Below are 111,932 nucleotides of genomic sequence, written 5' to 3'. Positions count from 1 at the left end.
CCGCGGTTTTCAGGCCCAGTCCCTCGGCCCCATCCCCCGGCCGGGCGATCTTTGCCGCCCTTGCCGCGCCGGCTCAGCTTTCGGGCACGGCCTTGCCGCGTGCCGCGAGGATGTCGTCGATCAGCCCCCAGTCCTTCGCCTCGTCCGGAGACATGAAGCGGTCGCGTTCCAGCGCCTCCTCGACCTCGGCCAGGGTGCGGCCGGTGTGCTGCACATAGATCTCGTTCAGCCGCTGCTTGAGCTTTTCGGTTTCACGCGCGTGGATCAGGATGTCCGAGGCCGTGCCCTGGAACCCGCCCGAGGGCTGGTGCACCATGATCCGGCTGTTGGGCAGCGAAAACCGCGCGCCCTTTTCCCCCGCGGCCAGCAGCAGCGAGCCCATCGAGGCCGCCTGGCCGATCACCAGCGTCGAGATGCGGGGGCGGATATACTGCATCGTGTCGTAGATCGACAGCCCGGCCGTCACCAGCCCGCCGGGGCTGTTGATATACATGCTGATGTCCTTGGACGGGTTTTCCGCCTCGAGAAACAGCAGCTGCGCGCAGACCAGCGTCGCCATCCCGTCATGCACCGGGCCGGACAGGAAGATGATGCGTTCCTTGAGCAGGCGCGAGAAGATGTCATAGGCGCGTTCGCCCCGGCTGGTCTGTTCCACGACCATCGGGACGAGCGTATTCATGTAGTATTCTGCCGGATCCTGCATCTGCCCTGCCCGTTGCCTGATTTTCGATTCGCCTGCACTGGCCCTTGATCGGACCCGTCATAGCGGCGAACAGTTGACAGAGTCTTAGTTACGGGCGAGGTCCGCCGCAAGGGATGGGCTGAAAGCGCGGAAAATGCCGATGATCTTGATGGTGGGGCTTGGCAATCCCGGCGCGAAATACGCCGGCAACCGGCATAACGTCGGGTTCATGGCCGTGGACCGGATCGCCGCCGACCACGGGTTCTCGCCGTGGAAGCCGCGGTTCCAGGGGCTGGCGGCCGAGGGGCGGCTGGGCGAGAGCCGGGTGACGCTGCTCAAGCCGCAGGGCTACATGAATCTGTCCGGCCAGTCGGTGGGCGAGGCGATGCGCTATCTCAAGCTGACCCCGGCCGAGGTGGTGGTGCTGCATGACGAGCTCGACCTTGCCCCCGGGGTCTGCCGGCTCAAGACCGGGGGCGGGCACGCGGGGCACAACGGGCTGCGCTCGATCCACCAGCATATCGGCGAGGGCTACCGGCGGCTGCGCATCGGCATCGGCCACCCCGGCCACAAGGACCGGGTGACCGGCCATGTGCTCTCGGACTTCGCCAAGGCGGAACAGCCGATGCTGGAGGATCTGCTGCGCGGCATCTCGGACGGGGCCGCCGCACTCGCCCGCGGCGACGGCGCCGCCTTTGGCACCGCGCTGGCCGCCCGGATGACGCCGCCGAAACCCTCGCGCCCGGCGGCGCCCCCGGTTCAGGCCGACCCCGCCAAAGCCACCCCCGCCGCCCCGGAACCCCGTACGATGACCGACCGACTCAAATCGCTCGCCGACCGCTTCCGCTAGGTGGGCTTCTTCCTTGTCCAAATATCCTCCGGGCTTCCGAGCGCCCGGAAAACAGTCCGGTGGATTGTTTTCAGCGAGGAAGGCCACGGCAGTGGCCGGGGGGAAAACCCCCGGTCCGGCCGCAACGAAAGGAACCCCCGATGGAACCCTCGCTCAACGTCCTCGGCCAGCGGCTGCAGCCCTGTTCCACCGACCCGCTGACCGGGTTCTACCGCAACGGCTGCTGCGACACCGGGCCCGAGGACCGCGGCAGCCACACGGTCTGCGTGGTGGTCACCGCCGAGTTCCTGGCGCTGTCGAAATACCTGGGCAACGATCTTTCCACCCCGCGGCCCGAGTTCCGCTTTCCGGGGCTGAAGCCCGGCGACCGCTGGTGCCTCTGCGCCGCGCGCTTCCTGCAGGCGGCCGAGGAGTTCGCCGCCCCCAAGGTCGTGCTGGAGGCCACCCACGCAAGCGCCACCGAGATCGTGCCGCTGGAACTGTTGCGCGCCCATGCGGTTGAGGGGCCGCACTGACCGCCCCGCCGGCCGCCACCAGAGGTCCCGCATGATCCGCCCCCTTGTCCTTTCGCTTGCGCTGCTGGCGCTGCCTGCGGCGGCGCAGGAGCCCCGGCCCGACGACCGCGCCCGGCTGGACCAGCTCGACACCGCCATCGGCCGGGCGCTGCGGCAGGTGCTGGCCAAGGGCAGCGAGGCGGATCTGGCCGCCGCCACTGCGGTGCTGCGCGGGGCGGCCCTGCCGGCAGAGCAGGTGACGGTGGAGGCGCTGGCCGGCGACTGGCAGTGCCGGATGACCAAGATCGGCGGCATCCTGCCGCTGGTCGAATATCCGCCCTTCCGCTGCCGGATCGAGTTGCGCGACGGGGTGCTGCATTTCGACAAGCTGACCGGATCGCAGCGCAGCAGCGGCACCCTGCAGATTCTGGACGGCGCCTGGATCTATCTCGGCTCGACCTTCGTGCAGGGAGAGGCGCCGCTGCCCTATCGCGACTTCCCCGCCCATCTGGACACGACCGCCAGCGAGACCTTGCCCGATGCCGGGCTGCTGGAGATCACCGGCCCCGGGCGGGGGCGGCTGCTGTTGCCGCTGCCCTACCGGGAATCGCTGCTGAACGTGCTGACGCTGACGCGCCAGCCCCGATCCTAGCCCTCTATCTGCACGCCCAGGTGGCGGGCGACGGTGAAGATGTCCTTGTCGCCGCGGCCGCTGAGGTTCATCACGATCAGGTGGTCCTCGGGCAGGTCGGGCGCGATCTTCATCACATGCGCCAGCGCGTGGCAGGGCTCGAGCGCGGGGATGATGCCTTCGGTCTCGCAGCACAGGGTAAAGGCCGCCAGCGCCTCGGTGTCGGTGACGCTGACATATTCGGCGCGGCCGATGTCGTGCAGCCAGGCGTGCTCGGGGCCGATGCCGGGATAGTCCAGCCCGGCGCTGATCGAATGGCCTTCGAGGATCTGGCCCTCGGCGTCCTGCAGCAGATAGGTGCGGTTGCCGTGCAGCACGCCGGGGCGGCCGCCCGACAGGCTGGCGCAATGCTGCATGGTTTCGTCCACGCCCTTGCCGCCGGCCTCGACCCCGATGATCCGCACCGAGCGGTCGTCGAGGAACGGGTGGAACAGCCCCATCGCGTTGGAGCCGCCGCCGATCGCCGCGACCAGCGTGTCGGGCAGGCGGCCCTCGGCCTCCATCAGCTGGGCCTTGGTCTCGCGCCCGATGATGGTCTGGAAATCGCGCACCATCGCCGGATAGGGGTGCGGTCCGGCCACGGTGCCGATGCAATAGAAGGTGTCGCGCACGTTGGTCACCCAGTCGCGCAGCGCGTCGTTCATCGCGTCCTTCAGCGTGCCGCGGCCCGACTGCACCGGGACCACCTCGGCGCCCAGAAGCTTCATGCGGAATACGTTGGGCTGCTGGCGGCGCACGTCCTCGGCGCCCATGTAGACCACACATTTCAGCCCGAAACGCGCGCAGACGGTGGCGGTGGCCACCCCGTGCTGGCCGGCGCCGGTTTCCGCGATGATGCGGGTCTTGCCCATGCGCCGCGCCAGCAGGATCTGGCCCAGCACGTTGTTGATCTTGTGGCTGCCGGTGTGGTTCAGCTCTTCGCGCTTGAGATAGATGCGCGCGCCGCCCAGATGCGCGGTCAGGCGCTCGGCGAAATACAGCGGCGAGGGACGGCCGACATAATTTTTCCACAGATCGTCCATCTCGGCCCGGAAGGCGGGGTCGGTCTTGGCGCGCTCATATTCCGCCTGCAGGTCGAGGATCAGCGGCATTAGCGTTTCGCTGACGAAACGGCCGCCGAAAATGCCGAAACGGCCGCGGTCGTCCGGCCCGGTCGTGTAGCTGTTGATCAGATCTTCGGCCATCGTGCTCTCCCGCGCGGCTGACTGGGGCCTGCCTTGCCCGTCGAAGGAGCCCGTCAGAGAGGTTTCTTAAATCCGATGTGCGATGGGGTAAACCCGGCCCCCTGATAGAAGCGCAGTGCGTCGCTGCGGCTGGCGTTGCTGGTCAGCTGCAACAGCCCGCAGCCGGCGGCGCGGGCTCGCGATTCGGCGTCGGCGATCAGCCGCGCGCCCAGGCCCTGGCCGCGCAGGCTGGCGGCGATGCGCACCGCCTCGATCTCGGCGCGGCGGGTGGCGGAAAGCGACAGGCCGGACATGACGATCAGCTGATAGCAGGCGACGACGCGGCCGCCCGCATCCTCGGCCACGATCAACTGGTTGCCGGTTTCACCCTGCATGGCCGCGAAGGCGGCAAGATAGCGGTCGAGCCCGGCGGTCTCGCGCCCCGCACCGAGGATATCGTCGGAGAGCAGCGCCACCACCTCGGGCACGTCCTCGCGGGTGGCGGGGCGGAAACGGATGCTCATGCCCCGGCCTTGGCCCCGGCGGCAGCGACAAAGCGGCGGATGCGGTCCGCGTCCTTGATGCCCGGCGCGGATTCGACGCCCGAGGACACGTCGACCATCGGCGCGCCGGTCAGGCGCACCGCCTCGGCCACGTTGTCGGGGGTCAGCCCGCCCGCCAGCATCCACGGCCGCAGCAGTCGCCGCCCGGCCAGCAGCCGCCAGTCAAAGGCCAGCCCGTTGCCCCCCGGAAGCGCCGCCCCGGGGGCGGGTTTGGCATCGACCAGCAGCAGGTCGGCGACCAGCCCGTAATCCCACAGCGCATCCAGATCCTGGGGGGCGGCGATGCCCACCGCCTTCATCACCGGCAGGCGGGTGCGGGCGCGGATCTCGGCCACGCGGGCAGGGGATTCGCTGCCGTGCAGCTGGATGATGTCCAGCGCCACCCGCGCCAGCACCGCATCCAGCGCCGCGTCGTCGGGGTCCACGAACAGCCCGACGCGCGCCAGCAGATCAGGGGCATTTCCCGCCAGCGCGGCCGCCGATTCGATCGAGAGATGCCGGGGCGATTTCGGGAAGAACACGAATCCCGCATAGCGCGCGCCGGCCTGCGCCGCGGCCTCGATATCCTCGGGGCGGGTCAGGCCGCAGATCTTGACCTGGGCCATCAGCTCTTGGCGGGCAGCGCCGCGGGGCCCGCCGCGGGGCCCGTTGCCGGAGTCGCGGCGGTCGCCGGTGCCGGCGGCTTCGGCGCGTCGAGAATCGCCAGCACCTCGTCGCGGGGGGCGTGGTGGGTCTTGCGCAGGCTGCCGACCTCGCGCTCCAGCGCCTGCAGCTCATGCGCCCGCTGGGCGGATTGCCGGCGCAGCGACGATTCGCGCAGCCATTCCCAGACCACCCCCAGCAGCATCCCGGCCAGGATCGCCAGCAGGATGATCAGGAACAGCGGCATCCGCGCGCTCCAGTCGCCGGGGACCCACTGGTCCAGCCCGGCCGGAAGCAGGCTGACCTCGACGAACTGCCGGTTGGCCAGCGCGACCACGATCAGAACCGCCGCCAGCACCACGACGAACAGCAAGCGCAGATAACGCATCGGCAAGACCTTTCGCTGCCCGATCCTTACGCGCCCGATCCCGCCGGGCATCGGTTTCGGGTGTCGGGCGCAAGTTTCCTAGAACCGGCGGCGGGACGCAACCACCCTGAACCACACTTGGCCCCGCCGGGACAACAGGGCGCAGGGGCGTGTTCAGTCGGCGTCGGTGCCGTCCGCGTCCAGCCCGTTCAGCCGGTCGCGCAGCAGCTTGCCGGTCTTGAAGAAGGGGACGTGTTTTTCCTCGACCTGCACGGTCTCGCCGGTGCGCGGGTTGCGGCCCAGCCGGGCCTGCCGCTGCTTGACCGAAAACGCGCCGAAGCCGCGCAGTTCGACCCGCTCGCCCCGCGCCATGGCGCCGATGATCTCTTCGAACACGGTCGTCACGATCCGTTCCACGTCGCGCTGGAAAAGATGGGGATTTTCTTCGGCGATTTTCTGAATCAGTTCTGACCGGATCATGGGGCGTCCCGTTTTGTCTGTAGCACTGTCCGCGCGAGGAGATTCCAGGGAAGGAAACGCAACAGGACTGAAAAGGTTGCAGGTTTTCAGGGATATTACCATCCCCTTGCCATGAAAAAAGACCGCCCCCCGAACAGGGGGGCGGCCCGATGGTGCCGGCGCGGGGATTTTCCCGCGCCAGACCGGGATCAGTTGCGGCTCTTGAGCGCGGCGCCCAGGATGTCGCCCAGCGACGCGCCCGAATCGGACGAGCCGTACTGGTCGATGGCTTCCTTTTCCTCGGCGATCTCGCGGGCCTTGATCGACAGGCCCAGGCGGCGGGTGCGGGTGTCCACGTTGGTGACGCGGGCATCGACCGAATCGCCGACCTGGAAACGCTCGGGGCGCTGGTCCTGACGGTCGCGGGCCAGATCCGAACGGCGGATGAAGGACTTCACGCCGTTGAACTCGACCTCGATGCCGCCGTCCTCGATCGCGGTGACGGTGGCGGTGACCACGTCACCGCGCTTCACGCCATCGACGGCCTCGGACATGCTGTCGTTTTCCAGGGCCTTGATCGACAGGCTGATGCGTTCCTTGTCGACGTCGACTTCCTGAACCACGGCCTGGACGACGTCGCCCTTGCGGTAGTTCTGGATCGCATCCTCGCCGCGCTGGTCCCAGGACAGGTCGGACAGGTGCACCATGCCGTCGATGTCGCCTTCCAGGCCCACAAACAGACCGAACTCGGTGATGTTCTTGACCTCGCCCTCGATGGGCGTGCCGGCGGGGTGGGTTTCGGCAAAGACTTCCCACGGGTTGCGCATGGTCTGTTTCAGACCCAGCGACACGCGGCGCTTCTGCTCGTCGATCTCCAGCACCATCACGTCGACCTCTTGCGAGGTGGAGACGATCTTGCCGGGGTGGACGTTCTTCTTGGTCCAGCTCATTTCCGAGACGTGGACCAGACCCTCGACGCCGGCTTCCAGTTCCACGAAGGCGCCATAGTCGGTGATGTTGGTCACGCGGCCCTTGTGGACCGAGCCGATCGGGAACTTGTCCGACACGGTGTCCCACGGATCCGACTGCAGCTGCTTCATGCCCAGGCTGATGCGGTGGGTGTCCTTGTTGATCTTGACGACCTGGACCTTGACGGTCTCGCCGATCGACAGGATCTCGGACGGGTGGTTGACGCGGCGCCAGGCCATGTCGGTGACGTGCAGCAGCCCGTCAACACCGCCCAGATCGACGAAGGCGCCGTATTCGGTGATGTTCTTGACCACGCCGTCGACCACCTGACCTTCGTGCAGGTTGGCGATGACCTCGGCGCGCTGCTCGGCGCGGCTCTCTTCCAGGATGGCGCGGCGCGACACCACGATATTGCCGCGGCGGCGGTCCATCTTCAGGATCTGGAACGGCTGCTTGAGACCCATCAGCGGGCCGGCGTCGCGCACGGGACGCACGTCGACCTGACTACCGGGCAGGAAGGCCACGGCGCCGCCCAGATCGACGGTGAAGCCGCCCTTGACGCGGCCGAAGATGGCGCCCTCGACGCGCTCTTCCTTGGCGTAGGCCTGCTCCAGACGGTCCCAGGCCTCTTCGCGGCGGGCTTTCTCGCGCGAGATGCTGGCCTCGCCGCGGGCGTTCTCCACCCGGTCCAGATAGACCTCGACCTCGTCGCCGACGCTGAGTTTCGCGTCTTCGCCGGGGGCTGCGAATTCTTTCAGATCGACGCGGCCTTCCATCTTGTAGCCGACGTCGATGATGGCCTGCCCCGCCTCGATGGCGATGACGCGGCCCTTGACGACCGAGCCCTCTTCGGGCGTGTCGATTTCGAAGCTTTCGTTCAGGAGGGCTTCGAATTCCTCCATGGATGCGGTTTTCGCCATGCGGCAGTCGTTTCCTTTGAAGCTGTTACGGGCCGGGCGGTTGGCTCCGCCGGTCTGTGGTTTGCGTCCCCCGCGGCAACGACAAAGGGTCGCGGCATGACGCCCGACCCGTGTGCTGGCGGCCTGTTGTGGCCATGTCGCCCGAAAAGACTGTCGCGCCTATAGCGCGGAACGGGGTTCGGCGCAAGGCTGCGGGGTGGGGCCGGACCGGGGCGCTGTCCCGGCCGCTGCCGCGGCCTTCCTCGCTGAAAACGGTCCACCGGACCGTTTTCCGGGCGCTCGGAAGCCCGGGATATTTCGGGCAAGATGAAAGCGCGGAGGGTCAGCGGGGGGTGAGCCCGCCCAGGGCGGCGGCGAGTTCGTCGCGCAGCTGGCGGCGTTCCTCGGGCGAGAGCAGGGCGCCGAGCTCGATCTCGCGCTGGCCGTCGGTCAGGGTCAGGTAATCCTCGACCGGGCCGTCGCGGCGCAGGGTCAGCCGCACCCAATAGGGGTTGGCCTGCCACTGTCGCGGGGGGCGGCCGGGGTCGTGGCGGCTGACCAGCAGGGTGTCGGGGGTCAGGGTCAGCTCCTCGAAGCTGCCGCCGCCGCGCCAGTGGCGCTGCATCGCCCACCAGAGCCCGGTCAGCGCCGCCAGCGCGAACGGCAGCAGCCCCCACATCACCGCCGAGCCGGTCAGCGCCACCAGCGGCAGCACCAGCAGCAGGGCGGTAGCGCCGATGAACCAGACGAAACCATGGACGGTCAGCGAGCGGTGGCGCCAGATCAGCAGCCGGCGGGCGCCGTCCGGGGCATCAGGCTGCCAGGCATAGGGCATCGAAGGGGCAGGGTCCGTAAGGGGGCACGAAAAACGGCCCCGGATCGCTCCGGGGCCGCGGGACTTGCCGGGGCGGGATCAGTGGGCGCGCGCCCGGTCCCAGTCCTCGGGCCTGGGCAGCTGCTCGAACGTATGCTCGGGCGGCGGCGAGGGCAGGCTCCATTCCAGCGTGTCGGCGTATTCGTTCCAGTAGTTGTTCTCGGTCACGCGCTTGCCGGCGAACAGCGTGTAGAACACGATGCCGATGAACAGTAGGAACGAGGCGAACGACAGATAGGCGCCCAGCGACGAGATGTTGTTCCAGTAGGCGAAGGCCTCGGGATAGTCGATGTAGCGGCGCGGCATCCCCTGCTGGCCCAGGAAGTGCTGCGGGAAGAAGATGAGGTTCGAGCCGATGAACATCATCCAGAAATGCAGCTTGCCGGCCCATTCGGGATACTGGCGCCCGCTCATCTTGCCGATCCAGAAATACGACCCGGCGAAGATGGCGAAGACGGCGCCCAGCGACATCACATAGTGGAAATGCGCCACGATGTAGTAGGTGTCGTGATACACCCGGTCCAGCGGCGCCTGGCTGATGACGACGCCGGTCACGCCGCCGACGGTGAACAGGAACAGGAAGCCGAAGGCCCAGAGCATCGGCGTCTTGAACTCGATCGAGCCGCCCCACATCGTGGCGATCCACGAGAACACCTTGATGCCGGTCGGCACCGCGATGGTCATGGTGGCCAGCATGAAATAGGCCTGCTGGGTCAGCGACATGCCGGCGGTGTACATGTGGTGCGCCCAGACCACGAAGCCCAGGATCGCGATCGCCGCCATCGCCAGCACCATCGGCAGATAGCCGAAGATCGGCTTGCGCGCGAAGGTGGCGATGACGTGGCTGATGATCCCGAAGCCGGGCAGGATGATCATGTAGACCTCGGGGTGGCCGAAGAACCACAGGATATGCTGGTACAGAACCGGGTCGCCGCCGCCGGCGGGGTTGAAGAAGTTGGTGCCGAAGTTGCGGTCCATCAGCAGCATGGTGATACCGCCCGCCAGCACCGGCAGCGACAGCAGGATCATCCAGGCGGTGATGAACACCGACCAGGCGAACAGCGGCACCTTGAACAGGGTCATCCCCGGCGCGCGCATGTTCAGGAAGGTGGTGATGATGTTGATCGCCCCCAGGATCGACGAGGCGCCCGAGACGTGCACCGCAAAGATCGCCAGGTCCATCGAATAGCCGGCCTCGGTCGTCGACAGCGGCGGGTAGAGCACCCAGCCCACGCCCGAGCCCATCTGGTCGTTGCCACCCGGCGCGATCAGCGACGCCAGCCCCAGCGCGACGCCGCAGACATACATCCAGTAGGACAGGTTGTTCAGCCGCGGGAACGCCATGTCCGGCGCGCCGATGTGCAGCGGCAGGAAATAGTTGCCGAAACCGCCGAACAGCGCCGGGATCACGACGAAGAACATCATCAGGATGCCGTGATAGGTGATCATCACGTTCCACAGATGCCCGTTGGGGGTGCATTCGGCGCTGGCGTCGGCGATGAAGCGCGCGCCCTCGAGGCACATGTACTGCACGCCGGGGTGCTGCAGCTCCATCCGCATGTAGACGGTGAAGCAGACCGAGATCAGCCCCACTATCCCGGCGGTGAACAGGTAAAGGACCCCGATATCCTTGTGGTTGGTGGACATGAACCAGCGGGTGAAGAACCCGCGGGTATCATGCTGCGCACCATGGCCGGGAACGGCGGCGTCTGCCATGCGAATGCTCTCCTCAGAATCTTGCCGGACCGGCGGGGCCGGTGGGACTCAGCCGAAACTCTAGAGCAGGATTCCGGCTGGGGCAATGTGTCGCGCCATGCAGAGTGCGACAAAAAGGCCGAAAGGATGAGGAGATGGGGCTGGGCAGCGGCAGGGCCGCGAAAACCGGGCAGGAGAGGGGCGCGGGAAGGGAAGGGGGAAGGAAAATGCCCCCGGCCGGTGTCGCCGTCGGGGGCAGGCAGAGGCGGACCCGCCGGGTCCGCCCGTGTGGCCGCCGGGGAACGGCGGCCGGTGCGGGATCAGCCCTCGTCGGGCGAATGCGCGGCCAGGAACGCGGCCACGTCGGCCTGGTTCTTGTTCAGCTTGAAGGTCATCTTGGTCTTGGCCTTGTCGTCGCCGGTGTGGGCTTTCAGATAGGCGCCCGGATCGGTCATGTATTCGATCAGCGACGCTTCGTCCCAGACCATGTCGGGGTTCTTCTCGGCCAGTTCGAGAATGCCCTCACCGTATTTGAAGCCCTCTTCCGCAGCCGGCTTGGAACCGACGATGCCGTACAGGTTCGGGCCGGTCTTGCCGCCCTTGACGATGTCGGTGCCGTCCGGCGCCTGCACCATGTGGCAGGCCTTGCACTTGTTGAATTCCTTCTGACCCTTTTCGGCATCGCCGTCCTGGGCAACGGCCGGCACTGCCAGAGCAAGCGTGGCGAGCGTGGCGTAAAGGCTGATTCTCATTCGTCTTCCGTCCTTCCTCAGCGGTTCCATCCCTGCGAGGGAAACCCCTCGCGCCGGGCATATCATTCCAGTCCCCCGCACGACACTACAAAAGTCATACGGATTCGGTTCCCGGTCCCATTGCACGAACAAATCCGTTCAGCAACGCGTGATCCAGGTCGGCCATGGTCACCGGCAGGCCCAGATCGACCAGGCTGGTGACCCCGTGGCCGCTGATTCCGCAGGGCACGATGCCGGCGTAATGCGACAGGTCGGGCTCGACGTTGATCGCCAGCCCGTGGAAGCTGATCCAGCGGCGCAGCTTGATGCCGATGGCCGCGATCTTGTCCTCGCGCGCGGTGCCGTCGGGCAGGGGGGGCTTGTCGGGGCGGGCGATCCAGACGCCCACCCGGCCCTCGCGGATCTCGCCGCGCAGGCCGAACTCGGCCAGGGTCGCGATCACCCAGCCCTCGAGCGCCCGGACGAAATGACGCACGTCGCGGCCGCGGCGGTTGAGGTCGAGCATGACATAGACCACCCGCTGCCCCGGCCCGTGATAGGTGTACTGGCCGCCGCGCCCGGTCTGGTGGACCGGAAACCGATGCGGGTCGGTCAGGTCCCCGGGGCGGGCCGAGGTGCCGGCCGTGTAAAGCGGCGGATGCTCGACCAGCCAGATCGTCTCGGGCGCGGTGCCGGCCGCGATCCCGGCGACGCGGCTCTCCATCCAGGCGACGGCCTGCGGATGCGGCATCAGGCCGGGGGTCAGCAGCCATTGCGGCGCGGGGGCGGCGCCGGGGGTGGCAAGCGGCAGCGTGTCGGGCGTGGGCAGGGTCATCGGGACGAGAGATAGCGGCCGGGCGGGAATCCGCAAGGCTTGCGGCCTTGGCCGCGCCGGAGCGGGGGCCAGCCGCCGCGCCCCTGGGATAGTTTCACAAGGAAGAAGGGGGGGCGGCGCGCGCCGCCGTCAGGGCTTTTCCCCCAGCGGGCGGTGGATGGTGCGGCGGCGGCGGCGGACTTCGCGCAGATGCGACATATGGGCGGCGTTGGGGCCGGGGGGCGGCAGGTCCAGCACCGCCCGGCGCAGCGCCTCGATCCCCTCTTCCGAGCGGGCGGGCAGCGAGGCGGAATCGATCGGCTGGCCGATGGTGATGCGATAGGTGTGGCCGGCCTTGTTCAGCACCTCGTGAAACAGCGTCACGTCGCGCAGCGTCGGGTGGATCGCGTCCAGCAGGTAGAACAGCGCCGAGTTGCGCGCCCGGATGTGCAGCGGGATCACCGGGGCGCCGAACTTGCGCGCGATCATGGCGGCGCTGGCCATCCACGGCCGTTCGTGCAGCGTCAGCCCGCGGCGCTTGGCCAGCCGCCCCGAGGGGAAGATCAGCCCGATCCGCCCCTGTCCCAGCGCAGCGCGGGTATAGTCCATCGTCTGCTTGGTCTTGGCGTGGCTGCGCTTTTCCAGCCGCCATTCCACCGGGGCGATCAGCTCTTCGGTCTGGGGCAGCACCCGGATCATGTCGTGGTTGGCATAGATGAACAGATCGTCGCGCACAGCCGAGACCACCGCGTGCAGCACGATCCCGTCGGCGATGCCGGTCGGGTGGTTGGCCACGATCAGTGCCGGGCCGGTGGCGGGGATATGTTCCAGCCCGTCCACCCGCAGGTCGCGCAGGATCAGCCCCGAGATGCGGCGCATGATCTCGGCCGTGGGCAGGTCGCGGAACTCGGCCGCCAGCTCGATCGAGCGGGGGTACTGCAGCAGCTGCATCATCAGCAGCCGCGCCGCGGTATGGTGCGGCCGCCCTGAATAGAGCCAGGGCGCACGTTCCTCGATCAGCGGGTCCAGCCGCTGCTGCATCTCGGTCCGGGCCGGCAGGCGGCCCGTCGGGTCTGGCGATTCTCTCGGCGGCATCTGGCTCATCTGTCTGTGATTCCGATGGTTGCCCCTGAGGATTGACGCGGACAAGCCCCGTCGGGTTCCCCTCAGCCCCCGGCGGCAAGAATGCGCCGGACCATCTCGGCGCTGTTGACCGACAGCGACGGCATCGCGGCGATCCGTTCCAGCGCCGCGCGGGCCGCGGCGCGGCGGCTGGCGTCGTGCCGGGGCCAGGTTTCAAAGGCGGTCATCATCCGCGCCGCGGTCTGCGGGTTCGCCGGATCCAGCCGCATCAGCCATTCGGCCACGAAGTCGTAGCCCGAGCCGTCGGCGGCGTGGAACGCGGCCGGGTTCGCCGTCACCGCCCCGATCAGCGCGCGGAAGCGGTTCGGGTTCTTCCAGTCGAAATCGGAACGCGCGGCGAGGCTGCGGGCGATGGCGACGGCGCGGGCGGGCGGGGCGGCCATCGGCTGGATGGTGAAGAACTTGTCCATCACCAGCCGGTTGTCCGCGAACTGCGCCTCCATCTGCGCCAGCGCCGGGCCGGCGCGGTCCAGCCGCACCAGCGCTGCCAGCGCCCCCATGCGCTGGGTCATGTCGGGGGCGGCGTCCCACAGCGCCTGCGCCAGCGCGCCGCCGTCCAGCCGCGACAGCAGCCCCAGCGCCGCCAGCCGCAGCGAGCGCCGCCCGGCTGGCCCGGCATCGGGCGAATAGGGGCCGGCCGGGTTCATCCGCTCGTAAAGCGCCGTCAGCACCGGGCGGTGGTCGCGGGCAATGGTTTCGGCCAGCGCCTCGCGCGCCTCGTGGATGCGGTCGGGGTCGGGGATGGCGCCGCGGGCAGTGATCCCGGCCGCGATCTCGTCTTCGGACGGCAGGCGCAGCACCAGCGCCACGAAGGCGGGGTCGAGCGTCTCGTCCCCCAGCACCCCCGCCAGCGCCCCGGAAAACGCCGGGTCCGGGTCGCCGCCCTGCGCGGCAGTGACCAGCGCATCCAGCGCCAGCTCATGCCCGGCCTGCCAGCGGGCAAAGGCATCGCTGTCATGGGCCAGCAGCAGCGCGCGGTCGGCGGCGCTCATCCGCCGCTCGACCGTGACCGGGGCGGAAAACCCGCGCAGCAGCGACACCACGGGCCGCGCGCCGAGGCCGTCGAAATGCCATTCCTGTTCGGCCTCGGTCATTTCCAGCACCTGCGTCGGCAGCACCTCGTCGCCGTTGGGCGAGATCAGCCCCAGCGCGATCGGGATTACCCGCGGCGGCTTTTCGGGCTGGCCGGGGGTGGGGGCGGTCGCCTGCGCAAATCGCAGGGTCAGGCGGCCGGCGTCCTCGTCCCAGCTTTCCGCCAGGGCCAGCCGTGGCGTGCCGGCGTCGGTATACCAGCGCTTGAACTGCGCCAGATCGCGGCCGGTGGCGTCCTGAAACACCAGCAGCCAGTCCTCGATGGTGCAGGCCTGCCCGTCGTGGCGGTCGAAATACAGATCCATCCCGGCGCGCCAGCCATCCTCGCCCAGCAGCCGGCGCAGCATCCCGATCACCTCGGCGCCTTTTTCATAGACGGTGGCGGTGTAGAAATTGTTGATTTCCTCGTAGCGATCCGGGCGGGGCGGATGCGCCAGCGGCCCCGCATCCTCGCGGAACTGGCGGGCGCGCAGCGTCACCACATCCTCGATCCGCTTCACCGCGGCCGAGCGCAGGTCCGAGGTGAACTGCTGGTCGCGATAGACGGTCAGCCCCTCTTTCAGGCACAGCTGGAACCAGTCGCGGCAGGTGATGCGGTTGCCGGTCCAGTTGTGGAAATATTCATGCGCGATCACCGATTCGATGCGTTCATAATCGGCGTCGGTGGCGGTGTCGGGGCTGGCCAGCACCAGTTTCGAGTTGAAGATGTTCAACCCCTTGTTTTCCATGGCCCCCATGTTGAAATCATCGACCGCGACGATGTTGAACACGTCAAGGTCGTATTCGCGCCCGTAAGCCCGTTCGTCCCACGCCATCGAGGCCTTCAGCGCCTGCATCGCAAAGCCCGCGCGGTCCAGATCGCCCGGCCGCACCCAGATGTTCAGCGCCACCTCGCGCCCGGACATGGTGGTGAAACGGTCGGAAAGCGCGCGCAGATCGCCCGCCACCAGCGCGAACAGATAGGCGGGTTTCGGCCAGGGGTCGTGCCATTCCGCCCAGCCCCGACCCTGCGCCACCGGGTTGCCGTTCGACAGCAGCACCGGCAGGTCGGATCGCACCACTACCCGGAACGGCGCCATCACGTCGGGCCGGTCGGGATACCAGGTGATGTGGCGGAAGCCCTCGGCCTCGCATTGGGTGCAGAACATGCCGCCCGAGAGATACAGCCCCTCGAGCGCGGTGTTGTCGGCGGGGTCGATCTCGACCTCGGCGGCAAAGGTGAAGGGGCGGTCGGGCAGGGCGGCCTCGGCGATGCTCAGCGATTCCGCGCCGATGGTCAGATGCGCGGGATCGACCGGGCGCCCGTCGATGGCGACCGCGCGCGTGCGCAGCCCCGCGCCGCCGTCCATGACCAGCGGCCCCGGCCCGCTGCGCTCCATCGCGATGTCCGAGCGCACCACCGTCCCCCGCGGCGCCAGCGCGAACTCCAGCCGCGTTTCGGTGATGCGGAACGGCCAGGGGCGATAGTCGTCAAGCAAGCGGGTTTCCGCCATTTCTGCCTCCGCTGGGGAAATATGTTCGAACCGGGGAACTTGTGTCGAAGCAGAGTGTTAAGCGCAGGATTACGGGGTCGCAACCCGGGCTGTCCTCGTCTATGACGGCGCGGCAGAACCGGTCCCGAAATACCGAACAGCTTCAAGGAGTCACACACATGGCCAACTACGACCCCAACGATCCGCGCCGCACCGATGCCACCGACCCGCACCGTCCCGTGGATCCGGCCGGTCGCACCACCGCCGTGAACGAAACCTATGTCGAGCCGGTCGAGAAGAAAGCCTCGCCGCTGCCGCTGATCATCGGGATCCTGCTGGCCCTGGCGCTGGCCTGGTGGCTGCTGTCGAACTTCATGGGCAACGACACCGACACCGCGGGGGACACCACCACGACCACCACCACGGTGACCACGCCCGAGACCGACACCGCCCCGGCCACCACCACCACCGCCCCGGCAGTGACCGCACCGGCCGACACCACCACCGAAACCACCACCACCGAGGTGCCGGTGGAAGAGCCCGCGGCCGATACGGCGACCGACACCACCACGGATACCGCGCCGGCGGCGACCGACACCGCGCCCGTGACCGGCGCCGACTCTGCCGCGACCGAGGCCGAGACCGCGGTGGATGACGCCGAAGCCGCGGCCGACGCCGCCGAGGATGCCGCGGCCGAGGCCGAGGCTGCCGCCGACGCGGCCGCCGATGCCGCCGCCGATTCCGCGACCGACACCACCACCACCCCGGGCACGGTGGTCCCGCCCGCCACGAACTGACGGTCCTTTGCGGCCGCTCGGGTGCCGGGGTCATCCCTCGCCCCGGCACCCACCGACCGGCCCCAGGGCCATCCGACCGCCGCGCCCCCAGCGCGGCGGTTTTTTGCCGTCCTCGCGCGTGCGCGTATGGCGACTGCCCCGCTCTCAGGCTTGTGAAAGTCCGAAACGCGGTGCTAATGCAGGTGCAGCAACGGACAAAGGGGGGCGGGCCCGGTGAGAATTGGCGCGTTGAAGGAGATTTTCGAGGGAGAGGCGCGGGTAGCCGTCACTCCGTCGTCTGCGGGGCATCTGCAGAAGCTCGGGCACGAGGTTCACGTCGAATCCGGCGCCGGGGCGCGGTCCGGGTTTTCGGACGCGGCCTATGAGCGGGCGGGGGTGATCGTGCATCCCACCGCCGCGGCGCTGCTGGCGGCGGTGGATGTGGTCGCCAAGGTGCGGCCCCCGACCGAGGACGAGCTGGCGGCGATGCGCGAGGGGCAGACGCTGATCTCGTTCTTCTATCCCGGGCAGAACTCGGAGCTGCTGGAACAGGCGCGGGCGCGGGGCGTCGACGCCATCGCCATGGACATGGTGCCGCGGATTTCGCGGGCGCAGAAAATGGACGCGCTGTCCTCGATGGCCAATATCGCCGGGTACCGCGCGGTGATCGAGGCGGCGAACAACTTCGGCCGCTTCTTCACCGGGCAGGTGACGGCGGCGGGCAAGGTGCCGCCGGCCAAGGTGCTGGTGGTGGGTGCGGGCGTGGCCGGTCTGGCCGCGATCGGCGCCGCGACCAGCCTGGGCGCGCAGGTCTATGCCTTCGACGTGCGCCCCGAGGTGGCCGAGCAGATCGAATCGATGGGCGCCGAGTTCGTGTATCTCGACTTCACCGACCAGGTGCAGGACGGGGCCGCGACCGGCGGCTATGCCGCGCCATCGTCGCCCGAGTTCCTGGCCAAGCAGCTGGAAAAGTTCCGCGAGCTGGCGCCCGAGATGGACATCGTGATCACCACCGCGCTGATCCCCGGCCGGCCCGCGCCGAAGCTGTGGACCGCCGACATGGTCGAGGCGATGAAGCCCGGCTCGGTCATCGTCGACCTGGCCGCCGAGCGCGGCGGCAACTGCGACCTGACCGTCCCGGACGAGAAGATCGTGACCGAGAACGGCGTCACCGTCATCGGCTATACCGACTTCCCCTCGCGCATGGGGGCGCAGGCCTCCGAGCTTTACGGCAACAACGTGCGCCACATGCTGGCCGACCTGACGCCGGCCAAGGACGGCGCGCTGGTCCACGACATGGACGACGACGTGATCCGCGGGGCCACCATCACCCGCGACCACGACATCACCTGGCCGCCGCCCCCCCCCACGGTGCAGGCGATCGCCGCGCAGAAGCCGCGCGAGAAGGTCAAGGAGCCGACGCCCGAGGAACGCAGGGCCGCGGAACACGCAGCCTTCCGCCAGCAGACCCGCAACCAGGTGACGCTGCTGGTCGCCGGCGGCGCAGTGATGGCGCTGGCCGGGCTGTTCGCGCCGGCGTCGTTCCTGCAGCATTTCATCGTCTTCGTGCTGGCGGTGTTCATCGGTTTCCAGGTGATCTGGAACGTCGCGCATTCGCTGCACACGCCGCTGATGGCGGTCACCAACGCGATCTCGTCGATCGTGATCCTGGGGGCGCTGCTGCAGATCGGCTCGGGCTCGGCCTGGGTGATCATCCTGGCGGCGCTGTCGGTGCTGATGACCGGCGTCAACATCTTCGGGGGCTTCCTGGTCACGCGCCGGATGCTCGCCATGTTCCAGAAGTCGTAAGGGTCGATGATGGAGAATACCGTGATCACCACCGCCCCCGCCGCGCCCCTGAACGTCGTCCTGGACGTGCTGCCGGCCTACGGCTTCACCACCGCGGCCTATGTCGTCGCCGCGGTCCTGTTCATCCTGTCGCTGGGCGGGCTGTCCGGCCAGGAAAGCGCCAAGCGCGCGGTCTGGTACGGCATCGTCGGCATGGCGCTGGCGGTGCTGGCGACGCTGTTCGGCCCGGCCTCGGCCAACTGGTGGCTGACGGTCATCATGCTGGCCATCGGCGGCGCCGGCGGCTGGGTGCTGGCCACCCGCGTGCAGATGACCGAGATGCCGCAGCTGATCGCCGCGATGCACAGCCTGGTCGGGCTTGCCGCCGTGTTCATCGGCCTGAACGCGCAGCTTGAGCTGGGCCGGGTGATCCGCGCCCGGGCCGAGGGCGTGGCCGAGGGCTTCGGCGGCTTTGCCGCGATGCTGGCGCAGAAGACCCCGGCCGAGATCGCCATGCTCAAGATCGAGGTGGCGCTGGGCATCTTCATCGGCGCGGTCACCTTTACCGGCTCGGTCGTGGCCTACGGCAAGCTGGCCGGCAAGATCGACGGCAAGCCGAAGAAGCTGCCGGGCGGGCACATGCTGAACCTGACGGCGGCGCTGCTGTCGCTGCTGCTGACCATCCTTTACGTCACCGGCTGGGGCCCGGCGGTGCTGTGGCTGCTGATCCTTGCGGTGATCGCGGGCTTCATCGGCTGGCACCTGATCATGGGCATCGGCGGCGCCGACATGCCGGTGGTGGTGTCGATGCTGAACAGCTATTCCGGCTGGGCGGCGGCGATGATCGGCTTCACGCTGTCGAACGACCTGCTGATCGTGACCGGGGCGCTGGTCGGCTCTTCGGGTGCGATCCTGTCCTACATCATGTGCAAGGCGATGAACCGCTCGTTCATCAGCGTGATCCTGGGCGGCTTCGGCGGCGAGGCCGGCCCCGCGATGGAGATCGAGGGCGAACAGATCGCCATCGACGCCGACGGCGTGGCCGCGGCCCTGAACGAGGCCGACAGCGTCATCATCGTCCCCGGCTACGGCATGGCGGTGGCACAGGCCCAGCAGTCGGTCAGCGAGCTGACCCGCAAGCTGCGCGCCGCCGGCAAAGAGGTGCGTTTCGCCATCCACCCGGTCGCCGGCCGCCTGCCCGGGCACATGAACGTGCTGCTGGCCGAGGCCAAGGTCCCCTATGACATCGTGCTGGAAATGGACGAGATCAACGAGGACTTCCCTTCGACCGACGTGGCGATCGTCATCGGCTCGAACGACATCGTGAACCCGGCGGCACAAGAGGACCCGAACAGCCCCATCGCCGGGATGCCGGTGCTGGAGGTGTGGAAGGCCAAGCAGGTGTTCGTGTCGAAACGCGGCCAGGGCACCGGCTATTCCGGCATCGAGAACCCGCTGTTCTACAAGGAAAACACGCGGATGTTCTACGGCGACGCCAAGAAGTCCATCGACGCGCTGCTGCCGATGATCGACTGAGACCGGCGGCGGCTGGAAACAGGAAACCCCCGCTTCGGCGGGGGTTTTTTATTGGAAACGGCGGAGGGTTTGAGGCGCGGGACCGGGGCTCTGCCCCGGACCCCGGGATATTTTCAACCGCCCGAAGGGCCAAGGGGGAGCGCGGCGCTCAGGGGCGCGGACCCTTGGGCAGGGCGAGAGAGCCGTGGTCGGTGGGGGCTCTTGCTTGCGGCGTCTCAGGGGGTGATCAGCACCGGGGTGCCGTCGCGGACCATGGCATAGATATCCTCGATCTGGTCGTCGTTCACCGCGATGCAGCCGGCGGTCCAGTCGCGCTTGTGGGGCGCCAGCGCCCGGCCCTCGGGGCCCCAGCCGTGGATGAAGATGTCGCCGCCCGGGTCCTGCCCCTGCGTCAGCGCGAAACCGGCATCCTGCGGGTTGGGGTAAGAGATCCCCAGCGACAGGTGATACTTGCTGTCGGGGTTGCGGCGGTCGATGTAATACAGCCCCTCGGGGGTCTTGCCGTCGCCCGAGAACTGCTTGTGGCCCACCGGCTCGTTCCCCAGCCCGACATTATAGGCCGCGATCACGCTCGACCCGCTGAAGAACAGCATCTGCCGCGCCGATTTGTTCACCACGATCTGGGTTACCGGAGGGCCGTCATAGCTCTTGAACTTGCTGGGCGCGCAGGACGTCGCCAGCGCCAGCAGCATCGCCGCGATCGGCAGTCTGAACGAGGGTCTCATGATCTGTCCCGTGATTATTGCCCCGATCTTGCCGCAGCAGACGGCTTGGGACAACCGGGGCGGCGATCACGATGGGCTCAGCGGCGGGCCGGCGGCGGGGAATGGCCGGCGGGTCCGGCGCCGCGAAGCGCTTGCGCGGGCGGCGGTTTGCGGGTTGATGTCGGGGCATGGAAAAGCACCCGCCCCGCACCCCGAGCCCGCTGGACCACCCGCTGCGCTACGAGATGGTGAACGAGCTGCACGCCCGCCCCTCGCCGCGGCTGAACGTGCCCTGCACCGCGGTCTATGTCGCGTTCAAGGAACCGCGCGACGCCGCCAGCCGCGACCGCAGCGTCGATCTGGCGCATCTGGCCGAGCTGGTGGCGCGCCACGGCGCCCCCGCGCCGCCGCCAGAGGCCGGGCATTACGCCGCCCAGCTGGGCCGGCACGAGCTGCGCTGGGAAAGCCACAGCGAGTTCGTCAGCTACGCCAGCTTCTCGCCCGGCCGGCCGCATCGGCCCTTCGATCCGGCGCTGGCCGAGCTGTTTCCCGACGAATGGCAGGCCCGCGCCCCCGGGCGGCGGGTGGCGGCGGCGATCGTGCAGGTGCTGCCGATGCCCGAGGATCCGGCCGCGATCACCCCGCTGCTGGGGCAGTGGTTCGCCGCCGACGGGCTGGTCGCGGTGCAGGTGCTGGACGGGGCCGGGGTCGCCGCCACCGATTTCCGCGTCGATCCGGCCGGCTGGATGCGTTTTGCGGTATTCGTCGCCCCCGATGTCGGCGCCGGGCGCATCGGCCGCATCGTGCAGCGGCTGCTGGAGCTGGAAACCTATCGCGCCATGTCGATGCTGGGCCTGCCGCGAGTGCGGGCGCTGACCGCAACGATGAACACGCTGGAAACGAGGCTCGCCACCCTGCTCGAGCGGCTGGGCGACGACAGCGGCAGCCCCGATTCGGCGCTGCAGGAGCTTCTGGACCTGGCGCAGCAGCTGGAATCCGCGGCGACCCAGCACGGGTTCCGCTTTGGCGCCACCCGCGCCTATGAGGCCATCGTCCACGACCGCATCGCCACCCTGCGCGAGACCCGTTTCCAGGGGCGTCAGACCCTGACCGAGTTCATGGTGCGCCGCTATCAGCCCGCCATGCGCACCGTGCACTCGGCCGAGCGGCGGCTGGCGGCGCTGGTCGACCGGGCGGCGCGCGCGGGCGAGCTGCTGCGCACCCGCGTCGACGTGCAGCGCAGCGGCCAGAACCAGGCGCTGCTGGAACGCATGGACCGCCGCGCCGACCTGCAGCTGCGGCTGCAGCACACGGTCGAGGGGCTGTCGGTGTTTGCGATCAGCTATTATGCCGTGGGGCTGCTGGGCTATGCGGCGACGCCCCTGGCCGGCGAGTTCGGGGTGGACCGCGCGGTGTTGGTCGCGGTGCTCACGCCGCTGGTGGTGCTGGCGGTCTGGGCGGCGATGCGGCGGGTGCGCGCCCGGCTTCACGATGCGGCGGGGGATCGCTCCGGCCGCGGGGATCTTTGACGCAAGGGATATGCGATGAGCGACAAGCGGTTGGAGATATATGGTCTGGCGCATTGCTCGACCTGCCAAAAGGCGATTGCGGCGCTGGAGGGCGCTGGCTGGACGGTGGATTTCCGCGACGTGAAGACCGCGCCGCTGTCCGAGGCCGAGCGCGCGCGGCTGGTCGCTGATTTCGGGCCGAAGCTGGTCAACCGCGCCAGCCTCACCTGGCGCGCCATGTCCGAGGAAGAGCGCGCGGAAGAGCCGGTGGCGATGCTGGGCGCGCGCCCCTCGGTGATGAAGCGCCCGGCCATCGTCGCGGGCGACCAGCGGCTGCTGGGCTGGACCGCCAACGTCAAGCGCGCGCTCGGGGTCGAGGCCTAGACGATATAGCGGTCGCGGCGGTGGTTGATCGCGATCACCAGGTTCAGCACCGCCGCCCCCAGCGCCGACCACAGCACCCGCTGCCACGGCATCAGGGCAAAGGCGGCGGCGAACAGCGCCGCGTCGAACCCCATCTGCACCCAGCCGGCGCGGATCCCGAACCGGTCCTGCACATCCAGCGCCACCGCGCCGATGCCCCCCAGGCTGGTGCGGTGGCGAAACAGCGCCAGCAGCGCCGAGCCCGACACGAACCCAGCCAGCACCGCCGCCGCGCCGGGGTGCAGGTGGTCAAACCCGATCAGCCGCGGCAGCGCCATCGAGGTCGCCACCATCAGCAGCACTGCTAGGACGGTTCGGATCAGGAACCCCGCCCCCAGCCGGCGGTAGCCGAAACCGTAGAACGGCAGGCTCAGTACCAGATAGACCGGGCCGAAGCCGTAATCCGTCGCGTTCGAGATCAGCAGCGCCAGCCCCGCCAGCTGCCCGGTGATCAGCCCGGCGCTGCCCAGCAGCATCGCCCCGAATGCCGCCATCACGCCGCCAAAGGCGATGCCCTGCGCATCCTCCAGGACACTGTGGCGATGGGGCGCGGGTGGGGTGGGGGCGGGCTGGCTGCTCATGTGCGCGGGATGCCGGACTGCGCGGGCTGTGTCCAGAGGGAGCGGTGCGGGCGCGCGGGGGCAGCGGGGTGGAGGCGATGCGGTGCTGCGTGAAACAGGAGGTGGCGTGGCCAGTTGCGACGACACGGTCATGAGGGTGGCGAGTGGCGCGGGCGGAACGAGCGACCTCGCGGCAAGAATCGGCGGCGAAGGTCCTGTTGGCGGTGTTGCGGGGGTATTTGGACCAGAAAGAAGCCCGGTAGCAGAAAGTGGGCGCGCTTGCGGCCAACCGCGAGGCTGAGCGAGCGGCGCTGACAAGAGTTGGTGACAAGGGCGACGGAGGTGCTGCTGGCATTGCAGATGTGTTGGAGCCGGAAAGAAGCTCCGCTGCGGTGAGCGGGCTGTGGCGTCAGAGCGATCCCGAGCTAGCGGTGGAGGCGACAGGAGCTGGCGGCATAGGTTCTTCTGGCAGTGTTGCAGTGGGTATTTGGACCGGAAAGAAGCCCGACAGCGGCAGGTGGGCGCGCTTGCAGCCGGGCGACGGAGGTGCGGCTGGCCTTGCAGCTATATTGGAGCCGGAAAGAAGCTCTACTGCGGTAAGTGGGCGCTGTGGCGCCGGAAGCGATGCCGGCCAGCGGCGAGGGCGGCAAGAGCAGGCGGCAAAGGTCCTTCTGGCAGTGTTGCAGGGGGTATTTGGACCAGAACGGCGAGTTGGCGCCCTTGCGGCCGGGCGCGAGGCTAAGCGGCGCTGGCGTCAAGAGTTGGGGATAAGGGCGACGTGCCGCTGGCGTTGCAGGTGCGCGGAACTCCATTGCGGTGAGCGAGCGCCGTCGTGTCAGGGCAATACCGGGCCAACGGCGGGGCGGCAGGAACTGGCCGCGGGGTGACGCAACTCCTGCTTGCGACGTCGCAAAGGTCCTGGGCCCGCCACCCCACCCCGGTTGCTGCCCTTCATGACCTCGACCCTGGAGCAAGAGGCCAAGCCGCAAGCCGGGGTAGGCGCGCGGGCCTGCATGTCGGCGGCGCGGCGGCTGTGTATTCGGTCCGGAAGACGCCCGGCCGCGGTGAAGCGCGGGCAGCCATTGTGTCAGCACGCCGGCTGCGGTGAAGCGGACAGCCGTGGCGTCAGGGCGCGGGGTTGCGGTCGAGGCTGGCGATGCGGGTCGAGAGCAGGCGGAACAGCCCGTCGCGGTCGACCTCGCGGATGAACAGCGCGTTGGGCGGGCGGCCGGTCACCTCCCACCAGTCGACCACGGTCATGCCGCGGGTCAGGCGGCCCTCGGTCTCGATCTCGACATTGACGCGGCGGCCGGAAAACAGGTCGGGCGCGATCAGCCAGGCCACCGCGCAGGGGTCGTGCAGCGGTGCGCCCCCGGCCCCGTATTTCGCCCGGTCGAAGCGCTCGTAGAACGAGGTCCAGCTGGCGACGGCGCGCCCGACCGGGCCAGTCTGTCGCATCGCCTCGGTCCAGTCGCGGCTGGTCAGCGCCCTGTGGGTCGCATCGAGCGGCAGCACCACGATCTCGGCGCCCGAGCCGAACACAAGCGCGGCGGCCTCGGGGTCGACGTGGATGTTGAACTCGGCGGCCGGGGTGACGTTGCCCAGGTCTGACCAGGCCCCGCCCATCAGCACGATCCGGCGCAGCCTCGGGATGATGTCCGGGGCGCGCTCGAAGGCGGTGGCGATATTGGTCAGGGGCCCGATCGCGACGAGGGTGACGCTGCGGGCGGGTTCGCGGCGCAGGGTCTCGATGATGAAATCGACCGCGTGGCCGGGGGCGGGCTGCATCGTCGGCGCCGGCAGTTCGATCCCGTCAAGGCCCGAGGCGCCGTGCACATGCTCGGCCGTGACCAGCGCGCCCTTCAGCGGTCGGTCGCAGCCGGCATGGACGGGCAGGTCTGGCCGTCCGCCGAGTTCGCAGACGGTCAGGGCATTCTGCAGCGTCCTCTCCAGCGGCACGTTGCCTGCGACCACCGTCAGCCCCAGCAATTCGAGTTCGGGCGAGGCCAGCGCCAGCAGGATCGCCACCGCGTCGTCCTGGCCGGGATCGGTGTCGATGATGATCTTCTGCGCCATGGCTGCCCCCTATTGCCCGTCGCCGAGAGGGCGCCGCGTTCCGGCCCGCAGCCTAGCGGCCGGCCGGCGGCGCCAAAAGAGGTTGCGGCCCGAAAGACCCTGAAGGACTTCTTTCTGGCCCAAATACCCCTGCAAAGGCGCAATCAGGACCGCCGGCTGCGGTCACAGCCCCACGGCCATCCGCTCTGCCAGCGCCGCTTCCTGCGGGTCGCGCAGCACATAGCCGCGGCCCCAGACCGTCTCGATATGATTTTCGCCCCCCAGCGCCTCGGACAGTTTCTTGCGCAGCTTGCAGATGAACACGTCGATGATCTTGAGTTCCGGCTCGTCCATGCCGCCGTAGAGATGGTTCAGGAACATCTCTTTCGTCAGCGTGGTGCCCTTGCGCAGGCTGAGCAGTTCCAGGATCTGGTATTCCTTGCCGGTCAGGTTCACCGGCCGCCCGTCCACCTCGACCGAGCGCGCGTCGATGTTGACCACCATGCGGCCGGTGCGGATCACCGCCTGGGCATGGCCTTTGGAGCGCCGGATGATCGCCTGGATCCGCGCCACCAGCTCTTCGCGGTGGAAGGGCTTGGTCATGTAGTCGTCCGCCCCGAAACCGAAGCCGCGCAGCTTGATTTCGGTGTCGTCGGCCCCGGTCAGGATCAGGATCGGCGTGTCGATCTGCGACAGCCGGATCTGGCGCAGCACCTCCATCCCGTTCATGTCGGGCAGGTCGAGGTCCAGCAGGATCAGATCGTAGTCGTAAAGCTTCGCGAGATCGATTCCCTCCTCGCCCATGTCGGTCAGATAGACGTTGAAACTGGCATGATTCAGCATCAGCTCGATGCTTCGCGCCGTGGTGGGGTCGTCCTCGACCAGCAGGATCCGCATGACGTGGTCTCCGTCTTTTCGCCTCGATGCCTCCAGCATTGGTCCAATAGGTTAATATCTGGTGAACAGGTCAAGGATTGTTCGCCGCGGCATTCCGCGCGCCACGGTTTTTCGGGATCGCCTTGATCTTCAAGGCGGCGGGGCCAAGTTCCGCGACGATCTCGATCCAGCCGTCCAGCTCTTCCTCGGTCAGGCCGTAGCGCTCGATCGCCTCGTCGCGGGCCAGCAGCCCGTGGGTGATCGCCTCGACCACCACGGCCTTGCGCCGCGCGACCCAGCGTTCCTGCCCGCTGGGCAGGTCGGCCAGCGTCAGGATGCGGCCGTCGCCCAGGGTGACGGTGCGCGGCCGCGTGGATTTTCGGACAAACATGGATGCCCCCTCAGCAATGCTCATGGGGCCATCTGGCATGACGGGTCTTAAGCCGCGGTGAACGGCTCGGGTTGTAAACAACCGCATTTTTCCTATATTTCGCGCGAACCCCGCCATCCGATGGACCGTTTCCGTGACAATGCACGACCCGCGCGGCGCGACGCGCCCGCTCAACAGCCTTGGTTTTGCGCGCCCGCCGGCCGAAACGCGGGTGGTCGTCGCCATGTCCGGCGGCGTCGACAGCTCGGTCGTGGCCGCGCAGCTCAAGGCCGAGGGGTATGACGTCATCGGCGTCACCCTGCAGCTTTACGACCACGGCGCGGCGCTGAAGAAAAAGGGCGCCTGCTGCGCGGGGCAGGACATCCACGACGCGCGCCGGGTGGCGGAACGCATCGGCATCCCGCATTATGTGCTGGACTATGAGAACCGGTTTCGCGAATCGGTGATCGAGGAGTTCGCCGACGCCTATCTGGCCGGCGCCACCCCGGTGCCTTGTATCCGCTGCAACGAGCGGGTGAAGTTCCGCGACCTGCTGCAGACCGCGCGCGAGCTTGACGCCGACTGCATGGCGACCGGCCACTACATCCGCCGCTTCGACGGGCCCGAGGGCGCCGAGCTGCACATGGCCGCCGACCCCGACCGCGACCAGAGCTATTTCCTGTTCTCGACCACGCAGGAACAGCTGGATTTCCTGCGGTTTCCGCTGGGCGGGCTGGCCAGCAAGGCGCAGACAAGGGCGCTGGCCGCCGAACACGGGCTGATCGTCGCCGACAAGCCCGACAGCCAGGACATCTGCTTCGTCCCCGAGGGCAACTATGCCGCGGTGATCGAAAAGCTGCGCCCGGGCGCGGCCGAGCCGGGCGACATCGTCGATCTGGACGGCAATGTGCTGGGGGGCCACCGCGGGGTGATCCACTACACCATCGGCCAGCGCCGGGGCCTCGGCATCGGCGGCCTGGGCGATCCGCTGTATGTGGTGCGGCTGGACCCCGATTCGCGGCAGGTGATCGTCGGCCCGCGGGCGGCGCTGGCCACGCGCATCGTGCCGGTGGCCGAGGTCAACTGGCTGGGCGGTGGCGATTTCGCCGCGGCCGGCGAACGCGAGATCATGGTGCGCATCCGCTCGACCCGCCCGCCGGCGCCGGCGATCCTGCGCCCGACCGGCCCGACCACCGCCGAGGTCGAGCTAGCCGCGGCCGAGGAAGGCGTCAGCCCCGGCCAGGCCTGCGTGTTCTACGATTCCGGCTCGACCCGCGTACTGGGCGGCGGCTGGATCACCATCAGGGAGTCGCGTCGATGACCGGACAGCTGGGCGATATCGCCCTCACCATGAACGACGGCAGCCCCGCCAGGCTGGACGACTGGCGGGGCAAGGTGCTGCTGGTCGTCAACGTCGCCTCGAAATGCGGGCTGACCCCGCAGTACGAGGGGCTCGAGGCGCTGTATCGCGCCAGAAAGGACCAGGGGCTGGTGGTGCTGGGCGTGCCGGCCAACGACTTCAAGCAGCAGGAACCCGGCACCGACGCGGAGATCTGCGAGTTCGCCCGCTCGCGCTTTGACGTGACCTTCCCGCTGGCCGCCAAGACGGTGGTGACGGGGCAGGGGAAGCACAAGCTTTACGCAACGCTGACCGCCGCCGCCCCCGACGCCGTGGGCGAGGCCGATTGGCGCGAGCGTATCGGCGCCGGCGTCAACCCGAACCCCGAGGTGATGTGGAATTTTGAAAAGTTCCTGATCGACCGCGACGGCAACGTGGCGGGGCGCTTTGCCCCCGGGATCAAGCCCGACGACCCGCGGCTGGTGGCGGCGATCGACAGCGCGCTGGCGCAGGACTGACCGAACGCCCCGAACGTTCACCCCCCAACGCCGGGACTTCTTTCTGGCTCAAATACCCATGCAACCGCGCCGCGGGACCACCCGCGACGCCCCGCCGCGCTCAGCCCACCGCGGCCGCTGCGGCCTGTTCGCGGATCCGCTGCACCATCGCCCGCAGCCCGTTCGAGCGCTGCGAGGACAGATGCGCGTCCAGCCCCAGCCGGGCCAGCTCGGCCGGCGCGTCCACCTCCGCCACCTGCTCGACCGGCAGCCCGGAATACAGCGCGTGCAGCACCGCGATTAGCCCGCGCACGATCAGCGCATCGCTGTCGCCCTGGAAATCGAAGCGCCCGTCCTCGATCCGGGGCAGGATCCAGACCTGGCTGGCGCAGCCCTCGACCTTGGTGGCCGGGACCTGCAGCGCCGGGTCCATCGGCGGCATCGCCCGGCCCAGCTCGATCACGTGGCGGTAACGCTCTTCCCAGTCGTCCAGAAAGGCGAAAGTGTCGGCGATGTCTTCAAAGGCGGGCGTGGCCATGCTGGTCCTCGCGTCTGGTCAGGGGGTCTCGATACCGCGTCTGGCCGACAAGGTCAAAGCTGCTGTCCCTTCGCCGCAGCGGCGCCACGCCACCCCTTCCGGGCGCGGGGGCGATGTCCTATCAAGACGCAGACGCAGCTTGGGGAAGGGCAAACGATGAACCGCGTATTCTGGCCGCTTGCCGCCTGTCTGATGCTTGCCGGCTGCGGCGGCGGCGACAGCAGCCTCAACCCGCTGCGCTGGTTCGGGGGCGGCAAGGCCGCGCCGCGCGCGACCGACTCGCTGGCGCCCAAGGGCGGGTATGAGGGGACCGAGGCCAACCGCCTGCCCGTCGCCCAGGTGCTGACCGCGCGCTGGGAACCGACGGTCGAGGGGCGGCTGCTGGTGGTCACCGCGCTGGCCCCGACCAAGGGCTGGTGGGATGTCGAGCTGGTGACCGCGACGCCCATGCCCGAAGGCCGGGTGCGCCCCGATGCCGACGGGGTGCTGCGGCTGCAGCTCGTCGGTGCCCCGCCTGCGCCCGGCAGTGCCGCGGCGGCGATGCCGGCGCAGCAAGGCGCCGATACGCTGACCGTCGCCTTCCCGATCAGCCGCGCGGCGCTGGGCCGGATCGATTCGGTGCTGGTGCAGGCCGGGCAGAATGCGGTGACGCTGCGCCGCTAGGGCGCAGCCCGGGGGCTCAGCCCATCCGCCGCAGATAGGTCCAGGTCGGCACCCGCGCATCGCGCGCCACCGACCAGCTTTCCGCATCGCCCAGATAGGAAAACCCGGCGTTGGTCAGCACCTTGGCCGAGCCGGGGTTGTCCTGGAACGCCTCGGCGAACAGCGTGCGCGAGCCGTGCGGGTTGGCCGCGACCAGCGCCTGTACCGCCTCGGTGGCAAAGCCGGTGTTCCAGAACCCCGAGCCGATCCAGAACCCCAGTTCGGACTGTTCCGGCTCGATCCGGGTCAGCGACACCACGCCCAGCAGCTCGCCCAGGCCCGATTCGCTGGCGTCGATCGCCCAGACATCCTCGTTTCGGTCGGGCGACATGGCGCGGGCGACATATTGCCGGGCGGCGCCGGGGGGCAGCGGGTGGGGGATGGCGCGGGTGCCCTCGGCCACCCGGCGGTCGGCGGTGTAAAGCCGGATCAGCCCGGCATCCGATTCACGCAGTGGCCGCAGCAGGAACCGGCCTGCGGGGATGGTCTGCTGGGCGCCGGCCCCCGAGCCGTCTGCCGGGCGGGGCTCGGTGGTCCGGTCGAAAACCTGCACGTCCGGCGCGGATTTCGTCACGAGTCTGGTCTGGTTCATCCTGCTCCCCATCGGCGGCCCGTCCTTCCTCCTCAAGGCAGGGCGACCCTGAAACGACAACGGGGACCGGCAGCGCGCCGATCCCCGTTGCAATGATCTGCTGCGATCGGCTTACTCGGCCGCGGTGGCCGCGGGCTGGATCGAGATATAGGTTCGGCCCTTCAGTCCCTTGCGGAACGCAACGGTGCCTTCGGTCAGGGCGAACAGCGTGTGGTCGCGGCCCATGCCGACGTTCTCGCCCGGCCACCAGGTGGTGCCGCGCTGACGCACGATGATGTTGCCGGGAACGGCCGACTGGCCGCCGAACAGCTTGACGCCCAGGCGGCGCCCCGCGGAATCGCGGCCGTTACGGGACGAGCCGCCTGCTTTCTTGTGTGCCATGGATCAGTCTCCTCAGCGGCTGGTGGCGGCTTCGGCCGCATAGGCGCGACGGGCCGCACGGGCGCCGGTCGCGGCCTTGATGTCGGACTTGTCGGCGCCGGTTTCAAGGATGTCGGTCACGCGCAGCAGGGTCAGCTGCTGGCGATGGCCGCGGGTGCGCTTGGACGAGTGCTTGCGGCGGCGCTTGACGAAGGTGATGACCTTGTCGGCCTTGATGTTGTCGATGACCTCGGCCACGACGCCCGCGCCCTCGACCAGGGGCGCGCCGACGGTGGCGCCGACCATCAGGATTTCATTGAACTGGACCTTGTCGCCGGCGGCGGCGTCCAGTTTCTCGACGCGCAGCACGTCGCCGGGCTGGACCCGGTACTGCTTGCCGCCGGTCTTGAGGACTGCGAACATCTGTCGTCTTTCTCTTCTGCCGCGCCCTGTGGCCCCGGTTTCCCGGCGTTCGGCGGGCTTTCGCCCCTGCCTCGGACAGCGCATCCTTCGGGGGATGGTGTTGAAATCATCTGCACCGGCAGCGGGCAGAACCCGGCCGGTGCGCGGGTATATGGCGGATCGCCCGTCCCAAGTCAACGCGCAACAGCGCCGCAGGCTGCTTCTTCATCATGGAAATATCCTGCGGGGGTCCGGGGGTGGAAAACCCCCGGTCGCGACGATTCAGCCCTCGTCCCGTCCGGCCAGCTCCAGCCATTCCTCTTCGGCTGCGGCCAGTGCCGCCTGCCGCTCGGCCAGCCCCTCGCTGGCCTTGGCGAACTTGGCGGGGGCGGTCTGGAACAGGTCGGGCTGCGACAGGAACTCGGACAGCTTCGCGATCTCGGCTTCCAGCCGTTCCATGATCGCGGGCAGGGCCTCCAGCCGGTGCTTTTCCGTGAAGCTCAGCCCCGGGGGGCGCGCTGCCGCCGTGGCCGGGCGGGCAGGGGCAGGGGCGGGGGCCACCACCGCTGCAACCGTCACGACAGGCGCATCCTCGCCCCGCTGCGCGCGGTAATCGCTCCACCCGCCGGCATAGATCACCGCGCGGCCGTCGCCCTCCATCGCCACGGTGGTGGTGGCCACGCGGTCGATGAAGTCGCGGTCGTGGCTGACCAGCAGCACGGTGCCGTCATAATCGCCCAGGATGTCCTGCAGCAGGTCCAGCGTCTCGATGTCCAGATCGTTGGTCGGTTCGTCCAGAACCAGCAGGTTCGAGGGTTTCGCCATGATCCTTGCCAGCAGCAGCCGGGCCTTTTCCCCGCCGGAAAGACTGCCGACCGGGGCGCGGGCCTGCGCCTCGTCGAACAGGAAGTCCTTGAGATAGCCGACCACATGTTTGGGCTGGCCGCGCACCATCACCTGATCGGCGCGCCCGGACACCCGCATGTCGGGATCGCCTGCCAGCGCATCCCACAGCGTGACGGTCTCGTCGATGGCGGCGCGGGCCTGGTCGAAGACGGCGATTTCCAGATTGGTGCCGTGGGTGACGCTGCCGGTGTCGGGGGCGATCTCGCCGGTCAGCATCTTGATCAGCGTGGTCTTGCCGGCGCCGTTGGGGCCGACAAAGGCCACCCGGTCGCCGCGCAGCACCCGCAGGTCAAAGGGGCGCAGGATCACCCGCTCGCCGAAGCTTTTCGAAATGCCGCGCGCCTCGATCACCCGCTTGCCGGTCTGCGGGCCGGCGTCCAGCGCCATCGCCGCCGTCCCCTGCCGGCGGATCTGCGCCGCGCGTTCCTCGCGCATCGCCTGCAGGGCGCGCACCCGGCCCATGTTGCGCTTGCGGCGCGCGCTGATCCCCTCGACCGCCCAGCGGGCCTCGGCCTTGATCTTGCGGTCGAGCTTGTGGCGGGCCTCGTCCTCGGCGGCCCAGACCGTCTCACGCCATTCCTCGAAGGCGTCGAAGCCGCGGTCCTGCCGGCGCACCTCGCCGCGGTCGATCCACAGCGTGGCGCGGGTCAGGCGGCGCAGGAACGCGCGGTCGTGGGAAATCAGCACGAAGGCGGCACGGGTGTCGGACAGCTGTTCCTCCAGCCAGCCGATCGCCTGAATGTCCAGGTGGTTGGTCGGCTCGTCCAGCAGCATCAGCTCGGGCGCCTCGGCCAGCAGCCGCGCCAGCGCCGCCCGCCGGCGTTCCCCGCCCGAGGCGGTGGCGACGGGGCGTTCGGGGTCGAACTTCAGCCCCTCGGCGGCCATGGCGACGCGGTATTCCTCGCCCACATCCAGCCCGGCGGCGGCGAATTCGCCCAGCGTGGCAAAGCCGGAAAGGTCGGGGTCCTGCTCCATATACCCCACGCTGGTCCCGGCCGAGGCCACGACCTCGCCCCGGTCTGGCTCGACCAGCCCGGCCATCACCTTCATCAGCGTGGATTTGCCGGAACCGTTGCGCCCGACCAGCGCCACCCGGTCGCCCGGCTGGACGGACAGCGACAGCCCGTCGAACATGGGGTTGCCGCCGAAGGTCAGGGAAATACCGGAGAGTTGCAAAAGCGGAGCGCGCGCCATGCCCCGGCTGCTATCCGCGCGCCGCCACCGCGTCAACTGCCCCGCCCCCGGGCGATGCTGGACAAGCGCGGGCGGGGCTGGCTAGACCGGGCGCAAAGGGCAGGGATGGGCACGTGACAGCAGGGCAGGACCGGGACGACACCACAGCGGCGGATATGGCTGGCCGTATCGCCACGCTGCGCGACCGCGTGGCCGAGGCCGACGTCGCCTATCACCGCGACGACGCGCCGGTGATGTCGGACGCCGATTACGACGCGCTCAAGCGCGAGCTGGCGGCGCTCGAGGCCGCGCACCCCGAGCTGGCCGCCGCCGACAGCCCCACCCAGACCGTCGGCGCCGCCCCGTCCGAACGTTTCGCCAAGGTCCGCCACGCCCAGCGGATGATGTCGCTGGAAAACGCCTTCACCCCCGAGGCGGTGGCGGATTTCGCCGCCCGGGTGCGCAGCTTCCTTGGGCTTGCCCCCGAGGCGCCGCTTGGGATGACCGCCGAGCCCAAGATCGATGGGCTGTCGCTGTCGTTGCGCTATGAACAGGGGCGGCTGGTGCAGGCGGCGACCCGCGGCGACGGCACCACCGGCGAGAACGTCACCGCCAACGCCCGCACCATCGCCGATATTCCGGCCGTGATCCCCGATGCGCCCGAGGTGCTGGAGGTGCGGGGCGAGGTCTACATGACCCACGAAGATTTCGCCGCGCTGAACGATTCGGGCGCGGACCGGGTGTTCGCCAACCCGCGCAACGCCGCCGCGGGCTCGCTGCGCCAGCTGGACCCGGGCGTCACCGCGCGTCGGCCGCTGCGGTTCTTAGCCTATGGCTGGGGGCAGATCAGCGCGCCGCTGGCGGACACCCAGTCCGGCGCCATCGCCCGGCTGGCGGCGATGGGGTTCCCGACCACCTCGCCGCAGCTTTGCACCTCGCTCGAGGGGCTGCTGAGGGTGTGGACCGACCTGGAACAGCGCCGCGCCACGCTGGGCTTCGATATCGACGGGGTGGTCTACAAGGTCGACGACCTGTCGTTGCAGGACCGGCTGGGCTTCCGCTCGACCACGCCGCGCTGGGCTCTGGCGCACAAGTTTCCCGCCGAGATCGCCTGGACCCGGCTGGAGCGGATCGAGATCCAGGTCGGCCGCACCGGGGCGCTGTCGCCGGTGGCGCGGCTGGCGCCGGTCACCGTCGGCGGCGTCGTCGTGCAGAACGCCACCCTGCACAACGAGGATTACATCGCCGGCCACGATTCCCGCGGCCAGCCGATCCGCGAAGGCCGGGATATCCGCGAGGGCGACTGGGTGCAGGTCTATCGCGCCGGCGACGTGATCCCCAAGGTCGCCGACGTGGACCTGTCGCGCCGCACCAACCCCGCGCCCTATGTCTTTCCCACCACCTGCCCCGAATGCGGCAGCGAGGCGATCCGCGAGCCGGGCGATTCCGTGCGCCGCTGCTCGGGCGGCTTGGGCTGTCCCGCGCAGGCCATCGAGCGGCTGCGCCATTTCGTGTCCCGCGCCGCCTTCGACATCGAGGGGCTGGGCGCGAAACAGGTCGAGGCGTTCCATGCCGATCCGGTTCTGCCGATCCGCGAGCCTGCCGACATCTTCACCCTTGCTGCCCGCGATGCCGCCGGTCTGGCGCGGCTGAAGAACCGCGACGGTTGGGGCGAGCGTTCGGCCGAAAACCTGTTCCGTTCTATCGAGGAACGTCGCTCTATCCCCTTGGCGCGGCTGATCTTTGCGCTGGGCATCCGTCATGTGGGCGAGGTCGCGGCCGCGACGCTGGCCCGCCATTACGGCACGTGGGAGGCGTTGGTGGCCGCGCTGGACGCCGCCGCCCCCGCCGCCGCCCGCCACCGTGCCGCCGATGAAGCCGCCGCGGCCGAGCGCGCCGCCGCCGCGGCCGAGGGCCGCCGCGCCGCCATCGCCGCCGCCCGCGCCGCCGTCTGGGACGCCGACCCGCCGCTCCCCCCCGGCGCCCGCGCCGCGTGGGAGGATCTGACCGGCATCGAGGGCATCGGCGCGGTTCTGGGCGAATCGATCACCGCCAGCTTCGCGCAACCGGCCGAGCGCGGGGTGATCGACCGGCTGCTGGCGCAGCTGACCGTGGAACCCGCGGCAGCGCTGGCCGCCGCCGACAGCCCCATCGCCGGGCTGACCGTGGTGTTCACCGGCACGCTGGAACACATGACCCGCGCCGAGGCCAAGGCCCGCGCCGAGGCGCTGGGCGCCAAGGTCGCGGGCTCGGTTTCCGCCCGCACCGATCTGGTGGTGGCCGGGCCGGGCGCGGGGTCCAAGGCCGCAAAGGCCGAGGAACTGGGCGTCAAGGTGATAGACGAGGACGCATGGCTGGCGATCGCCCGGGCGTGACGGGGGCAGCGGGGAAGGGGCCGGGGTCCAGGGCTGCAAAGGCAGCGGAACCGTTGCTGCGGGTCACCGACGAGGACGCCTGCCCGGCGATTACCCGGGCGTGACGAGGCCGGGGGCGATGGGGCGAGATGTGGCAGGACCGGCGACAGGGCCGGAGGCAGGGGCCAGACCCGCAACGGCAGCGGAACCGGGGCTGCGGGTGACCGAAGAGGACGCCTGCCCGGCGATTGCCCGGCCGTGACGGGACCGGGGGCGAAGAGGTCGGACGTGGCAGGACCAGCGACAGGGGCGGACGGACAGAAACCCGAAGCGGCAGACCTCGGGGCCACCGGGCTGCACGACCCTGCCGCTGCCGCCCCGCGCCCGCCGCCCAAGGGCCGCCCGCCGATCCTGTTCCCGCTGTTCGCCGGCGCCGACACGCTGCCCGGCGTCGGCCCCAAGGCTGCCGAGGCGCTGGAGTCGCTGGCCATCACCCGGCCGCGCGACCTGCTGTTCCACCTGCCCGCCGCCGGCATCGCGCGCCGCCACGTCGCAAAACTCTCCGACCTGCGCCCGCCGGAAATCGCCACCGTGACGGTGCGGGTGGTGCGCCATCACCCGCCCTCGGGGCGCGGGCGGCCGTGGCGGGTGCTGTGCAGCGACGACTCCGGCGACCTGACGCTGGTGTTCTTCCACGCCCGCCAGCCGTGGATCGAATCGCAGCTGCCGGTGGGCGCGACCCGCGTGGTCTCGGGCAAGGCCGAGCTGTTCGACGGGCTGGCGCAGATGGTCCACCCGGACCATATCCTGACCCCCTCGGACCCCCTCCCGCCGGAGTTCGAGCCGGTCTATCCGCTGGCCGGCAGCCTGACCCAGCGCACGGTCTCTCGCGCGGTCGGCGCGGCCATTGAGCGCGCGCCGCCGCTGCCGGAATGGATCGAGCCCTCGTTGCTTGCGCAACGACTCTGGCCCGGCTGGCTGGAGGCGGTCAGGGCTGCCCATGAACCCGAGGGCATGGACCAGCTCTCCGCCCGCGCCCCCGCCCGCGAACGCCTGGCCTATGACGAGCTGCTGGCCCATCAGATGACGCTGGCGCTGGTGCGCCGCGACCGCCGCCGCAGTGCCGGGCGGGTGACGCAGGGCGACGGGCGGCTGCGCGAACGGATGCTGGCGGCGCTGCCCTGGCCGCCGACCGGGGCGCAGACCCGCGCGGTGGCGGAAATCACCGCCGACATGGCCAGCCCCCAGCGGATGAACCGGCTGCTGCAGGGCGACGTGGGCTCGGGCAAGACGTTGGTCGCGGCGCTGGCGCTGGCGGCGGCGGCCGAGGCGGGCGGTCAGGGGGTGCTGATGGCGCCCACCGAAATCCTCGCCCGCCAGCATCTTGCCGGGCTGCAGCCGCTGGCCGAGGCCGCGGGGCTGCGCATCGCCGTGCTGACCGGCCGCGACAAGGGCGAGGCGCGGGAAACCCTGCTGGCCGATCTGGCCGCGGGCCGCATCGACCTGCTGATCGGCACCCATGCGGTGTTCCAGCCCGGCGTCGAGTTCGCCGATCTGCGGCTGGCGGTGATCGACGAACAGCACCGTTTCGGCGTGGCGCAGCGGCTGGAGCTGGCGCAGAAGGGGCTGCGCCCCGACATGCTGGTGATGACCGCGACCCCGATCCCGCGCAGCCTGGCGCTGGCGCAGTTCGGCGACATGGACCTGTCGGTGCTGGACGAAAAACCGCCCGGCCGCCAGCCGATCACCACCACCGCGCTGCCCGACAGCCGCATGGAACAGGTGGTGGCGCGGCTCGACGCGGCGCTGGCGCAGGGCGCGCGCGCCTATTGGGTCTGCCCGCTGGTCGAGGAAAGCGAATCCGTCGACCTTACCGCCGCTGAGGAACGCTTCCGCCAGCTGCGCGCAAGTTTCGGCGAGCGCGTGCGGCTGGTCCACGGCCAGATGCCGCCTGATGCCCGCGACGCCGCGATGGCGGATTTCGCCCAGGGCCGCGCGCAGCTGCTGGTCGCCACCACGGTGATCGAGGTCGGCGTCAACGTCCCCGAGGCGACGATCATGGTGATCGAGCGCGCCGAAAGCTTCGGCCTCGCGCAGCTGCACCAGCTGCGCGGCCGGGTCGGGCGCGGCAGCGGCGCGTCAAGCTGCCTGCTGCTCTATCACGAACCGCTGTCCGACTCCGGCCGCCGCCGCCTGCAGATCCTGCGCGAGACCGAGGACGGGTTCCGCATCGCCGAGGAAGACCTGATGATGCGCGGCGCCGGCGACGTGATCGGCACCGCGCAATCCGGCCTGCCGCGGTTCCGCGTCGCCGACCTGGAACGCCAGTCCGAGCTGCTGGCGCTGGCCCGCCAGGACGCAAGGCTGCTGCTGGAACAGGACCCGGCGCTCGCCTCGAAGCGCGGCCTCGCGATCCGCAACCTGATGTGGCTGCTGGAACAGGACCGCGCCATCGCGCTGATGGCGGCGGGCTGACGCTGCTGGCAATCGGCACCCGCCTGCGCCCCGCGCTCTATCATCTTGCCTGAAACATCCCGGGCTTCCGAGCGACCGGAATAGAAGGCGGATCAGAAAACAGCCCGCGAGGCTGTTTTCCCGCCGGATGGTCCAGTGGACTGTTTCCAGCGAGGAAGGCCACGGCAGGGGCAGGGGGCAGCGCCCCCGCCTCGTCCGAACCGCCCTAGCCGCCGTTCCCGCGCAGGAACTGCGCCGCGCCCTCGGCGGCCCGCACCATGGCGCGGGATTTATGCACGCATTCCATGTATTCGCTGGCCGGGTCGCTGTCATAGACCACGCCGCCGCCGGCCTGCACGTAAAGCTTGCCGTCCTTGACCACGCCGGTGCGCAGCGCGATGCACATGTCCATCTCGCCGTTGGCGGCGAAATAGCCGATGGCGCCGCCGTAGATGCCGCGTTTTTCGGGCTCCAGCTCGTCGATGATCTCCATCGCGCGGACCTTGGGCGCGCCGCTGACGGTGCCGGCGGGCAGCCCGGCCAGCAGCGCCGACAGCGCGTCCTGATCCTCGCGCAGTTCGCCCACCACGTTCGAGACGATATGCATGACGTGGGAATAGCGCTCGATGATGAACTCTTCGGTCGGGCGCACGGTGCCGGGCTTGGCCACCCGGCCGACGTCGTTGCGGCCCAGGTCCAGCAGCATCAGATGCTCGGCCAGCTCCTTTTCGTCGGCCAGCAGGCTGGCCTCGTTCGCGCGGTCCTCGTCGGGGGTGGCGCCGCGGGGGCGGGTGCCGGCGATGGGGCGGATCGTCACCTCGCCGTCGCGCAGCCGCACCAGGATTTCCGGCGAGGCGCCGACGATCTGGAACCCGCCCATGTTGAGAAAGAACATGAAGGGCGAGGGGTTCGTGCGCCGCAGCGAGCGGTAGAGCGCGAAGGGCGGCAGCGGAAACTCGATGGTCCAGCGCTGCGCCGGCACAACCTGGAAGATGTCGCCGGCGCGGATGTGGTCGCGGGCGGTTTCCACTGCGGCCATATAGGCGTCGCGGGTGAAATTGGACTGCGGCTCGCCGATGGTGCGGCCCTCGCCCAGGGCGCGCGGCTCGGCCGGCTGGCGGTCCAGCGCGCGCAGCGCCTCCATCACCCGCTCGGCCGCCTGCGCATAGGCGGCGCGGGCGGGCACCGCGGGGTCGTGCCAGGCGGGGGCGCACAGCAGCACCTCGCCCTTGACCCCGTCCAGCACCGCCACGACCGAGGGGCGCAGCAGCATCGCGTCGGGGACCCCGATCGGGTCGGGGTTCACGTTCGGCAGATGCTCGACCAGCCGGATCATGTCATAGCCCAGATAGCCGAACAGCCCGGCGCCGCTGGCGGGCACGCCCTCGGGCATCTCGATCCGGCTTTCGGCGATCAGCGCGCGCAGGGAGTCGAGCGGCGGGCGCGGGTCGTCCTCGAAGGCGTCGGAATAGCGGGCCTGGCGGTTGATCCGGGCCTGGGTGCCGCGACATTCCCAGATCAGGTCCGGCTTCATGCCCACGATGGAATAGCGGCCGCGGAGCTCGCCGCCGGTGACGCTTTCCAGCATGAAGGACAGGGGCGCCGCCTCGGCCAGCTTCAGCATCAGGCTGACCGGCGTGTCGAGGTCGGCGGCCAGCCTGATGGTCACCAGCTGGTTGCGGCCTTCGGCCCAGCCGCGCTCGAACGCCGGGAAATCGGGGGAAAGTTCCATCACTGGATCATCGCATTGGCAGCGTTCAGCGCGCTGTCGTTGAGGGTGACGCCGTGGCTGGCCTGCAGCGCCCGCACATAGGCCTCGAACAGGTCCGACTGCACCGATTCGGTCAGCCGGGCCGCGACGCCGGACAGCACCGGCTGCGATTCCGCCGCCGACAGATCGGCGGGGCGGATCGCATCCAGCCGGATCAGGAACACCCGCCCCTCGGCCTCGACCGCGGCGGCATCGCCCACGGTTTCCAGCTGAAAGCCGCGGGTGACCACCTCGGCCGGGACGCCCTCGATGCCGTAGTTGCGCTCGACATCGGTGGCGGTCTGGAACCCGGCGGCGGGGTCCGGGGCGGCGGCCGCATCGGTTTCGGCAGCGGGGGACGGCGCGTCGCCATTGGCCTCGGAATCCAGCAGCAGCTCACGTTCCTCGGCGCGGATCTTCAGCTCGCGGCGGGTCTCGGCGGCGGTCCAGTCGGCCAGCACCAGCTCGCGCACCTGCTCGAACGGGATCAGCTCGGGCTCGATCAGCTCGTCCAGCCGCAGCGCGAACACCCCGCCGTCATCCAGCTCGTGCAGCTGCAGGAACTCGCCCTCGGTCACCGCGGCGGCGCGTTCGCGGAACGCCTCATAGGCGGCGATGCCTTGCGAGGGGGTCTCGGCCGAGAACTCGATCTCGCCCAGCTCCATGTCGGTTTCCGCGGCCAGATCCTCCAGCGAGGCGCCCCCGGCCAGCAGGTCCTCAAGCGCATGGGCCTGTTCCTCGATCACCCGGCGGGCGCGGTCGGCCGCGGCCTCGCCGCGCAGCTCGGGCACTGCCTGCTCGAAGCTCACGTCCACCGGATCGAGGATCGCATTCATGGAAAACAGCGCCGGGCCGAGATCGGTGGGCAGCGGCCCCACCACCCCGGGCTGGTCCAGCGCGAACACCGCCGCGCCGGCGGCGCCCAGCTCGGCTTCCGAACGCTCGCCCAGGTCGATATCGGTCAGGGTCAGGCCGCGTTCGGCCGCGAGCTGTTCAAAACTGACCTCGCCTGCGTCCAGCCGGGCCTTGGCGGCCTCGGCCTCGGCTTGCGAGGAATAGACCAGCCGCTCGACCATCCGGCGCTCGGGCTGCTGGAACTCGTCGATGCGGGACTGGTACAGCTCGCGCAGCGCGGCCTCGTCCAGCTGCACGGTGGATTCCAGCATCTCGGGGGTCAGCCAGGCATAGGTGATGCGGCGGCGTTCGGGGGCGGTGAACTGGGCGGCATTGGCTTGGTGCCAGGCGACCAGGGTTTCCTCGGCCGGGGCGGCGATCGGCGCGGCCAGATCGTCGGCGGTCAGCTCATCCCAGGAAAAATCGCGCCGTTCCAGGAGCCAGCGGGCGGTGGTGTCGCGCAGCGTCTGGGGGGCGGTGACGCCCCCGACCACCGCGCCCTGCAACAGCAGCCGCGCCGCATCCATGCGCATGTCTTCCTCGAACCGCGCGGGGGTCAGCCCCTCGCGGCGCAGCACGTCCTGATAGACCGCCGCATCGAACTGTCCGCCCGCGGTCTGGAAGGCGGGGGCGGTGGTGATGTCGCGCAGCACGGTCTCGTCGCCGACCGACAGGCCGATGCGGCGCGCCTCGGCCTCGAGCGCGGCGGCGGCGAACAGCCGTCCTTGCACCTGCTGGGGGATGCCGATGGCGCGGGCCTGGTCGGGGGTCAGCACCTGCCCCGTCTGCATCGCGAACCCCTGCATGTCCGAGCGCACACCCCGCACATAGTCGCGGCTGTCGATCTCGGCGCTGCCCACCGCGCCGATCGCGCCCGAGCTGACGCCCGAGAAATTGGTGATGCCGAACCCGCCCAGCCCCAGAAGCAGCAGCCCCATCAGCAACCAGACCACCGTCGATTTGCCCTTGGTGCGCAAGCTGCTCATGGGTTCGTCCCTTTTTGCGGTTTCTGCCGGCTTCTTAGGCAAGGCCCCGCGGACGGGCAAGGCAAAGAAGTTCGCAGCCCTACGGAATGGCGCGGCCCGCCAGCGCCCGCAGCCTGTCGGCCAGCGCCGCGATCCCGGCCGCGTCGACATTGGCAAAGGCGATGCGCAGGTGGCGGGCGCCGTCAGGATCGCCCTTGGGCATGAACATGGTGCCGGGCAGCAGCAGCACGCCCGCCTCATGCACCAGCCGCTGCGCCAGCGCGGCGGAATCTTCGGCGAAGGGATGCTCGACCCAGGCGAAATATGCCCCGCAGCCCTTCAGCCGCCAGCCGTCGAGCCCCGCCACCGCCCGTTCCATCGCGACGCGGCGGCGCAGGATTTCCTGCCGTTCCCCGGCCAGCCAGCCCTGCAGGTTCTGCATCCCCCACAGCGCCCCGATCTGGCCCAGCTGGGCGGTGCAGATCGACAGCGTGTCCAGCAGTTTTTCCACCTGCACCTGCCGCGCGTCGCTGGCGACCAGCGCGCCGACGCGGTGGCCGGTCAGCCGGTAGGCCTTGGAAAAGGAATACAGCTGGATCAGCACCTCGCCCCAGTCGGGGTCAGCAAACAGCCCATGCGGCGCGGTGTCGCGCGAATCGAAGTCGCGATAGGTCTCGTCGACGATCAGCGCGAGGCCGCGGGTGCGCGCGAGGTCGTAGAAGCCGCGCAGCACCTCGGCCGGGTATTCCGCGCCCGAGGGGTTGTTGGGCGTCACCAGCAGGATGGCGCGGGTGCGGGGCGTGATCAGCGCCGCTGCCGCCTGCGGATCGGGCACCATCCCGGGTCCGCATTTCAGCGGCACTGCCTCGATCCCCTGCATGTCCAGCCACATCTTGTGGTTGAAATACCACGGCACCGGCACGATCACCTGGTCGCCTCGCTGCGCGACGGAAGCCGCGGCGATGCAGAACGCCTGGTTGCAGCCGGGGGTGATCGCGACATTTTCGGCCCGCAGCGGGGCGCCGTAAGCGGTTGAGAATGCCGCGGCCACCGCCGCGCGCAGATCGGGGTTGCCCAGCACCGGCCCGTACAGATGCGCCTCGGCCCTTGTCAGCGAGGCCTCGGCAATGGCGCGGCGCAGCCCCTCGGGCGGCGGCTCGACGGGGGCGGCCTGGCTGACGTTGATCAGCGGCCGGTCGGCGGGAAAGCTGGCGCCTTCGAGCCAGCGCCGCGCCTCCATCACCGGGGGGCGGAAGGTGGCGGCAAGATCGGGGTTCAGGGGCAGCATCAGCGGGTTTCCTGGGGCAGCGGGGTGTGCGGGCCGGGGCCGGCCGCGCCGCCGAGCCCCGGCAACGACAGGTCGGGCAGCGACAGATCGGGGGCAGGGCGGGGCGCGCGCGCCTGCGCAGAGGCGGCGGTCGGCGTGCGCGCACCTGCCGGCGTTGCGGCGGGGGCGGTGGCGGCCGGGCTGTCCAGGCCGTTCCGTGCAGCCGCATCCGCGCCGGGGGCGCTGTCCCCGGTCGCGGTTTCCGCGGGAGACTCTGCTGCGTCAGGAGCGGAGTCCGCTGCTGGGGAAGCCGAGGCGCCGGTCGGGACTTGCGCGGCTGGATCAGGGTCAGCGCTCGAGGCTCCCTCCGCCGCGGCGGAGGTTTCCCGCGGTTCGGCCGGATCCGCAGCCGGAGCGGCCGCCTCTGCCTCATCGGCGCCGGCGTTGATCTCTCCGGCCTGGGGCAGGGCGGTTGTCGCTGCGTTCGGCGTGTCAGAGCCGGTTTCGGCCTGCGGCCCCGGGTCCTGGGCCGCCGTAAAAGCACCATCCGCAGCGGCAGGGCCGGTGTCGTCTTGCTCGCCCTCTGCACCCGGGGCAGGCGCCTCCGGCTCGGCGGAACCGGCTGCGAGTCCCGCAGCAGCGACGTCGGTTTCGGCAGCAGGAGAAGAATCGCCGTCGGAAATCCCGCCATCGCCAGCGGCCGTACCATCCATGACCCCGCGGTCCGTGCCGGCTGCATCCTTCCGCGGCAAGGCCGCGCCAGCAGAGGCGGGAGAAGTCGCGGCCGCGGAGTTCGGGGTTTCCGCCGCCTGCCTGAGGGTAGCCGCCGGCTCTGCGGCGCCCTCGCCCGTATCCTCGCCCGCGACCTTGCGGCCCGGCTGCGGGTCGGGATCCGGTGCGGGCAGGCGTCCCGGCGTCAGCGCCGGAGTGCCGGGCCGCGGTTGCGGCGCGGGTTCCGGTTCGGGGTCCGCGGTTTCGGCCAGCACCGCCGGGACTTGCGGCGCGGCGGCCTCGGCCGGGCGTTCGGCCGGCGTGGCGGGGGCGGGCTGGGGTTCGATCCCGTCGCTGTCGCCGTCGTTGCGGCGGGGCGGGGGCGCTTGCTGCGGCGCCAGCGCGGCGGCCGGCGCCACGGGGGGCAGGTCGGCGCCGCGCAGGAACTCTGACCCCACCGGATCGCGCAGCTCTGCCAGCGGCGGGCGCCGGAGCGGAGAGGCGGGGCCCGCATCAGCCGAGACCGCACCCGCTGCGCCCTCTGAGCCCGGGTCGGTTACGACGTCCGCCTGCGCCTCTGCTGGCGTCGCCGCCGCCATATCCATGACGGTGTCCGTATCGGTCACGGCTTCCTCGGCTGTATCCGACGCGGCGTCCGCCGGTGGCGCTCCTGCCGCTTCCGTGGCCGAAACCGGGGCGGCCTCCGCGGCCACCGTATCCGCAGCGCCCGGCACAGGCGCCGTCGTCATGGATTCCTCGACTAGCCCCGCGGGCAGGGCGTCGGTTGCGTCCGGGGCGGGCAGCGCCTCGGTCGGCGACTCGGCGGGCAACTCGACCGCGGCGGGCGCCGCCGGCGAGGATGCCCCGGCTGCGGGCTCTGCCTGTCGTGGCGCGGGGCGGGGAAAGCCCAGCGACAGCGCGGCCAGAGTCGCCCCGCACAGCAGCGTGCCGTGAACCAGTCCGGTCCAGAAACCCGCCATCCGCCTGTCCCCTGCACGTTACCCCTGCCGCTCGACGCGCGCCCCGGCGGCGGAAAAACCGCGGCCCGGGACCCGCGGCGGGGGTTGACCCCCCGCGCGGCTTGGGACCATCTATATCCAACCGCCCGTGGCGGACCACCCCCTTCCTTGCCCCTTTGGGCCCCCTTCTTCGCCCCCGTGTCCCCAAGCGCCCCATCTGTCCGCGAGCCTGAAGCGAGTCTCCGATGACCTTCCTGTCCACTGTCCCGGCGGTCCGTGCCGCCTCGGTTTCCGCCGAAGCCGGTCCGGCGCCGCGGATCCTGATGATCGACAATTACGACAGCTTCACCTGGAACCTCGTCCACTACCTGGCCGAGGCCGGCGCCACGGTGGAAATCGCCCGCAACGACGCGCTGTCGGTGGACGAGGCGCTGGCGCGGCGGCCGGCGGGGCTGCTGGTGTCGCCCGGTCCCTGCACGCCGGGGCAGGCCGGAATCATCGTGCCGCTGATCCGGGCTGCCGCGGAAACCGGGCTGCCGGTGCTGGGCGTCTGCCTGGGCCATCAGGCCATCGGCGAGGCGTTCGGCGGCCGCGTCATCCATGCGCCCCGCATCGTCCACGGCAAGACCGACATGATCACCCATGACGGCAGCGGGGTGTTCGCCGGGCTGCCCTCGCCGCTGCGGGCGACGCGCTATCATTCGCTGTGCGTGGACCCGGACAGCCTGCCCGATTGCCTGCGGGTGACCGCCACCGCCGCCGACGGCACCATCATGGGGCTGGCGCACCGCAGCCTGCCGGTCGAGGGCGTGCAGTTCCACCCTGAAAGCATCCGCTCGGAACACGGGCACGAGATGATCGCCAGCTTCCTGCGCCGTTGCAGCAACTCGACCGAGGCCGCATGACCGCCCCCGCCACCCGTCCCGCTTCCGACCCCCGCCCCGCCACCGACCCGCATCCCGTCACCGACATCCGCCCGCTGATCGGCATCGCCGCCACCCGTCCCCTGACCGGGGCCGAGGCCGAGGCCGCCTTCGGCGCGCTGTTCGACGCGCGGGCGACGCCGGCGCAGATCGGCGGGCTGCTGATGGCGATGCGGGTGCGCGGCGAGACGGTCGAGGAAATGGCCGCCGCCGCCCGCGCCATGCGCGCGCGGATGAACCGCATCACCGCCCCCGAAGGCGCCATCGACATCGTGGGCACCGGCGGCGACGGCAAGGGCACGCTGAACATCTCGACCGCCGCGGCGCTGGTGGTGGCGGGGGCGGGGGTGCCGGTGGCCAAGCACGGCAACCGCAACCTTTCGTCGAAATCCGGCAGCGCCGATGCGCTGACCCATCTGGGGCTGGATGTGATGGGCGGGCCGGCGGTGGCGCAGCGGGCGCTGGACGACTGCGGCATCTGCTTCATGATGGCGCCGACCCACCACCCGGCGATGCGCCATGTCGGCCCCGCGCGCGCGGAACTGGGCACGCGCACCATCTTCAACCTGCTGGGGCCGCTGACCAACCCGGCCGGGGTGCGCGCGCAGCTGACCGGGGCGTTTTCCAGCGACTGGCTGCGGCCGATGGCGGAAACCCTGCGCGAGCTCGGCTCGACCTCGGCCTGGCTGGTCCATGGCGGCGACGGCACCGACGAATTGTCCATCGCCGCTCCCAGCCGGGTGGTGCAGCTGAAGGACGGCGAGATCACCGAGTTCGAGATCTCGCCCGCGGACGCCGGCCTGCCCACCCACAAGTTCGAAGACATCATCGGCGGCGAGCCGGCCGAGAACGCCGCCGCCCTGCGCGCGCTGCTGGCCGGCGCCCCGGGAGCCTATCGCGACGCGGTGCTGCTGAACGCCGGCGCCGCGCTGCTGGTCGCGGGCCGCGCCACCGACCTGCGCGAGGGGGTGGCGCTTGCCCGCGACTCGATCGATTCCGGCAAGGCGGCCGAGCGGCTGTCGCGGCTGGCCGCGATCACCGGCGCGCCGGAAGCCTGACGGCACGATGCCCGGCGCGATCTCTTCTCTTGTCCCCAAATATCCCCGCCGGAGGCTCCGGCGGTGACGCAGCCGCTGCCGCCGCCGGCCTGGGCGCATCTGCCCTTCTTCACCCGCGACTGGCCGGCGATCCGCGAGCGGCTGCGCGGCATGGACTGGCTGCCGGGGCCGGGGCGCGTCTTTGCCGCGCTGGAGGCGGTACGGCCGCAGGATGTCAAGGTGGTGATCCTGGGGCAGGACCCCTATCCGACGCCGGGCCACGCCAACGGGCTGGCATTCTCGGTCAACCCGGGGGTGAAGCTGCCGCGCTCGCTGGCCAATATCTTTGCCGAGCTCGAGGCCGACACCGGCGCGCGCCCGCCCTCGGGCGACCTGAGCCACTGGGCACGGCAGGGGGTGCTGCTGCTCAACACCTCGCTGTCGGTGCTGCCGGGGCAGGCGGGGGCGCATGCGGATTGGGGCTGGGACCGGCTGGCACGCGAGGCCATCACTGATGCGCAGTCCCATGGGCCGTTGGGTTTCATCCTGTGGGGCGCCCATGCCGCCCGCGTCGCCCGCGGCCTGCCGCGCCCGCAGGACCTGGTGATCGAAAGCCCGCATCCCTCGCCCCTGTCGGCGCGGCGCGGTTTTTTCGGCTCAAGGCCGTTCAGCCGGGTGAACGCGTGGCTGCTGGCGCAGGGGCGCGATCCGATCGACTGGTCGGGGTGATGGCGCGGCCGGACCGGGGGTTTTCCACCCCCGGCCACTGCCGTGGCCTTCCTCGCTGAAAACAGTCCGCTGGACCATCCGGCGGGAAAACAGCCTTGGGGGCTGTTTTCTGATCCGCCTTCTATTCCGGGCGCTCGGAAGCCCCGAGGATATTTATGTGATGAAGAAAAGCCGCGCGTTGCCGTGTGGGCGCGGCGGTGTGGGGGGAGGCAGTTGCGTCCGGCCCTGCCGTGGCGCTATCTGTGTGCATGGATATTCTGGAACGCATCAAGAGCTACAAGCTCGAGGAAATCGCCGCCGCCAAGGCCGCGCGCTCGCTGTCGGCGGTCGAGGCCGAGGCGCGCGCCGCCCCGCCCCTGCGCGGCTTTGCGCAGGCGCTGGCCGACAAGGCCGCGACCGGCCCGGCGCTGATCGCCGAGATCAAGAAGGCCAGCCCCTCCAAGGGCTTGATCCGCCCCGACTTCGACCCGCCGGCGCTGGCCCGCGCCTATCAGCAGGGCGGCGCCGCCTGCCTGTCGGTGCTGACCGATGCGCCCTCGTTCCAGGGCGCGCCCGAGTTCCTGACCGCCGCCCGCGAGGCCTGCGAGCTGCCGGTGCTGCGCAAGGATTTCCTGCACGACCCCTATCAGGTCGCCGAGGCCCGCGCCTGGGGTGCCGACTGCATCCTGATCATCATGGCCTCGGTCGACAACGCGCTGGCGGCCGAGCTGGAGGACGCGGCGCGCCATTGGGGCATGGACGTGCTGATCGAGATCCATGACGAGTGGGAACTGGACCGCGCCATGCGGCTGGAATCGCCGCTGATCGGGGTGAACAACCGCAATCTCAAGACCTTCGAGGTGGATCTTGAGACGACGCTGCGGCTGGCCCCGCGCATTCCCGACGACCGCGAGGTGGTCTGCGAAAGCGGGCTGTTCACCGCTGCCGATCTGGCGCTTGTGATGCAGGGCGGCGTCCGCCGCTTCCTGATCGGGGAAAGCCTGATGCGCCAGCCGGACGTTGCCGCCGCCACCGAAGCCATCCTGAAGGTCGAGTGATGCTGACCCATTTCGACGCCGCCGGCCAGGCGCATATGGTCGATGTCTCGGGCAAGACTCCCACCACCCGCGAGGCGGTGGCCGAGGCTGTCGTGATCATGTCCCCGGAAACCCTGGCGCTGGCCCAGGGCGGTGCGGCCAAGGGCGACGTGCTGGGGGTGGCGCGGCTGGCCGGGATCATGGGCGCCAAGCGCACCGCCGACCTGATCCCGCTGTGCCACCCGCTGCCGCTGGACAAGGTCTCGGTCGATCTGGTGGCCGACCCGGCGCTGCCCGGCGTCCGCATCATCGCCACCGCCCGCACCACCGGCCGCACCGGCGTCGAGATGGAGGCGCTGACCGCGGCCTCGGTCGCGGCGCTGACGGTCTACGACATGCTCAAGGCGGCGCAGAAGGACATGCGGATCGAGGGCATCCGCCTGCTGAAGAAGACCGGCGGCAAGTCCGGCACCTTCGAGGCCGCGCCGTGACCGCGCTGAGCGTCGATCAGGCGCTGGCGCTGGTGCTGGGGCTGGCGCGCGCGCCGCAGCCGGAACGGCTGGCGCTGGCCGAGGCCCGCGGCCGGGTGCTGCTGGCGGATGCGGTGTCGCAGATGACGCAACCGCCCTTCGATGCCGCCGCGATGGACGGCTATGCGCTGCGCCGCGCCGACCTGCCCGGGCCGCTGCGGGTGGTGGCCGAGGCCGCCGCCGGCCGCGGCTGGGACGGCACGCTGGGGCCGGGCGAGGCCGCGCGCATCTTCACCGGCGCCCCGGTGCCCGACGGCGCCGAGCTGGTGGTGATGCAGGAGGACACCACCCGCGACGGCGATCTGGTCACCGTGACCGTGCCGCAGGAGCGCAGCAATATCCGCCCGCGCGGCAATGATTTTTCCGCCGGCGACCGGGTGGTGGCGGGGCGGGTGCTGTCGGCGGTCGATCTGGCGCTGCTGGCGGCGATGAACGTGCCGCAGGTGACGGTCGGGCGGCGCCCGCGCGTGGCGGTGCTGGCCGGCGGCGATGAGCTGGTGGCCCCCGGCGGGACGCCGGGCCCCGGCCAGATCATCAGCTCGAACGATCTCGCCGTGGCGGCGCTGGCCCGCGATGCGGGGGCCGAGGCCCGGATCCTGCCGCTGGCCCGCGACACCGAAGCCAGCCTGCGCGAGGCATTCGCCGCGGCCGCCGGCGCCGATCTGGTGGTGACCATCGGCGGCGCCTCGGTCGGTGAGCACGACCTGATCGCCCGCGTCGCCGCCGATCTGGGGATGGAGCGCGCCTTCCACCGCATCGCCATGCGCCCCGGCCGGCCGCTGATGGCCGGGCGGCTGGGCGAGGGCGCGATGCTGGGGCTGCCGGGCAACCCGGTCTCGGCGATCGTGACCGCGGTGCTGTTCATGCAGCCGTTGATCCGCGCGATGCAGGGCCACGCGGCGCCGCAGCCGGTGGTGCGCCACGCCGCGCTGGCCGGCGACCTGCCCCCCGAGGGCGGGCGCCAGCATTATCTGCGCGCGGCGCTGCGCGAGGACGGGCGCGGCACCGTGATCGCCCCGTTCGGCGACCAGGATTCCGCCCGGCTGGCGCTGCTGGCGCAGGCCGATGCGCTGCTGGTCCGCCCCGCGGACGACCCCGCGCGGCGTGCGGGCGAGCTGATGCAGTATATTCCGCTGCCGCGTTAACGGTTTCTTCATCCGAATCGGGATATGCGTTGACCTGAAAGGTGAACGTGCCTAGAACATTGGATGAACCTGCCCCGTTCGGGGCCGTTTTTGCGGGGATTGTGCGGTGCTGACCAGAAAGCAGATCCAGTTGCTCGAGTTCATCCAGAAACGGGTGGCGCGCGATGGCGTGCCGCCCTCTTTCGATGAAATGAAGATCGCGCTCGACCTGCGGTCGAAATCGGGCATCCACCGGCTGGTCACCGCGCTCGAGGAACGCGGCTTCATCCGCCGCCTGCCGCATCGCGCCCGGGCGCTGGAGATCATCCGCTTGCCCGACGCACTGGCGCGCGGCGAGGAAGGGACGGGTGAGGGGGCGGGCGGCTTTCAGCCGCGGGTGATCTCGAACGACCGCCCGGCACCGCCGCCACGCCCGCGCGGGGCGATGCCCATCGTCGACAGCCCGGCGGTGGAACTGCCGGTGATGGGTCGCATCGCGGCCGGAGTGCCGATCGAGGCGATCTCGGAAATCTCGCATCATATCGCGGTGCCCGGCTCGATGCTGTCGGGGCGCGACCATCACTATGCGCTCGAGGTTCGCGGCGATTCGATGATCGAGGCCGGGATCAACGACGGTGACGTGGTGGTGATCCGCGAACAGGACACCGCCGACAACGGCGACATCGTGGTGGCGCTGATCGAAGGCGCCGAGGCGACCCTGAAACGCTACCGCCGCCGCGGCGGCATGATCGCCCTCGAGGCCGCCAACCCGGCCTATGGAACCAAGGTCCTGTCCGAAGACAAGATCCGCATCCAGGGCCGCTTGGTCGGGCTGATCCGCAGCTATTGATTCGGAAGAGGCTGCGGCGGGAGTTCTGTGGCGAGGGCAGGAGGGAAGCAGCGCGCGAGATGGAGGCCTGCGCCGAGGCATGACGCGCTGTTGCCGGGGCGGCGCGGTGGTTGCTGTGTCTCTCGCTTGGCCTGCTGCAAGGCAGAGGTTGCGATGTCGCTTCTCGAAGCTGCGCCAGGGACGCCGGGTGAACCGCGCCGGGTTTGCTGGAGGCTCCCACTCCTGAGTAGGGTGGGGCATCAGGAGCACGACGAACAAGTTCCCCTGAAGTGCGTGAGCGTGCCGTGCGGCTGGTTCTCCACAATGAGGGTTAGCACGGATCGCGGTGGCGGGCGGTGATGTCGATTTCCGCGAAGATCGGCTGCGCGGCCCAGACCCTGAACGAGTGGGTCATGAGGCCGAGGTCGACAGCGGTAAGCGCGCGGGCATCCCGAGCGACATGGCCGAGAAGATGAAGGCGCTGGAGCGGGAGAACCGCGAGCTGCGTCAAGCGCACGAGATTCTCCGCAAGGCGTCAGCTTATTTTGCGATGGCGGAACTCGACCGCCGGTGGAAGTGATGGTGTCGTTCATCGACGTGCATCGCGGTGTGCATGGGGTAGAGCCGATCTGCAGCGTGCTGCCGATTGCCCCGTCCACCTATACGCTCATCTGGCCAAGCGTGCTGACCCGGCACGGATGTCGGATCGGGCGCACCGGGACGCGGCCCTGCGCTCTGACATCCGGCGGGTGTTCGAAGAGAACTGGCAGGTCTACGGCGTGCGGAAGGTCTGGCGGCAGCTCGGCCGCAAGGGCTTCAACGCGGCCCGTTGCACGGTGGCCAAGCTAATCTGTAGCATAAACAGGGCGCAGCAGCATGTGACACGCTATTGCCGGGACGGCCCGTCGTTGCCTGTGGGTAAAGCTTGCGGCGGGTAGACCAGGAACCTCGCCTCATCGGCGATGCCGAGCAGGTGACGTCTCGGCAAAGCGCTGGTGGATTCAGCAAGGCGCCGTTGGAGTAGCGCGGCCGCGGCCTGCGGCGGATGCGACGGCGGAGCCGTATCGAAGAGGAGCCGCTATCGCGCTCCAAAAATCGTCCCTTTGAACCGCATTGGCCTCATGTGCCGCTGGCCGGGGCGATTCTGCGCCGCCCAAGCGCTTGAGACGAGCCAGGCAAGGGCTGGGTGCAGCGGATCCCGGTCTTTGCTTGCCGGTCGGACTTTATCCGCATTGCGCTCGGCTTGTGGTCAGGACGTGGGGAACCTCAAAGCTTCCTTGCCCAGTGCAGGGCCGCATTCCAGAGTCGCGGAACGCGCTGGAGAACCCTTGTGACCGCCGTTCCGCCTGCGCTCAGCCCAGCCAGAGCACGGCGATGGTGGCCAGCGAGATGGCGGCAACTCCCAGCATATCGGCGATCGCTTCGGGCAGCTTGGACAGGGGGAACATGAGTGTCTCCATGTGTGTTTTTATTTTGTTCCCATTATTTTTACCCTTTGTAAAGAACAATCGTGGAACATGGTTGGAGATGAGAGCTGCTGGGGGAGGCGATAGAATGATGCTCTGCGGTTGAAACACCTTCGACGCGCCGCCTCGATTCGTTGGGCGCGGCTTCACCTGCGGATTGTGAACTACGCGCCGCGGTTGCACCGAAAGACCGCCCCGCGATGCAACCCTGCGCCCGCACCGCACGTTGGGAAGCGAACGGAAAAAGGCTCCGGCCACGACCTCAGCCCGAAAGGAGAGAGCCATGGGCAACCTGCCCTTCGAACGCAACCGCTACAACCCGGTCCGCGACACCACCCCGGAGGAAGCCGAACGCAACAAGCGCCGCCAGGCCGAACAGGATGCCGCGCAAGACCAGGGCGAGCCCGGGCGCAGTGTGCCCCCTGAAGGCGAGGACAAGATCCCGGGCGAAAGTGGCGAATGATTGGACCCGCCGGCGCCGGAGAAGGGGCCTATGTTGAGATGACAGGATCGAGCCCTGTTGCTTGGCCCTGTGCTTCCTGGTCGCGGGAATTCTTCCGCGGCGTGCTTGCTGAAAGTTCCTAGCTTTGAACCGCCTCTCGCCAATGCGAGTTCTCGTGCAAGTTGCACTGCCGTCGGCGCTGCTTGCACCGGGAAGAGCGACACTGCCTGTCTGCCGAAATCGGACGGGCTTGCGATACCGCTCTACGTCTGCATGAGAGGTCCCCACAGAAGGAAGAACCCAGAGGCTGTGAATGACGTTGGTGATGGGGCGGTAATGTGAAACGTCTGCAGGGCGTATCCGAGGAACGAGCATATCGGGGAAGCGTCAACGCCTTCCCTGGAAAATCAGTCGGTTCCGCGCTGAGGCTCGACGTATTGCAGCGCATGCCTAGGGGAGGAAGCCCCAAGCTTCCCGGCTGACCTCGACATAGGAACCTCCACCCCAACCCGCATCCGGGAAGCCCCCACCCGAAAGATCAGTCGCTCCCCCGATACGGCTCGACATATTGCAGCGCCAGGTCCCAGGGGAAGAAGATCCAGGTGTCCTGGCTGACCTCGGTGATATAGGTCTGGGTCATCGGCTGGCCCTTGGGCTTGGCGTAGACGGTGGCGAAATGCGCGCGGGGGTAGAGCTTGCGCACCAGTTCCAGCGTGCGGCCGCTGTCGACCAGGTCGTCGACGATCAGCACCCCCTCGCCGTCGCCCATCATCTCGGCATCGGGGGCTTTCAGCACCTGCAGCTCGCCCTGTTCGCCCTTGCGATAGGATTTCACGCTGATGGTGTCGATGGTGCGGATGTCGAGCTCGCGCGCGACGATCATCGCCGGGACCATGCCGCCGCGGGTGATCGCGACCACCGCCCGCCACTCGCCGCCGCCCTGCGGGGCCTTGTCCTGCAGCCGCCAGGCCAGGGCTCGGGCGTCGCGGTGCAGCTGGTCCCAGCTGACGTGAAAGCCGCGTTCATGCGGCAGGCGGTCGGGGCGCGGATTGGAGGGCGGGATGGACATGGGGCGGGCTCCTTGGGTTCTTGTCAGTTGCGAAGCATCAGCGTCAGGCCGAGTGCCCCGATCAGCGTGCCGGCGATGCGGTCGATCGCGGTCTTGGCGGCCCGATAGGCGCGGCGCATCGGGCCGGTCGCCATCAGCGCGGTGACGGCGGCGTAGAACCCCAGCTCGACCGCCAGCGCTACCAGATAGACGACGGCGCCGCCGAGGCTGGACAGGCCGGGAAACAGGGTCAGGATGACGCTGCCATAGAACAGCGCGGGCTTGGGGTTGGACAGGTTCAACGCCAGCCCTTGGCGAAAGCCGGGGCCGGTGGCGGCGGCGCCCTGCATCTCCAGCGGCTCGGCGGCGTGGCGCCACATCTGCACCGCGATCCAGATCAGATAGGCGCCGCCCAGCAGCCGCAGCAGCGTGTAGGACTGCGGCACCACCCGGAACAGCACCGTCAGCCCGAACAGCGCAAACAGGCACCAGACCGAGGCGCCAAAGGCCAGCCCCATCGCATAGGGCATCGAGGCCTGCCGCCCGCGCGCCGCGGCCGAGCGGCTGGCCGCGATGATCGCCGGCCCGGGCGAGAGGATCGCGAACCCCAGCGTGGTGACGAACAGCGCCAGCGCGGGCAGGGTGATGGCCTGCATCAGCGTCGTCCCGCGCCCGCAAGTGTCATTCGGCGGCCTTGCGGCCCGTCACCGCGTCGATGTCGGGGGCGTCCACCGCCTTCATGCCGACGACGTGATAGCCGGCGTCGACGTGATGGGTTTCCCCGGTCACCCCGGACCCGAGGTCGGACAGCAGATACAGCGCCGACTTGCCCACGTCGTCGGTGGTGACGTTGCGGCGCAGGGGCGAGTTCAGCTCGTTCCATTTCAGGATATAGCGGAAATCGCCGATGCCGCTGGCGGCCAGCGTCTTGACCGGCCCGGCAGAGATCGCGTTGACGCGGATGCCGTCCTTGCCCAGATCCTCGGCCAGATAGCGGACCGAGGCTTCCAGCGCGGCCTTGGCCACGCCCATGACGTTGTAATGCGGCATCACCCGCTCGGCCCCGTAATAGGTCAGGGTCAGCACCGAGCCGCCGTCGGGCATCATCGCCGCCGCCCGCTGCGTCACCGCGGTGAAGGAATAGACCGAGATGTCCATCGTCATCAGGAAATTGTCGCGGGTGGTGTCGACATAGCGGCCGCGCAATTCGTCCTTGTCGGAAAATCCGATGGCATGGACGATGAAATCCAGCTTGCCCCAGCGGTCCTTCAGCGCGGCGAACAGCGCGTCGACCGATTCCATGTCGCCCACGTCGCAAGGCAGCACGATGTCCGACCCCAGCTGCGCGGCCAGCGGATCGACCCGCTTCTTCAGCGCCTCGCCCTGATAGGAAAAGGCCAGTTCGGCGCCCTGCGCCGCCACGGCGCGGGCGATTCCCCACGCCATGGACTTGTCATTTGCAAGGCCCATGATGAGCCCCCGCCTGCCGGCCATCAGCCCCATCGCCGGGGTATCGCTTGACATGGGTTGTCCCTCGCGCTTTCAAACTTGCTCCGAGAATTAGGCGAAAGGCCGGAAGGCATCAAGATGAGCGACCGCACCGGGATTTTTCAGGGCGAGGATCCTTTCGCCATTGCCCGCGCCTGGCTGGACGAGGCCGCCGCGACCGAGCCCAATGACCCCAACGCCATCGCGCTGGCCACGGTGGACGCGGACGGGCTGCCCGACGTGCGCATGGTGCTGCTGAAAGAGATCGAGCCGGGGCCGGACGGCGGCTTCGTGTTCTATACCAATTACGACAGCGCCAAGGGCCGCCAGATCGCCGCGACCGGCAAGGCCGCCTTTGTGATGCACTGGAAATCGCTGCGCCGGCAGATCCGGGTCCGCGGCAGCGTGACCCGCGAGGAAGGCGCTGCCGCCGACGCCTATTACGCCAGCCGCGCGCTGCAGTCGCGCATCGGCGCCTGGTCCAGCCGGCAAAGCCAGCCGCTGGACAGCCGCGGGACGCTGATGGCCGAGGTGGCGCGGCAGGGGCTGCGCCACGGGCTGTCGCCCGCCCGCCCGCCGTTCTGGGGCGGCTTCCGCATCACGCCGGTGCAGATCGAGTTCTGGGCCGACGGCGCCTTTCGCCTGCACGACCGTTTCCGCTGGACCCGCCGGGCTGCGGCCGCGGGCGGCGGCTGGGACATCCAGCGGCTGCAGCCCTGAGTCCGGGCGCCTCTGCCGCGCCGCCCCGGCCGTTCCGGCGGGCCGCGTGGCGCCTGCGCCTGCCCGGCGCGAGGCGCCGCCCGGACAACTGCCGCCGGGGCCACGCACCGCTTCTCGGGTCAACATAGTTTGTGGACAAACTTGTCGCATCCGACCTTGTGCAGCTTTTCCTGCGCCCGGACGGGTGTTAGCTTGTCTCCGACGCCGGTTCGCGGCACGACTTTGCAACTTGTGCCCGGCGCGACAGGAATATCTCCGCGCCGAGCCTCAGAGGTATAATCTTGTAATGAATGGCGAAGAACCCGGGATCGGCGAATACGTCAAAGGCCAGATCAAGTGGTTCGATCCGGTCAAGGGGTTCGGTTTCCTGGCGGATGCGGAAGGCGGGCCCGACGTGCTCGTCCACGCCAATGTGCTGCGCAACTTCGGGCAAAGCTCGGTGGTAGAGGGGGCGCTGGTCGAGGTGCTGGCGATCCGCACCCCGCGCGGCCGGCAGGCGTCCGAGGTGGTGGCGGTGGTGCCGGCCCCTGCCGAATCCATCGCGCCGATCGCCGATCTCGAGCCGCTGGAGGATGCCGACCTGAACGCGCTGCCGCTGCTGCCGGCGCGGGTCAAGTGGTTCGACCGGATGAAGGGCTTTGGCTTTGCCAATATCTTCGGGCGCAAGGGCGACGTGTTCCTGCATGTCGAGGTGCTGCGCCGCTGGGGGTTCGCCGATCTGCAATCGGGCGAGGCCGTGGGGCTGCGCGTGGTCACCGCCCCGCGCGGGCTGATGGCGGCGCAGATCCTCGCGTGGGAACGCGCGGTGTCGGATTCGCTGGACCCCGAGCGTTCGGGCGAGGGCGAGTCGCAAGAGGATACCGGCCCCGCCTCCGCCTCCGCGGCTTCGCTGGAATCGCGGTCCGATCTGTCTGCGCCCCGGGGTGAGCCCCGCGCCGACCCGCCCGCCGCCCGTGGCGAGCGTCGTGTCGCGGCCGGGCGGCTGCTGCAGGGCGGCTCGGCGCTGATGCCGATGTCGAAACAGGCGCTGTGAGGGGCGCCCGGCGCATCGTCGCCGGGGCGCTGTTGCCGCTGGCGCTGTCGGCGGGGGCGGCGGCTGCGCAGGGCAGCTGCGACCCGGGGCAGGTGGTGCTGACCACGCCCTCGGGGTCCCATGCGGTGTTTTCCGTCGAGATCGCGGCCGACCCGGCCGCGCGCGCCCGCGGGCTGATGGGGCGCCGGCAGCTGCTGCGCAGCCACGGGATGCTGTTCGTCTATGAAGCGCCGCAGCCCGCCGGGTTCTGGATGAAGGACACGCTGATCCCGCTGGACATGCTGTTCTTCGACGAAAAGGGCGTGCTGCGCCACGTCCACCCGCAGGCCCAGCCCCACGACCTGACCATCATTCCCGGCGCCGCCCCCGGCGACCCCGACCCCAAGCGGCTGCTGGTGCTGGAACTTGCGGGCGGCGAGGCTGCGCGCCGCGGGCTGGTCCCCGGCACCACCCTGCGCCACCCCGTCGTGCCGCAGGCCACCGCCGCCGCCCCCTGCGACTGAGTTTCGCCCTTTCGCCCGCCGCGCCGCTGGTCTAGAACACGCTCGGTCCGGGGCGTGGCGCAGCCTGGTAGCGCGACGGTTTTGGGTACCGTAGGCCGGAGGTTCGAATCCTCTCGCCCCGACCAGCAGTCAGGCGGTTCCCGGGTGGGCCGGTTTACAGTCCGGTTTACAGGATGGTTCTTGAATGACCCGCATGATCCATGTCCTCAACGGCCCGAACCTGAACCTGCTGGGCCAGCGCCAGCCCGAGGTTTACGGCCACGAGACGCTGGCCGATGTGGAAACCCGCTGCACCGCGCTGGCGGATCAGCTGGGGCTGGGGCTGCGGTTCCGGCAGTCGAACCACGAAGGCCAGCTGGTCGACTGGATCCACGAGGCCCGCGCCGAGGCCGCCGGCATCGTCATCAACCCCGCCGCCTACAGCCATAGCTCGGTCGCGATCCTCGATGCGCTGAACGCCTATGACGGGCCGGTGATCGAGGTGCATATCTCGAACATCCACCGGCGCGAGTCCTTCCGGCACCATTCCTTCGTCAGCGCCCGCGCCGAGGGGGTGATCGCCGGCTGCGGGACCGAGGGCTATCTGCTGGCGCTGCGGCGTCTGGCCTCGATCCTGGGGCAATAGCGGCTTCCCGGGGCGATCTTTCGGGGCTATACCGCGCCCCGCGCACGTGACCAAAGGAATTGTGATGGCGAATGTGGTGGTGGTCGGCGCCCAGTGGGGCGACGAGGGCAAGGGCAAGATCGTCGACTGGCTGTCCGAGCGCGCCGACGTGATCGCGCGGTTCCAGGGCGGCCATAACGCCGGGCACACGCTGGTGATCGGCGGGCAGGTGTTCAAGCTGTCGCTGCTGCCCTCGGGGATCGTGCGCAAGAACAAGCTGGCGGTGATCGGCAACGGCGTGGTGCTGGACCCCTGGGCGCTGTTCTCCGAAATCGACAAGCTGTCGGGGCAGGGGGTCGAGATCTCGACCGCGAATCTGGTGATCGCGGAAAACACCCCCCTGATCCTGCCGCTGCACCAGGACCTGGACCGCCTGCGCGAGGAAGCCGCCGGCAAGGCCAAGATCGGCACCACCGGCCGCGGCATCGGCCCGGCGTATGAGGACAAGGTGGGCCGTCGCTCGATCCGCGTCGCCGATCTGGGCGACGAACAGACGCTGGACGACCGGCTGGACCGGCTGCTCGCGCATCACGACCCGCTGCGCCAAGGGCTGGGGGCGGACCCCATCGACCGCGCGGCGCTGCGCGCGCAGCTGCTGGAGATCGCGCCCAAGCTGCTGCCCTATGCGCAGCCGGTGTGGAAGGTGATGGCCGACGCCCGCAAATCCGGCAAGCGCATCCTGTTCGAGGGCGCGCAGGGCTCGCTGCTGGACATCGACTTCGGCACCTATCCCTATGTCACCTCGTCCACCACCATGTCGGGGGCGGCGGCCTCGGGGACGGGCATGGGGCCGGGGGCGATCGGCTATGTGCTGGGCATCGTCAAGGCCTATACCACCCGCGTGGGTTCCGGCCCGTTCCCGACCGAGCTCGAGGACGAGATCGGCCAGCGGCTGGGCGAACGCGGCCGCGAGTTCGGCACCGTCACCGGCCGCAAGCGCCGCTGCGGCTGGTTCGACGCGGCGCTGGTGCGCCAGACCTGCGCGATTTCCGGCGTCCACGGCATCGCGCTGACCAAGCTCGACGTGCTGGACGGGTTCGAGACGCTGAAGATCTGCACCGGCTACACCGTCGACGGGGTGCATTACGACCACCTGCCCACCGCCGCGGCGCTGCAGGCCCGCGCCGTTCCGGTCTACGAGGAAATCGAGGGCTGGTCGGAGTCGACCGAGGGCGCGCGCTCCTGGGCCGATCTGCCGGCGGCGGCGGTGAAATACGTCCGCCGCATCGAAGAGCTGATCCAGTGCCCGGTGGCGCTGCTCTCCACCAGCCCCGAACGCGACGACACCATTCTTGTCCACGACCCCTTCGCGGATTGATCCGATGGCGGGGCCGGGCAACGGAAAAGAGATGTCGCTGAAGGCCCGCAAGCGCTGGTCGCTGGTGCTGCTGCTGGTCTGGCTGCCGATCTGGATCGTGATCGCGGTCACCCTGATGAACTGGCTGGACGCGCGCTTCGGCCGGATGCCGATCTGGGCCGAGGTGCCGGTCTACATCTTCCTGGCCTTTGCCTGGGCGATCCCGTTCCGGCATGTGTTCCGGGGGATCGGCCGCGGCGAATGACGCCGCTGCTGTCCATTGCGCAGGGCGTCACCCTGATCGGCGGCGGCGCGGTGTCGGACGCGGATCTGGCGCAGGCGACGGTGCTGGCGCCCGCGATCATGGCTGCCGACAGCGGCTCGGAACGGGCGCTGGCGGCGGGGCTGATGCCGCTGGCGGTGGCGGGGGATTTCGATTCCCTTTCGGCTGAAGTGCGGGCGCAAATCCCCGCCGCCCGGCTGCACCATATCGCCGAGCAGGAGAGCACCGATTTTGAAAAATGCCTGTCGCGGATCGCCGCGCCCTTCGTGGTGGCGGTGGGGTTCGCCGGGCCGCGCCATGACCATCTGTTAGCCAATCTGACCACGCTGACCCGGCTGCGCCACCCGCCCTGCCTGCTGCTGGCGGGCACCGACGTGATGATCGCAGCGCCGCCGCGGCTGGCGCTGGACCTGCCGGCGGGCACGCGGGTCTCGCTCTACCCGCTGGGGCGGGTGAGCGGGGAAAGCCGCGGCCTGCGCTGGCCGATCTCCGGGCTGGTGTTCGAGCCGGCGGGCCGTGTCGGCACCTCGAACGCCGCCTTGGGCGGCGCGGTCGAGCTGGCGCTGGACGGGCCCTGCATCCTGATCCTGCCGCGCCGGCATCTGGCGCACGCGGTGGCGGCGCTGACCGAGGGTTGATCTCTGCCGCAACGGCTTGCGCCCGCCCCGTCGCGCTGTAGCCTGCCGGGGTCACAGGAGTTGCGCCATGCCCGTCAGGAACCGCTTTGCCGAGCTGCTGCCCGAGATCACCGGCTGGCGGCATGATTTCCACCGCCACCCCGAACTGGACTATGCCGTCCACCGCACCGCCGCCCGCGTGGCCGAGCTGCTGCGCGGCTTTGGCGCCGACGAGGTGACCGAGGGTGTCGGCCGCAGCGGCGTGGTGGCGGTGATCCGCGGCTGCCGCGACACGCGCGCGCGGGTGGTGGCGCTGCGCGCCGACATGGACGCGCTGCCGATCACCGAGATCACCGGCGCCGACTATGCCTCGACCACGCCGGGGGTCATGCACGCCTGCGGCCATGACGGCCACACCGCGATGCTGCTGGGGGCGGCGAAATACCTGGCCGAGACCCGCAATTTCGACGGCACCGCCGTGCTGGTGTTCCAGCCGGCCGAGGAAAACGGCGCCGGGGGGCTGGCCATGGTCCAGGACGGGCTGGTCGAGCGCTGGGGGATTCAAGAGTTCTATGCGCTGCACAACCTGCCCGGCCTGCCCGTCGGGCAATTCGCGATCCGCGAGGGCGGGATCATGGCCGCTGCCGACCAGTTCGACGTGGTGCTGACCGGCCGCGGCGGCCACGCGGCGCGGCCGCAGGATTGCGTCGATCCGGTGCTGGCTGCGGCGCAGCTGGTGACGGCGCTGCAATCGCTGGTGGCGCGCAACCTCGATCCGCTGCAGGCGGGGGTGGTCTCGGTCTGCTCGGTCGAGACCTCGAGCCACGCCTATAACATCATCCCGCAAGAGGTGCGGCTGCGGGGCACCGTGCGCTCGCTCGATGCCGGCGTGCGCGACCTGCTGGAACAGCGCTTTCACCGGGTGGTCGCCAGCACCGCCGAGGCGCTGGGGGTCAGCGCCGCCATCGACTATCGCCGCGGCTATCCGGTGACGGTGAACCACCGGGACGCCACCGCCCACGCGGCCGAGGTCGCCCGCGCCGTCGCCGGGTCGGTGGACACCGCCGCGCCGCCGCTGATGGCGGGCGAGGATTTCAGCTACATGCTCGAATCGCGGCCGGGGGCCTATATCTTCCTGGGCAACGGCGACAGCGCCATGCTGCACCACCCCGCCTATGATTTCGACGACAGCGCCATCCCGGCCGGGGCCAGCTGGCTGGCCGGGATGGTCGAGGCGCGGATGCCCGCCGGATGAGCGGCGGCGAGTCCCTGCCGCCTGCGTTGGCGGCGGGGCTGGATGTGCTGGGGCTGGCCGCGCCGGGCTTCGTGCCGCCCCCTGAGGTCGCGGCGGCGGCGCAGCAGGGGCTGGCGCTGCGCGCGCGCCACGGCCGCGGCGGCACCGGGGTCGGGCTGGCCCGGGCGCAGGCGCTGGCCGCGCGCCGCCCGCACTCCGCGCGCGAGATGCGGGTGATCGCCGGCTGGTTCGCCCGCTTCGCCGGCCTGCGGGCGCGCGAGGGCTGGGGCGAGGGCGCGCCCTCGGCCGCCTATATCGCCTGGCAGCTGTGGGGCGGCGATCCCGGCCGCGCCTGGGTCGAACGCCACCGCCCCGACTGGGGCTGAGCCGCCGTCAGTTCCGATACACCTCGACCTCGGGCAGGTCGGTCAGCCCCACCCCCAGTGTAGTCAGCACCGGCAGCGACACCTGGCTGCCGGCCGAGGCCGGGCCGGGCAGGGGGATCAGGTCGACATTCACCGATTTGCCGGTCGAGGGGTCCACCAGCCGCCCCTTGCCCGCGGCCTGCACCAGCGGCGTGCGGATCCAGAACCCGCCCTTGGTCGCATCCCCCAGCGAGGCGATGGTGGTCCCCAGCCGCGCCCCTGCGGCAGCAGGCCGGCTCGCCGCGGCCTTTTCCGCCGCCGAGGCATCCAGCGACGCAACCGAGCGCGCGCTGGCCGGGCGCTGCAGCGCGGTTTCGGTCACGCCCGAGGGGGCGGCGGGGGCCGTCGCCCGCGGCGGCGGCTGCGGCGTCCCGGTGGCCGCCAGGTCGCAGCCGGCCAGCGCCAGCAGCGGCAGCAGCAGCGCCAGTCGGTTGAACGCTTGTGCGGTGGTCATGGATCGTTCCCCGGGGTCTGTTGGCTTCCGCCCCAGACTGCCGCGCCCGGGCGCCGCTGTCCACGCCCGCGCCGGTTCTTCGGCGTCCCGCCGCCGCTCTTGCCGGGCCTTGAGCCGCCGCCCCGCGCTGCCTATGTTGCGGCCATGTCCTGCGCCCCGCTGATCGACCCTTTCGCCCGCCCCATCACCTACCTGCGGGTCTCGGTCACCGACCGCTGCGATTTCCGCTGCACCTATTGCATGGCCGAGCACATGCAGTTCCTGCCCAAGGCCGAGCTGCTGACGCTGGAGGAACTCGAACGCCTGGCGGGCGCCTTCATCGACCTGGGCGTGCGCAAGCTGCGCATCACCGGGGGCGAGCCGCTGGTGCGGCGCAACATCATGTCGCTGTTCCGGGTCATGTCCGGGCGGCTGGGCAACGGGCTGGACGAGCTGACCGTGACCACCAACGGCAGCCAGCTGTCGCGCTTTGCCGACGAGTTGGCCGATTGCGGGGTGCGGCGGGTGAATGTCTCGCTCGACACGCTCGACCCCGACAAGTTCGCCGCCATCACCCGCTGGGGCCGGCTGCCGCAGGTGCTGGGCGGCATCGCGGCCGCCAAGGCCGCGGGAATGCGGGTCAAGATCAACACCGTGGCGCTCAAGGGCTTCAACGAGGACGAGCTGTTCCCCCTGCTCGACTGGTGCGCGGGCGAGGGCCACGACCTGACCTTCATCGAGGTCATGCCGATGGGCGAGATGGGCGAGGAGGACCGGCTGGACCAGTACTGGCCGCTCAGCGACCTGCGCGCGCGGCTGGCCGAACGCTTCACCCTGCAGCCGCTGGCCGAGCGCAGCGGCGGCCCGGCCCGCTATGTGCGGATCGAGGAAACCGGGCAGAAGATCGGCTTCATCACCCCCTTGACCCATAATTTCTGCGAAAGCTGCAACCGCGTGCGCGTCACCTGCACGGGCGAGCTCTACATGTGCCTGGGGCAGGAGGACCGCGCCGACCTGCGCGCGCCCTTGCGCGCCAGCGCCGACGACGGCCCGCTGCGCGAGGCGATCCGCACCGCCATCGCCCGCAAGCCCAAGGGCCACGACTTCGACTATTCCCGCGGCGTCGCCGGCAAGGTCTCGCGCCACATGAGCCACACCGGCGGCTGAGGGCGGCGCGCAAGCGTCCGGAAACCTGCGCCGATCAGGCAGATGCCCCGTCAACAACCTGCGAATCGAGCGCCCGCGCATCCACCCCGTCCAGACAGTTGACGTTCACTGCCACGATCGTCTGGCCGTCCTGTTCCCCGGTCGCATAGGGCTGGATGCCGCAAGTCGGGCAGAAACGGTGCGAGATGACGTGCTTGTTGAAGCGGTATTCCGTCGTCGGACCGTCTGCGGTCAGCCGGAAGGCGATGGCACCGCATTGGCAACTGCCGGTATAGATCTTGTCAGGCATGGCGAACCCTCGCGCGTTAACCGCTTGCAACGCCACTCTGCCATAGATGCAGTCATGCGCAAGTTCATATTCCGTTCCGTCTCGGCCGTTGTCTTTCAACAGCTGCCTGCCTATCTGTTGCCCCTGTCCCCCGAAAAGGCCCCCGCATGGAACAGAAGTTCATCGAGGTACGCGGCGCGCGCGAACACAACCTCAAGAATGTCGACATGGACATCCCCCGCGACCGGCTGGTGGTGATCACCGGGCTGTCGGGGTCGGGGAAATCCAGCCTCGCCTTTGACACCATCTATGCCGAGGGGCAGCGGCGCTATGTCGAAAGCCTGTCGGCCTATGCGCGGCAGTTCCTCGACATGATGGGCAAGCCGGACGTGGACCATATCACCGGCCTGTCGCCGGCGATTTCCATCGAGCAGAAGACCACCAGCAAGAACCCGCGCTCGACCGTCGGCACGGTCACGGAAATCTACGACTATCTGCGGCTGCTGTTCGCGCGGGCAGGGACGCCCTATTCGCCGGCCACAGGCCTGCCGATCGAGGCGCAGCAGGTGCAGGACATGGTCGACCGGATCATGGCTCTGCCCGAGGGCACCCGCGCCTATCTGCTGGCCCCGATCGTGCGCGACCGCAAGGGCGCCTATGAGAAAGAGCTGCTGGAGCTGCGCAAGAAAGGCTTCCAGCGGGTCAAGATCGACGGCGCGTTCCACGAGCTCGACACGCCGCCGACGCTGGACAAGAAGTTCCGCCACGACATCGACGTGGTGGTGGACCGCATCGTGGTGCGCGAGGGGCTGGAAACGCGATTGGCCGATTCCCTGCGCACCGCGCTGGACCTCGCCGGGGGCATTGCGGTGCTGGAAACCGCGCCGGCCGAAGGTGAGCCCGAGCGCATCACCTTCAGCGAGAACTTCGCCTGCCCGGTCTCCGGCTTCACCATCCCGGAAATCGAGCCGCGGCTGTTTTCCTTCAACGCGCCGCTGGGGGCCTGCCCCGCCTGCGACGGGCTGGGGGCCGAACTGGTGTTCGACGAGCGGCTGATCGTGCCCGACACCGGCCTGTCGCTGGCGCAGGGCGCCATCGCGCCCTGGGCGAAGTCGAAATCCGCCTATCTGACCCAGACCATCAACGCGCTGGCGAAACACTACGGCTTCGACCGCAAGACCCCGTGGCGCGACCTGCCGGACGAGATCCGGCAGCTGTTCATGCACGGCTCGGGCAGCGAAGAGATCCGTTTCCGCTTTGACGACGCCGGCCGGGTGTATGAGGTCAGCCGCACCTTCGAGGGCGTGATCCCCAACATGGAACGCCGCTACCGCGAGACCGACAGCGCCTGGTCGCGCGAGGAGATGGAGCGTTACCAGAACGCACGCCCCTGCCATGTCTGCAACGGCTGGCGGCTGAAGCCCGAGGCGCTGGCGGTGAAGATCGCCGGCACCCATATCGGCCAGGTCACCGACCTGTCGATCCGCGAGGCGCTGGCCTGGACCGAGGACGCCCCGAACCACCTGACCAAGCAGAAGAACGAAATCGCCCGCGCCATCCTCAAGGAAATCCGCGAACGGCTGGGGTTCCTGGTCAATGTCGGGCTGGATTACCTGACGCTGAGCCGCGCCGCCGGCACGCTGTCGGGCGGCGAAAGCCAGCGCATCCGGCTGGCCAGCCAGATCGGCTCGGGCCTGACCGGGGTGCTCTATGTGCTGGACGAGCCCTCGATCGGGCTGCATCAGCGCGACAACGACCGGCTGCTGGGCGCGCTCAAGGGGTTGCGCGACCAGGGCAACTCGGTGATCGTGGTCGAACATGACGAGGACGCGATCCGCCATGCCGATTACGTCTTTGACATGGGGCCGGGGGCCGGGGTCCATGGCGGGCAGGTGGTGGCCAAGGGCACGCCGGCCGAGATCGAGGCCAACCCTGACAGCCTGACCGGGCAATATCTGTCCGGCGCGCGCGAGATCCCGGTCCCCGCCGAGCGCCGCAGGGGCAACGGCAAGGCCGTGACCGTTGAGGGCGCCACTGGCAACAACCTGCGCGACGTGACGGTGGATTTCCCGCTGGGGCGGTTCGTCTGCGTGACCGGCGTCTCGGGCGGCGGCAAGTCGACGCTGACCATCGAGACGCTGTTCAAGACCGCCTCGATGCGGCTGAACGGCGCCCGCCAGACCCCCGCGCCCGCGCGCGCGGTCAAGGGGCTGGAACAGCTGGACAAGGTGATCGACATCGACCAGCGGCCCATCGGGCGCACCCCGCGCTCGAACCCCGCCACCTACACTGGCGCCTATACCCATATCCGCGACTGGTTCGCCGGGCTGCCGGAATCGAAGGCCCGCGGCTACGGCCCCGGCCGCTTCAGCTTCAACGTCAAGGGCGGCCGCTGCGAGGCCTGCCAGGGCGACGGCGTCATCAAGATCGAGATGCATTTCCTGCCCGACGTCTACGTCACCTGCGAGACCTGCAAGGGCAAGCGCTACAACCGCGAGACGCTGGAGGTCGAGTTCAAGGGCCGATCCATCGCCGACGTGCTGGACATGACCATCGAGGACGCGCAGGAGTTCTTCCGCGCCGTGCCCTCGATCCGGTCCAAGATGGATGCGCTGGTCGAGGTCGGGCTGGGCTATGTCAAGGTCGGCCAGCAGGCCACCACCCTGTCGGGGGGCGAGGCGCAGCGGGTGAAGCTCGCCAAGGAGCTGTCGCGCGCCTCGACCGGGCGCACGCTCTATATCCTTGACGAGCCCACCACCGGGCTGCATTTCGACGACACCCGCAAGCTGCTCGAGGTGCTGCACCGGCTGGTCGAGCAGGGCAACACCGTGGTGGTGATCGAGCACAACCTCGACGTGATCAAGACCGCCGACTGGATCATCGACATCGGCCCCGAGGGCGGCGACGGCGGCGGGGTGATCGTCGCCACCGGCACGCCCGAGGATATCGCCGCGGTGCCCGGCAGCCACACCGGCCGCTATCTGGCGCCGCTGCTGGAGCGGACGGCCCCGGCGCGGCCCGCAGCCGCGACCAAACCGCGCAAGGCCGCCAGCGCCTGACCCGGCCCGGGCGGCGGCCGGCGGCGCTGGGGAAGGGGGGCTGTCTGCCCCCCATCGCCTGGCGGCGAATCCCCTCGAGGATCTTCGCGGCAAGATGAAAGCGGCGGGAAAGCCGGGGCTCTGCCGCTTCTTTCTGGTGAAAATACCCGATGGCGCAGCCGGGGCGACGGCGATTCCGTCCCAGCGGGGGCGTGGCGCCCGGTCGGCGGGGGGATCCGGGCAGCGGCCGGAAAACCCGGGCGCCGCGCCCCGGCTTTGGCGCCATGGTTGCATTGACCACCGGGCAGGGGAGGGATAAACGAAACTCCAGCCACACAGCCACGCGGCACCCGAGGGTCGCCGCCGTCAGGGGAGCCCTCTCGTGGACTATCTTCTGTCCGAATATCTGCCCGTCCTGGTCTTCATCGGCATGGCCGCGGCGCTGGCGATCATCCTCGTCCTTGCGGCTGCCGTGCTGGCGGTGCGCAACCCGGACCCGGAGAAGGTCAGCGCCTATGAATGCGGCTTCAACGCCTTCGACGATGCGCGGATGAAGTTCGACGTGCGGTTCTATCTCGTGTCGATCCTGTTCATCATCTTCGACCTCGAGATCGCGTTCCTGTTCCCCTGGGCGGTGAACCTGGCCGGGCTCAGCGATGTGGCCTTCTGGTCGATGATGGTCTTCCTGGCCGTCCTGACCATCGGATTTGCCTATGAATGGCGGAAAGGGGCGCTGGAATGGGCGTGATGACCGGGGCCAATACCGCGGGCGCCGACCGCGAGGTCGCGACGGCGCAGCTGAACCGCGAGCTGCAGGACAAGGGCTTCCTGCTGACCACCACCGAGGACATCATCAACTGGGCGCGCAACGGCTCGCTGCACTGGATGACCTTCGGCCTGGCCTGCTGCGCGGTCGAGATGATCCACGCCTCGATGCCGCGCTATGATCTGGAACGCTTCGGGACGGCGCCGCGGGCCTCGCCCCGGCAGTCGGACCTGATGATCGTCGCGGGCACGCTGACCAACAAGATGGCGCCGGCGCTGCGCAAGGTCTATGACCAGATGCCCGAGCCGCGCTATGTGATTTCCATGGGCAGCTGTGCCAATGGCGGCGGCTATTACCATTATTCCTATTCCGTCGTGCGCGGCTGCGACCGGATCGTGCCGGTCGACATCTACGTTCCCGGCTGCCCGCCCACCGCCGAGGCGCTGCTGTACGGCATCCTGCAACTGCAGCGGCGCATCCGCCGCACCGGCACGCTGGTGAGGTGATCCCGATGGCCGTCTATCCCGATCCGCAGGCGCTGGCCGAGCTGGGCGAAATGATCGCCGCCCGCCGCCCCAACGATGTGCTGAAATCCGAGGTCGCCTTTGGCGAGCTGACGCTGACCGTCCATGCGCAGTCCATCGTGGCGCTGGTGCAGGCACTGCGCGACGACCCGGCCTGCCGCTTTTCGACCCTGGTCGACATCACCGCCGTCGATCACCCGGAACGCCCGGCGCGCTTCGACGTGGTGTGGCATTTCCTGTCCATGTACACCAACCAGCGCATCCGGCTGAAGGCGGCGGTGCGCGAGGACGAGCTGGTGCCCTCGATCACCGGGCTGATGCCCTGCGCCAACTGGTTCGAGCGCGAGGTCTTCGACATGTTCGGGATCCTGTTCTCGGGGCACCCGGACCTGCGCCGGCTGCTGTCGGACTACGGGTTCCGCGGCCATCCGCTGCGCAAGGACTTCCCGACCACCGGCTATCTGGAAGTGCGCTGGGACGACGCCGAAAAGCGCGTGGTCTATGAGCCGGTCGATCTGGTGCAGGAATACCGGCAGTTCGATTTCCTCTCGCCGTGGGAGGGTGCGAAATACGTGCTGCCCGGCGACGAGAAGGCCCCCGCCACCACCGGCGTCACCGCAGAGGGCAAGAAGTGATGGACGGCGACATCCGCAACAACCAGTATGACGACGGCAGCGCGGACGTGCTGACCGACGAACAGCGCATCCGCAATTTCAACATCAACTTCGGCCCGCAACACCCTGCGGCGCATGGTGTTCTGCGCATGGTGCTGGAGCTTGACGGCGAGATCGTCGAGCGCGCCGACCCCCATATCGGGCTTTTGCACCGCGGCACCGAAAAGCTGATGGAAAGCCGCACCTATCTGCAGAACCTGCCCTATCTGGACCGGCTCGACTATGTGGCGCCGATGAACCAGGAACATGCCTGGTGCCTGGCGATCGAGCGGCTGACCGAGACCGAGGTGCCGCGCCGGGCGCAGTTGATCCGGGTGCTTTACAGCGAGATCGGGCGGATCCTGAACCATCTGCTGAACCTGACGTCGCAGGCAATGGACGTGGGCGCGCTGACCCCGCCGCTGTGGGGTTACGTCGAGCGTGAAAAGCTGATGGTGTTCTACGAGCGGGCCTGCGGGGCGCGGCTGCACGCCAATTATTTCCGCCCCGGCGGCGTCCATCAGGACCTGCCGCCGCAGCTGATCCAGGACATCGACGACTGGGCGGTGGCCTTTCCCAAGGTGGTCGACGACCTGCATGTGCTGCTGACCGAAAACCGCATCTTCAAGCAGCGCAACGTCGATATCGGCATCGTCAAGGAACAGGACATCCTCGACTGGGGCTATTCCGGGGTGATGGCGCGCGGCTCGGGCCTGGCCTGGGACCTGCGCCGCAGCCAGCCCTATGAATGCTACGACGAATTCGAGTTCCAGGTGCCGGTCGGCACCAACGGCGACTGCTACGACCGCTATCTGGTGCGGATGGAGGAGATGATCCAGTCGACCTCGATCATCCGCCAGGCCTGCGCCAAGCTGCTGGCGGAACCGCCCGGCGACGTGCTGGCGCGCGGCAAGCTGACGCCGCCTCGCCGCGCCGAGATGAAGCGCGACATGGAAGCGCTGATCCACCATTTCAAGCTGTATACCGAGGGGTTCAAGGTTCCCGCCGGCGAGGTCTATGCCGCGGTCGAGGCCCCCAAGGGCGAGTTCGGTGTCTACATGGTCGCGGACGGGACCAACCGTCCCTATCGGGCCAAGCTGCGGGCGCCGGGCTATCTGCACCTGCAGTCGATGGACTGGCTGTCGCGCGGGCACATGCTGGCCGATGTCGCGGCGCTGCTGGGCTCGATCGATATCGTGTTCGGAGAGATCGACCGGTGAGCATGTCGTCCCTTGGCCCGTCCCCGGCGCACGCCGCCGCCCCTCGCACCGGAGAGTTCGCCTGATGCTGCGCCGCCTGTCCCCCGTCCAGCCCGAGTCGTTCGAGTTCACCCCTGCGAACCTTGAATGGGCGCGGGCGCAACTGACCAAATATCCGCAGGGCCGGCAGGCCTCGGCGGTGATCGCGCTGCTGTGGCGCGCGCAGGAACAAGAGGGCTGGCTGTCGCGGCCGGCCATCGAATATGTCGCCGATTTCCTGGGGATGCCCTATATCAGGGTGCTTGAGGTTGCGACATTCTACTTTATGTATCAGCTGCAACCCGTTGGGAAGATTGCGCATATCCAGATCTGCGGCACCACCACCTGCATGATCTGCGGCGCCGAGGAGCTGATCGCCATCTGCCGCGAGAAGATCGCGCCGACCCCGCATACGGTCTCGGCCGACGGCAATTTCTCGTGGGAAGAGGTCGAGTGCCCGGGCGCCTGCTCGAACGCGCCGATGGCGCAGATCGGCAAGGATTATTACGAGGACCTGACCGCCGAGAAGCTTTCGGCGCTGATCGACGCCATGGCCGCGGGGCAGGTGCCGGTGCCGGGGCCACAGAACGGCCGGTTCTCGTCGGAGCCGCTGGGCGGGCCGGTGGCGCTGACCGCGACCGAGCGGGTGGAGCAGGCGAATGCCTCGGTCGCCCGGGCGACGCGGCTGCGCGACACGCTCAAGCGCATCGACGGGACCGAGGTGCCGATCCTGACCCCCTGGGTGCGCCCCGACACTGCCGATAGCGATTCCGGGGATGAGCCCAAGCCCAGCCTGGGCCGGCCCGCCGACAAGACCGGCGTGACCGTGCAGGAGGCGGCGGCGACCTCTCCGGGGATGCCCGTTTCCAAGATTGAACCGGCCGGCCAGCCCGCCGATGCGAAAGACACCGACTGACCCCGAACCCCAGCTGTAAAGGACCCCGCCATGACCAATTGCGCACGGAACTGCTGGATCTTCGCCGCGGTGATGGGGCTGGTCGTGCTGCTGTTCTCGCTGGGCGGGGTCGGCTTCATGGGCGGGCTGTTCCTGGGTTTCGTGACAGCGTGGCTGCTGGGCGGGCTGGGGATGTTCCTGCTGTGCCAGGGCGCCGAGGCCGATGAGAGCTGGGTCCCGGTCGAAGACGCCCGCGACCCCGACGAGCCGGTGCGGCAGTCGATCCGCCGCGACGGCGGGGCGGCGGCGCAGGTGGCGATCGCGCGGCCGCAGCGCCCGGCCGGGATGGCCGGCGCACCGGCCGAGGCCTCGGTCGGCGGCGGGCAGGCGGTGACCTTTGAACCCGGCAAGGGCGGGGCCACGAAGGCCAAGCCGGCGCCGCGGCGCAAGGCGGCGCGCGCGCTTGCAGCCGACGGGGATTCGGCGCATGCCCCCGCCGGCGGTGACGCCGCCGGCAGCGGCGGGACGACATGACGGCGCCGCGTCGGCCGCCCGGCCCTGCGCCGGGCCGGGACGACAGCGGCCAGATGCGGCTGGTGGCGCTGGTGATCGCGGGGGCGATGCTGGCATGGCTGGCGGCGAACTGGGCGGGGCGGCGTTACGGCTGGCCCGCGGAATATGCCTTTCTCGCCGATCTCGCGGCGATCGGGGCGCTGGTCTGGTCGCTGATGGTGACCTGGCGGATCTGGCGGCGGCGCGCTGATGCACCGCACGAACGATAGGACGACGACGCGATGCTGAGCGATCAGGACCGGATTTTCACGAATCTCTACGGCATGGGTGACCGCAGCCTGCGCGGCGCCCGCGCCCGCGGCCACTGGGACGGCACCGCCGGGATCATCGCCCGCGGCCGCGATGCCATCATCGACGAAATGAAGAAATCCGGCCTGCGCGGCCGGGGCGGCGCGGGCTTCCCCACCGGGATGAAGTGGTCCTTCATGCCCAAGGAAAGCGACGGGCGCCCGGCCTATCTGGTCATCAACGGCGACGAATCGGAACCTGCGACCTGCAAGGACCGCGAGATCATGCGCCACGATCCGCACACGCTGATCGAGGGGGCGCTGATCGCCGGCTTCGCCATGGGCGCGCACACCGCCTATATCTACATCCGCGGCGAGTTCATCCGCGAACGCGAATCGCTGCAATCTGCCATCGACGAATGCTATGACGCGGGGCTGCTGGGGCGGAACGCGGCGGGCTCGGGCTGGGACTTCGACCTGTTTGTGGCCCATGGCGCCGGCGCCTATATCTGCGGCGAGGAAACCGCGCTGCTGGAAAGCCTGGAAGGCAAAAAGGGGATGCCGCGGATGAAGCCGCCGTTCCCGGCCGGGGCGGGGCTTTACGGCTGCCCGACCACGGTCAACAACGTCGAATCCATCGCGGTGGTGCCCACGATCCTGCGCCGCGGAGCGGAATGGTTCGCCGGTTTCGGCCGCCCGAACAACGCCGGCGTCAAGCTGTTCGGCCTGACCGGCCATATCAACACCCCCTGCGTGGTCGAGGAATCGATGTCGATCCCGATGCGCGAGCTGATCGAGCGCCACGGCGGCGGCATCCGCGGCGGCTGGAAGAACCTCAAGGCGATCATCCCCGGCGGCGCCTCGTGCCCGGTGATCCCGGCGCATCTGTGCGAGGATGCGATCATGGATTTCGACGGGATGCGCGAGCTGCGCTCGTCCTTCGGCACCGCCTGCATGATCGTAATGGATCAGCAGACCGACATCATCAAGGCGATCTGGCGGCTGTCGGCGTTCTTCAAGCATGAAAGCTGCGGCCAGTGCACGCCCTGCCGCGAAGGCACGGGCTGGATGATGCGGGTGATGGAACGGCTGGTCCGCGGCGATGCCGAGGTCGAGGAAATCGACATGCTGCTGGACGTGACCAAGCAGGTCGAGGGCCACACGATCTGCGCGCTGGGGGACGCCTCGGCCTGGCCGATCCAGGGGCTGATCCGCCATTTCCGCGAGGAGATCGAGGACCGCATCAAGGCCAAGCGCACCGGCCGCATGGGCGCCATGGCGGCCGAGTGACCGCTTTTTCCGCATATCCCGCCGCTGCGGCGGCCGCGGCACACGCCGCCCGCGTCCCCGGGGCGCGTGCCGTTGTGTGCGCAGGGGGTGCGGCATGAAGGGGCAGATCCTGCATATCGACCCGCGTACGGGCGAGGGGGTCGTCACCGGCGCCGACGGGCGGCGCTATGCGTTCGCGGCCGAGGACCTGCTGGGCAGCGGCCAGATCGCGCGGCCGGGCGTTGCGGTGGATTTCCAGCCCCGGGGCGAGCGCGCGGCCGAGATCTATCCCGACCCCGGCGCGCCGCAGCCCGCCCGCCATTACGGCAAAAGCCGCATGGTGGCGGGGTTGCTGGCGCTGTTCTTCGGCTCGGTCGGGGCGCATAAGTTCTATCTGGGCTACAACCGCGCCGGGCTGATCATGCTGGCGGTGACGGCGCTGGGATGGCTGCTGTTCTTCATCCCCTCGGGGGTGGTCTGGCTGATCGCCTTTGTCGAAGGGGTGATCTATCTGACCCGCACCGACGAGCAGTTCCACGACACCTACGAGCTGGGCGAAAGGGACTGGTTCTGATGCGCGGTGCGGTCGTCCAGCGCGGCTTTCGGCGGCGCGCTCACGCGGGGTTGACCCATTCGTGCGGCCGCCCGGCGCCGCGGCGGGCCTATGTTGCAACTCTGTGCAACGAGGATATCGCCATGACCCGCAAGATGACCGGCCCCCTGAAACCCCTGGCCGCCGCAGCGCTGGCGCTTGCCGCACTGAGCGGCCCGGCGCTCGCGCTCGAGCCGCTGTCGCAGGAACGCTATATCAACGACCGGCTGATCGCGGCGCGGATCGCCGACCGCATCCGGCGCGAATGCCCGACGATCAACGGGCGGCTGATCTACGCCTATGGCCAGGCGCGCGCGCTGGAACGCTATGCGCTGGACAAGGGCTATTCCCGCGCCCAGGTCGACGCGTTTCTGGACAGCAAGGAAGAGCGCAAGCGCATCTATGCCGTGGCCGAGGACTACATGGCCCGCAACGGCGTCACCAAGGGCGATCCGCAAAGCTTCTGCCGGCTGGGGATGCAGGAAATCGCCAACCGGACGGTGACCGGCTCGCTGCTGGTGGCGAAATGAAGCGGGCGGTGCGCTGGATCGGGCTGGGGATCACCGCGGCTGCAGCAGCGACGATGCTGCTGGCCGACCTCGCGCTGGCGGCGCCCGCGCAGGCCCGTGGCGCCACGACATTCATTCCCGCGGAAACCCGCGGCGCGATGACATTTATCATTGCCGGACCCGGCGACGGGGCCGAATATCCGCACAAGACCATGGCCCCGTCGGGCCCAGGCACAGGCAAGGCAGTCAGATGAGCAACCTTCGCACCATCAAGATCGACGACCGGCTGGTTGATGTCGACCCGAACCTGACGCTGCTTCAGGCTTGCGAACAGGCGGGGATCGAGATTCCGCGGTTCTGCTACCACGAGCGGCTGTCGATCGCGGGCAACTGCCGGATGTGTCTGGTCGAGGTGGTGGGCGGGCCGCCCAAGCCCGCGGCGTCCTGCGCGATGCAGGTCAAGGACCTGCGCCCGGGGCCCGAGGGCGCGCCCTCGGAAATCCGCACCAACAGCCCGATGGTCCGCAAGGCCCGCGAGGGGGTGATGGAGTTCCTGCTGATCAACCACCCGCTGGACTGCCCGATCTGCGACCAGGGCGGGGAATGCGACCTGCAGGACCAGGCGATGGCCTATGGCGTCGATTTCTCGCGCTTCCGCGAGCCCAAGCGCGCGCTCGAGGATCTGGACCTCGGCCCGCTGGTCGAGACGCACATGACCCGCTGCATCCACTGCACCCGCTGCGTGCGCTTCATCGACGAGGTGGCGGGGGTGCCGCAGATGGGCCAGACCGGCCGCGGCGAGGATGAGGAAATCACCACCTATCTGGGCGCCTCGCTGGACACCAACCTGCAGGGCAACATCATCGACCTGTGCCCGGTGGGGGCGCTGGTCAACAAGCCCTATTCCTTCACCGCCCGCCCGTGGGAGCTGCGCAAGACCGAATCGATCGACGTGATGGACGCGCTGGGGTCGGCGATCCGCATCGACACCAAGGGCCGCGAGGTCATGCGCATCCTGCCGCGCAACAACGACGACGTGAACGAGGAATGGATTTCCGACAAGACCCGTTTCGTCTGGGACGGGCTGCGCCGGCAGCGGCTGGACAAGCCCTATATCCGTGAAAACGGCCGGCTGCGCCCGGCTGGCTGGGATGAGGCGCTGAACGCCGCCGCCGCCGCGATGAAGGGGCGCCGGGTCGCCGGACTGGTCGGGGATCTCGCCCCGGCCGAGGCCGCGTTCGCGCTCAAGCAGCTGGTCGAGGGGCTGGGCGGCGCGGTCGAGTGCCGCACCGACGGCGCGCGGCTGCCGGCTGGCAACCGCTCGGGCTTTGTCGGCACCGCCACCATCGCCGACATCGACGATGCCAAGCGCATCCTGCTGATCGGCACCAACCCGCGCGACGAGGCGCCGGTGCTGAACGCCCGCATCCGCAAGGCCTGGATCAACGGCGCGCAGATCGCGCTGCTGGGGCAGGCGGTGGACCTGACCTACGACTACCACCACCTGGGCACCGACCGCGAGGCGCTCTCGGGGCTGCTCGACGAGGATCTGGCCAATACCGAGGGCACGCCCGGCATCGTCATCATCGGCCAGGGCGCGCTGCGCGAGGCCGACGGCGCCGCGGTGCTGGGCCACGCCATGCGCGTCTGCGAGCTGGGCGACTGCAAGCTGCTGGTGCTGCACAGCGCCGCGGCCCGCGTCGGCGCCATGGACGTGGGCGCGGTGACCGAGGGCGGGCTGACCGCCGCCATCGAGGGGGCCGAGGTGATCTACAGCCTGGGCGCCGATGAGGTCGAGATCGCCCCGCGCGATCAGGGCGGGCCCTTCGTGATCTATCAGGGCAGCCACGGCGACCGCGGCGCCCATCGCGCCGACCTGATTCTGCCCGCCGCCTGCTACACCGAGGAAAACGGCATCTTCGTCAACACCGAGGGCCGGCCGCAGCTGGCGATGCGCGCCAATTTCGCGCCGGGCGAGGCCAAGGAGAACTGGGCGATCCTGCGGGCGCTGTCGGCCGAGCTGGGCCGCACCCAGCCCTGGGACAGCCTGCCCGAGCTGCGCCGCGCGGTCTTCGAGGCGGTGCCGCATCTGGCCGAGATCGACCTGGTGCCGGAAAACGACTGGCAGCCGCTTGAAACCGGGCCGCTGGGCCGCGCCAGCTTCCGCAACGCGATTGCGGATTTCTACCTGACCAACCCGATCGCGCGGTCCTCGCCGATCATGGCCGAACTGTCGGCGATGGCGGCGGCCCGCCGCAACCCGGCGCTGGCGGCGGAGTAGGCGGGATGCGTGTCGCGGTCACTGCGCTGATCGCCGCGGCGGGGCTGGGCCTCGGGCTGGCCGGCTGCGCGCCGACGGGCGCGAACAAGGGTGCAATGGCGCTGGCGGCGCCGCCCCCGGCCAAGCCGGCCGAGGTGGGGGTGCGCATCGTCGACCGCAGCGCCGCGGGCACCAGGCTGACGCGGGCGCGGGTCTCGACCAAATCGGGCGAGATCCTGATTCTGGAACCCGACGGCTCGACCTCGCAGGTGGCGCTGGACAGCCCGCAGGGCCGCGACGTGTTCGAGGTGACCGAGGACGAGCTGGCGGCGCTGGCCGACAACCTGGGGCTGAACCTGTCGCCCGCCGACATCGCCAATTTCCGCGTCGTCGCGCCGCACTTGCGGCGGATGCCCACCGCGCAGGAACGCGCGCTAAAGGAATTCGCCGCCCGCACCCGCCCGGCGCTGCCCGAGTTTCCGGCCGGATTCACCGCCGATCCCGAGGATTTCATCGCCGTCCGCGTGGACCGGCTGCAGCCCGGGGCAAATCAGCGCACCTCGGGCGACGAGCTGGTCGAGGTGACCGCGAATCTCAAGGCAGGGGTGGACGCCGATGTGGCCTTCGCCTATGCAACCTGCGCGCTGGCGGGCTGGGCAAACGGCAATGGCAAGGGCTATGGACGGCATATCCGCACCGTGCAGAACAAGCGCAACGGCAAGCTGCTGCTGGGCGCGGTATTCACATTGTCCGACACGCAGCCGATGGGGCTGCGGGTCATGGAAACCGATGATACCTTGCGCGTGTGCAAGGACCGCGGCATTCCCGCGGCATGACTAGGGGAAACCGAAAGCATGGCTGATTTCCTGGCATCCCCCATCGGGCATTTCCTGATCCTGCTGCTGCAGGGGCTGGCGATCATCGCCTTCGTGATGCTGTCTCTGGTGTATCTGGTCTATGGCGACCGCAAGATCTGGGCCGCCGTGCAGATGCGGCGCGGCCCCAACGTGGTCGGCCCCTGGGGCCTGCTGCAGACCTTTGCCGATGCGCTGAAATATCTGGTCAAGGAAATCGTGGTGCCCGCGGGCGCCGACAAGTTCGTGTTCTTCCTGGCGCCGTTCCTGTCGATGACGCTGGCGCTGGTCGGGTTCGTGGTGATCCCCTTCGCGCCGGGCTGGGTGATGTCGAACCTCAACATCGGCATCCTGTTCGTGCTCGCCGTCTCCTCGCTCGAGGTCTACGGGGTGATCATGGGCGGCTGGGCCTCGAACTCGAAATACCCGTTCCTCGCCTCGCTGCGCTCGGCCGCGCAGATGGTGTCCTACGAGGTCTCGCTGGGCCTGATCGTCATCGCGGTGATCATCTCGGCCGGCACCATGAACCTGTCGGGCATCGTCTACAGCCAGCAGGGCGCCTACGGGATGCTGAACTGGTACTGGCTGCCGCATCTGCCGATGCTGGTGCTGTTCTTCGTCAGCGCGCTGGCGGAAACCAACCGCCCGCCCTTCGACCTGGCCGAGGCGGAATCGGAACTGGTCGCCGGCCACATGGTCGAATATTCCTCGACCCCCTATCTGCTGTACATGGCCGGCGAATATATCGCGATCTGGCTGATGTGCGCGCTGATCTCGCTGCTGTTCTTCGGTGGCTGGCTGTCGCCCATCCCCGGCATTCCCGACGGCGCGCTGTGGATGTTCGCCAAGATGGTGTTCTGGTTCTGGATGTTCGCGATGGTCAAGGCGATCGTGCCGCGCTACCGCTACGACCAGCTGATGCGCGTGGGCTGGAAGGTGTTCCTGCCGCTGTCGCTGGGCTGGGTGGTGCTGATCGCATTCCTTGCGCGCTATGACGTGCTGGGCGGGTTCTGGGCACGCTGGGACCAGATCGCCCCGGTCGTGGGGGGCTGAGCCATGGTTCGTGCAACCGCTGACAATCCGGGCCGACGCGCCCTGCCGGTGACTTCTGCAAGGGAGGCGCGCTGAAATGGCCCTCGATCTCGTCCGCGCGACGAAATATTTCCTGATGTGGGACTTCATCAAGGGCTTCGGCCTGGGGGTCCGCTACTTCTTCGGTCCCAAGGAAACCATCAACTATCCGCATGAAAAGGGGCCGCTGTCGCCCCGGTTCCGCGGCGAACACGCGCTGCGCCGCTATCCCAACGGCGAGGAACGCTGCATCGCCTGCAAGCTGTGCGAGGCGATCTGCCCCGCGCAGGCGATCACCATCGACGCCGAGCCGCGCGAGGACGGCTCGCGCCGCACCACGCGCTATGACATCGACATGACCAAATGCATCTATTGCGGCTTCTGCCAGGAAGCCTGCCCGGTCGATGCCATCGTCGAGGGGCCGAACTTCGAGTTCGCCACCGAGACCCGCGAGGAACTGTTCTACGACAAGGCCAAGCTGCTTGCCAACGGCGAGCGCTGGGAGGCCGAGATCGCCCGCAACATCCAGCTCGACGCGCCCTACAGATGAGCGACGGTTTCACCAGATTGTTCCAGCAGATGCTCCAGTCCGGGCAGGAGATGGCGCGCGCCTTCAACCCGGCGCTGGAAAGCCTCGATCCGCGGGCGATGGAAAAGCTGATCCCCACCATGTCCGCGGACATGATGGAGATGTGGTTCGGCAAGACCTTCAACCGCGAGGGGCTGGACGCCAAGACCCGGCTGCTGTTGACCATCGCCGCGCTGACCGTGCAGGGCGCGCTGGCCGAGCCGCAGCTGCGGCTGGCCGTGCGCCACGCCCGCGCCGCCGGTGCCAGCCAGCGCGAGATCGCGGAAACGATCTGGCAGATGAGCGTATTCGGCGGCCTGCCCGCCATGCAGAAGGCGCTGGAACTGGCGCAATCGGTCTTTGCCGAGGAGGACACCCCCGAATGATGGTCTTCGCCTTCTATCTGTTCGCGATCTCGGTGCTGACGGCCGGGTTCATGGTGGTGATCTCGCGCAACCCGGTGCATTCGGTGCTGTGGCTGATCCTGTCCTTCGTGTCGGCCTCGGGGCTGTTCATCCTGCAGGGGGCGGAATTCGTCGCGCTGCTGCTGGTGATCGTCTATGTCGGCGCGGTGGCGGTGCTGTTCCTGTTCGTCGTGATGATGCTGGACGTGGATTTCGCCGCGCTCAAGGGCGAGATGGCGCGCTATCTGCCGCTGGGGCTGATGATCGCGCTGGTGATGATGGCGCAGCTGGGCATCGTGTTCGGCATGTGGGAATCCGCGCCGACGGCCGAGGCCGCCCGGGTGGCGCCGATCCTGGCTGATGTGCAGAACACCCACGCGCTGGGGGATGTGCTTTACGACCGCTATCTGCTGCCGTTCCAGCTGTCGGGGCTGATCCTGCTGGTGGCGATGATCGGGGCGATCCTGCTGACGCTGCGCCACCGCCGCGACATCAAGCGCCAGGACGTGCTGCAGCAGATGTGGCGCGACCCGGCCAAGGCGATGCGGATGACCGACCCCAAGCCGGGGCAGGGGCTGTAACCAACCCCGCCTCCGCCGCCAGGGCGGGGCGCGAGACACAAGGAACGGGGCGCCGCCGCGGCGTCCGACACGAACAACCGGGCCACGAACCCGAGAGGGACGAAGCGAATGATCGGACTGACACATTACCTGGTCGTGGGGGCGATCCTCTTCGTCACCGGCGTGTTCGGCATCTTCGTGAACCGCAAGAACGTCATCGTCATCCTGATGTCGATCGAGCTGATCCTGCTGTCGGTCAACATCAACTTCGTCGCCTTTTCGGCGCATCTGGGCGATCTGGCCGGGCAGGTGTTCACCATGTTCGTGCTGACCGTCGCCGCGGCCGAGGCGGCGATCGGCCTGTCCATCCTGGTGGTGTTCTTCCGCAACCGCGGCACCATCGAGGTCGAAGACGTCAACGTGATGAAGGGCTGAGGCGGTCATGGAACAGTTCATTCTCCTCGCTCCTCTTGCCGCGTCGGTCATCGCCGGGTTCCTCTGGCGGCTGATCTCCGAAAAGGGCGCGCAATATCTGACCACCGGCGTGCTGTTCGTCTGCGCGGCGCTCAGCTGGATGGTGTTCCTGAACTTCGACGGGGTGCCGCGGCAGATCCCGATGATGGACTGGATCGTCTCGGGCGATTTCGCGGCGCAATGGACCATCCGGCTGGACCGGCTGACCGCGATTATGCTGATCGTGGTGACCACGGTGTCGGCATTGGTGCACATGTATTCGCTGGGCTACATGGCCCATGACGACAACTGGTCCGAGGACGAGCCCTATCGCGCCCGCTTCTTCGCCTATCTGTCGTTCTTCACCTTTGCCATGCTGGCGCTGGTGACCGCCGACAACCTGCTGCAGATGTTCTTCGGCTGGGAGGGCGTGGGCCTCGCCTCCTATCTGCTGATCGGCTTCTACTACAAGAAACCCAGCGCCAACGCCGCCGCGATGAAGGCCTTCGTGGTCAACAGGGTCGGCGACTTCGGCTTCCTGCTGGGGATCTTCGGGATCTGGTGGCTGACCGGCTCGATCCGTTTCGACGAGATCTTCGCGCAGGTGCCGATGATCGCGCAGACCGAGGTGCCGTTCCTGTGGACGACCTGGAATGCCGCGAACCTGCTGGCGGTGCTGCTGTTCATCGGCGCGATGGGGAAATCGGCGCAGCTGGGCCTGCACACCTGGCTGCCCGACGCGATGGAAGGCCCGACCCCGGTGTCGGCGCTGATCCACGCCGCCACCATGGTGACCGCGGGGGTGTTCCTGGTCTGCCGGATGTCGCCGCTTTACGAATTCGCGCCCGAGGCCAAGAACTTCATCGTGCTGATCGGCGCCGCCACCGCGTTCTTTGCCGCCACCGTGGGTCTGGTGCAGAACGACATCAAGCGGGTGATCGCCTATTCGACCTGTTCGCAGCTGGGCTACATGTTCGTCGCGGCCGGCGTCGGGGTCTATTCGGTGGCGATGTTCCACCTGTTCACCCACGCCTTCTTCAAGGCGATGCTGTTCCTGGGCGCGGGTTCGGTGATCCACGCGATGCACCACGAACAGGACATGCGCAATTACGGCGGGCTGCGGAAGAAGATCCCCTATACCTTCTGGGCGATGCTGATCGGCACGCTGGCCATTACCGGTGTCGGCATCCCGCTGACCACCATCGGTTTTGCCGGCTTCCTGTCCAAGGATGCGGTGATCGAAAGCGCCTTCGCCTCGGGCCACTCCTACGCCTTCTGGCTGCTGGTGATCGCGGCCTGCTTCACCAGCTTCTATTCCTGGCGGCTGATGTTCCTGACCTTCTGGGGCGCGCCGCGTCCGCAGCGGGCCTGGGACGCCGAGATCGAGACCGAGGAAGAGGTGCAGCCCGGCTCCCCCGCCGCGGCCGAGGCCCACGCCCATCACGACCCGATGCACGCGCATGAACACGCGCATGAAAGCCCCGGCGTGATGCTGGTTCCGCTGGGCGTGCTGGCGCTGGGGGCGGTGTTCGCGGGCATGATCTGGTATGCGCCGTTCTTCGGCGACCACGACCGGGTGACGCAGTTCTTCCACATGCCGCATGTCGAGGCGGTTGCCGTCGAGGCGGCCGCGGCTGAAGGCGCCGAGGCCGAGGCTCCGGTCGCCGTTGCCGACGCGGGCGACGAGGCCGAGGCTCCGGTTGCCGTGGCCGATGCGGGCACCGTGGGCGGGGCGATCTACATGCACCCCGACAATCACGTCATGGACGAGGCGCACCACGCCCCGGTCTGGGTCAAGGTCTCGCCCTTCGTCGCGATGCTGCTGGGGCTGCTGGTCGCCTGGGTCATGTATATCCGCAACCCGGCGCTGCCGGCGCGGCTGGCCGAGGTGCAGCGCCCGCTCTACCGCTTCCTGCTGAACAAGTGGTATTTCGACGAGCTTTACGACTGGATCTTCGTGCGTCCGACGCGCTGGCTGGGCCGGGTGCTGTGGACGGGCGGCGACGGCCGCGGCATCGACGGCGCCATCAACGGCGTCGCGATGGGGCTGATCCCGCGGATGACCCGCTTTGCGGGGCGGGTGCAGTCGGGATATCTTTTCCACTATGCCTTCGGCATGGTCCTGGGCCTGCTGGGCCTGCTGATCTGGGTGATGGCGCGGGGCATGAACTGAGATGACGACCTATCCGCTTCTTTCGATCATCACCTTCCTGCCGATCGTGGCGGCGCTGATCCTGGCGCTGTTCCTGCGCGGCGAGGACGAGGCCGCCGGCCGCAACGCCAAATGGCTGGCGCTGGTCGCCACCACCGCCACCTTTGCGGTGTCGATGCTGGTGCTGCTGGGCTTCGATCCGCAGAACACCGGCTTCCAGTTCGTCGAGGACCAGCCCTGGGTGATGGGGCTGCGCTACAAGCTGGGCGTGGACGGGATCTCGATCCTGTTCGTGATGCTGACCACCTTCCTGATGCCGCTGGTGATCCTGTCCACCTGGCAGGTGACCGACCGGGTCAAGGACTACATGATCGCCTTTCTGGTGCTGGAAGGGCTGATGATCGGCGTCTTCGTGGCGCTGGACCTGGTGCTGTTCTACCTGTTCTTCGAGGCCGGGCTGATCCCGATGTTCCTGCTGATCGGGATCTGGGGCGGCAAGGACCGCATCTATGCGGCGTTCAAGTTCTTCCTGTATACCTTCCTCGGCTCGGTGCTGATGCTGGTCGCGATGATCGCCATGTGGCGCATGGCCGGCACCACCGACATCCCGACGCTGCTGGGCTTTGACTTCCCGGCCGAGCCGATGGCGGTGCTGGGCATGAGCATCGGCACCGGGGTGCAGATGCTGCTGTTCCTGGCGTTCCTGGCGTCCTTCGCGGTCAAGCTGCCGATGTGGCCGGTCCACACCTGGCTGCCCGACGCCCACGTGCAGGCGCCCACCGCGGCCTCGGTGCTGCTGGCGGCGGTGCTGCTGAAGATGGGCGGCTACGGCTTCCTGCGCTTCAGCCTGCCGATGTTCCCCGAGGCCTCGAACGCGGCGCAGCCCTATATCTTCTGGCTGTCGGCGATCGCCATCGTCTACACCAGCCTGGTGGCGCTGGCGCAGTCCGACATGAAGAAGCTGATCGCCTATTCCTCGGTCGCGCATATGGGCTACGTCACGCTGGGCACCTTTGCCGCCAACCATCAGGGCGTCGATGGTGCCATCTTCCAGATGCTGTCGCACGGCTTCATCTCGGGGGCGCTGTTCCTGCTGGTCGGCGTGATCTACGACCGCATGCACACGCGTGAGATCGATGCCTATGGCGGGTTGGTGAACCGGATGCCGGCCTATGCGCTGGTGTTCATGTTCTTCACCATGGCCAACGTCGGGTTGCCCGGCACCTCGGGCTTTGTGGGCGAGTTCCTGACCCTGCTGGCGGCATTCAAGGTCAACACCTGGGCGGCGGTGGTGGCGACCTCGGGGGTGATCCTGTCGGCCTCCTATGCGCTGTGGCTCTATCGTCGCATCACGCTGGGGGCGCTGGTCAAGGAAAGCCTGGCCGGGATCTCCGACATGAGCGCGCGCGAGCGCTGGATCTTTGCGCCGCTGATCGCGATGACGCTGCTGCTGGGCGTCTATCCGCGGGTGGTGACCGACATCACCGGCCCGTCGGTGGCCGCGCTGCTGAACAATTACCACGCCAGCCTGTCTGCCGAGGCCGCGACCGAGTTCGCCGCCCTGCCGGCCGACGGCAACTGAGAGGCCCCGCCATGAGCTCGATCGAACTGTCCATCCTGATGCCCGAGGCGGGGCTGGCGCTGTTTGCCCTGGCGGCGCTGATGTTCGGCGCCTTCGCCGGCAAGGACCGGGTCGCGGGGCCGGTGCTGTGGGCCGCGGTGGCGGCGCTGCTGGTCGCGGGCTTCGCCATCGGCTGGGGCGGGCGCGGCGACGGGCAGGGCTTCTTTGGCATGTTCATCGACGACGCCTTCGCCCGCTTTGCCAAGGTGACGGTGCTGCTGTCCGCCGCCGGCGTGTTGGCGATGAGCGCGGCCTGGCTGCAGCGGCAGGGGCTGCTGCGCTTCGAACTGCCGGTGCTGATCGTGCTGGCGGTGATCGGCATGATGATCATGGTCTCGGCCGGCGACCTGCTGACGCTGTACATGGGGCTCGAGCTGCAGTCGCTGGCGCTTTACATCGTCGCCGCGCTGCGCCGCGACAGCGTGCGTTCGTCCGAGGCGGGGCTGAAATATTTCGTGCTGGGCTCGCTCAGCTCGGGGATGCTGCTTTACGGCGCCTCGCTGGTCTATGGCTATGCGGGCACCACCAATCTGGCCGGGATCATGCAGGCGCTGGACGGCGGGCTGTCGGTGGGGCTGCTGTTCGGGCTGGTGTTCCTGCTGGTCGGCCTGTGCTTCAAGGTCTCGGCGGTGCCGTTCCACATGTGGACCCCCGACGTCTACGAGGGCTCGCCCACCCCGGTGACCGCCTTCTTCGCCACCGCGCCGAAGGTTGCCGCTATGGCGCTGATCGCGCGGCTGGTCTGGGGCGCCTTCGGCAGCGTGCCGGCGGAATGGTCGCAGATCATCGCGCTGCTGGCGGTGCTGTCGATGTTCCTGGGCTCGATCGCTGGTATCGGCCAGCGCGACATCAAGCGGCTGATGGCCTATTCCTCGATCGCGCATATGGGCTTTGCCTTCATCGGGCTGGCCGCGGGCACCGCCTACGGCGTGCAGTCGATGCTGCTCTACATGGCGATCTATGCGGTGATGAACGTCGGCACCTTTGCCTTCATCCTGTCGATGGAGCGCGGCGGACGTCCGGTCACCGCGCTCGAGGACCTGAACCTGATGGCGCGGACCGAGCCGCTGAAGTCGCTGGCCATGGGCATCCTGCTGTTCAGCCTGGCCGGGGTGCCGCCGATGCTGGGCTTCTTCGCCAAGTTCGGGGTGCTCAAGGCGGCGGTCGATGCCCAGATGGGCTGGCTGGCGCTGCTGGGGGTGGTCGCCTCGGTGATCGGGGCGTTCTATTACCTGCGCATGGTCTACTACCTGTATTTCGGCAGCCCGCGCGACGACATCGCCGAGGCCCGCACTGACGCCGCGCAATGGCTGGCGCTGGTCGGGGCCGCCGCGGCGATGGTGATCGGGGCGTTCTCGATGTTCGGCACCGAATCCGCGGCGCAGCGTGCGGCCGAGGCGCTGGTGCTGGCCGAGGCTGCCCCGGCGCCCGCCGCCGCTGCCACCGCCGCCGCGCCTGCCGCTCTTGACTGACCCGGCCGCGCAACGGCCGCAGCCATGGCCCGCCGGTGTCGGCCGGGTCGTGCTGCCGCGCGTCGACAGCACCAACGCCGAGGCGCTGCGCCAGGCCGCCACGCTGGGCGCGCCGACCTGGATCATGACCCGCGACCAGACCGCCGGCCGGGCCCGCCGCGGCCGCGGCTGGGTGATGCCCGCGGGCAATTTCGCCGCCAGCCTGGCCGCGCGGCCGCCGGGCACCCCCGCCGATCTGTCGCTTTACAGCTTCGTTGCCGCGCTGGCGCTGCACGAGGCGCTGGCCGCCGCCTGCGGCCCCACCGCGCGGCTGGCGATCAAATGGCCCAATGACGTGCTGCTGAACGGCGGCAAGGTCGCGGGCATCCTGCTGGAAAGCACCGGGCAGGGCGGCCGCGGCGGCATCGCGCTGGCGGTCGGCATCGGCGTGAACCTCGCCGCCGCCCCCGATGCCGCGGCGCTGGAGCCCCGCGCGGTGGCGCCGGTCTCGGTGCTGGGGGAAACCGGGCACAAGGTCTCGCCCGAGGAGTTCCTCGACCTGCTCGCCCCCGCCTTTGCCCGCTGGCAGCAGCAGCTGGAAACCCTGGGCTTCGCGCCCATCCGCAGCGCCTGGCTGGCGCGCGCCGCACGGCTGGGCCAGACCATCACCGCCCGCATCGGCGCGACCACCCGCAGCGGCCGGTTCGAGGGCATCGACGACAGCGGCGCGCTGATCCTGGTCACCGCCGCCGGGCGCGAAGCCATCCCCGCCGCCGAGATATTCTTCGAAGAGGACGCCTGATGCTGCTGTGTATCGACACCGGCAACACCAACACCCAGTTCTCGATCTGGGACGGGCGGCGGTTCCTGTGCCACTGGCGTTCGGCCACCGACCACCGCCGCACGGCCGACCAGTATTACGTCTGGCTGCGCTCGATGATGTCGCTGACCGGGATCGACGTCGATATCGACGCCTGCATCATCAGCTCGACCGTGCCGCGGGTGGTGTTCAACCTGCGCGTGCTCTGCAACCGCTATTTCGAGACCCGCCCGCTGGTGGTGGGCAAGCCCGACTGCCTGCTGCCGGCGCCGCCGCGGGTGGACCCGGGCACGGTGGTCGGCCCCGACCGCATCGTCAACACCTGGTCGGCCTTTGACCGCTACGGCCCCGATCTGGTGGTGGTGGATTTCGGCACCGCCACCACATTCGACGTGGTGGACAGCGACGGCGCCTATGTCGGCGGGGTGATCGCGCCGGGGGTGAACCTGTCGCTCGAGGCGCTGCACATGGGCGCGGCCTCGCTGCCGCATGTCGACGTGACCCGCCCGGCGCAGGTCATCGGCACCAATACCGTCGCCTGTATCGAATCGGGGGTGTTCTGGGGCTATGTCGGGCTGGTGCGCGAAATCTGCGCCCGTATCGCCGAGGAACGCGGTCAGGCGATGAAGATCATTGCAACCGGCGGGTTGGCCGCGCTGTTCCATCAGATCGAGGATCTGTTCGACACCTGGGACGACGATCTGACGATGCACGGGCTGCGGCTCATCCATGATTACAACAAGGAGATGGGCAATGTCTGAACGCCTGATCTATCTGCCGCTGGGCGGCGCGGGCGAAATCGGCATGAACGCCTATGTCTACGGATATGGGCAGCCGGGGCGGGAACGGCTGATCCTGGTCGACCTGGGGGTCACCTTCGGCGACATGGACAGCGCGCCGGGCATCGACCTGATCATGGCCGACATCCGCTGGCTCGAGGATAACCGCGACCGGCTGGACGGCATCTTCATCACCCACGGGCACGAGGATCACGTCGGCGCCCTGGGCCTGCTGTGGAGCCGGCTCAAGGCCCCGATCCATACCCGCCGCTTTACCGGTGCGCTGGCGCGGATGAAGCTGGAAGAGGCCGGCCAGCCCACCGACAGGCTGCGCATCGTCGAGCCCTATCCGCATGTGGTCGAGGCCGGGCCGTTCCGGGTGCAGTTCGTGCCGGTCAGCCACTCGATCCCCGAAAGCGCGGCGCTGGTCATCGACACGCCTGCGGGCCGCATCGTGCATTCCGGCGACTTCAAGCTGGACGGCACCCCGGTGGTGGGCGAGGCCTTCGACCCGGTGCTGTGGCACAAGATCGCCAGCGAGGCGCCGGTGGCGGCGCTGTTGTGCGATTCGACCAACGTGTTCAGCACCCATCCGGGGCGCTCGGAATCGGCGCTGGCGCAGCCGCTGCTGGAATTCGTCAGCGCGCAGAAACAGCTGGTGGTGGCGACGACCTTCGCCTCGAACGTGGCGCGGCTCAAGACGCTGGCCGACGCCGGCGTGACGGCGGGGCGGCAGATCTGCCTGCTGGGCCGGGCGATGCGCAAGATGGTCACCGCCGCGGTCGAGGCCGGGATCCTGCGCGACTTTCCCAAGGTGATCGGCCCGGACGAGGCCGCGGATCTGCCCCGCGACAAGGTGATGCTGATCGTCACCGGCAGCCAGGGCGAACGCCGCGCCGCCTCGATGCAGCTGTCGATGGGCCGCTATCTGGGGCTGCAGCTGCGCGAGGGCGACAGCTTCCTGTTTTCCAGCCGCACCATCCCCGGCAACGAACGCCCGGTGATCCGAATCATGAACAACCTCAGCCGCATGGGGGTGAATGTGTTCGATGCGGATTCGGGGTTCTTCCACGTCTCGGGCCACGCCAACCGCCCTGATCTGGAAGCGGTGCACGAGCTGCTGAAACCGGCGGTGGTGATCCCGATGCACGGCGAACACATGCATCTGCGCGAACACGCCAACCTCGCCCGCGCCAAGGGGCTGTCGGCCGAGGTGGTGACCAACGGCACCATGATCGACCTGGCCGGCGGCGGCATCCGCGTCGTCGACCAGATCGAGACCGGCCGCATCTATCTGGACGGCAACGTGCTGATCGGCGCCATGGACGGGGTGGTGCGCGACCGCATCCGCATGGCGTTGAACGGCCATGTCACCGTTTCGGTGATCGTCGACGAAAACGACGAGGCGCTGCCCGACGCCTGGGTGGAAACCATGGGGCTGGCCGCGCAGGGTCGCGCCGGCGTGCCGCTTGCCCGACATCTGGAAAGCGAGCTGGGCGAGTTCCTGGAACGCGCCGACCACGCCACCGTCATCAGCGACAAGAAGCTGGAAGAGGGGCTGCGCCGCATCACCCGCCAGGTCGCGATGGAAGAAATCGGCAAGAAACCCGAGGTCAAGGTCGTCATCAGCCGCCTCGCCGCCGACTGAGCCGGCCCCCCCGCGGCCCGCCGCTTGCGCGCAGAAGCTTCTTTCTGGTGAAAATACCCCGGGGGGGCCGCCCCCGGGCGGCGGGGGCAGCGCCCCCCTGAACCTTGCCGCTTGACCTTCGCCCGCCGTCGCGGCATCGCGCCTGCATGAGCGAGTTCGACCCCACCCCCCCGCGCCGCAACTTCTACGGCCGCCGCCACGGCAAGACCCTGCGCCAAAGCCAGAAGGGCTATCTGTCCGAGGATCTGGGCAGCCTGCGCCCGCGCGGGATCACCACCGCCGAAAACCCCGACCGCACCCCCATCGACCCGGCGGCGATCTTTGGCGACGCCCGCCCGGTCTGGCTGGAAATCGGCTTTGGCGGCGGCGAGCACATGGTCGCCATGGCCGCGCGCTATCCGGATATCGGGATCATCGGCTGCGAGCCCTTCATCAACGGCGTCGCCATGCTGCTGGGCAAGATCCGCGCGGCGGGCGTGTCGAACGTCAGCGTGCATCCGGGTGATGCGCGCGACCTGATGGACGTGCTGCCCGATGGCTCGATTGCCCGCGCGTTTCTCAATTATCCCGACCCCTGGCCCAAGGCCCGCCACCACCGCCGCCGCTTCGTCACGCCCGAGCATCTGATCCCGCTCTACCGGGTGATGGCGCCGGGGGCCGAGTTCCGGGTGGCGACCGACATTCCCGACTATATGCGCCAGACGCTGGAAGAGGTCCCGGCCGCCGGCTTCACCCTGGTCCACGAAGGGCCCGCGCCCTGGGACGACTGGCACTCCACCCGCTACGAGCAGAAGGCGCTGCGCGAGGGCCGCGTGCCGCATTACGCGACCTTCCGGCGCTAGGGGGGAGGTCGCTGGCACGGCCTGCCTCCGGCGGGGATATTTTTGCAAGGAAGAAGGGCATGGCCGCGCCCCTTTGGCCACGCTATCACTGCCGCGACCAAGGAGCCGATCATGTCCCACAGCACCCAGCCGCAACCGATGACCGCCCGCCGCTCGGGGCCCCTGAAGGGGAATGCGCTGGTGCCGGGGGACAAGTCGGTCAGCCACCGGGCGCTGATCCTGGGTGCGCTGGCGGTGGGCGAGACGCGGATCACCGGTCTGCTGGAATCGCAGGACGTGATCGACACCGCCCGCGCGATGGAGGCGTTCGGCGCCACTGTCGAGCGCGTGGGCGCGGGTGAGTGGCGGGTGCAGGGCGTCGGCGTGGGCGGATTTTCCTCGCCCGAAACCGTGATCGACTGCGGCAATTCCGGCACCGGGGTGCGGCTGATCATGGGCGCGATGGCGACCACGCCGATCACCGCCACCTTCACCGGCGATGCCAGCCTGTCGCGCCGGCCGATGCGGCGGATCACCGGCCCGCTCGAGCTGTTCGGGGCGCAGGTCACCGCGCGCGAGGGCGAGTTCCTGCCCGTGACCATCACCGGCGCCGCCGATCCGTTGCCGCTGCGCTACCGCACCCCGGTCGCGAGCGCGCAGATCAAGTCGGCGGTGCTGCTGGCCGGGCTCAATGCCCCCGGCGAAACCGTGGTGATCGAGGCCGAGCCGACCCGCGACCATACCGAGCGGATGCTGGCCGGGTTCGGCGCCACCGTCCGCACCGCGATCACCGACGAGGGCCATGTGATCACCCTGACCGGCCGCCCCGAGCTGCGCCCCTGCGCGGTAGCGGTGCCGCGCGACCCGTCCTCGGCGGCCTTCCCGGTGGCGGCGGCGCTGATCGTGCCGGGGTCGGAAATCCGGGTCGAGGGCGTCAGCCGCAACCCCACCCGCGACGGGCTCTATCACGTGCTGGCCGAGATGGGCGCCGACCTGCGCTGGGAAAACGACCGCATCGAGGGCGGAGAGCCGGTCGCCGACCTGACCGTCCGCCACGGCCCGCTGCACGGGGTGACGGTGGCCCCCGAGCGCGCCGCCAGCATGATCGACGAGTTTCCGATCCTGTCGGTGATCGCCGCCTTTGCCGAGGGCAGCACGGTGATGAACGGGGTGGCCGAGCTGCGGGTCAAGGAAAGCGACCGCATCGACGCCATGGCCCGCGGGCTCGAGGCGAACGGCGGCCGGGTCGAGGAAACCCGCGACAGCCTGACCGTGCACGGCACCGGCGGGCTGAAGGGCGGCGCCACCGTCGCCACCCATCTCGACCACCGCATCGCCATGTCGTTCCTGGTGGCCGGGCTGGTGTCGGAACGCCCGATCACCGTGGACGACGCCGGGCCGATCGCGACCAGCTTTCCCGATTTCGTGGCACTGATGCGCGGGTTGGGCGCCGAACTCGGCTAGGGCCGCATACCCGTTAACCGTGCTGCCATGCCGGGCAAGTTGACAACAATGCCCTGCGCGACGGTGTTGCCGAGCAGTGGCTAAGGCGGACATCCGGCCGATGCCGATGCCGATGCCGATGCCGATGCCGATGCGAAGGCGGAGCCCGGATTTCGGCCGGATGCTCTCTCGACGCAAGAACCAGATTGCCGGTTCTTCAACTCAGGCAAGTCCGCCGTCGCAAGCCGTTATGACAAGCGCAACGACTACATCCTTACCTCCGCCCAACTCGTTTCCATCCGCGTAAGGTTGCGAAAAATCCCAGTCGGCGGCCGAGGGGGCAGGATCGACGCAAGAACCAGATTGACCAGTTCTTCAGCGAGCCCCGGCAAGTCCCGCCGACGCAATCCGTTATGACAAGCGCGACGACCACATCCTTACCTCCGCCCCACTCGTTTCATCCGCAAAGGGTTGCGAGTATCTGAGTCGGCTACCGAGCGGGGCAGGGCGTCCGGGGCGGGCTCAGCCGCCCGCCAGCCCGATCTTCTGCAGCGCCGTGCGGATCTCGTCCAGCACCGCCGGGTCGTCGATGGTCGCCGGCATCTTGAAATCCTCGTTGTCGGCGATCTTGGCCATGGTCGCGCGCAGGATCTTGCCCGAGCGGGTCTTGGGCAGCCGGTCGACCACCACCGTGGTCTTGAAGGCGGCCACCGGCCCGATCTGGTCGCGCACCATCTGCACCACCTCGCGCCCGACCTGCTCGGCCGACGCCGCCGCGCCTTTCTTGAGGCACAGGAAGCCCAGCGGCGTCTGCCCCTTGAGCGGGTCGGCCACCCCGATCACCGCGCATTCGGCCACGTCGGGATGCGAGGACAGCACCTCCTCCATCGCGCCGGTGGACAGGCGGTGACCGGCGACGTTGATCACGTCATCGGTGCGCGCCATGATGTAGAGATAGCCGTCCTCGTCGATGAAGCCGGCATCGCCGGTCTCGTAATAGCCGGGGAAGGCGTCGAGATAGGATTTGCGGAACCGCTCCTCGGCGTTCCACAGCGTCGGCAGCGTGCCGGGGGGCAGGGGCAGCTTGATCGTGACCGCGCCCAGCGTGCCGGCGGGGACCGGGTGGCCGGCCTCGTCCAGCACCTGCACGTCATATCCCGGCATCGGCACGCTGGGCGAGCCGTGCTTGACCGGCAGCAGCCCCAGCCCCAGCGGGTTGGCGACGATGGGCCAGCCGGTCTCGGTCTGCCACCAGTGGTCGATCACCGGCACCTGCAGGTGCTCTTCCACCCATTTCACCGTGTCGGGGTCGGCGCGCTCGCCGGCCAGGAACACCGCCTGTAGCGACTTGAGGCTGTAGTCCTTGATATAGCTGCACTCGGGGTCCTCGCGCTTGACCGCGCGGATCGCGGTCGGCGCGGTGAAGAAGGACTTGACCTTGTGGTTCTGGATGATGCGGCCGAAGGTGCCGGGGTCGGGGGTGCCGACGGGCTTGCCCTCGAACACGATGGTGGTGGCGCCGGCGAACAGCGGCGCATAGCAGATATAGCTGTGGCCCACGACCCAGCCCACGTCGGAGGCCGCCCAGAACACGTCGCCGGTGTCGATGCCGTAGATGTTCTTCATCGTCCAGTTCAGCGCAACCACATGGCCGCCGGTGTGGCGCACCACCCCCTTGGGCTGGCCGGTGGTGCCCGAGGTATACAGGATATAGTGCGGGTGATTGCCGGCGACCGGCACGCATTCGGCCGGCTCGATCCCGTACTGGAAGCTGTGCCAGGCGACGTCGCGCCCCTCGACCAGCTTGGCGACCTCTTGCTCGCGCTGCAGGATCACGCAGAACTCGGGCGCGTGTTCAGCCAGCTCCAGCGCGCGGTCCAGCAGCGGCTTGTACTGCACGATCCGCCCCGGTTCCAGCCCGCAAGAGGCCGCGATGATCGCCTTGGGGGTGCAGTCGTCGATGCGCACCGCCAGCTCATGCGCGGCGAAGCCGCCGAACACGACCGAGTGGATCGCCCCCAGCCGCGAACAGGCCAGCATCGCCTCCAGCGCCTCGGGCACCATCGGCATGTAGATGATCACCCGGTCGCCCTTTTCGACGCCCTTGGCACGCAGCGCCCCCGCCAGGCTGGCGACGCGGGATTGCAGGTCGCGATAGGTGATGCCGCGATAGGAATGGGTGATCGGGCTGTCGTGGATGATGGCCAGTTGGTCGCCGCGCCCGGCCTCGACATGGCGGTCGACCGCATTCCAGCAGGCGTTGAGCTGCCCGTCCGAGAACCACTCGTAGAAGGGCGCGCGCTCGTCGAACAGCGCCTTGCCGGGCGGGGTCATCCAGTCGACGCGCGACGCCGCCTCCATCCAGAACGCTTCGGGATCGTTCTTCCACGCGGCGTAGACTTCCTGATAACTCATACCCCGGCTCTCCGCTGATCTTCCCTGTCTTCTGGTAAGACCCGGGGGCGCGGGGATCAAGAATATTGCCCCGGGAAGGCCGGGCAGGATCGAAAAATACCCGCGCTTTCCGGCGGGTGGGTTTGCAAACCTCGGGGGCCGGGTTTGCAGCCGCGGGCGGGGCGCCGCGGTCTTGCAAACCCGGGCGCGGTGCGCCCGGGCCCAGTGCGCGATTCGCCCTAGCCGTAATGGGCGACCGGGGTCCCGGCCAGCGCCGAGATGTTCAGCAGCCCCCGGGCGGTGATCGAGGGGGTGACGATATGCGCCTTGTTGCCCATGCCCATCAGGATCGGCCCGACCTCGAGCCCCTGCGCCCGGGTCTTGAGGATGTTGCGCACCCCCGAGGCCGCGTCGGTGCTGGCAAAGATCAGCACGTTCGCCGGGTCGTCGCCCAGCCGGGACGAGGGCAGCAGCCGCGCCCGCACCGCCGGGTCCAGCGCCGCGTCGACGTGCATTTCGCCGTCATAGAGGAAATCGACCTCGCGCTCGGCCAGGATATCCATCGCCTCGCGCATCTTGCGCCCCGAGGGGGTGTCGAGGTTGCCGAACTGCGAATGGCTGCACAGCGCGATGCGCGGGGTCAGGCCAAAGCGGCGGACGTGCCGGGCGCAGCCGATCGCGGTCTCGGCCACGTCGGCGGGGCTGGGGTCGTGGTGGACCTGGGTGTCGGCGATGAACAGCGGCCCGTCCTGGATCATCATCGACAGCGCCCCGATCGGGTGCAGCCCCTTGCGGGCCAGGATCTCGCGGATATAGCGCAGATGCCAGGTGTATTGCCCGAAGGTGCCGCAGATCAGGCTGTCGGCCTCGTCCCGGTGGACCATGACCGCGCCGATGGCGGTGGTGTTGGTGCGCATGATGGCGCGGGCGATGTCGGGGGTGACGCCGCGGCGCGCCATCAGCCCGTGGTAGGTTTCCCAGTAGTCGCGATAGCGGGGGTCGTCCTCGGGGTTGACGATCTGGAAATCGACATGCGGCCGGATCGGCAGCCCGGCGCGCTTGGCGCGGGTCTCGATCACCTCGGGGCGGCCGATCAGGATCGGCACGCCGTTGGTCTCCTCGAGCATGGCCTGGGCGGCGCGCAGCACCCGCTCGTCCTCGCCCTCGGCAAAGACGATGCGGCGGGCGGCGGTGGCGGCGGCCTCGAACACCGGGCGCATGATAAGCGAGCTGCGGAACACCGAGGCGTCGAGCTGCCGCTTGTAGGCGTGGATGTCGGCCAGCGGCCGCGTCGCCACCCCCGATTCCATCGCCGCGCGGGCGACGGCGGTGGCGACGACGCCGATCAGCCGCGGGTCGAAGGGCTTGGGGATCAGGTAGTCGGGCCCGAAGTTCATGGTCTCGCCGCGATAGGCGGCAGCCGCCTCGGCGCTGGTGGTGGCGCGGGCCAGCGCTGCGATCCCCTCGATGCAGGCCAGCTGCATGGCGTCGTTGATCTCGGTCGCGCCCACGTCCAGGGCGCCGCGGAAGATGAAGGGGAAGCACAGGACGTTGTTGACCTGGTTGGGATAATCGCTGCGGCCGGTGGCGATCAGCGCATCGGGGGCGACGGCGCGCACGTCCTCGGGCAGGATCTCGGGGGTCGGGTTGGCCAGCGCAAAGACGATGGGGCGCGGCGCCATGCGGGCGACCAGCTCGGGCGACAGCACCCCGGGGCCCGAGAGGCCCAGGAACAGGTCGGCGCCCTCGATCACCTGGTCCAGCCGGCGCAGCTCGGTTGCCTGGGCAAAGGCGGCCTTCTGCGGGTTCATGTCGTCGATCCGGCCCTCGTAGATCAGCCCGTGAATGTCGCAGAGCCAGACGTTTTCCCGCCGCACCCCCAGCTTCAGCAGCATGTTCAGGCAGGCGATGCCCGCGGCGCCGCCGCCGGTCGACACCACCTTGATCTGGTCGAAGCTGCGCCCGGTCACGCGCAGCGCGTTGGTGGCGGCGGCGCCGACCACGATGGCGGTGCCGTGCTGGTCGTCGTGGAACACCGGGATGTTCATCGACTCGCGGCACAGCCGCTCGACCACGAAACAATCGGGGGCCTTGATATCCTCGAGGTTGATGGCGCCGAAGGTCGGTTCCAGCGCGCGCACGATCTCGGCCAGCTTCACCGGGTCGGTCTCGTCGATTTCCAGGTCGAAACAGTCGATGTCGGCGAATTTCTTGAACAGGACCGCCTTGCCCTCCATCACCGGCTTCGAGGCTCGGGCGCCGATATTGCCCAGCCCCAGCACCGCGGTGCCGTTCGAGACCACCGCGACCAGGTTCCCGCGCGAGGTATAGCGGGCGGCGGTGGCGGGATCGTTGCGGATCTCGAGACAGGCCTCGGCCACGCCCGGCGAATAGGCCAGGCTGAGGTCGCGGCCGTTGGCCAGAGGCTTGGTCGCGCGGATCTCGAGCTTTCCGGGCCGCGGAAACTCGTGATAGTTCAGCGCCGCCTGCCGGGCATTGTCCTGCCGCCGTTCTTCCATGGTCCGATCTCCTGCTGCCTGCAGGTTTTTCCTAATCCCGCGCCCGCCCGGTCACAAGCGCGCCCCGCTGCGATCCCGTCTGGCGAAAGCCGCCTGCCGGGGAAGCGCCGCGGTCAGTGTGCGTGGTGGCCCCGGGGAAGCCCCGCGGCGCGCCCATGGTTGCCAGGGGGACGAGGCCCCGCGGCCGCCGCCCGTGGTTGCCCGGTGTGCGCATGTTCGTCCCGCGGGTGTTCCTGCACGCTCCTTTCTGTTCCTGCTCGCCGCGCGGCTCTGGCGCCCGGATTGTTGCAGTCTGCCGTCTCGTTCCTTCGCCTCCTCCTCATCGCAGCCGGCCGGTCCTGTCGCACCCTGGCAGTAACGCCGTGCTGCTGCCCCCACGCGCCCATCGTCCCGTCGGCGCATGGCGCCGCTCGTCCCACATCCCCGTTCACCTCGTACCCAGCCTTGCGCGCAGGCGCCGCCCCGGGAATGATGGCCCGGCAACCAGAGGGTAAGCCCATGTCCCTGATCGACGCCGCCCGGCGGGTCCGCGAGGCCGCCTATGCCCCCTATTCCGGCTTCAAGGTCGGGGCCGCCGTGCGCGGCGCCTCGGGCGCGATCTATGCCGGCTGCAACGTCGAGAACGTCGCCTACCCCGAGGGCACCTGCGCCGAGGCCGGCGCCATCGCCCGCATGGTCGCCGCCGGCGAGACGGTGATCACCGAGGTCTGCGTCATCTCTGCCAGCGCCCAGCCCGCGCCGCCCTGCGGCGGCTGCCGTCAGAAACTGGCCGAGTTCGCGCGCAGCGATACGCCGGTGCTGCTGGCCACGCTGGACGGCAAGTCCGTGACCACCACTGTGGGCGAGCTGCTGCCCGGCCGCTTCGACGTCGGCCACCTGGGCCGATAGGAGTGTCAGTTTCGCTGCATGGTGCCGGTCCTTTCGATTCGCCCGCCTTGCCCCAGTTGCGCATGAAAACCTTGCCAAAAGATTGACGCCGAAGGAGCCTTGATGACCCTGCACCCCAGCCTGACCATCGTCGATCACCCGCTGGTCCAGCACAAGCTGACGCTGATGCGCGACGAGGGCGCCTCGACCGCCACCTTCCGCCGGCTCTTGCGCGAGATCAGCCTGTTGCTGGCCTATGAGGTCACCCGCGATCTGGAGCTGCGCACCACCCGCATCCGCACCCCGATGTCCGAGATGGAGGCGCCGCTGCTCGCCGGCAAGAAACTGGCGCTGATCTCGATCCTGCGGGCGGGAAACGGGCTGCTGGACGGGATCCTCGAGCTGGTGCCCTCGGCCCGGGTCGGCTTCATCGGCCTCTACCGCGACCCCGAGACGCTGCGCCCGGTACAATATTACGACAAGGTGCCCGGAGAGCTGGGCGCGCGCATCGTGATCGTGGTCGATCCGATGCTGGCGACGGGCAATAGCTCGGCGGCGGCGATCGACCTGCTCAAGGAAAAGGGCGCGCGCGACATCCGCTTCCTGTGCCTGCTGGCCGCGCCCGAAGGGGTGCGCCGGATGGCCGAGGCCCATCCCGACGTGCCGATCTATACTGCCGCGCTGGACGAGCGCCTGGACGAGCACGGCTATATCGTGCCCGGGCTGGGCGACGCCGGGGACCGGCTGTTCGGCACGAAATGAGCGCGCGTTAACCGGCAGTTAGCGACTGCTACGCTATGGATCGGTCCAGGGCCCGCGAATCGGGGGCTAGAAGGGAAGGGCCGGCGATGTGGCTGCGGGTTGTCGCGCTGTTGTTATACATGCTCCCGGGGTTGGTCCTGGCCCAGGGGGCCGAGACTGTCGTGCCCCGTCCCGAAGGGCCGGTTGCGGGCACCCTGGACCCGCGCCGCCCGGCCGAGCCGCCGCCGCCGGATTTCACCGGCCGGCAATATATCGATGCAAACGGCTGCGTGTTCCTGCGGACCGAGGCGGGCTGGCGCGCCCGCCTGTCCCGCGAGGGCGCCGCGATCTGCGGCTGGCCGCCGACGCTTGCCGCCCGCGGGGCCGATGCCCCGTCGCCGCCCGGGACGGAACCGCGCGCGGCGCAGATCGAGCGGCTGCTGACCGAGACCATCATCACCAACCTGCACGAGGGCGAACTGGTCGCGGGCGAAACGCTGCCTCCGGTCCGGGGCGCTGGGGATTCCGCGGCAGGCGAGGCCCCGCCTGCGGCCAGGCCGGACGCCGATCCGCTGGGTATCGGCCGCATGATCGCGACCGCCCCGGACCTGCGCCGGCAGCTGGTCGGCCCCGCCCGTGCCGAGCATATGTGCAAGCTGATCGGCGCAAGTGACCCCCTGGGCCTCTGCGGCCCGGCCGAGAACCAGCTGGCGCTGGCGCCCCGGGTACCGGCCGTTGCGGCCGCACCGAAGCTTGCGACGGCAGAACCCGATATTCCGCCCACTTCGTTGGCGGCTGGGATGGTGCCGCAGATCGTGCCTCCGGCCACAACTCCGCCGGCCGCTGCTGCGACAGCCCCACAGGTGGCGTTTCCGGTCTCGGCTCCGCCGGGCGCTGTTGTGGCAGCTGCGCAAGCGGTGCCCGTGACAACCACTCCGCCGGCCGCTGCTGCGACAGCCTCGCAGGCCGCGCCTCCGGCAGCGACTCCTCCGGCCGCTACAGTGGCGGCTGTGCAAGCCGTGCCGGCGACAACCTCTCCTCCGACGCCGGCGACTTCACCGCCGACCGCCGCGTCACCGCCCACGACCTCGATCGCCTCCAGCCCAGCCACCGCGTCGCGCACAGCCTCCGGTCCGGCGGGGACGCGGCTCGACGTCCCGCTGCTGATCCCGCCGGGTGCGCGATATCTCGAGGTCGGCGCCTTCAAGGATCCGCTTGACGCACATAGGCTGGCGGAGAAACTGGTTGCCATGGGCCTGCCGGTGGTGCGCAGCAAGCCGGGGCAGACCACCCTCAGTTCCGTCATGGTCGGGCCGCTGGAGGGGCGAGAGGCGATGGTGCGCATGGCCGACCGGCTGCGCAAGGCGGGTTTCGCCCGGCTGGTGGCGCGATGAGTTTGTTACATCCGCAACGTCGTCTTCAGAAAGTGCCGCTGCGGTTCCGCCGGGCGCCACCCGCCTCCGGCCCAAGGCTCAGCGGGCGCAGATCTGTTGCAACTGCAACCACTCTCCCTCGCTGGCGAGCGGCTCGGGCTCGGACGATCGCCAGGGATCGGCCTCGATCAGCGTCAGCACGGTTTCCCCGGAGGGGTCGAGCGAGCGCGCATAGGGCTGGCTTGACACGCCCGCCTCTTCCATCCGCGCCAGCAGCGTCTCGTCATCGGGGCGGGGTGCGGGGCGTGACAGCAGCGCCGCGCCCTGTCCGGCGATGGACTCGGCCGCCAGCTCGCCCGAGGTCAACATTGTCAGCGCCGCGCGGATCCCGACCGCGCGCAGCACCGCCTCGAGCGGATCCGCATCCGCCGCCACCGCATCGGCCGCGAGCACATGCCCCGCCGCCACCGCCGGCCCCGGCTCGCCCGCGATCATGTCGTCGCCAATCACCACGATGCGCCCCGGCAGCGCCCGCGCCCCCCGCATCGTCGCCGGCAGCACCACGATCCGCCCCTCGGGGCCCAGCAGCCGCGCCGACAGCCGGTCGAGCACCGCCGCCCCCGCCGGCCGGTCGCAGGGAGTGCCGGCCGCTTGCCGCATGTCGGCCAGCAGCGCGAGCCCGATCGCCGTGCGCTGCGCCGGCGGCGCCACCCGTGCCGCATGGGCGATCACCGCGCCGGGCAGCCAGACAGCCGCGGCGAGCGCCCCGGCGGCGGCGGCTGACCAGATCAAGGCGCTGCGCAGCCGGCCCTTGTGCGGGCGGCTGGCGGCGATGGCGGAATGGACGCGCTCGATCGCCTGCACCATTAGCCGGTCGTCGATCTCCACCACCTCGTCCTGGGCGGCGTCGCCGGGGGCGAAGATCGCGGGCAGCTGGCCGGGATTGAGCCGCGTCACCGCCGGCAGCGACCAATGCGACAGCGGCTCTTCCGAGCGGGGATCGCGCAGGATCAGCGTGGCATCCCCGAAGGACACGATCACGTCATGCAGCCGCCCGCCCGGCTCGGGGCGCCACACCCCCGCGGCCTCGAGCCGCTGGAACTGCGTCAATGCGGTCACGGTGGCCGAAATCTCCGTTGCGGTTGTGCCGGGCGAACCGCCGATCGCGGCCTGGCCCGACGATGATTGTGCCGATTCCGGGCAATTCGTCCAGCCCCGTGGGCGCGGGTGCCATTTCAAGACCTGCTGAACTTCCGGGCACGGGTACATGCTGCCGTTGTGGGCAGGCGCCGGATTTTGGGGCTGTTTCGGCCGCGGGATCCGCGGGCGGCGTCAGGCGGAGAGGCTCGTTCCGGCTCCCCCGGACCAATGGGCGCGGCGACCCGTCTGGGACCTTGCGGGTTGTGGGGTGCTTCGGCTACGCCAAGCGGGCAATTCATGCCGAGCGCGATGCCAGAGAAGCAGCCATCAGCTGGAATTCGTTCCGCACTATTCGTCCAGCCGCGGGAACGTGGGTTTTCTCAAAGCTCTGCCGAACTTCCCCGGGGCACATGCGGATGTGGTACGGGATAGGGGTCGGGCTTCCGCGCCGTTGCCAGTTGTGGGGCCCGCAGGCAGCACCCGCAATCAAGCTCGTTCCGGTCGTTTCTATCGCCTCCGAGCGTGGTGTTTCGCCCCCGACCTCGCGGGGTGGCCGTGTAACGGCTGCGCCGGACGTGTGATCTGCGCCAAGCGTGCGGTGCCCCAAAAGCGGCCATTCATTGAAATTGGTTCCGGGTGGGCGGCTCTTCCGGAGCCGACTGAAACCCTCGGCGCGCAGCACGCGCCGATATCTCGGCCTCCTGCCGCTTTCCGGGACTGGGGCCGCGGCTGGGCGCCTGATTCCAGGCCGGTCGTTTGTCCAGCCGTCAGGCCGGCTCTGCTTTCGCCGTCCCGCAAGCGGGCATGCATTTCCGATCCGGGCAAATCCCCGCGCGGCACGGGCTGCCGTTGCTTGCAACTGCCCGCGCGCGCCTTGAACTGCTGCCTCGTGGGCCACTCACTGCCGGCGTCTCGGCGCCGAGCCGCGCTGGGCCCTGATCCAAGCCTCGTTACCCAGCCTTCAGGCGGGTTCTTGGTGTCTTCCCGTCCCGCCGCAGTGCGCATTTCCGATCCCTTGAGATTTACCAAACGGCATATACCCCACTTTGCCGGGAAAACCCCCGCGCACCCCAAGCTGCCGCAGGTTAACCGCCGAGCTTGCGAGTATCAGCCTTGCGGGATCCACAGCCGTTTATGCGGGCAACTGCCAGACCTCCGGGGAACGGAACCGCATGTTCCTCTTCCCCACCCATGCCCCCAGCCTCACCAGCCGATGAAGCTCGAAAACTCCGAGGCGCCGACCCGCCACATGTCCAGCGCCAGTTCAAAGCCGCTGTCGCTGAGCCCGTCGGGGCCCAGCGGCACCAGCATTTCCAGGAACGGGTCGCCCTCGTCGTCGATCCAGGCCTTGCCGAAGCGTTTGGTGCGGTTCCACTCGTTCACCCTGGCCGCGCTTAGCGGGGTGTCGAGGTCGAAGCCGGCGCGGAGCTCGAGCGAGGTGCAGGAGGCATCCTCGCAGCCGTAGAACCAGATCGAGAAGCGGATGCCTTCGATGCGCGATTCGATCTTGGGGTCGCCTTCGGAATCGAGGCTCGTGTCGGCCTTCAGTCCGTAATCCCGCAGCGCCGCGGCGATGGAATCGGCGGTGCCGACGATCTGCGCGGACAATGGGGTCGCCAACAAGGGAGTTGCCAGTGCGGAAACCAGCAGGGCCGGAACCAGAGCTTTCATCACGACACCTTGCATCATCGCGCGGACCACCACGCGCCACCCCAGATGCCGCGGCGGCGCCAAGGGCGCAAGGGGCCAGGCCGCGCGGGCCTATTCCTCGCCGATCTCCAGCCCCTTCTCGCTGGCCAGCCGGTGCATCCGGTCCTGCAGCTTTTCAAAGGCGCGGACCTCGATCTGGCGGATGCGCTCGCGCGAGACGCCGTAGCGTTCCGAGAGCTGCTCGAGCGTCACCGGGTCGTCGCGCAGCCGGCGTTCGGTCAGGATGTCGCGCTCGCGGTCGTTCAGCACGTCCATCGCCGCGGCCAGCATCGAGCGGCGGGTGTCCAGCTCGTCGGCCTCGGCGTAATCGCCGGCCTGGTCGGCGCTTTCGTCCTCGAGCCAGTCCTGCCACTGCGCGGTCGAATCGCCGTCGGCCGAGCCCACCGTCGCGTTCAGCGAGGCGTCGCCCCCCGACAGGCGCCGGTTCATCTCGATCACTTCCTGTTCGGTCACACTCAGGTCATGGGCGATCTGGGCGACGTTTTCCGGGCGCAGGTCGCCCTCTTCAAAGGCGCCCAGCTTGGCCTTGGCCTTGCGCAGGTTGAAGAACAGCTTCTTCTGGGCCGAGGTGGTGCCCATCTTCACCAGCGACCACGAGCGCAGGATATATTCCTGGATCGAGGCGCGGATCCACCACATCGCATAGGTGGCCAACCGGAACCCCTTGTCGGGGTCGAAGCGCTTGACCGCCTGCATCAGCCCGACATTGGCCTCGGAAATCACCTCGGCCTGCGGCAGGCCGTAGCCGCGGTAGCCCATGGCGATCTTGGCGGCCAGCCGCAGATGCGAGGTCACCAGCTTGTGCGCGGCCTCGGCGTCCTGATGGTCGACCCAGGCCTTGGCCAGCATGAACTCCTCTTCGGGTTCAAGCAGGGGGAACTTGCGGATCTCTTGCAGATAGCGGTTGAGACCCTGTTCGGGGCTGGGCGCAGGCAGTTTCGTGTAATTCGCCATCGTCATCCTTGTGCGGCATCGGGCCGCAACTCATATATCAGAACGCAGGGGGTCTGGGCCGGTTCCACGCAGGGCGGCGGCCAGTGTCGTCATGTCCGCGGGCATGGGGCTGTCGAAGCTGAGCCGGCGGCCGTCGGCGGGGTGGTCGAAGCCCAGATGCGCCGCGTGCAGCGCCTGCCGGGGAAACTCGGCGATGGCGGCGGCAGCCTCGGGCCCCAGCGCCCGGACCGAGGCGCGGCGCGCGCCACCATAGACCGGATCTCCGATCAGCCCCAGCCCGCAATAGGTCAAATGCACCCGAATCTGGTGGGTGCGGCCGGTTTCCAGCCGGCATTCCGCCAGCATCGCCGCCGGGGGCTGGCCGAAGCTTTCCAGCATCCGCGCCCGTGTCACCGCATGGCGGCCCTGGGTGGTGCTGACCGCCTGGCGCTGGCGGTCGCTGGGGTGGCGGCCGATGTTGGTCGCGATCCGCAGCACCCCGCCGGGCTCGAAACTGATGCCGGGCAGGCCGCGCAGCCGCGGGTCGGCGGGGTCGATCACCCCATGCGCCAGCGCCAGATAGCGGCGCGAGGCGCTGTGGTCCTCGAACTGCCGGGCCAGCGCGTGATGGGCGCGGTCGGTCTTGGCGACGACCAGCAGCCCCGAGGTGTCCTTGTCGATGCGGTGCACGATGCCGGGGCGCAGCGCGCCGCCGATCCCCGACAGGCTGCCCGCGCAATGCGCCAGCAGCGCGTTGACCAGCGTCCCCGAGGGGCTGCCGGGCGCCGGATGCACCACCATGCCGGCCGGCTTGTCGATGACGATCAGCTCGTCATCCTCATAGGCGATGGTCAGCGGGATCGCCTCGGGGCGGGCGTCGATCGGCTCGGGCGCGCCGATCGTGATTACATATTCGCCGGGAAGGGCGCGGGCCTTGCCGTCGCGCACGATGCCGGCGGGGCCGCGCACCGCGCCCTCGGCGATCAGCCGCACGATGCGGGAGCGCGACAGCGACGCCGACGCTGGCGCCGCCTCGGCCAGCGCCTTATCAAGCCGCAGGGGCTCGGTCGGCGGCAGGTCGGCCGCGAGGGTCAGAACGAGGTCGGGCATGGCGGCGCATGATAAGGCAGAGAGCGGGGCGGGGAAAGTGCCGGAACTGGCCTGGCTGCGCCGGCTGGTGACGGCGCTGGCGCTGGTGATGATGCTGGGCATCGCCGTGGTGGCGGCAACGCTGTGGTTGCGGCTGTCGCCGTCGCTGCCGGAACTGCCCGAAGCGATCACCCTGCCAAAGGGAGAGACCGCCGCCGCCGTCACCTTTGCCCGCGACTGGACGGTGGTGGTCACGGGGAGGGGCAACATCCTGCTGTTCGACCGCGGCGGCAGGCTGCGGCAGTCCGTGACGCCCGATTCCTGAGCCGCGGCGCTCCGACCGTCCGGGCTCGCCCGGCGTCGCCGCTGCATGGGTATTTGGACCAGAAAGAAATCACCGGGCGCGCCCGGCTGCGGGTTTCTTTCTGGCTCAAATACCCATTGCGGCCGTGCCGTCGGCGCGCAAGGGGAGTGCTCAGCCGACCGGCTGGTCGCCCGAGCCCTTGCCCTGCAATTCGGCGATCATCGCGCGCAGCTCGGCGTTTTCGGTGCGGGCCTTGATGGCCATGTCGCGGACCGCCTCGAACTCTTCGCGGGTGACGAAGTTGCGGTCCGCCAGCCAGCGGTCCACCCAGCTTTTCATCGCGGTCTCGGCCTCGTCCCGGGCGCCCTGGGCCACGCCCATCGCATTGGTCATCAGCCGGGACATGTCGTCCAGAAAACGGTTCGGCCCGCTGCCCTGGGTGGTCATGGTGTCGTCCTTTCGCGTCCTGCGTCGGGGCTCTATATGGCGCCGCCGCGCTCGCGCTTCAATGATCGGCTGTCAGCGGCGGCGCGGTTGACAGCGCCGCCCGGCCCGGCCAAGCAAACCCGGCCAAATCCCGGCGGTCCACGAGGAAACCATGATCCCATTCCCCGAAATCTCGCCGGACGTGTTCGCGATCACCATCGCCGGGCGTGAGTTCGCGCTGCGCTGGTATGCGCTGGCCTATCTGGCCGGGCTGCTGATCGGCTGGCGGATCATCGTGGCGCTGATGCGGCGCCCGCGGCTTTGGGGCGGGGCCGCGCCCATGCGCCCCGAACAGGTCGAGGAGCTGTTGACCTGGGTCGTCGTCGGGGTGATCCTGGGCGGGCGGCTGGGCTTCGTGCTGTTCTACGAGCCCGGCTACTACCTGTCGCACCCGGGTGAGATCATCAAGGTCTGGCAGGGCGGCATGTCGTTTCACGGCGGTTTCCTGGGGGTGGTGCTGGCCGCCTGGGCCTGGGCGCGCCGCCACGGCATCGCGGCGCTGTCGCTCGCCGATGCGCTGGCGGTGGCGGCGCCGGTCGGGCTGCTGCTGGGGCGGCTGGCCAATTTCATCAATGCCGAGCTGTGGGGGCGCCCGACCACCGCCCCCTGGGGGGTGATCTTCCCCGGCGAGGCCGCGCAGGACTGTCCCGGCATCGTCGGCGCCTGCGCCCGCCATCCCAGCCAGCTGTATGAGGCCGGGCTGGAGGGGCTGCTGCTGGGGCTGGTGCTGCTGGTGCTGGTGCGCCGCGGCGGGCTGGCGCGGCCGGGGCTGGCGCTGGGGGTGTTCCTGGCCGGCTACGGGCTGGCGCGTTTCGTGGTCGAGTTCTTCCGCCAGGCCGACGCCCGTTTCATCACCCCCGACAATCCGCTGGGCCATGTGCTGGGCGGGCCGGTTTGGGGCGTGACCATGGGGCAGCTGCTGTCGCTGCCGATGGTGGCGGTGGGCGCGGGCTTTGTCCTGTGGGCGCTGAGGTCGCGGTGACGCCGCTGGCCCGGATCATCGCCGCCCGCATCCGCGCCGAGGGGCCGATGGCGCTGGACGAGTACATGCGGCTGTGCCTCATGCATCCGCAGCACGGGTATTATTCCACCCGCGATCCGTTCGGCGCGCAGGGCGATTTCACCACCGCGCCGGAAATCAGCCAGATGTTCGGCGAGCTGGTCGGGCTGGCCATCGCGCAGGCGTGGCTGGACCAGGGCGCGCCCGCCCCGTTCACGCTGGCCGAGCTGGGGCCGGGGCGGGGAACGCTGATGGCGGACGTGTTGCGCGCCACCGCCCGCGTGCCCGGGTTCCGGCAGGCGGCGACGGTGGCGCTGGTCGAGGCCTCGCCGCATCTGCGCCTCGTGCAGCGCCAGCGGCTGGGCGAGGTGCTGCATCTCGATTCCGCCGCCGATCTGCCGCAGGCGCCGCTGTTCCTGATCGCCAACGAGTTCTTCGACGCGCTGCCGATCCGACAGGTGCAGCGCACCGCGCAAGGCTGGGCCGAGCGCATGGTGACGCTGGACGCCGCGGGCGCTCTGGCGCTGGCGCTGGGCGCGCCGCAGCCGCTGCCCCTGGACGGACCCGAGGGCGAGATCCGCGAGAGCTGCCCCGAGGGCGCGGCGATCACGGCCACCGTCGCCGGGCGCATCGCCAGCCACGGCGGCGCGGCCATCGTCATCGACTATGGCACCTGGGACGGGCGCGGCGACAGCCTGCAGGCGCTGCGGGCGCACGCCTATGACGACCCGCTGGCCCATCCCGGGGAAGCCGACCTGACCGCCCATGTCGATTTCGCGCCGCTCGCCGCTGCCGCGATCCGCGCGGGCGCGCTCGCATCCCCGCCCGAGCCGCAGGGCCCGTGGCTGCAGGCGCTGGGGATCGAGGCGCGGGCCGCGCGGCTGGCCGCTGCCGGCGATACGGGCGCGGCCGAGGCATTGGACCGCTTGACCGCGCCCGCGCGGATGGGTCACCTGTTCAAAGCGATGGCCGTCTGGGCCAAGGATTCGCCGCCGCCGCCGGGGTTCCGCCCGCTGCCGCTGCGGGACGGACCCGCGCCGCAACACCGTTCCGGCCCCGGCGGGGCCGGCCCCGCAACCTGACGCCCGATCCCCTTGACCCGGTGACGCTGACCCGATGACGCTGGAAATCCTGACCCATCCCGCCCTGCGCCCGCTGAGCCACGGGTTCTTCACCCGCAAGGGCGGGGCCTCTTCGGGGCTGTTTTCGGGGCTGAACTGCGGCCGCGGCTCGACCGACCAGCGCGAGATCGTGGCGATCAACCGCGCGCGGGTGGCGGCGGCGATGGGGGTGGGGCCGGACCGGCTGGCGACGGTGCACCAGACCCATTCCGACCTGGTGGTGACCCTGACCGGGGGCGAGGATCTGGACAGCGTGGCCGCGACCGAGGCCGACGCCATCGTCTCGACCGTGCCCGGGCTTGCCATCGCGGTGCTGACCGCCGACTGCCAGCCGATCCTGCTGGCCGACCGCCGGGCCGGGGTGATCGGCGCCGCCCATGCCGGCTGGAAAGGCGCGCTGGACGGGATTCTGGACGCTACGGTCGCCGCCATGCGCGCGGCGGGCGCGCGCGAGATCAGCGCGGTGATCGGCCCCTGCATCAGCCAGCGCGCCTATGAGGTGGGCGAGGATTTCATGGACCGCTTCCTGGTCGAGGACGACCGCCACGCGCGGTTCTTTTCCGGCGGGCCCAATGGCCGGCCGATGTTCGACCTGCCGGGATTCGGGCTGGCGGCGCTGCGCGAGCTGGGGGTCGAGGCCGAATGGATCGGCCACTGCACCTATTCCGACCCCGACCGCTTCTTCAGCTATCGCCGCGCCACCCATCAGGGGGCGGCCGATTACGGGCGGCTGATCTCGGCGATCGCGCTCTAGCGCGGCTCGACCATCTCGAACGGCACGCCGGGCTCGTCCTTGGCGCAGCGGATCACCAGGCTGGTCTTGACGCTGGCCACGTTGTCGGCGGCGGTCAGCTGTTCGGTCAGGAAGCGCTGGAAGGTGGACAGGTCCGGCGCCACGCATTTCAGGATGAAGTCGATCTCGCCGTTCAGCATGTGGCATTCGCGCACCAGCGCCCAGCCGCGGGCGCGGTCCTCGAAGGCGGTCAGGTCGCGTTCGGACTGGCTGTGCAGGCGCACCATGGCGAACACCTGCACCTCGAACCCCAGCTCGCGCGGGGCGACGTCGGCGTGATAGCCGCGGATGAAGCCCTGTTCTTCCAGCGTGCGGACCCGGCGCAGGCAGGGCGGGGCCGAGATGCCGACCCGGCGGGCCAGCTCGACGTTGGTCATCCGCCCGTCCGCCTGCAATTCCGCCAGGATCAGTCGGTCGATGTCATCCAGCCTGGCGCCTGCCATGTTCTGCCCACTCCTGCGTTCCGGCGCGGAACTTACGGGTTCGCGGCGGGCGGCGCAATATTGTTTCAAAAGATCGCCCCGCAACGCAGCGCTTGGCGGAAAGACCCGCGGGCAGGGGGGTGCGACAGGGGGTGCGGCATAATGCGCAATTATCGTATATACGAATATAAACATATCTGGCCCCGACAATTCTCGGAGACCCTTCATGTCCGCCATCCTGTCCTTTGGGGAAAGCCGCCCCGGCTATGACGTGCCGGTGCTGAACGAGCGCGAGGCCCGCGCCGCCGCCGGCATCCTGCTGCTGCTGTCGGTGATCGCCGCGATCAATGCGGCGCTGCTGGAAAACTTTCTGCCGATGCGGCTGGTGGTCACGCTGTTCTTCGTCGATTTCGCGCTGCGGGTGCTGGTGAACCCGCGCTTTGCCCCCAGCCTGGTGCTGGCGCGGCTGATCGTCGGCAACCAGCAGCCCGAGTTCACCGGCGCGCCGCAGAAACGCTTTGCCTGGTCGCTGGGGCTGGGGCTGGCGGCGGCGGTGATGGTGATGATCTGGGGCTTCAACATCGCCGGCCCGTGGCTGATGGCGGCCTGCATGGTCTGCATGGCGCTGCTGTATCTGGAAGCGGTGTTCGGCATCTGCGTGGGCTGCAAGCTGTATCCGCTGGTGATGCGCCGCGCGGTCAGCCACTGCCCGGGCGGCGTCTGCGCGATGAAGCCGCGCCGCGACCCGATGACCCGCGCCCGCAAGGCCGAGGTCGCGGTGCTGCTGGCGGTGCTGCTGGGCATCGCCGCGCTGATCCCGGTGGTGGCGACGATGGAGCCGCCGGCGCGGCCGGGCGCGGCCACCACCCCGGCCGCCGCGCCGGCCGCCGTCTCGATCACCGCGCCGGGCCCGGGCGAATAGCCCGCTTGTGAGCCACGCCCCGCGGCGCTACATCCTCAAGGTTCAGGAAGGAAATCCCATGGCCCAGACCCGTCACACCCGCGTTCTGATCATCGGCTCCGGCCCGGCCGGCTATACCGCCGGGGTCTATGCCGCCCGCGCGATGCTGGACCCGGTGCTGATCCAAGGGATGCAGCCGGGCGGGCAGCTGACCATCACCACCGACGTGGAAAACTGGCCGGGCGACGCCATGGTCACCGGCCCGGAACTGATGGCGCGCATGGAAAACCACGCCCGCGAGGTCGGGACCGAGATCGTCTCCGACACGGTGACCCGGCTCGACCTGTCGCAGCGACCGTTTGTCGCCGAATGCGACAGCGGCGCGCGGTGGACGGCCGATGCGGTGATCCTGGCCACCGGGGCGCAGGCGCGCTGGCTGGGGATGGACAGCGAGACCCGGTTCCAGGGCTTCGGCGTCTCGGCCTGCGCCACCTGCGACGGATTCTTCTATCGCGGGCGCGAGGTGGTCGTGGTCGGCGGCGGCAATACCGCGGTCGAGGAGGCGCTGTTCCTGACCAATTTCGCCAGCAAGGTGACGCTGGTCCACCGCCGCGACAGCCTGCGGGCGGAACGGGTGCTGCAGGATCGGCTGTTCAAGCATCCCAAGGTGGAAATTCTCTGGAACCACGAGATCGCCGAGATCACCGGCACCGACCAGCCGCTAGGGGTGACCGGGGCGGTGCTGCGCTCGACCGTGGACGGCGCCACCCGCAACATCGCCGCGGACGGGGTGTTCATCGCCATCGGCCATTCGCCCGCCTCGGAACTGGTCAAGGACCAGCTGAAGCTGCGCGACGGCGGCTATGTCCGGGTCGAGCCGGGCACCACCCGCACCTCGGTCCCCGGGGTGTTCGCGGCCGGCGACCTGACCGACGACAGCTATCGGCAAGCTGTGACCAGCGCCGGGATGGGCTGCATGGCGGCGCTGGATGCCGAGCATTTCCTGGCCGCCGAGGGCATGGCCGAGCGCGCCACAACCCCCGCCGCGGCGACCGATGTGCACCACGCGCCCGAGCGCGCCGGCACCGCCTGAGCCGTCGCAGACGCGCCCGCACCGCCGGCAGGCGGGCAAGCGGGCGCGCAACGGCAAAACGGGCCGGAAAAATCGCAACGACTGGCTGTTGCAGCGCCGCGGCACGGCGGCTAAGGCTGGATTCGCGCACCGCAGCAATTCGCGGCAGGCGCATGTTTTGTCCTGATGATCGAGTGTGCAGATGAGCCAGCCCAACCTCGTGCCGATTCCGGAACTTTACGTTAACGCCGACTCGGCGCAGAAGCTCAAGGCCGATGCGGGCGAGATGCCGTCCTGGGACCTGACCCAGCGGCAGCTGTGCGATCTGGAACTGCTGATGAGCGGGGGGTTCCATCCCCTCAAGGGGTTCCTGACCGAGGCCGATTATGACGGCGTGGTCAACGACATGCGGCTGTCCTCGGGGGCGCTGTGGCCGATGCCGATCACGCTGGACGTGTCCGAGGAATTCGCCGCCAAGGCAGAGCCGGGCACCGACATCGCGCTGCGCGACCCGGAAGGGGTGATCCTGGCCATCCTGTCGGTCACCGACCGCTGGACCCCCGACAAGAAGCACGAGGCCGAAAAGGTCTTTGGCAACGGCGCCGACGACATCGCGCATCCGGCGATCAACTATCTGCACAACGTGGCCGGGCCGGTCTATCTGGGCGGGCCGATCACCGGCATCCAGCCGCCGACGCATTACGATTTCAAGGCCCGCCGCGACACCCCGAACGAGCTGCGGGCGTTCTTCCGCAAGATGGGCTGGCGGCGGATCGTGGCGTTCCAGACCCGCAACCCGCTGCACCGCGCGCATCAGGAACTGACCTTCCGCGCCGCGCGCGAAGCGCAGGCGAACCTGCTGATCCATCCGGTCGTCGGCATGACCAAGCCGGGCGACGTGGACCATTTCACCCGCGTGCGCTGCTACGAGGCGGTGCTGGACAAATATCCGTCCGCCACCACGCATCTGTCGCTGCTGAACCTGGCGATGCGCATGGCCGGCCCGCGCGAGGCCGTGTGGCACGGCATCATCCGCCGCAACCACGGGCTGACCCACATGATCGTCGGCCGCGACCACGCCGGCCCCGGCAAGAACAGCCAGGGGCAGGATTTCTACGGCCCCTATGACGCGCAGGAACTGTTTCGCAAGCACCAGGCCGACATCGGGGTCGAGATGGTCGACTTCAAGCAGATGGTCTATGTGCAGGAACGCGCGCAATACGAGCCCCGGGACGAGGTCGAGGAGGGCGCGACCATCCTCGACATCTCGGGCACCGAACTGCGCCGCCGCCTGCGCGAGGGGCTGGAGATCCCCGAGTGGTTCAGCTTCCCCGAGGTGGTGAGCCAGCTGCGCCGCACCTCTCCCGCGCGCGACAGGCAGGGGTTCACGGTGTTCTTCACCGGGCTGTCGGGGTCGGGCAAATCCACCATCGCCAATGCGTTGATGGTCAAGCTGATGGAGCTGGGCGGACGTCCGGTGACGCTGCTCGACGGCGACGTGGTGCGCAAGCACCTGTCCTCGGAACTGGGGTTCAGCAAGGAACACCGCGACATCAACATCAAGCGCATCGGCTATGTCGCGTCCGAGATCACCAAGAACGGCGGCATCGCGCTCTGCGCCCCGATCGCGCCCTATGCCGCCACCCGCCGCGCCGTGCGCCAGATGATCGAGCAATACGGCGCCTTTCTTGAAGTCCACGTCGCCACCAGCCTTGAAGAATGCGAGCGCCGCGACCGCAAGGGGCTCTACAAGCTGGCGCGCGAGGGCAAGATCAAGGAGTTCACCGGGATTTCCGACCCCTACGAGGTTCCCGAAAACCCCGAGCTGCGCGTCCAGACCGAGGGCGTGGACGTGGACTATGCCGCCCAGCAGGTGCTGCTGAAGCTGGAAAGCATGGGGCTGATCGGGCTTGCGTGATCCCCTGACGGCAGGGCGGCAGGCCCTGCCCGACACTCCCTTGTCCCGGTTTCATCGGCGGGGCAGGGAACCCGGATGCTGCGACGGGATTTCCTTCTGACGGCGTGACGGCCGCATGGGCGGGCAGGGTCCCCTGCCGCCGTGTCATGCAGCGCTGCGCCCCGGGAGGGATCGCAGATGTCGCTGCATATCGTCACCGGCTCGGACGACAATTACGTCCCCGGCGTGCTGGTGCTGCTGGCTTCGGTCAATTTCCACAACCCGGGCGCAAGGTTCACCGTGCTGGACCTGGGGATCTCGCCTGAAAACCGCGCGCGGCTGGACCGGCTGGGCGAGCGGCTGGGCGCGCGGGTGGACCGGGTCGAGGTGCCGGTGGACGTGTTCGACCATGTGCCGGTGCGCCGCGCGCATCTGACCCGCGGCACCTTCCTGCGCCTGCTGATCCCTGAACTGCTGCCGGCCGACGACCGCGTGGTCTACATGGATTGCGACATGGTGGTGCTGGGCGATCTGTCGCCGCTGGCCACCGTGGAGCTGGGCGAACAGCTGATCGCCGCCGTACGCAGCCCCGGCAACCGCGACAACAAGGTCAACGCCGGGCTGCTGGTGATGAACCTGCCGCGGT

At 69.3% G+C, this 111,932-nt stretch carries 108 protein-coding genes, 1 tRNA gene, 2 pseudogenes and 1 other annotated feature (1 of these 112 cut by a window edge); of the genes and pseudogenes, 71 read left to right on the top strand and 40 right to left on the bottom strand.

All coding sequences use genetic code 11. The features are described from left to right. Nucleotides 1-73: 73 nt before the first annotated feature. The gene (locus BUB57_RS04370) at nt 74-703 is read right to left on the bottom strand and encodes an ATP-dependent Clp protease proteolytic subunit (protein ID WP_073062740.1); all 630 of its coding nucleotides are present in this window, start codon (nt 701-703) and stop codon (nt 74-76) included. Between the two features lie 139 nt (nt 704-842). Here BUB57_RS04370 and pth point away from each other — a divergent pair, with 139 nt between their 5' ends. From pth to BUB57_RS04355, 3 genes are all read left to right on the top strand, one after another. Continuing rightward, the gene (pth, locus tag BUB57_RS04365; protein ID WP_073063632.1) at nt 843-1,532 is read left to right on the top strand and encodes an aminoacyl-tRNA hydrolase; all 690 of its coding nucleotides are present in this window, start codon (nt 843-845) and stop codon (nt 1,530-1,532) included. Between the two features lie 140 nt (nt 1,533-1,672). Further along, nucleotides 1,673-2,047, top strand: a complete 375-nt coding sequence (locus BUB57_RS04360) for a DUF2237 family protein (protein WP_073062737.1) — start codon at nt 1,673-1,675, stop codon at nt 2,045-2,047. 31 nt (nt 2,048-2,078) lie between these two features. Next, nucleotides 2,079-2,678 (top strand): DUF4893 domain-containing protein, encoded by a 600-nt coding sequence (locus tag BUB57_RS04355; RefSeq protein WP_159435550.1) that lies wholly within the window; start codon nt 2,079-2,081, stop codon nt 2,676-2,678. Here the strand turns inward: BUB57_RS04355 and trpB are convergent. The 12 genes and pseudogenes from trpB to pepN form a co-directional block, all read right to left on the bottom strand. Beyond that, nucleotides 2,675-3,901 carry a tryptophan synthase subunit beta gene (trpB, locus tag BUB57_RS04350; RefSeq protein WP_073062734.1) on the bottom strand — a complete coding sequence of 409 codons (1,227 nt, stop codon included), beginning with the start codon at nt 3,899-3,901 and terminating at the stop codon, nt 2,675-2,677. The two genes, BUB57_RS04355 and trpB, sit on opposite strands and share 4 nt — an antisense overlap. A 53-nt stretch (nt 3,902-3,954) precedes the next feature. Beyond that, entirely contained in the window at nt 3,955-4,404 is a 450-nt protein-coding gene (locus BUB57_RS04345) for a GNAT family N-acetyltransferase (protein ID WP_073062732.1), read from the bottom strand. Then, entirely contained in the window at nt 4,401-5,051 is a 651-nt protein-coding gene (locus tag BUB57_RS04340) for a phosphoribosylanthranilate isomerase (protein ID WP_143159616.1), read from the bottom strand. The genes BUB57_RS04345 and BUB57_RS04340 overlap by 4 nt, the downstream gene beginning before the upstream one ends. Further along, nucleotides 5,048-5,473, bottom strand: a complete 426-nt coding sequence (locus BUB57_RS04335; protein ID WP_073062726.1) for a lipopolysaccharide assembly protein LapA domain-containing protein — start codon at nt 5,471-5,473, stop codon at nt 5,048-5,050. The genes BUB57_RS04340 and BUB57_RS04335 overlap by 4 nt, the downstream gene beginning before the upstream one ends. Before the next feature lie 153 nt (nt 5,474-5,626). Further along, the gene (gene ihfB / locus BUB57_RS04330) at nt 5,627-5,932 is read right to left on the bottom strand and encodes an integration host factor subunit beta (RefSeq protein WP_073062723.1); all 306 of its coding nucleotides are present in this window, start codon (nt 5,930-5,932) and stop codon (nt 5,627-5,629) included. Between the two features lie 188 nt (nt 5,933-6,120). Further along, nucleotides 6,121-7,833 (bottom strand): annotated as a pseudogene (gene rpsA, locus BUB57_RS04325) (30S ribosomal protein S1); the annotation flags it as partial. A gap of 289 nt (nt 7,834-8,122) precedes the next feature. Continuing rightward, on the bottom strand, nt 8,123-8,614 hold the full coding sequence (locus BUB57_RS04320) for a DUF2244 domain-containing protein (RefSeq protein WP_073062715.1): 492 nt from the start codon (nt 8,612-8,614) through the stop codon (nt 8,123-8,125). 78 nt (nt 8,615-8,692) lie between these two features. Beyond that, a complete protein-coding gene (locus tag BUB57_RS04315) occupies nt 8,693-10,369 on the bottom strand; it encodes a cytochrome c oxidase subunit I (RefSeq protein ID WP_073062711.1) in 1,677 nt (558 codons plus the stop codon). A gap of 299 nt (nt 10,370-10,668) precedes the next feature. After that, on the bottom strand, nt 10,669-11,100 hold the full coding sequence (locus BUB57_RS04310; protein WP_073062708.1) for a c-type cytochrome: 432 nt from the start codon (nt 11,098-11,100) through the stop codon (nt 10,669-10,671). A gap of 94 nt (nt 11,101-11,194) precedes the next feature. Continuing rightward, entirely contained in the window at nt 11,195-11,914 is a 720-nt protein-coding gene (gene lipB / locus BUB57_RS04305) for a lipoyl(octanoyl) transferase LipB (protein WP_073062698.1), read from the bottom strand. Between the two features lie 129 nt (nt 11,915-12,043). Then, nucleotides 12,044-12,988: a lysophospholipid acyltransferase family protein gene (locus BUB57_RS04300; protein ID WP_234951982.1), complete on the bottom strand. Its 945-nt coding sequence runs from the start codon at nt 12,986-12,988 to the stop codon at nt 12,044-12,046. Between the two features lie 71 nt (nt 12,989-13,059). Next, complete coding sequence (pepN, locus tag BUB57_RS04295) at nt 13,060-15,621, bottom strand: aminopeptidase N (protein WP_073062695.1); 2,562 nt, start codon at nt 15,619-15,621, stop codon at nt 13,060-13,062. 158 nt (nt 15,622-15,779) lie between these two features. On the opposite strand from pepN, the gene BUB57_RS16715 reads away from it, so the two are divergent. The 3 genes from BUB57_RS16715 (at nt 15,780) to BUB57_RS04280 (ending at nt 19,700) form a co-directional block, all read left to right on the top strand. After that, a complete protein-coding gene (locus BUB57_RS16715) occupies nt 15,780-16,397 on the top strand; it encodes a hypothetical protein (protein ID WP_073062692.1) in 618 nt (205 codons plus the stop codon). Nucleotides 16,398-16,610: 213 nt separating this feature from the next. Continuing rightward, nucleotides 16,611-18,185 (top strand): Re/Si-specific NAD(P)(+) transhydrogenase subunit alpha, encoded by a 1,575-nt coding sequence (locus tag BUB57_RS04285; protein WP_073062688.1) that lies wholly within the window; start codon nt 16,611-16,613, stop codon nt 18,183-18,185. Between the two features lie 6 nt (nt 18,186-18,191). After that, nucleotides 18,192-19,700: an NAD(P)(+) transhydrogenase (Re/Si-specific) subunit beta gene (locus tag BUB57_RS04280; protein WP_234951981.1), complete on the top strand. Its 1,509-nt coding sequence runs from the start codon at nt 18,192-18,194 to the stop codon at nt 19,698-19,700. Nucleotides 19,701-19,915: 215 nt separating this feature from the next. On the opposite strand, the gene BUB57_RS04275 is transcribed toward BUB57_RS04280, so the two are convergent. After that, nucleotides 19,916-20,425, bottom strand: coding sequence for a L,D-transpeptidase family protein (locus BUB57_RS04275; protein ID WP_073062685.1), 510 nt, complete (start codon nt 20,423-20,425; stop codon nt 19,916-19,918). Between the two features lie 167 nt (nt 20,426-20,592). Here BUB57_RS04275 and BUB57_RS04270 point away from each other — a divergent pair, with 167 nt between their 5' ends. Next, nucleotides 20,593-21,933, top strand: coding sequence for a DUF3422 family protein (locus tag BUB57_RS04270; protein WP_073062681.1), 1,341 nt, complete (start codon nt 20,593-20,595; stop codon nt 21,931-21,933). 15 nt (nt 21,934-21,948) lie between these two features. Beyond that, nucleotides 21,949-22,296, top strand: coding sequence for an arsenate reductase family protein (locus BUB57_RS04265; protein WP_200796407.1), 348 nt, complete (start codon nt 21,949-21,951; stop codon nt 22,294-22,296). Here the strand turns inward: BUB57_RS04265 and BUB57_RS04260 are convergent. The 4 genes from BUB57_RS04260 to BUB57_RS04245 form a co-directional block, all read right to left on the bottom strand. Continuing rightward, nucleotides 22,293-22,916 carry a YitT family protein gene (locus tag BUB57_RS04260; protein WP_073062678.1) on the bottom strand — a complete coding sequence of 208 codons (624 nt, stop codon included), beginning with the start codon at nt 22,914-22,916 and terminating at the stop codon, nt 22,293-22,295. The genes BUB57_RS04265 and BUB57_RS04260 overlap by 4 nt on opposite strands. A 1,104-nt stretch (nt 22,917-24,020) precedes the next feature. Then, nucleotides 24,021-24,971, bottom strand: a complete 951-nt coding sequence (locus BUB57_RS04255; protein WP_073062676.1) for a nucleoside hydrolase — start codon at nt 24,969-24,971, stop codon at nt 24,021-24,023. Between the two features lie 162 nt (nt 24,972-25,133). Continuing rightward, nucleotides 25,134-25,847 (bottom strand): response regulator transcription factor CtrA, encoded by a 714-nt coding sequence (ctrA, locus tag BUB57_RS04250; protein WP_073062671.1) that lies wholly within the window; start codon nt 25,845-25,847, stop codon nt 25,134-25,136. Between the two features lie 70 nt (nt 25,848-25,917). Beyond that, a complete protein-coding gene (locus tag BUB57_RS04245; protein ID WP_234951980.1) occupies nt 25,918-26,241 on the bottom strand; it encodes a DUF1153 domain-containing protein in 324 nt (107 codons plus the stop codon). 115 nt (nt 26,242-26,356) lie between these two features. On the opposite strand from BUB57_RS04245, the gene mnmA reads away from it, so the two are divergent. Both mnmA and BUB57_RS04235 read left to right on the top strand, forming a co-directional pair. After that, complete coding sequence (mnmA, locus tag BUB57_RS04240; protein ID WP_073062662.1) at nt 26,357-27,517, top strand: tRNA 2-thiouridine(34) synthase MnmA; 1,161 nt, start codon at nt 26,357-26,359, stop codon at nt 27,515-27,517. Next, complete coding sequence (locus tag BUB57_RS04235; RefSeq protein ID WP_073062659.1) at nt 27,514-28,053, top strand: glutathione peroxidase; 540 nt, start codon at nt 27,514-27,516, stop codon at nt 28,051-28,053. Before mnmA ends, BUB57_RS04235 begins: the two co-directional genes overlap by 4 nt. Nucleotides 28,054-28,153: 100 nt before the next feature. Here the strand turns inward: BUB57_RS04235 and BUB57_RS04230 are convergent, their stop codons facing one another. Continuing rightward, complete coding sequence (locus BUB57_RS04230) at nt 28,154-28,570, bottom strand: SufE family protein (protein WP_073062655.1); 417 nt, start codon at nt 28,568-28,570, stop codon at nt 28,154-28,156. A 156-nt stretch (nt 28,571-28,726) separates the two neighbouring features. On the opposite strand from BUB57_RS04230, the gene BUB57_RS04225 reads away from it, so the two are divergent. After that, a complete protein-coding gene (locus BUB57_RS04225; protein WP_073062652.1) occupies nt 28,727-29,233 on the top strand; it encodes a hypothetical protein in 507 nt (168 codons plus the stop codon). A gap of 16 nt (nt 29,234-29,249) precedes the next feature. Here BUB57_RS04225 and BUB57_RS04220 read toward each other — a convergent pair whose 3' ends face one another. The 4 genes from BUB57_RS04220 to BUB57_RS04205 all read right to left on the bottom strand — a co-directional run bounded on the left by BUB57_RS04220 (nt 29,250) and on the right by BUB57_RS04205 (nt 32,726). Further along, nucleotides 29,250-29,864 carry a GNAT family N-acetyltransferase gene (locus BUB57_RS04220; protein ID WP_084731954.1) on the bottom strand — a complete coding sequence of 205 codons (615 nt, stop codon included), beginning with the start codon at nt 29,862-29,864 and terminating at the stop codon, nt 29,250-29,252. A 111-nt stretch (nt 29,865-29,975) separates the two neighbouring features. Further along, on the bottom strand, nt 29,976-30,245 hold the full coding sequence (gene rpmA / locus BUB57_RS04215) for a 50S ribosomal protein L27 (RefSeq protein ID WP_073062648.1): 270 nt from the start codon (nt 30,243-30,245) through the stop codon (nt 29,976-29,978). Between the two features lie 12 nt (nt 30,246-30,257). Continuing rightward, a complete protein-coding gene (gene rplU, locus BUB57_RS04210) occupies nt 30,258-30,647 on the bottom strand; it encodes a 50S ribosomal protein L21 (RefSeq protein WP_073062645.1) in 390 nt (129 codons plus the stop codon). A 261-nt stretch (nt 30,648-30,908) separates the two neighbouring features. Continuing rightward, complete coding sequence (locus BUB57_RS04205) at nt 30,909-32,726, bottom strand: ABC-F family ATP-binding cassette domain-containing protein (RefSeq protein ID WP_073062642.1); 1,818 nt, start codon at nt 32,724-32,726, stop codon at nt 30,909-30,911. A gap of 155 nt (nt 32,727-32,881) precedes the next feature. On the opposite strand from BUB57_RS04205, the gene ligA reads away from it, so the two are divergent. Both ligA and recG read left to right on the top strand, forming a co-directional pair. Continuing rightward, a complete protein-coding gene (gene ligA, locus BUB57_RS04200; protein ID WP_073062638.1) occupies nt 32,882-35,080 on the top strand; it encodes an NAD-dependent DNA ligase LigA in 2,199 nt (732 codons plus the stop codon). Between the two features lie 387 nt (nt 35,081-35,467). Next, a complete protein-coding gene (recG, locus tag BUB57_RS04195) occupies nt 35,468-37,534 on the top strand; it encodes an ATP-dependent DNA helicase RecG (RefSeq protein WP_073063614.1) in 2,067 nt (688 codons plus the stop codon). Nucleotides 37,535-37,739: 205 nt separating this feature from the next. On the opposite strand, the gene trpE is transcribed toward recG, so the two are convergent. The 4 genes from trpE to BUB57_RS04175 form a co-directional block, all read right to left on the bottom strand. Next, nucleotides 37,740-39,245, bottom strand: a complete 1,506-nt coding sequence (gene trpE, locus BUB57_RS04190; protein WP_073062634.1) for an anthranilate synthase component I — start codon at nt 39,243-39,245, stop codon at nt 37,740-37,742. Continuing rightward, nucleotides 39,245-41,143 (bottom strand): peptidylprolyl isomerase, encoded by a 1,899-nt coding sequence (locus BUB57_RS04185; RefSeq protein WP_073062630.1) that lies wholly within the window; start codon nt 41,141-41,143, stop codon nt 39,245-39,247. Before BUB57_RS04185 ends, trpE begins: the two co-directional genes overlap by 1 nt. A 79-nt stretch (nt 41,144-41,222) precedes the next feature. Beyond that, nucleotides 41,223-42,413, bottom strand: coding sequence for an aminotransferase (locus tag BUB57_RS04180; protein ID WP_073062626.1), 1,191 nt, complete (start codon nt 42,411-42,413; stop codon nt 41,223-41,225). Next, a complete protein-coding gene (locus tag BUB57_RS04175; RefSeq protein WP_073062622.1) occupies nt 42,410-44,080 on the bottom strand; it encodes a hypothetical protein in 1,671 nt (556 codons plus the stop codon). Before BUB57_RS04175 ends, BUB57_RS04180 begins: the two co-directional genes overlap by 4 nt. A 302-nt stretch (nt 44,081-44,382) precedes the next feature. On the opposite strand from BUB57_RS04175, the gene BUB57_RS04170 reads away from it, so the two are divergent. The 9 genes and pseudogenes from BUB57_RS04170 to BUB57_RS04125 all read left to right on the top strand — a co-directional run bounded on the left by BUB57_RS04170 (nt 44,383) and on the right by BUB57_RS04125 (nt 52,176). Further along, on the top strand, nt 44,383-44,964 hold the full coding sequence (locus tag BUB57_RS04170; RefSeq protein WP_073063611.1) for an anthranilate synthase component II: 582 nt from the start codon (nt 44,383-44,385) through the stop codon (nt 44,962-44,964). Beyond that, nucleotides 44,961-46,040 (top strand): anthranilate phosphoribosyltransferase, encoded by a 1,080-nt coding sequence (gene trpD, locus BUB57_RS04165; RefSeq protein ID WP_073062619.1) that lies wholly within the window; start codon nt 44,961-44,963, stop codon nt 46,038-46,040. The genes BUB57_RS04170 and trpD overlap by 4 nt, the downstream gene beginning before the upstream one ends. Before the next feature lie 63 nt (nt 46,041-46,103). Next, nucleotides 46,104-46,748, top strand: a complete 645-nt coding sequence (locus BUB57_RS04160; protein ID WP_073062616.1) for a uracil-DNA glycosylase — start codon at nt 46,104-46,106, stop codon at nt 46,746-46,748. Nucleotides 46,749-46,996: 248 nt separating this feature from the next. Then, nucleotides 46,997-47,785 carry an indole-3-glycerol phosphate synthase TrpC gene (gene trpC, locus BUB57_RS04155; RefSeq protein WP_073062613.1) on the top strand — a complete coding sequence of 263 codons (789 nt, stop codon included), beginning with the start codon at nt 46,997-46,999 and terminating at the stop codon, nt 47,783-47,785. Beyond that, nucleotides 47,785-48,255: a cyclic pyranopterin monophosphate synthase MoaC gene (gene moaC / locus BUB57_RS04150; RefSeq protein WP_073062610.1), complete on the top strand. Its 471-nt coding sequence runs from the start codon at nt 47,785-47,787 to the stop codon at nt 48,253-48,255. The genes trpC and moaC overlap by 1 nt, the downstream gene beginning before the upstream one ends. After that, entirely contained in the window at nt 48,252-49,439 is a 1,188-nt protein-coding gene (locus BUB57_RS04145; protein WP_234951979.1) for a molybdopterin molybdotransferase MoeA, read from the top strand. The genes moaC and BUB57_RS04145 overlap by 4 nt, the downstream gene beginning before the upstream one ends. 106 nt (nt 49,440-49,545) lie before the next feature. Next, on the top strand, nt 49,546-50,268 hold the full coding sequence (gene lexA, locus BUB57_RS04140) for a transcriptional repressor LexA (RefSeq protein WP_073062607.1): 723 nt from the start codon (nt 49,546-49,548) through the stop codon (nt 50,266-50,268). 269 nt (nt 50,269-50,537) lie between these two features. Then, nucleotides 50,538-51,116 (top strand): annotated as a pseudogene (locus BUB57_RS16235) (IS3 family transposase); the annotation flags it as partial. Continuing rightward, nucleotides 50,785-50,901, top strand: a sequence feature (AL1L pseudoknot). It overlaps the preceding pseudogene by 117 nt. A gap of 880 nt (nt 51,117-51,996) precedes the next feature. Beyond that, on the top strand, nt 51,997-52,176 hold the full coding sequence (locus BUB57_RS04125; protein ID WP_073062601.1) for a hypothetical protein: 180 nt from the start codon (nt 51,997-51,999) through the stop codon (nt 52,174-52,176). Nucleotides 52,177-52,693: 517 nt separating this feature from the next. Here the strand turns inward: BUB57_RS04125 and gpt are convergent. Genes gpt through fabI form a run of 3 tightly spaced genes read right to left on the bottom strand, consistent with a single transcriptional unit; the run spans nt 52,694 to nt 54,727 of the window. Continuing rightward, on the bottom strand, nt 52,694-53,224 hold the full coding sequence (gpt, locus tag BUB57_RS04120) for a xanthine phosphoribosyltransferase (RefSeq protein ID WP_073062597.1): 531 nt from the start codon (nt 53,222-53,224) through the stop codon (nt 52,694-52,696). A 23-nt stretch (nt 53,225-53,247) separates the two neighbouring features. Further along, complete coding sequence (locus tag BUB57_RS04115; RefSeq protein WP_073062593.1) at nt 53,248-53,859, bottom strand: LysE family translocator; 612 nt, start codon at nt 53,857-53,859, stop codon at nt 53,248-53,250. Nucleotides 53,860-53,884: 25 nt separating this feature from the next. Further along, nucleotides 53,885-54,727: an enoyl-ACP reductase FabI gene (gene fabI, locus BUB57_RS04110; protein WP_073062590.1), complete on the bottom strand. Its 843-nt coding sequence runs from the start codon at nt 54,725-54,727 to the stop codon at nt 53,885-53,887. A 63-nt stretch (nt 54,728-54,790) separates the two neighbouring features. Here fabI and pdxH point away from each other — a divergent pair, with 63 nt between their 5' ends. From pdxH to BUB57_RS04060, 10 genes are all read left to right on the top strand, one after another. After that, a complete protein-coding gene (gene pdxH, locus BUB57_RS04105; RefSeq protein WP_073062587.1) occupies nt 54,791-55,411 on the top strand; it encodes a pyridoxamine 5'-phosphate oxidase in 621 nt (206 codons plus the stop codon). Between the two features lie 286 nt (nt 55,412-55,697). Further along, nucleotides 55,698-56,444: a cold-shock protein gene (locus BUB57_RS04100; protein WP_073062583.1), complete on the top strand. Its 747-nt coding sequence runs from the start codon at nt 55,698-55,700 to the stop codon at nt 56,442-56,444. Further along, complete coding sequence (locus BUB57_RS04095; RefSeq protein ID WP_073062562.1) at nt 56,441-56,947, top strand: DUF192 domain-containing protein; 507 nt, start codon at nt 56,441-56,443, stop codon at nt 56,945-56,947. The genes BUB57_RS04100 and BUB57_RS04095 overlap by 4 nt, the downstream gene beginning before the upstream one ends. A gap of 48 nt (nt 56,948-56,995) precedes the next feature. Further along, nucleotides 56,996-57,072 (top strand) — tRNA-Pro (locus tag BUB57_RS04090). 59 nt (nt 57,073-57,131) lie between these two features. Further along, entirely contained in the window at nt 57,132-57,572 is a 441-nt protein-coding gene (gene aroQ, locus BUB57_RS04085) for a type II 3-dehydroquinate dehydratase (protein ID WP_073062559.1), read from the top strand. Nucleotides 57,573-57,636: 64 nt separating this feature from the next. Further along, the gene (locus BUB57_RS04080) at nt 57,637-58,929 is read left to right on the top strand and encodes an adenylosuccinate synthase (RefSeq protein WP_073062556.1); all 1,293 of its coding nucleotides are present in this window, start codon (nt 57,637-57,639) and stop codon (nt 58,927-58,929) included. A 31-nt stretch (nt 58,930-58,960) separates the two neighbouring features. Continuing rightward, nucleotides 58,961-59,173 carry a DUF2842 domain-containing protein gene (locus BUB57_RS04075; protein ID WP_073063605.1) on the top strand — a complete coding sequence of 71 codons (213 nt, stop codon included), beginning with the start codon at nt 58,961-58,963 and terminating at the stop codon, nt 59,171-59,173. Next, the gene (locus BUB57_RS04070) at nt 59,170-59,829 is read left to right on the top strand and encodes a thiamine diphosphokinase (protein WP_073062553.1); all 660 of its coding nucleotides are present in this window, start codon (nt 59,170-59,172) and stop codon (nt 59,827-59,829) included. The genes BUB57_RS04075 and BUB57_RS04070 overlap by 4 nt, the downstream gene beginning before the upstream one ends. A 67-nt stretch (nt 59,830-59,896) precedes the next feature. Continuing rightward, nucleotides 59,897-61,063 carry a M20 aminoacylase family protein gene (locus tag BUB57_RS04065; RefSeq protein WP_073062549.1) on the top strand — a complete coding sequence of 389 codons (1,167 nt, stop codon included), beginning with the start codon at nt 59,897-59,899 and terminating at the stop codon, nt 61,061-61,063. Next, entirely contained in the window at nt 61,060-61,428 is a 369-nt protein-coding gene (locus tag BUB57_RS04060; protein WP_073062546.1) for a hypothetical protein, read from the top strand. Before BUB57_RS04065 ends, BUB57_RS04060 begins: the two co-directional genes overlap by 4 nt. 7 nt (nt 61,429-61,435) lie before the next feature. Here BUB57_RS04060 and BUB57_RS04055 read toward each other — a convergent pair whose 3' ends face one another. Next, nucleotides 61,436-61,921, bottom strand: a complete 486-nt coding sequence (locus BUB57_RS04055; RefSeq protein ID WP_073062542.1) for a hypothetical protein — start codon at nt 61,919-61,921, stop codon at nt 61,436-61,438. 144 nt (nt 61,922-62,065) lie between these two features. Between BUB57_RS04055 and moaA the strand changes: the two genes are divergently transcribed. After that, entirely contained in the window at nt 62,066-63,067 is a 1,002-nt protein-coding gene (gene moaA / locus BUB57_RS04050; RefSeq protein WP_073062539.1) for a GTP 3',8-cyclase MoaA, read from the top strand. Between the two features lie 34 nt (nt 63,068-63,101). Here the strand turns inward: moaA and BUB57_RS04045 are convergent, their stop codons facing one another. After that, on the bottom strand, nt 63,102-63,356 hold the full coding sequence (locus BUB57_RS04045) for a GFA family protein (protein WP_073062536.1): 255 nt from the start codon (nt 63,354-63,356) through the stop codon (nt 63,102-63,104). Nucleotides 63,357-63,502: 146 nt separating this feature from the next. Here BUB57_RS04045 and uvrA point away from each other — a divergent pair, with 146 nt between their 5' ends. From uvrA to aroA, 27 genes are all read left to right on the top strand, one after another. Further along, entirely contained in the window at nt 63,503-66,394 is a 2,892-nt protein-coding gene (gene uvrA, locus BUB57_RS04040) for an excinuclease ABC subunit UvrA (RefSeq protein WP_073062533.1), read from the top strand. Nucleotides 66,395-66,755: 361 nt separating this feature from the next. Further along, nucleotides 66,756-67,121, top strand: coding sequence for an NADH-quinone oxidoreductase subunit A (locus BUB57_RS04035; RefSeq protein WP_073062529.1), 366 nt, complete (start codon nt 66,756-66,758; stop codon nt 67,119-67,121). Next, the gene (locus tag BUB57_RS04030) at nt 67,121-67,645 is read left to right on the top strand and encodes a NuoB/complex I 20 kDa subunit family protein (protein ID WP_073063602.1); all 525 of its coding nucleotides are present in this window, start codon (nt 67,121-67,123) and stop codon (nt 67,643-67,645) included. The genes BUB57_RS04035 and BUB57_RS04030 overlap by 1 nt, the downstream gene beginning before the upstream one ends. A 5-nt stretch (nt 67,646-67,650) precedes the next feature. Beyond that, complete coding sequence (locus BUB57_RS04025; RefSeq protein ID WP_073062526.1) at nt 67,651-68,298, top strand: NADH-quinone oxidoreductase subunit C; 648 nt, start codon at nt 67,651-67,653, stop codon at nt 68,296-68,298. Continuing rightward, nucleotides 68,298-69,536 (top strand): NADH-quinone oxidoreductase subunit D, encoded by a 1,239-nt coding sequence (locus BUB57_RS04020; RefSeq protein ID WP_073062523.1) that lies wholly within the window; start codon nt 68,298-68,300, stop codon nt 69,534-69,536. The genes BUB57_RS04025 and BUB57_RS04020 overlap by 1 nt, the downstream gene beginning before the upstream one ends. A 64-nt stretch (nt 69,537-69,600) precedes the next feature. Continuing rightward, nucleotides 69,601-70,470: an NADH-quinone oxidoreductase subunit NuoE gene (gene nuoE, locus BUB57_RS04015; protein WP_084731950.1), complete on the top strand. Its 870-nt coding sequence runs from the start codon at nt 69,601-69,603 to the stop codon at nt 70,468-70,470. Between the two features lie 30 nt (nt 70,471-70,500). Then, complete coding sequence (locus BUB57_RS04010; protein ID WP_073062521.1) at nt 70,501-70,983, top strand: hypothetical protein; 483 nt, start codon at nt 70,501-70,503, stop codon at nt 70,981-70,983. Then, on the top strand, nt 70,980-71,231 hold the full coding sequence (locus tag BUB57_RS04005; protein ID WP_073062517.1) for a DUF5337 domain-containing protein: 252 nt from the start codon (nt 70,980-70,982) through the stop codon (nt 71,229-71,231). Before BUB57_RS04010 ends, BUB57_RS04005 begins: the two co-directional genes overlap by 4 nt. 12 nt (nt 71,232-71,243) lie before the next feature. Beyond that, nucleotides 71,244-72,539, top strand: coding sequence for an NADH-quinone oxidoreductase subunit NuoF (nuoF, locus tag BUB57_RS04000; RefSeq protein WP_073062513.1), 1,296 nt, complete (start codon nt 71,244-71,246; stop codon nt 72,537-72,539). A 94-nt stretch (nt 72,540-72,633) separates the two neighbouring features. Then, complete coding sequence (locus BUB57_RS03995) at nt 72,634-73,092, top strand: TM2 domain-containing protein (protein ID WP_073062510.1); 459 nt, start codon at nt 72,634-72,636, stop codon at nt 73,090-73,092. Nucleotides 73,093-73,214: 122 nt separating this feature from the next. After that, the gene (locus BUB57_RS03990; protein WP_234951978.1) at nt 73,215-73,640 is read left to right on the top strand and encodes a DUF5333 domain-containing protein; all 426 of its coding nucleotides are present in this window, start codon (nt 73,215-73,217) and stop codon (nt 73,638-73,640) included. An 8-nt stretch (nt 73,641-73,648) separates the two neighbouring features. Then, on the top strand, nt 73,649-73,873 hold the full coding sequence (locus BUB57_RS03985) for a hypothetical protein (RefSeq protein WP_143159613.1): 225 nt from the start codon (nt 73,649-73,651) through the stop codon (nt 73,871-73,873). Then, on the top strand, nt 73,870-75,900 hold the full coding sequence (gene nuoG, locus BUB57_RS03980; RefSeq protein ID WP_073062504.1) for an NADH-quinone oxidoreductase subunit NuoG: 2,031 nt from the start codon (nt 73,870-73,872) through the stop codon (nt 75,898-75,900). Before BUB57_RS03985 ends, nuoG begins: the two co-directional genes overlap by 4 nt. Nucleotides 75,901-75,905: 5 nt before the next feature. Beyond that, nucleotides 75,906-76,715 (top strand): hypothetical protein, encoded by an 810-nt coding sequence (locus BUB57_RS03975; protein ID WP_073062501.1) that lies wholly within the window; start codon nt 75,906-75,908, stop codon nt 76,713-76,715. Nucleotides 76,716-76,733: 18 nt separating this feature from the next. Beyond that, nucleotides 76,734-77,786 (top strand): NADH-quinone oxidoreductase subunit NuoH, encoded by a 1,053-nt coding sequence (gene nuoH / locus BUB57_RS03970; RefSeq protein WP_073062498.1) that lies wholly within the window; start codon nt 76,734-76,736, stop codon nt 77,784-77,786. Nucleotides 77,787-77,862: 76 nt separating this feature from the next. Beyond that, on the top strand, nt 77,863-78,354 hold the full coding sequence (gene nuoI, locus BUB57_RS03965; protein ID WP_073062494.1) for an NADH-quinone oxidoreductase subunit NuoI: 492 nt from the start codon (nt 77,863-77,865) through the stop codon (nt 78,352-78,354). Then, on the top strand, nt 78,351-78,758 hold the full coding sequence (locus BUB57_RS03960; protein WP_073062491.1) for a carboxymuconolactone decarboxylase family protein: 408 nt from the start codon (nt 78,351-78,353) through the stop codon (nt 78,756-78,758). Before nuoI ends, BUB57_RS03960 begins: the two co-directional genes overlap by 4 nt. Beyond that, nucleotides 78,755-79,357, top strand: coding sequence for an NADH-quinone oxidoreductase subunit J (locus tag BUB57_RS03955; RefSeq protein ID WP_073062488.1), 603 nt, complete (start codon nt 78,755-78,757; stop codon nt 79,355-79,357). The genes BUB57_RS03960 and BUB57_RS03955 overlap by 4 nt, the downstream gene beginning before the upstream one ends. A gap of 108 nt (nt 79,358-79,465) precedes the next feature. Continuing rightward, on the top strand, nt 79,466-79,771 hold the full coding sequence (gene nuoK, locus BUB57_RS03950) for an NADH-quinone oxidoreductase subunit NuoK (protein ID WP_073062485.1): 306 nt from the start codon (nt 79,466-79,468) through the stop codon (nt 79,769-79,771). A 7-nt stretch (nt 79,772-79,778) separates the two neighbouring features. Next, complete coding sequence (nuoL, locus tag BUB57_RS03945; protein WP_073062481.1) at nt 79,779-81,962, top strand: NADH-quinone oxidoreductase subunit L; 2,184 nt, start codon at nt 79,779-79,781, stop codon at nt 81,960-81,962. Nucleotide 81,963: 1 nt separating this feature from the next. Beyond that, nucleotides 81,964-83,523: an NADH-quinone oxidoreductase subunit M gene (locus BUB57_RS03940; protein ID WP_073062479.1), complete on the top strand. Its 1,560-nt coding sequence runs from the start codon at nt 81,964-81,966 to the stop codon at nt 83,521-83,523. Nucleotides 83,524-83,534: 11 nt separating this feature from the next. Next, nucleotides 83,535-85,034: an NADH-quinone oxidoreductase subunit NuoN gene (gene nuoN / locus BUB57_RS03935; protein ID WP_073062476.1), complete on the top strand. Its 1,500-nt coding sequence runs from the start codon at nt 83,535-83,537 to the stop codon at nt 85,032-85,034. A gap of 49 nt (nt 85,035-85,083) precedes the next feature. Then, the gene (locus tag BUB57_RS03930; protein WP_234951977.1) at nt 85,084-85,815 is read left to right on the top strand and encodes a biotin--[acetyl-CoA-carboxylase] ligase; all 732 of its coding nucleotides are present in this window, start codon (nt 85,084-85,086) and stop codon (nt 85,813-85,815) included. After that, entirely contained in the window at nt 85,815-86,594 is a 780-nt protein-coding gene (locus BUB57_RS03925) for a type III pantothenate kinase (RefSeq protein WP_073062473.1), read from the top strand. The genes BUB57_RS03930 and BUB57_RS03925 overlap by 1 nt, the downstream gene beginning before the upstream one ends. Continuing rightward, entirely contained in the window at nt 86,587-88,260 is a 1,674-nt protein-coding gene (locus tag BUB57_RS03920; protein WP_073062469.1) for a ribonuclease J, read from the top strand. The genes BUB57_RS03925 and BUB57_RS03920 overlap by 8 nt, the downstream gene beginning before the upstream one ends. A 146-nt stretch (nt 88,261-88,406) precedes the next feature. Next, nucleotides 88,407-89,102 carry a tRNA (guanine(46)-N(7))-methyltransferase TrmB gene (trmB, locus tag BUB57_RS03915; protein ID WP_073062468.1) on the top strand — a complete coding sequence of 232 codons (696 nt, stop codon included), beginning with the start codon at nt 88,407-88,409 and terminating at the stop codon, nt 89,100-89,102. A 111-nt stretch (nt 89,103-89,213) separates the two neighbouring features. Continuing rightward, on the top strand, nt 89,214-90,545 hold the full coding sequence (gene aroA, locus BUB57_RS03910) for a 3-phosphoshikimate 1-carboxyvinyltransferase (protein WP_073062467.1): 1,332 nt from the start codon (nt 89,214-89,216) through the stop codon (nt 90,543-90,545). A 501-nt stretch (nt 90,546-91,046) separates the two neighbouring features. Here the strand turns inward: aroA and BUB57_RS03905 are convergent. Together BUB57_RS03905 and BUB57_RS03900 are read right to left on the bottom strand one after the other, a co-directional pair. Further along, on the bottom strand, nt 91,047-92,939 hold the full coding sequence (locus BUB57_RS03905; protein WP_073062466.1) for a propionyl-CoA synthetase: 1,893 nt from the start codon (nt 92,937-92,939) through the stop codon (nt 91,047-91,049). 218 nt (nt 92,940-93,157) lie between these two features. Beyond that, complete coding sequence (locus tag BUB57_RS03900) at nt 93,158-95,437, bottom strand: NADP-dependent malic enzyme (RefSeq protein WP_073062465.1); 2,280 nt, start codon at nt 95,435-95,437, stop codon at nt 93,158-93,160. A gap of 498 nt (nt 95,438-95,935) precedes the next feature. Here BUB57_RS03900 and BUB57_RS03895 point away from each other — a divergent pair, with 498 nt between their 5' ends. The 3 genes from BUB57_RS03895 (at nt 95,936) to BUB57_RS03885 (ending at nt 98,439) form a co-directional block, all read left to right on the top strand. Beyond that, a complete protein-coding gene (locus BUB57_RS03895; protein ID WP_073062464.1) occupies nt 95,936-96,325 on the top strand; it encodes a cytidine deaminase in 390 nt (129 codons plus the stop codon). A gap of 102 nt (nt 96,326-96,427) precedes the next feature. After that, nucleotides 96,428-97,066 (top strand): uracil phosphoribosyltransferase, encoded by a 639-nt coding sequence (gene upp, locus BUB57_RS03890; protein WP_073062463.1) that lies wholly within the window; start codon nt 96,428-96,430, stop codon nt 97,064-97,066. 86 nt (nt 97,067-97,152) lie between these two features. Further along, the gene (locus BUB57_RS03885) at nt 97,153-98,439 is read left to right on the top strand and encodes an SPOR domain-containing protein (RefSeq protein ID WP_073062460.1); all 1,287 of its coding nucleotides are present in this window, start codon (nt 97,153-97,155) and stop codon (nt 98,437-98,439) included. A 78-nt stretch (nt 98,440-98,517) separates the two neighbouring features. On the opposite strand, the gene BUB57_RS03880 is transcribed toward BUB57_RS03885, so the two are convergent. The 4 genes from BUB57_RS03880 to BUB57_RS03865 form a co-directional block, all read right to left on the bottom strand. Continuing rightward, complete coding sequence (locus tag BUB57_RS03880) at nt 98,518-99,537, bottom strand: hypothetical protein (RefSeq protein ID WP_073062457.1); 1,020 nt, start codon at nt 99,535-99,537, stop codon at nt 98,518-98,520. A gap of 1,224 nt (nt 99,538-100,761) precedes the next feature. Next, nucleotides 100,762-101,229: a YbjN domain-containing protein gene (locus BUB57_RS03875; protein WP_073063592.1), complete on the bottom strand. Its 468-nt coding sequence runs from the start codon at nt 101,227-101,229 to the stop codon at nt 100,762-100,764. 90 nt (nt 101,230-101,319) lie between these two features. Next, a complete protein-coding gene (rpoH, locus tag BUB57_RS03870; protein ID WP_073063589.1) occupies nt 101,320-102,222 on the bottom strand; it encodes an RNA polymerase sigma factor RpoH in 903 nt (300 codons plus the stop codon). Nucleotides 102,223-102,252: 30 nt separating this feature from the next. Beyond that, entirely contained in the window at nt 102,253-103,311 is a 1,059-nt protein-coding gene (locus tag BUB57_RS03865) for an RluA family pseudouridine synthase (RefSeq protein WP_073062454.1), read from the bottom strand. Between BUB57_RS03865 and BUB57_RS03860 the strand changes: the two genes are divergently transcribed. After that, nucleotides 103,310-103,615 (top strand): DUF6476 family protein, encoded by a 306-nt coding sequence (locus tag BUB57_RS03860; RefSeq protein WP_073062451.1) that lies wholly within the window; start codon nt 103,310-103,312, stop codon nt 103,613-103,615. The two genes, BUB57_RS03865 and BUB57_RS03860, sit on opposite strands and share 2 nt — an antisense overlap. A 150-nt stretch (nt 103,616-103,765) precedes the next feature. On the opposite strand, the gene BUB57_RS03855 is transcribed toward BUB57_RS03860, so the two are convergent. After that, nucleotides 103,766-104,041 carry an accessory factor UbiK family protein gene (locus BUB57_RS03855; protein WP_073062448.1) on the bottom strand — a complete coding sequence of 92 codons (276 nt, stop codon included), beginning with the start codon at nt 104,039-104,041 and terminating at the stop codon, nt 103,766-103,768. A gap of 151 nt (nt 104,042-104,192) precedes the next feature. Here BUB57_RS03855 and lgt point away from each other — a divergent pair, with 151 nt between their 5' ends. From lgt to pgeF, 3 genes are read left to right on the top strand one after another with little or no spacing between them, the layout of a single operon-like run. Further along, a complete protein-coding gene (lgt, locus tag BUB57_RS03850; RefSeq protein ID WP_073062446.1) occupies nt 104,193-105,062 on the top strand; it encodes a prolipoprotein diacylglyceryl transferase in 870 nt (289 codons plus the stop codon). Then, nucleotides 105,059-106,162: a class I SAM-dependent methyltransferase gene (locus BUB57_RS03845; protein ID WP_084731985.1), complete on the top strand. Its 1,104-nt coding sequence runs from the start codon at nt 105,059-105,061 to the stop codon at nt 106,160-106,162. Before lgt ends, BUB57_RS03845 begins: the two co-directional genes overlap by 4 nt. Nucleotides 106,163-106,196: 34 nt before the next feature. Beyond that, the gene (gene pgeF, locus BUB57_RS03840) at nt 106,197-106,955 is read left to right on the top strand and encodes a peptidoglycan editing factor PgeF (protein ID WP_073062445.1); all 759 of its coding nucleotides are present in this window, start codon (nt 106,197-106,199) and stop codon (nt 106,953-106,955) included. Here the strand turns inward: pgeF and BUB57_RS03835 are convergent. Beyond that, a complete protein-coding gene (locus BUB57_RS03835) occupies nt 106,952-107,437 on the bottom strand; it encodes an Lrp/AsnC family transcriptional regulator (protein ID WP_073062444.1) in 486 nt (161 codons plus the stop codon). The genes pgeF and BUB57_RS03835 overlap by 4 nt on opposite strands. Before the next feature lie 205 nt (nt 107,438-107,642). Between BUB57_RS03835 and BUB57_RS03830 the strand changes: the two genes are divergently transcribed. The 4 genes from BUB57_RS03830 to BUB57_RS03815 form a co-directional block, all read left to right on the top strand. Further along, complete coding sequence (locus BUB57_RS03830; RefSeq protein WP_073062443.1) at nt 107,643-108,338, top strand: DUF4395 domain-containing protein; 696 nt, start codon at nt 107,643-107,645, stop codon at nt 108,336-108,338. Nucleotides 108,339-108,396: 58 nt separating this feature from the next. Then, complete coding sequence (gene trxB / locus BUB57_RS03825; RefSeq protein WP_084731948.1) at nt 108,397-109,410, top strand: thioredoxin-disulfide reductase; 1,014 nt, start codon at nt 108,397-108,399, stop codon at nt 109,408-109,410. Between the two features lie 181 nt (nt 109,411-109,591). Then, a complete protein-coding gene (locus tag BUB57_RS03820; RefSeq protein ID WP_073062442.1) occupies nt 109,592-111,307 on the top strand; it encodes a bifunctional sulfate adenylyltransferase/adenylylsulfate kinase in 1,716 nt (571 codons plus the stop codon). A 177-nt stretch (nt 111,308-111,484) separates the two neighbouring features. Further along, nucleotides 111,485-111,932: the beginning of a glycosyltransferase family 8 protein gene (locus BUB57_RS03815; RefSeq protein ID WP_073062441.1), read on the top strand. The gene runs 494 nt beyond the window's last position; the window shows 448 of its 942 coding nt (coding positions 1-448); the start codon lies at nt 111,485-111,487; its stop codon lies off the right edge, out of view.

Origin of the sequence: Paracoccus solventivorans (assembly GCF_900142875.1) — a bacterium.
Lineage (GTDB): Bacteria > Pseudomonadota > Alphaproteobacteria > Rhodobacterales > Rhodobacteraceae > Paracoccus > Paracoccus solventivorans.
This window is presented reverse-complemented; position numbering and strand designations above follow the sequence as displayed.

Bases quoted from the DNA above. Each gene is read 5' to 3' on its own strand.
- BUB57_RS04005 (WP_073062517.1), top strand. From the start codon at position 70,980: ATGACGGCGCCGCGTCGGCCGCCCGGCCCTGCGCCGGGCCGGGACGAC.
- BUB57_RS04170 (WP_073063611.1), top strand. From the start codon at position 44,383: ATGATCGACAATTACGACAGCTTCACCTGGAACCTCGTCCACTACCTG.
- BUB57_RS16715 (WP_073062692.1), top strand. From the start codon at position 15,780: ATGGCCAACTACGACCCCAACGATCCGCGCCGCACCGATGCCACCGAC.
- BUB57_RS03960 (WP_073062491.1), top strand. From the start codon at position 78,351: ATGAGCGACGGTTTCACCAGATTGTTCCAGCAGATGCTCCAGTCCGGG.
- nuoI (WP_073062494.1), top strand. From the start codon at position 77,863: ATGGCCCTCGATCTCGTCCGCGCGACGAAATATTTCCTGATGTGGGAC.
- BUB57_RS04230 (WP_073062655.1), bottom strand. From the start codon at position 28,570: ATGGCCACGCCCGCCTTTGAAGACATCGCCGACACTTTCGCCTTTCTG.
- BUB57_RS03905 (WP_073062466.1), bottom strand. From the start codon at position 92,939: ATGAGTTATCAGGAAGTCTACGCCGCGTGGAAGAACGATCCCGAAGCG.
- BUB57_RS04335 (WP_073062726.1), bottom strand. From the start codon at position 5,473: ATGCGTTATCTGCGCTTGCTGTTCGTCGTGGTGCTGGCGGCGGTTCTG.
- nuoN (WP_073062476.1), top strand. From the start codon at position 83,535: ATGAGCTCGATCGAACTGTCCATCCTGATGCCCGAGGCGGGGCTGGCG.
- trpE (WP_073062634.1), bottom strand. From the start codon at position 39,245: ATGGAACTTTCCCCCGATTTCCCGGCGTTCGAGCGCGGCTGGGCCGAA.
- BUB57_RS04100 (WP_073062583.1), top strand. From the start codon at position 55,698: ATGAATGGCGAAGAACCCGGGATCGGCGAATACGTCAAAGGCCAGATC.
- nuoF (WP_073062513.1), top strand. From the start codon at position 71,244: ATGCTGAGCGATCAGGACCGGATTTTCACGAATCTCTACGGCATGGGT.
- pgeF (WP_073062445.1), top strand. From the start codon at position 106,197: ATGACGCTGGAAATCCTGACCCATCCCGCCCTGCGCCCGCTGAGCCAC.
- BUB57_RS03995 (WP_073062510.1), top strand. From the start codon at position 72,634: ATGAAGGGGCAGATCCTGCATATCGACCCGCGTACGGGCGAGGGGGTC.
- BUB57_RS04080 (WP_073062556.1), top strand. From the start codon at position 57,637: ATGGCGAATGTGGTGGTGGTCGGCGCCCAGTGGGGCGACGAGGGCAAG.
- moaC (WP_073062610.1), top strand. From the start codon at position 47,785: ATGCTGACCCATTTCGACGCCGCCGGCCAGGCGCATATGGTCGATGTC.
- aroA (WP_073062467.1), top strand. From the start codon at position 89,214: ATGTCCCACAGCACCCAGCCGCAACCGATGACCGCCCGCCGCTCGGGG.
- BUB57_RS04030 (WP_073063602.1), top strand. From the start codon at position 67,121: ATGACCGGGGCCAATACCGCGGGCGCCGACCGCGAGGTCGCGACGGCG.
- ihfB (WP_073062723.1), bottom strand. From the start codon at position 5,932: ATGATCCGGTCAGAACTGATTCAGAAAATCGCCGAAGAAAATCCCCAT.
- BUB57_RS04070 (WP_073062553.1), top strand. From the start codon at position 59,170: ATGACGCCGCTGCTGTCCATTGCGCAGGGCGTCACCCTGATCGGCGGC.
- rpmA (WP_073062648.1), bottom strand. From the start codon at position 30,245: ATGGCACACAAGAAAGCAGGCGGCTCGTCCCGTAACGGCCGCGATTCC.
- BUB57_RS04065 (WP_073062549.1), top strand. From the start codon at position 59,897: ATGCCCGTCAGGAACCGCTTTGCCGAGCTGCTGCCCGAGATCACCGGC.
- BUB57_RS04205 (WP_073062642.1), bottom strand. From the start codon at position 32,726: ATGGCGCGCGCTCCGCTTTTGCAACTCTCCGGTATTTCCCTGACCTTC.
- BUB57_RS04360 (WP_073062737.1), top strand. From the start codon at position 1,673: ATGGAACCCTCGCTCAACGTCCTCGGCCAGCGGCTGCAGCCCTGTTCC.
- BUB57_RS03855 (WP_073062448.1), bottom strand. From the start codon at position 104,041: ATGACCACCCAGGGCAGCGGGCCGAACCGTTTTCTGGACGACATGTCC.
- BUB57_RS03940 (WP_073062479.1), top strand. From the start codon at position 81,964: ATGACGACCTATCCGCTTCTTTCGATCATCACCTTCCTGCCGATCGTG.
- BUB57_RS04370 (WP_073062740.1), bottom strand. From the start codon at position 703: ATGCAGGATCCGGCAGAATACTACATGAATACGCTCGTCCCGATGGTC.
- pepN (WP_073062695.1), bottom strand. From the start codon at position 15,621: ATGGCGGAAACCCGCTTGCTTGACGACTATCGCCCCTGGCCGTTCCGC.
- BUB57_RS04185 (WP_073062630.1), bottom strand. From the start codon at position 41,143: ATGAGCAGCTTGCGCACCAAGGGCAAATCGACGGTGGTCTGGTTGCTG.
- BUB57_RS03820 (WP_073062442.1), top strand. From the start codon at position 109,592: ATGAGCCAGCCCAACCTCGTGCCGATTCCGGAACTTTACGTTAACGCC.
- trpB (WP_073062734.1), bottom strand. From the start codon at position 3,901: ATGGCCGAAGATCTGATCAACAGCTACACGACCGGGCCGGACGACCGC.
- nuoK (WP_073062485.1), top strand. From the start codon at position 79,466: ATGATCGGACTGACACATTACCTGGTCGTGGGGGCGATCCTCTTCGTC.
- BUB57_RS04265 (WP_200796407.1), top strand. From the start codon at position 21,949: ATGAGCGACAAGCGGTTGGAGATATATGGTCTGGCGCATTGCTCGACC.
- ligA (WP_073062638.1), top strand. From the start codon at position 32,882: ATGGCTGGCCGTATCGCCACGCTGCGCGACCGCGTGGCCGAGGCCGAC.
- BUB57_RS03860 (WP_073062451.1), top strand. From the start codon at position 103,310: ATGGCGGCGCATGATAAGGCAGAGAGCGGGGCGGGGAAAGTGCCGGAA.
- lipB (WP_073062698.1), bottom strand. From the start codon at position 11,914: ATGACCCTGCCCACGCCCGACACGCTGCCGCTTGCCACCCCCGGCGCC.
- BUB57_RS04115 (WP_073062593.1), bottom strand. From the start codon at position 53,859: ATGCAGGCCATCACCCTGCCCGCGCTGGCGCTGTTCGTCACCACGCTG.
- BUB57_RS03835 (WP_073062444.1), bottom strand. From the start codon at position 107,437: ATGGCAGGCGCCAGGCTGGATGACATCGACCGACTGATCCTGGCGGAA.
- BUB57_RS03900 (WP_073062465.1), bottom strand. From the start codon at position 95,437: ATGGAAGAACGGCGGCAGGACAATGCCCGGCAGGCGGCGCTGAACTAT.
- rpoH (WP_073063589.1), bottom strand. From the start codon at position 102,222: ATGGCGAATTACACGAAACTGCCTGCGCCCAGCCCCGAACAGGGTCTC.
- BUB57_RS04220 (WP_084731954.1), bottom strand. From the start codon at position 29,864: ATGAACCAGACCAGACTCGTGACGAAATCCGCGCCGGACGTGCAGGTT.
- BUB57_RS04075 (WP_073063605.1), top strand. From the start codon at position 58,961: ATGTCGCTGAAGGCCCGCAAGCGCTGGTCGCTGGTGCTGCTGCTGGTC.
- nuoG (WP_073062504.1), top strand. From the start codon at position 73,870: ATGAGCAACCTTCGCACCATCAAGATCGACGACCGGCTGGTTGATGTC.
- BUB57_RS03990 (WP_234951978.1), top strand. From the start codon at position 73,215: ATGACCCGCAAGATGACCGGCCCCCTGAAACCCCTGGCCGCCGCAGCG.
- BUB57_RS04355 (WP_159435550.1), top strand. From the start codon at position 2,079: ATGATCCGCCCCCTTGTCCTTTCGCTTGCGCTGCTGGCGCTGCCTGCG.
- BUB57_RS04025 (WP_073062526.1), top strand. From the start codon at position 67,651: ATGGCCGTCTATCCCGATCCGCAGGCGCTGGCCGAGCTGGGCGAAATG.
- nuoH (WP_073062498.1), top strand. From the start codon at position 76,734: ATGGCTGATTTCCTGGCATCCCCCATCGGGCATTTCCTGATCCTGCTG.
- BUB57_RS03875 (WP_073063592.1), bottom strand. From the start codon at position 101,229: ATGAAAGCTCTGGTTCCGGCCCTGCTGGTTTCCGCACTGGCAACTCCC.
- BUB57_RS04175 (WP_073062622.1), bottom strand. From the start codon at position 44,080: ATGGCGGGTTTCTGGACCGGACTGGTTCACGGCACGCTGCTGTGCGGG.
- BUB57_RS04345 (WP_073062732.1), bottom strand. From the start codon at position 4,404: ATGAGCATCCGTTTCCGCCCCGCCACCCGCGAGGACGTGCCCGAGGTG.
- ctrA (WP_073062671.1), bottom strand. From the start codon at position 25,847: ATGCGGATCCTGCTGGTCGAGGACGACCCCACCACGGCGCGAAGCATC.
- mnmA (WP_073062662.1), top strand. From the start codon at position 26,357: ATGCACGACCCGCGCGGCGCGACGCGCCCGCTCAACAGCCTTGGTTTT.
- uvrA (WP_073062533.1), top strand. From the start codon at position 63,503: ATGGAACAGAAGTTCATCGAGGTACGCGGCGCGCGCGAACACAACCTC.
- BUB57_RS04300 (WP_234951982.1), bottom strand. From the start codon at position 12,988: ATGCCGCCGAGAGAATCGCCAGACCCGACGGGCCGCCTGCCGGCCCGG.
- BUB57_RS04225 (WP_073062652.1), top strand. From the start codon at position 28,727: ATGAACCGCGTATTCTGGCCGCTTGCCGCCTGTCTGATGCTTGCCGGC.
- BUB57_RS03955 (WP_073062488.1), top strand. From the start codon at position 78,755: ATGATGGTCTTCGCCTTCTATCTGTTCGCGATCTCGGTGCTGACGGCC.
- BUB57_RS04125 (WP_073062601.1), top strand. From the start codon at position 51,997: ATGGGCAACCTGCCCTTCGAACGCAACCGCTACAACCCGGTCCGCGAC.
- BUB57_RS04260 (WP_073062678.1), bottom strand. From the start codon at position 22,916: ATGAGCAGCCAGCCCGCCCCCACCCCACCCGCGCCCCATCGCCACAGT.
- BUB57_RS04235 (WP_073062659.1), top strand. From the start codon at position 27,514: ATGACCGGACAGCTGGGCGATATCGCCCTCACCATGAACGACGGCAGC.
- rplU (WP_073062645.1), bottom strand. From the start codon at position 30,647: ATGTTCGCAGTCCTCAAGACCGGCGGCAAGCAGTACCGGGTCCAGCCC.
- aroQ (WP_073062559.1), top strand. From the start codon at position 57,132: ATGACCCGCATGATCCATGTCCTCAACGGCCCGAACCTGAACCTGCTG.
- BUB57_RS03920 (WP_073062469.1), top strand. From the start codon at position 86,587: ATGTCTGAACGCCTGATCTATCTGCCGCTGGGCGGCGCGGGCGAAATC.
- trpC (WP_073062613.1), top strand. From the start codon at position 46,997: ATGGATATTCTGGAACGCATCAAGAGCTACAAGCTCGAGGAAATCGCC.
- pth (WP_073063632.1), top strand. From the start codon at position 843: ATGATCTTGATGGTGGGGCTTGGCAATCCCGGCGCGAAATACGCCGGC.
- BUB57_RS04315 (WP_073062711.1), bottom strand. From the start codon at position 10,369: ATGGCAGACGCCGCCGTTCCCGGCCATGGTGCGCAGCATGATACCCGC.
- moaA (WP_073062539.1), top strand. From the start codon at position 62,066: ATGTCCTGCGCCCCGCTGATCGACCCTTTCGCCCGCCCCATCACCTAC.
- BUB57_RS03885 (WP_073062460.1), top strand. From the start codon at position 97,153: ATGTGGCTGCGGGTTGTCGCGCTGTTGTTATACATGCTCCCGGGGTTG.
- BUB57_RS04255 (WP_073062676.1), bottom strand. From the start codon at position 24,971: ATGGCGCAGAAGATCATCATCGACACCGATCCCGGCCAGGACGACGCG.
- BUB57_RS04060 (WP_073062546.1), top strand. From the start codon at position 61,060: ATGAGCGGCGGCGAGTCCCTGCCGCCTGCGTTGGCGGCGGGGCTGGAT.
- BUB57_RS03975 (WP_073062501.1), top strand. From the start codon at position 75,906: ATGCGTGTCGCGGTCACTGCGCTGATCGCCGCGGCGGGGCTGGGCCTC.
- BUB57_RS04310 (WP_073062708.1), bottom strand. From the start codon at position 11,100: ATGAGAATCAGCCTTTACGCCACGCTCGCCACGCTTGCTCTGGCAGTG.
- trxB (WP_084731948.1), top strand. From the start codon at position 108,397: ATGGCCCAGACCCGTCACACCCGCGTTCTGATCATCGGCTCCGGCCCG.
- BUB57_RS04270 (WP_073062681.1), top strand. From the start codon at position 20,593: ATGGAAAAGCACCCGCCCCGCACCCCGAGCCCGCTGGACCACCCGCTG.
- BUB57_RS04320 (WP_073062715.1), bottom strand. From the start codon at position 8,614: ATGCCCTATGCCTGGCAGCCTGATGCCCCGGACGGCGCCCGCCGGCTG.
- BUB57_RS04010 (WP_073062521.1), top strand. From the start codon at position 70,501: ATGACCAATTGCGCACGGAACTGCTGGATCTTCGCCGCGGTGATGGGG.
- fabI (WP_073062590.1), bottom strand. From the start codon at position 54,727: ATGTCAAGCGATACCCCGGCGATGGGGCTGATGGCCGGCAGGCGGGGG.
- trpD (WP_073062619.1), top strand. From the start codon at position 44,961: ATGACCGCCCCCGCCACCCGTCCCGCTTCCGACCCCCGCCCCGCCACC.
- BUB57_RS04045 (WP_073062536.1), bottom strand. From the start codon at position 63,356: ATGCCTGACAAGATCTATACCGGCAGTTGCCAATGCGGTGCCATCGCC.
- BUB57_RS03895 (WP_073062464.1), top strand. From the start codon at position 95,936: ATGTCCCTGATCGACGCCGCCCGGCGGGTCCGCGAGGCCGCCTATGCC.
- BUB57_RS04275 (WP_073062685.1), bottom strand. From the start codon at position 20,425: ATGAGACCCTCGTTCAGACTGCCGATCGCGGCGATGCTGCTGGCGCTG.
- BUB57_RS04020 (WP_073062523.1), top strand. From the start codon at position 68,298: ATGGACGGCGACATCCGCAACAACCAGTATGACGACGGCAGCGCGGAC.
- BUB57_RS03865 (WP_073062454.1), bottom strand. From the start codon at position 103,311: ATGCCCGACCTCGTTCTGACCCTCGCGGCCGACCTGCCGCCGACCGAG.
- gpt (WP_073062597.1), bottom strand. From the start codon at position 53,224: ATGTCCATCCCGCCCTCCAATCCGCGCCCCGACCGCCTGCCGCATGAA.
- pdxH (WP_073062587.1), top strand. From the start codon at position 54,791: ATGAGCGACCGCACCGGGATTTTTCAGGGCGAGGATCCTTTCGCCATT.
- BUB57_RS04055 (WP_073062542.1), bottom strand. From the start codon at position 61,921: ATGACCACCGCACAAGCGTTCAACCGACTGGCGCTGCTGCTGCCGCTG.
- BUB57_RS04245 (WP_234951980.1), bottom strand. From the start codon at position 26,241: ATGAGCATTGCTGAGGGGGCATCCATGTTTGTCCGAAAATCCACGCGG.
- nuoE (WP_084731950.1), top strand. From the start codon at position 69,601: ATGCTGCGCCGCCTGTCCCCCGTCCAGCCCGAGTCGTTCGAGTTCACC.
- nuoL (WP_073062481.1), top strand. From the start codon at position 79,779: ATGGAACAGTTCATTCTCCTCGCTCCTCTTGCCGCGTCGGTCATCGCC.
- BUB57_RS03925 (WP_073062473.1), top strand. From the start codon at position 85,815: ATGCTGCTGTGTATCGACACCGGCAACACCAACACCCAGTTCTCGATC.
- lgt (WP_073062446.1), top strand. From the start codon at position 104,193: ATGATCCCATTCCCCGAAATCTCGCCGGACGTGTTCGCGATCACCATC.
- upp (WP_073062463.1), top strand. From the start codon at position 96,428: ATGACCCTGCACCCCAGCCTGACCATCGTCGATCACCCGCTGGTCCAG.
- BUB57_RS04280 (WP_234951981.1), top strand. From the start codon at position 18,192: ATGATGGAGAATACCGTGATCACCACCGCCCCCGCCGCGCCCCTGAAC.
- trmB (WP_073062468.1), top strand. From the start codon at position 88,407: ATGAGCGAGTTCGACCCCACCCCCCCGCGCCGCAACTTCTACGGCCGC.
- BUB57_RS03830 (WP_073062443.1), top strand. From the start codon at position 107,643: ATGTCCGCCATCCTGTCCTTTGGGGAAAGCCGCCCCGGCTATGACGTG.